General features: G+C 39.8%; 100 protein-coding genes, 3 tRNA genes, 2 pseudogenes, 1 riboswitch and 1 other annotated feature (1 of these 107 running past the window's edge). Of the genes and pseudogenes, 35 read left to right on the forward strand and 70 right to left on the reverse strand.

The window, feature by feature from the left end:
• The 21 genes from aroF to I6758_RS12910 form a co-directional block, all read right to left on the reverse strand.
• Positions 1-989: the 5' portion of a 3-deoxy-7-phosphoheptulonate synthase gene (aroF, locus tag I6758_RS12810; RefSeq protein WP_196605642.1), read on the reverse strand. The gene continues 43 nt to the left of window position 1, outside the view; 989 of the gene's 1032 nt are visible here — the first part of the coding sequence; it begins with the start codon at positions 987-989; the stop codon falls past the left edge of the window.
• A 5-nt stretch (positions 990-994) separates the two neighbouring features.
• Positions 995-1879 carry a prephenate dehydratase gene (gene pheA / locus I6758_RS12815; RefSeq protein ID WP_231038664.1) on the reverse strand — a complete coding sequence of 295 codons (885 nt, stop codon included), beginning with the start codon at positions 1877-1879 and terminating at the stop codon, positions 995-997.
• A 14-nt stretch (positions 1880-1893) separates the two neighbouring features.
• Positions 1894-2139 (reverse strand) — a binding site (T-box leader).
• 164 nt (positions 2140-2303) lie between these two features.
• Positions 2304-2390 (reverse strand) — tRNA-Leu (locus I6758_RS12820).
• A gap of 53 nt (positions 2391-2443) precedes the next feature.
• Positions 2444-3205, reverse strand: a complete 762-nt coding sequence (locus tag I6758_RS12825; protein ID WP_196605643.1) for an exodeoxyribonuclease III — start codon at positions 3203-3205, stop codon at positions 2444-2446.
• 22 nt (positions 3206-3227) lie between these two features.
• Positions 3228-4076: a 16S rRNA (adenine(1518)-N(6)/adenine(1519)-N(6))-dimethyltransferase RsmA gene (rsmA, locus tag I6758_RS12830; RefSeq protein WP_196605644.1), complete on the reverse strand. Its 849-nt coding sequence runs from the start codon at positions 4074-4076 to the stop codon at positions 3228-3230.
• Positions 4076-4636 (reverse strand): ribonuclease M5, encoded by a 561-nt coding sequence (gene rnmV, locus I6758_RS12835; RefSeq protein WP_196605645.1) that lies wholly within the window; start codon positions 4634-4636, stop codon positions 4076-4078. The genes rsmA and rnmV overlap by 1 nt, the downstream gene beginning before the upstream one ends.
• Before the next feature lie 110 nt (positions 4637-4746).
• Positions 4747-5739: a 3D domain-containing protein gene (locus tag I6758_RS12840; protein ID WP_196605646.1), complete on the reverse strand. Its 993-nt coding sequence runs from the start codon at positions 5737-5739 to the stop codon at positions 4747-4749.
• 164 nt (positions 5740-5903) lie between these two features.
• A complete protein-coding gene (locus I6758_RS12845) occupies positions 5904-6671 on the reverse strand; it encodes a TatD family hydrolase (RefSeq protein ID WP_196605960.1) in 768 nt (255 codons plus the stop codon).
• Positions 6671-8599, reverse strand: coding sequence for a methionine--tRNA ligase (gene metG / locus I6758_RS12850; protein WP_196605647.1), 1929 nt, complete (start codon positions 8597-8599; stop codon positions 6671-6673). The genes I6758_RS12845 and metG overlap by 1 nt, the downstream gene beginning before the upstream one ends.
• Positions 8600-8696: 97 nt before the next feature.
• The gene (gene rsmI / locus I6758_RS12855; RefSeq protein WP_196605648.1) at positions 8697-9548 is read right to left on the reverse strand and encodes a 16S rRNA (cytidine(1402)-2'-O)-methyltransferase; all 852 of its coding nucleotides are present in this window, start codon (positions 9546-9548) and stop codon (positions 8697-8699) included.
• Positions 9549-9599: 51 nt separating this feature from the next.
• Positions 9600-10376, reverse strand: a complete 777-nt coding sequence (locus I6758_RS12860; protein WP_196605649.1) for a tRNA1(Val) (adenine(37)-N6)-methyltransferase — start codon at positions 10374-10376, stop codon at positions 9600-9602.
• Positions 10373-11206 (reverse strand): PSP1 domain-containing protein, encoded by an 834-nt coding sequence (locus tag I6758_RS12865; protein ID WP_196605650.1) that lies wholly within the window; start codon positions 11204-11206, stop codon positions 10373-10375. Before I6758_RS12865 ends, I6758_RS12860 begins: the two co-directional genes overlap by 4 nt.
• A gap of 12 nt (positions 11207-11218) precedes the next feature.
• Positions 11219-12232: a DNA polymerase III subunit delta' gene (holB, locus tag I6758_RS12870; RefSeq protein WP_196605651.1), complete on the reverse strand. Its 1014-nt coding sequence runs from the start codon at positions 12230-12232 to the stop codon at positions 11219-11221.
• Entirely contained in the window at positions 12216-12668 is a 453-nt protein-coding gene (locus I6758_RS12875; protein WP_196605961.1) for a YaaR family protein, read from the reverse strand. The genes holB and I6758_RS12875 overlap by 17 nt, the downstream gene beginning before the upstream one ends.
• A gap of 259 nt (positions 12669-12927) precedes the next feature.
• A complete protein-coding gene (locus tag I6758_RS12880; RefSeq protein WP_196605652.1) occupies positions 12928-13752 on the reverse strand; it encodes an SDR family oxidoreductase in 825 nt (274 codons plus the stop codon).
• A gap of 15 nt (positions 13753-13767) precedes the next feature.
• Positions 13768-14628 carry a MurR/RpiR family transcriptional regulator gene (locus I6758_RS12885; protein ID WP_196605653.1) on the reverse strand — a complete coding sequence of 287 codons (861 nt, stop codon included), beginning with the start codon at positions 14626-14628 and terminating at the stop codon, positions 13768-13770.
• Between the two features lie 48 nt (positions 14629-14676).
• Positions 14677-15936, reverse strand: a complete 1260-nt coding sequence (locus I6758_RS12890; RefSeq protein ID WP_231038666.1) for a zinc-binding dehydrogenase — start codon at positions 15934-15936, stop codon at positions 14677-14679.
• Between the two features lie 32 nt (positions 15937-15968).
• Positions 15969-16799 carry a mannose/fructose/sorbose PTS transporter subunit IID gene (locus I6758_RS12895; protein ID WP_196605654.1) on the reverse strand — a complete coding sequence of 277 codons (831 nt, stop codon included), beginning with the start codon at positions 16797-16799 and terminating at the stop codon, positions 15969-15971.
• 15 nt (positions 16800-16814) lie between these two features.
• The gene (locus I6758_RS12900) at positions 16815-17621 is read right to left on the reverse strand and encodes a PTS mannose/fructose/sorbose transporter subunit IIC (RefSeq protein WP_196605655.1); all 807 of its coding nucleotides are present in this window, start codon (positions 17619-17621) and stop codon (positions 16815-16817) included.
• Positions 17622-17672: 51 nt separating this feature from the next.
• Complete coding sequence (locus I6758_RS12905; RefSeq protein WP_196605656.1) at positions 17673-18146, reverse strand: mannose/fructose/sorbose PTS transporter subunit IIB; 474 nt, start codon at positions 18144-18146, stop codon at positions 17673-17675.
• Entirely contained in the window at positions 18146-18559 is a 414-nt protein-coding gene (locus I6758_RS12910; RefSeq protein ID WP_196605657.1) for a PTS sugar transporter subunit IIA, read from the reverse strand. The genes I6758_RS12905 and I6758_RS12910 overlap by 1 nt, the downstream gene beginning before the upstream one ends.
• A 745-nt stretch (positions 18560-19304) precedes the next feature.
• Between I6758_RS12910 and I6758_RS12915 the strand changes: the two genes are divergently transcribed.
• The 7 genes from I6758_RS12915 to I6758_RS12945 all read left to right on the forward strand — a co-directional run bounded on the left by I6758_RS12915 (position 19305) and on the right by I6758_RS12945 (position 28772).
• Complete coding sequence (locus I6758_RS12915) at positions 19305-20342, forward strand: ABC transporter substrate-binding protein (protein WP_196605658.1); 1038 nt, start codon at positions 19305-19307, stop codon at positions 20340-20342.
• Between the two features lie 122 nt (positions 20343-20464).
• On the forward strand, positions 20465-21439 hold the full coding sequence (locus I6758_RS12920; RefSeq protein WP_196605659.1) for a C-terminal binding protein: 975 nt from the start codon (positions 20465-20467) through the stop codon (positions 21437-21439).
• Positions 21440-21561: 122 nt separating this feature from the next.
• Positions 21562-23421, forward strand: a complete 1860-nt coding sequence (locus tag I6758_RS12925) for a thiamine pyrophosphate-dependent enzyme (RefSeq protein ID WP_196605660.1) — start codon at positions 21562-21564, stop codon at positions 23419-23421.
• Between the two features lie 5 nt (positions 23422-23426).
• Positions 23427-24038 carry a 2-oxoacid:acceptor oxidoreductase family protein gene (locus I6758_RS12930; protein WP_196605661.1) on the forward strand — a complete coding sequence of 204 codons (612 nt, stop codon included), beginning with the start codon at positions 23427-23429 and terminating at the stop codon, positions 24036-24038.
• A 17-nt stretch (positions 24039-24055) separates the two neighbouring features.
• Positions 24056-26089, forward strand: coding sequence for an acetate--CoA ligase family protein (locus I6758_RS12935; protein ID WP_196605662.1), 2034 nt, complete (start codon positions 24056-24058; stop codon positions 26087-26089).
• 10 nt (positions 26090-26099) lie between these two features.
• Positions 26100-27584: an aldehyde dehydrogenase family protein gene (locus I6758_RS12940; protein ID WP_196605663.1), complete on the forward strand. Its 1485-nt coding sequence runs from the start codon at positions 26100-26102 to the stop codon at positions 27582-27584.
• Positions 27585-27608: 24 nt separating this feature from the next.
• Positions 27609-28772, forward strand: coding sequence for an iron-containing alcohol dehydrogenase (locus tag I6758_RS12945; protein WP_231038716.1), 1164 nt, complete (start codon positions 27609-27611; stop codon positions 28770-28772).
• A 146-nt stretch (positions 28773-28918) separates the two neighbouring features.
• Here I6758_RS12945 and I6758_RS12950 read toward each other — a convergent pair whose 3' ends face one another.
• The 9 genes from I6758_RS12950 to I6758_RS12990 all read right to left on the reverse strand — a co-directional run bounded on the left by I6758_RS12950 (position 28919) and on the right by I6758_RS12990 (position 38123).
• On the reverse strand, positions 28919-29590 hold the full coding sequence (locus I6758_RS12950; protein WP_196605665.1) for a dTMP kinase: 672 nt from the start codon (positions 29588-29590) through the stop codon (positions 28919-28921).
• Positions 29587-31038, reverse strand: a complete 1452-nt coding sequence (locus tag I6758_RS12955) for an aminotransferase class I/II-fold pyridoxal phosphate-dependent enzyme (protein ID WP_196605666.1) — start codon at positions 31036-31038, stop codon at positions 29587-29589. Before I6758_RS12955 ends, I6758_RS12950 begins: the two co-directional genes overlap by 4 nt.
• Positions 31039-31211: 173 nt before the next feature.
• Positions 31212-31367: a hypothetical protein gene (locus I6758_RS12960; protein ID WP_196605667.1), complete on the reverse strand. Its 156-nt coding sequence runs from the start codon at positions 31365-31367 to the stop codon at positions 31212-31214.
• Positions 31368-31409: 42 nt separating this feature from the next.
• The gene (locus I6758_RS12965; RefSeq protein ID WP_196605668.1) at positions 31410-32585 is read right to left on the reverse strand and encodes a type III PLP-dependent enzyme; all 1176 of its coding nucleotides are present in this window, start codon (positions 32583-32585) and stop codon (positions 31410-31412) included.
• A 509-nt stretch (positions 32586-33094) separates the two neighbouring features.
• On the reverse strand, positions 33095-34273 hold the full coding sequence (locus I6758_RS12970; RefSeq protein WP_196605669.1) for a mandelate racemase/muconate lactonizing enzyme family protein: 1179 nt from the start codon (positions 34271-34273) through the stop codon (positions 33095-33097).
• Between the two features lie 24 nt (positions 34274-34297).
• On the reverse strand, positions 34298-35029 hold the full coding sequence (locus I6758_RS12975) for an ABC transporter ATP-binding protein (protein ID WP_196605670.1): 732 nt from the start codon (positions 35027-35029) through the stop codon (positions 34298-34300).
• 1 nt (position 35030) lies between these two features.
• Positions 35031-35879 (reverse strand): ABC transporter permease subunit, encoded by an 849-nt coding sequence (locus I6758_RS12980; protein ID WP_196605671.1) that lies wholly within the window; start codon positions 35877-35879, stop codon positions 35031-35033.
• Positions 35880-35894: 15 nt separating this feature from the next.
• Positions 35895-36956: an ABC transporter substrate-binding protein gene (locus I6758_RS12985; RefSeq protein ID WP_231038667.1), complete on the reverse strand. Its 1062-nt coding sequence runs from the start codon at positions 36954-36956 to the stop codon at positions 35895-35897.
• Positions 36957-37202: 246 nt separating this feature from the next.
• Entirely contained in the window at positions 37203-38123 is a 921-nt protein-coding gene (locus I6758_RS12990) for a TIM barrel protein (protein WP_196605672.1), read from the reverse strand.
• Between the two features lie 192 nt (positions 38124-38315).
• Between I6758_RS12990 and I6758_RS12995 the strand changes: the two genes are divergently transcribed.
• The 3 genes from I6758_RS12995 (at position 38316) to I6758_RS13005 (ending at position 42050) form a co-directional block, all read left to right on the forward strand.
• Positions 38316-39173: a helix-turn-helix domain-containing protein gene (locus I6758_RS12995; protein ID WP_231038717.1), complete on the forward strand. Its 858-nt coding sequence runs from the start codon at positions 38316-38318 to the stop codon at positions 39171-39173.
• 310 nt (positions 39174-39483) lie between these two features.
• Positions 39484-40917 carry a sugar porter family MFS transporter gene (locus tag I6758_RS13000; RefSeq protein ID WP_196605674.1) on the forward strand — a complete coding sequence of 478 codons (1434 nt, stop codon included), beginning with the start codon at positions 39484-39486 and terminating at the stop codon, positions 40915-40917.
• A gap of 113 nt (positions 40918-41030) precedes the next feature.
• Entirely contained in the window at positions 41031-42050 is a 1020-nt protein-coding gene (locus I6758_RS13005) for a Gfo/Idh/MocA family protein (RefSeq protein ID WP_196605675.1), read from the forward strand.
• Positions 42051-42188: 138 nt separating this feature from the next.
• Here the strand turns inward: I6758_RS13005 and I6758_RS13010 are convergent, their stop codons facing one another.
• The 8 genes from I6758_RS13010 to I6758_RS13045 form a co-directional block, all read right to left on the reverse strand.
• On the reverse strand, positions 42189-42767 hold the full coding sequence (locus I6758_RS13010; protein WP_196605676.1) for a DUF1638 domain-containing protein: 579 nt from the start codon (positions 42765-42767) through the stop codon (positions 42189-42191).
• Between the two features lie 105 nt (positions 42768-42872).
• Positions 42873-43916, reverse strand: coding sequence for an aldo/keto reductase (locus I6758_RS13015; protein ID WP_196605677.1), 1044 nt, complete (start codon positions 43914-43916; stop codon positions 42873-42875).
• A 56-nt stretch (positions 43917-43972) separates the two neighbouring features.
• Positions 43973-44584, reverse strand: coding sequence for a nitroreductase family protein (locus I6758_RS13020; protein ID WP_196605678.1), 612 nt, complete (start codon positions 44582-44584; stop codon positions 43973-43975).
• Positions 44585-44938: 354 nt separating this feature from the next.
• On the reverse strand, positions 44939-45580 hold the full coding sequence (locus I6758_RS13025) for a lactate utilization protein (protein ID WP_196605679.1): 642 nt from the start codon (positions 45578-45580) through the stop codon (positions 44939-44941).
• Between the two features lie 33 nt (positions 45581-45613).
• A complete protein-coding gene (locus I6758_RS13030; RefSeq protein WP_196605680.1) occupies positions 45614-46744 on the reverse strand; it encodes an epoxyqueuosine reductase in 1131 nt (376 codons plus the stop codon).
• 153 nt (positions 46745-46897) lie between these two features.
• A complete protein-coding gene (locus tag I6758_RS13035; RefSeq protein WP_196605681.1) occupies positions 46898-47899 on the reverse strand; it encodes an NADP-dependent oxidoreductase in 1002 nt (333 codons plus the stop codon).
• Positions 47900-48013: 114 nt separating this feature from the next.
• Positions 48014-48589: a TetR/AcrR family transcriptional regulator gene (locus tag I6758_RS13040; RefSeq protein WP_196605682.1), complete on the reverse strand. Its 576-nt coding sequence runs from the start codon at positions 48587-48589 to the stop codon at positions 48014-48016.
• Between the two features lie 85 nt (positions 48590-48674).
• Positions 48675-49265, reverse strand: coding sequence for a LysE family transporter (locus I6758_RS13045; protein WP_196605683.1), 591 nt, complete (start codon positions 49263-49265; stop codon positions 48675-48677).
• A gap of 214 nt (positions 49266-49479) precedes the next feature.
• On the opposite strand from I6758_RS13045, the gene I6758_RS13050 reads away from it, so the two are divergent.
• A complete protein-coding gene (locus I6758_RS13050) occupies positions 49480-50382 on the forward strand; it encodes a LysR family transcriptional regulator (protein WP_196605684.1) in 903 nt (300 codons plus the stop codon).
• Positions 50383-50402: 20 nt separating this feature from the next.
• Here I6758_RS13050 and I6758_RS14965 read toward each other — a convergent pair whose 3' ends face one another.
• From I6758_RS14965 to I6758_RS14975, 3 genes are read right to left on the reverse strand one after another with little or no spacing between them, the layout of a single operon-like run.
• A complete protein-coding gene (locus tag I6758_RS14965; RefSeq protein ID WP_231038668.1) occupies positions 50403-50594 on the reverse strand; it encodes a hypothetical protein in 192 nt (63 codons plus the stop codon).
• Positions 50591-51316 carry an MFS transporter gene (locus I6758_RS14970; RefSeq protein ID WP_330998061.1) on the reverse strand — a complete coding sequence of 242 codons (726 nt, stop codon included), beginning with the start codon at positions 51314-51316 and terminating at the stop codon, positions 50591-50593. Before I6758_RS14970 ends, I6758_RS14965 begins: the two co-directional genes overlap by 4 nt.
• A complete protein-coding gene (locus tag I6758_RS14975; protein WP_231038669.1) occupies positions 51303-51779 on the reverse strand; it encodes an MFS transporter in 477 nt (158 codons plus the stop codon). The genes I6758_RS14970 and I6758_RS14975 overlap by 14 nt, the downstream gene beginning before the upstream one ends.
• 221 nt (positions 51780-52000) lie before the next feature.
• Here I6758_RS14975 and I6758_RS13060 point away from each other — a divergent pair, with 221 nt between their 5' ends.
• Genes I6758_RS13060 through I6758_RS13070 form a run of 3 tightly spaced genes read left to right on the forward strand, consistent with a single transcriptional unit; the run spans position 52001 to position 55042 of the window.
• Positions 52001-52969, forward strand: coding sequence for a substrate-binding domain-containing protein (locus I6758_RS13060; protein WP_196605685.1), 969 nt, complete (start codon positions 52001-52003; stop codon positions 52967-52969).
• Positions 52966-54393, forward strand: a complete 1428-nt coding sequence (locus I6758_RS13065; RefSeq protein WP_196605686.1) for an ATP-binding protein — start codon at positions 52966-52968, stop codon at positions 54391-54393. Before I6758_RS13060 ends, I6758_RS13065 begins: the two co-directional genes overlap by 4 nt.
• Positions 54386-55042, forward strand: coding sequence for a response regulator (locus tag I6758_RS13070; RefSeq protein WP_231038670.1), 657 nt, complete (start codon positions 54386-54388; stop codon positions 55040-55042). The genes I6758_RS13065 and I6758_RS13070 overlap by 8 nt, the downstream gene beginning before the upstream one ends.
• A 95-nt stretch (positions 55043-55137) precedes the next feature.
• Here I6758_RS13070 and I6758_RS13075 read toward each other — a convergent pair whose 3' ends face one another.
• From I6758_RS13075 to I6758_RS13085, 3 genes are all read right to left on the reverse strand, one after another.
• Positions 55138-56673, reverse strand: coding sequence for a DHA2 family efflux MFS transporter permease subunit (locus I6758_RS13075; RefSeq protein WP_196605687.1), 1536 nt, complete (start codon positions 56671-56673; stop codon positions 55138-55140).
• A 2-nt stretch (positions 56674-56675) separates the two neighbouring features.
• A complete protein-coding gene (locus tag I6758_RS13080; protein WP_196605688.1) occupies positions 56676-57722 on the reverse strand; it encodes an HlyD family secretion protein in 1047 nt (348 codons plus the stop codon).
• A 104-nt stretch (positions 57723-57826) separates the two neighbouring features.
• Positions 57827-58411 carry a TetR/AcrR family transcriptional regulator gene (locus tag I6758_RS13085; protein ID WP_196605689.1) on the reverse strand — a complete coding sequence of 195 codons (585 nt, stop codon included), beginning with the start codon at positions 58409-58411 and terminating at the stop codon, positions 57827-57829.
• A 654-nt stretch (positions 58412-59065) separates the two neighbouring features.
• Between I6758_RS13085 and I6758_RS13090 the strand changes: the two genes are divergently transcribed.
• Positions 59066-59141 (forward strand) — tRNA-Lys (locus I6758_RS13090).
• A 148-nt stretch (positions 59142-59289) separates the two neighbouring features.
• Here the strand turns inward: I6758_RS13090 and I6758_RS13095 are convergent.
• Both I6758_RS13095 and I6758_RS13100 read right to left on the reverse strand, forming a co-directional pair.
• Entirely contained in the window at positions 59290-59754 is a 465-nt protein-coding gene (locus I6758_RS13095) for a tyrosine-type recombinase/integrase (protein ID WP_330998062.1), read from the reverse strand.
• A 27-nt stretch (positions 59755-59781) separates the two neighbouring features.
• Positions 59782-60912 (reverse strand): annotated as a pseudogene (locus I6758_RS13100) (IS3 family transposase).
• A gap of 72 nt (positions 60913-60984) precedes the next feature.
• On the opposite strand from I6758_RS13100, the pseudogene I6758_RS13105 reads away from it, so the two are divergent.
• Positions 60985-61230 (forward strand): annotated as a pseudogene (locus I6758_RS13105) (integrase core domain-containing protein); the annotation flags it as partial.
• A 235-nt stretch (positions 61231-61465) separates the two neighbouring features.
• Here I6758_RS13105 and I6758_RS13110 read toward each other — a convergent pair.
• The gene (locus I6758_RS13110; RefSeq protein WP_231038671.1) at positions 61466-62236 is read right to left on the reverse strand and encodes an IS256 family transposase; all 771 of its coding nucleotides are present in this window, start codon (positions 62234-62236) and stop codon (positions 61466-61468) included.
• 124 nt (positions 62237-62360) lie between these two features.
• Between I6758_RS13110 and I6758_RS13115 the strand changes: the two genes are divergently transcribed.
• Positions 62361-63401, forward strand: coding sequence for an IS6 family transposase (locus tag I6758_RS13115; RefSeq protein WP_196605691.1), 1041 nt, complete (start codon positions 62361-62363; stop codon positions 63399-63401).
• Between the two features lie 490 nt (positions 63402-63891).
• On the opposite strand, the gene I6758_RS13120 is transcribed toward I6758_RS13115, so the two are convergent.
• The 4 genes from I6758_RS13120 to I6758_RS14985 form a co-directional block, all read right to left on the reverse strand.
• Complete coding sequence (locus I6758_RS13120; RefSeq protein ID WP_196605692.1) at positions 63892-64203, reverse strand: antibiotic biosynthesis monooxygenase; 312 nt, start codon at positions 64201-64203, stop codon at positions 63892-63894.
• A gap of 293 nt (positions 64204-64496) precedes the next feature.
• Positions 64497-65246: a DeoR/GlpR family DNA-binding transcription regulator gene (locus I6758_RS13125; protein WP_196605693.1), complete on the reverse strand. Its 750-nt coding sequence runs from the start codon at positions 65244-65246 to the stop codon at positions 64497-64499.
• 48 nt (positions 65247-65294) lie between these two features.
• Positions 65295-65828 (reverse strand): radical SAM protein, encoded by a 534-nt coding sequence (locus I6758_RS14980; protein ID WP_231038672.1) that lies wholly within the window; start codon positions 65826-65828, stop codon positions 65295-65297.
• Positions 65740-66207, reverse strand: a complete 468-nt coding sequence (locus I6758_RS14985) for a 4Fe-4S binding protein (protein ID WP_231038673.1) — start codon at positions 66205-66207, stop codon at positions 65740-65742. Before I6758_RS14985 ends, I6758_RS14980 begins: the two co-directional genes overlap by 89 nt.
• Before the next feature lie 362 nt (positions 66208-66569).
• Between I6758_RS14985 and I6758_RS13135 the strand changes: the two genes are divergently transcribed.
• From I6758_RS13135 to I6758_RS13145, 3 genes are all read left to right on the forward strand, one after another.
• The gene (locus I6758_RS13135) at positions 66570-68984 is read left to right on the forward strand and encodes a glycyl radical protein (RefSeq protein WP_196605694.1); all 2415 of its coding nucleotides are present in this window, start codon (positions 66570-66572) and stop codon (positions 68982-68984) included.
• Positions 68985-69389: 405 nt separating this feature from the next.
• On the forward strand, positions 69390-70706 hold the full coding sequence (gene clpX / locus I6758_RS13140) for an ATP-dependent Clp protease ATP-binding subunit ClpX (RefSeq protein WP_196605695.1): 1317 nt from the start codon (positions 69390-69392) through the stop codon (positions 70704-70706).
• 7 nt (positions 70707-70713) lie between these two features.
• On the forward strand, positions 70714-71190 hold the full coding sequence (locus tag I6758_RS13145; RefSeq protein WP_196605696.1) for a peptide deformylase: 477 nt from the start codon (positions 70714-70716) through the stop codon (positions 71188-71190).
• A 213-nt stretch (positions 71191-71403) separates the two neighbouring features.
• Here I6758_RS13145 and I6758_RS13150 read toward each other — a convergent pair whose 3' ends face one another.
• Positions 71404-73101, reverse strand: a complete 1698-nt coding sequence (locus tag I6758_RS13150; protein ID WP_196605697.1) for a phosphoethanolamine transferase — start codon at positions 73099-73101, stop codon at positions 71404-71406.
• Positions 73102-73344: 243 nt separating this feature from the next.
• Here I6758_RS13150 and I6758_RS13155 point away from each other — a divergent pair.
• The 12 genes from I6758_RS13155 to I6758_RS13210 all read left to right on the forward strand — a co-directional run bounded on the left by I6758_RS13155 (position 73345) and on the right by I6758_RS13210 (position 89295).
• Positions 73345-73420 (forward strand) — tRNA-Gln (locus tag I6758_RS13155).
• Between the two features lie 291 nt (positions 73421-73711).
• Positions 73712-74665 carry an NAD-dependent epimerase/dehydratase family protein gene (locus tag I6758_RS13160; RefSeq protein ID WP_196605698.1) on the forward strand — a complete coding sequence of 318 codons (954 nt, stop codon included), beginning with the start codon at positions 73712-73714 and terminating at the stop codon, positions 74663-74665.
• Entirely contained in the window at positions 74662-76794 is a 2133-nt protein-coding gene (locus I6758_RS13165; RefSeq protein WP_196605699.1) for an NAD-dependent epimerase/dehydratase family protein, read from the forward strand. The genes I6758_RS13160 and I6758_RS13165 overlap by 4 nt, the downstream gene beginning before the upstream one ends.
• A gap of 1 nt (position 76795) precedes the next feature.
• Positions 76796-77713, forward strand: coding sequence for a hypothetical protein (locus I6758_RS13170; protein WP_196605700.1), 918 nt, complete (start codon positions 76796-76798; stop codon positions 77711-77713).
• Positions 77706-79532, forward strand: coding sequence for a DUF2194 domain-containing protein (locus I6758_RS13175; protein ID WP_196605701.1), 1827 nt, complete (start codon positions 77706-77708; stop codon positions 79530-79532). The genes I6758_RS13170 and I6758_RS13175 overlap by 8 nt, the downstream gene beginning before the upstream one ends.
• Before the next feature lie 4 nt (positions 79533-79536).
• Positions 79537-80952 carry a GT4 family glycosyltransferase PelF gene (pelF, locus tag I6758_RS13180; RefSeq protein WP_196605702.1) on the forward strand — a complete coding sequence of 472 codons (1416 nt, stop codon included), beginning with the start codon at positions 79537-79539 and terminating at the stop codon, positions 80950-80952.
• Positions 80953-81013: 61 nt separating this feature from the next.
• Positions 81014-82489: an exopolysaccharide Pel transporter PelG gene (pelG, locus tag I6758_RS13185; protein WP_196605703.1), complete on the forward strand. Its 1476-nt coding sequence runs from the start codon at positions 81014-81016 to the stop codon at positions 82487-82489.
• Entirely contained in the window at positions 82467-84515 is a 2049-nt protein-coding gene (locus I6758_RS13190) for a hypothetical protein (protein WP_196605704.1), read from the forward strand. Before pelG ends, I6758_RS13190 begins: the two co-directional genes overlap by 23 nt.
• Before the next feature lie 11 nt (positions 84516-84526).
• A complete protein-coding gene (locus I6758_RS13195) occupies positions 84527-85516 on the forward strand; it encodes an endo alpha-1,4 polygalactosaminidase (protein ID WP_196605705.1) in 990 nt (329 codons plus the stop codon).
• Positions 85517-85762: 246 nt separating this feature from the next.
• Positions 85763-87658 (forward strand): fructose-1,6-bisphosphatase, encoded by a 1896-nt coding sequence (locus I6758_RS13200; protein ID WP_196605706.1) that lies wholly within the window; start codon positions 85763-85765, stop codon positions 87656-87658.
• A 109-nt stretch (positions 87659-87767) separates the two neighbouring features.
• Positions 87768-88757: a Gfo/Idh/MocA family protein gene (locus I6758_RS13205; protein WP_196605707.1), complete on the forward strand. Its 990-nt coding sequence runs from the start codon at positions 87768-87770 to the stop codon at positions 88755-88757.
• Positions 88758-88983: 226 nt separating this feature from the next.
• Positions 88984-89295, forward strand: a complete 312-nt coding sequence (locus I6758_RS13210; RefSeq protein ID WP_196605708.1) for an HU family DNA-binding protein — start codon at positions 88984-88986, stop codon at positions 89293-89295.
• A gap of 98 nt (positions 89296-89393) precedes the next feature.
• Here I6758_RS13210 and I6758_RS13215 read toward each other — a convergent pair whose 3' ends face one another.
• Complete coding sequence (locus I6758_RS13215; RefSeq protein WP_196605709.1) at positions 89394-91172, reverse strand: GGDEF domain-containing protein; 1779 nt, start codon at positions 91170-91172, stop codon at positions 89394-89396.
• Positions 91173-91270: 98 nt separating this feature from the next.
• A complete protein-coding gene (locus tag I6758_RS13220) occupies positions 91271-92188 on the reverse strand; it encodes a LysR family transcriptional regulator (protein ID WP_196605710.1) in 918 nt (305 codons plus the stop codon).
• Between the two features lie 295 nt (positions 92189-92483).
• Positions 92484-92574: riboswitch (cyclic di-GMP riboswitch) on the forward strand.
• Between the two features lie 74 nt (positions 92575-92648).
• On the opposite strand from I6758_RS13220, the gene I6758_RS13225 reads away from it, so the two are divergent.
• Positions 92649-94367: a methyl-accepting chemotaxis protein gene (locus tag I6758_RS13225; RefSeq protein ID WP_196605711.1), complete on the forward strand. Its 1719-nt coding sequence runs from the start codon at positions 92649-92651 to the stop codon at positions 94365-94367.
• 188 nt (positions 94368-94555) lie between these two features.
• Here the strand turns inward: I6758_RS13225 and I6758_RS13230 are convergent, their stop codons facing one another.
• The 10 genes from I6758_RS13230 to nifH form a co-directional block, all read right to left on the reverse strand.
• Positions 94556-95014 carry an Lrp/AsnC family transcriptional regulator gene (locus tag I6758_RS13230; RefSeq protein ID WP_231038674.1) on the reverse strand — a complete coding sequence of 153 codons (459 nt, stop codon included), beginning with the start codon at positions 95012-95014 and terminating at the stop codon, positions 94556-94558.
• The gene (locus tag I6758_RS13235) at positions 94995-95774 is read right to left on the reverse strand and encodes a beta/alpha barrel domain-containing protein (protein WP_196605712.1); all 780 of its coding nucleotides are present in this window, start codon (positions 95772-95774) and stop codon (positions 94995-94997) included. Before I6758_RS13235 ends, I6758_RS13230 begins: the two co-directional genes overlap by 20 nt.
• A gap of 1 nt (position 95775) precedes the next feature.
• Positions 95776-96699 (reverse strand): homocitrate synthase/isopropylmalate synthase family protein, encoded by a 924-nt coding sequence (locus I6758_RS13240; RefSeq protein WP_196605713.1) that lies wholly within the window; start codon positions 96697-96699, stop codon positions 95776-95778.
• Between the two features lie 55 nt (positions 96700-96754).
• Entirely contained in the window at positions 96755-99418 is a 2664-nt protein-coding gene (nifB, locus tag I6758_RS13245) for a nitrogenase cofactor biosynthesis protein NifB (protein WP_231038675.1), read from the reverse strand.
• Between the two features lie 58 nt (positions 99419-99476).
• The gene (nifE, locus tag I6758_RS13250; protein WP_196605714.1) at positions 99477-100823 is read right to left on the reverse strand and encodes a nitrogenase iron-molybdenum cofactor biosynthesis protein NifE; all 1347 of its coding nucleotides are present in this window, start codon (positions 100821-100823) and stop codon (positions 99477-99479) included.
• A gap of 346 nt (positions 100824-101169) precedes the next feature.
• Entirely contained in the window at positions 101170-102534 is a 1365-nt protein-coding gene (locus I6758_RS13255) for a nitrogenase component 1 (protein WP_196605715.1), read from the reverse strand.
• The gene (locus tag I6758_RS13260) at positions 102527-104128 is read right to left on the reverse strand and encodes a nitrogenase component I subunit alpha (protein ID WP_196605716.1); all 1602 of its coding nucleotides are present in this window, start codon (positions 104126-104128) and stop codon (positions 102527-102529) included. Before I6758_RS13260 ends, I6758_RS13255 begins: the two co-directional genes overlap by 8 nt.
• Before the next feature lies 1 nt (position 104129).
• Positions 104130-104534 carry a P-II family nitrogen regulator gene (locus I6758_RS13265; RefSeq protein ID WP_196605717.1) on the reverse strand — a complete coding sequence of 135 codons (405 nt, stop codon included), beginning with the start codon at positions 104532-104534 and terminating at the stop codon, positions 104130-104132.
• Between the two features lie 12 nt (positions 104535-104546).
• Entirely contained in the window at positions 104547-104882 is a 336-nt protein-coding gene (locus I6758_RS13270; RefSeq protein ID WP_196605718.1) for a P-II family nitrogen regulator, read from the reverse strand.
• Positions 104883-105083: 201 nt separating this feature from the next.
• The gene (gene nifH, locus I6758_RS13275; RefSeq protein ID WP_196605719.1) at positions 105084-105905 is read right to left on the reverse strand and encodes a nitrogenase iron protein; all 822 of its coding nucleotides are present in this window, start codon (positions 105903-105905) and stop codon (positions 105084-105086) included.
• 656 nt (positions 105906-106561) lie between these two features.
• Here nifH and I6758_RS13280 point away from each other — a divergent pair.
• Both I6758_RS13280 and I6758_RS13285 read left to right on the forward strand, forming a co-directional pair.
• The gene (locus I6758_RS13280) at positions 106562-107182 is read left to right on the forward strand and encodes a Fe-only nitrogenase accessory AnfO family protein (protein ID WP_196605720.1); all 621 of its coding nucleotides are present in this window, start codon (positions 106562-106564) and stop codon (positions 107180-107182) included.
• 108 nt (positions 107183-107290) lie between these two features.
• A complete protein-coding gene (locus tag I6758_RS13285) occupies positions 107291-108178 on the forward strand; it encodes a hypothetical protein (protein ID WP_196605721.1) in 888 nt (295 codons plus the stop codon).
• A gap of 41 nt (positions 108179-108219) precedes the next feature.
• Here the strand turns inward: I6758_RS13285 and I6758_RS13290 are convergent, their stop codons facing one another.
• The 6 genes from I6758_RS13290 to I6758_RS13315 form a co-directional block, all read right to left on the reverse strand.
• Positions 108220-108909: an energy-coupling factor transporter transmembrane component T family protein gene (locus I6758_RS13290; RefSeq protein WP_196605722.1), complete on the reverse strand. Its 690-nt coding sequence runs from the start codon at positions 108907-108909 to the stop codon at positions 108220-108222.
• Positions 108893-109708, reverse strand: a complete 816-nt coding sequence (locus I6758_RS13295) for an energy-coupling factor ABC transporter ATP-binding protein (RefSeq protein ID WP_196605723.1) — start codon at positions 109706-109708, stop codon at positions 108893-108895. The genes I6758_RS13290 and I6758_RS13295 overlap by 17 nt, the downstream gene beginning before the upstream one ends.
• Complete coding sequence (locus I6758_RS13300; protein WP_196605724.1) at positions 109702-110985, reverse strand: ABC transporter ATP-binding protein; 1284 nt, start codon at positions 110983-110985, stop codon at positions 109702-109704. Before I6758_RS13300 ends, I6758_RS13295 begins: the two co-directional genes overlap by 7 nt.
• 241 nt (positions 110986-111226) lie before the next feature.
• Entirely contained in the window at positions 111227-112681 is a 1455-nt protein-coding gene (locus tag I6758_RS13305) for a serine/threonine protein kinase (RefSeq protein ID WP_196605725.1), read from the reverse strand.
• Positions 112682-113112: 431 nt separating this feature from the next.
• Positions 113113-114525, reverse strand: coding sequence for a glycoside hydrolase family 1 protein (locus I6758_RS13310; protein WP_196605726.1), 1413 nt, complete (start codon positions 114523-114525; stop codon positions 113113-113115).
• 27 nt (positions 114526-114552) lie between these two features.
• Positions 114553-115059 (reverse strand): PRD domain-containing protein, encoded by a 507-nt coding sequence (locus I6758_RS13315; RefSeq protein ID WP_196605727.1) that lies wholly within the window; start codon positions 115057-115059, stop codon positions 114553-114555.
• Positions 115060-115343: the final 284 nt, after the last annotated feature.

A 115343-nucleotide genomic window follows, 5' to 3' on the forward strand; every position in this document is an offset into this window, starting at 1 on the left:
GAAATTTTATGAACCCCGCTGCTTACTTCCATATAATTTTCCGGTGTGAGAGACTGCTGTCCGTCAGACAAGGCTTTGGAGGGATCAGGATGAACTTCCATCATTAATCCGTCAGCTCCGGCGGCTGTCGCTGCGAAAGCCATCGGTCTGACCATTCTCCATTTCCCCGTTCCGTGGCTTGGATCTACAATTATCGGCAGATGACTTAAATGTTTTACCGCAGCTACTGCACTCATATCCAAAGTATTCCGAGTATATGTTTCATATGTGCGTATACCACGTTCACACAAAACAACGTCGTTATTTCCCTCTTTCATAATATACTCGGCCGCATTGAGCCATTCTTCCAGTGTGGCTGCCAGTCCTCTTTTAAGCAATACAGGTTTTTTAGCTTGACCCACTTCTTTAAGCAGCCGGAAATTCTGCATGTTCCTGGCTCCCACCTGCAGCATATCCGCATAACGTGACACTGTTTCTACCGCTTCTACTTCAGTAACCTCAGTAACTACTTTCAATCCTGTTTGACTGCGTGCTTCTGCCAAATACTTCAGGCCCTCATCTTTCAACCCCTGGAAAGAATACGGTGATGTGCGCGGTTTATATGCTCCGCCCCGCAGAAATTGTGCACCGCCTGCCTTAACAATTTTTGCTGATTCCAACAGCTGCTCCAATGATTCTACGGCACAAGGTCCGGCCATTATAACAATATTTCCATCGCCAATTTTTACACCATCCACATTTACAATACTGGATTGAGGATGAAATTCTCTGCTGGCCAGCTTATAGCTTTTTGAAATGGCTACTGTATGATCTACACCTGGCAATGCTTCCAGTGAGGATGAATCTATATTCCTTTTATCCCCTATCAATCCTACTATTTTTTGTGCGGAGCCTTCCATAATCTTAGCTTTAAGGCCCACATGCTCAATTGCCTTTACCACATTTTGTACTTCTGTATCAGTTGCATCAGGATTCATAATTACTATCATATAATTTACCTCCATTTTTTATTTTCTGCTTTTATTACCGGAAACAGGCCCATATCTTTAAGCCAAAAACATTTCTTTTTTACAGCCGCAATAGCTTTTATCAATCTTTCCCTGCCATCAAGCGGCACTTCCACTTCAAAAAAGAACATATATCTGCCCAGCTGCATTCTAGTCGGTCTTGATTCTATATGAGTCATGTTTATGTTATATTTGGCAAATTCTGCCAAAACATCGCACAAACTTCCTGCTTTTGAGCCGTCCATCTGACATATGAGCATCGTTTTTTCCGGATCGGTTTTATTGATGTTGCTTGTTGTTTTGCTCAAAAGAATGAAACGCGTAACGTTATCACAATTATCCTGTATGTCCTTATCCAATACAGTCAAATTATATATGTCGGCAGATCTTTTTGACGCTATCGCCGCGGCATTTTTCATTCCCGCTGCCACAACCTCCGCCGCATGTGCTGTACTGGAAACTTCCACCAGTTCCGCCGCAGAATAATTCATTTTTATGTATTTGCGGCATTGCGCCAAAGCCTGAGGATGAGAAATCAATTTAGTTATTTTTTCCCGACTGTCCTTTACCAGCAATTGATTGTGAACGGCCCAAACAAGTTCCATATTTATCTTCAAATCTACATCATGTGCCAAAGTATCAAGTGTTATCCGCACAGAACCTTCTATTGAATTCTCCACAGGGACAAAGCAGCAATCTGCTTCTCCTTCATCGGCAGCAGCTATTGCCTCATATATACTGCGATAAGGCTTCAATACCCAGTTATTGCCCAATAAAGTATTCATATATATCGCGGCCTCTTCACTATGTGTACCATTCGGTCCTAAAAACCCCAATACAGACATTATTCTGCCAACACCTCCTAAAAACAAAAAAGCCCCCACCCGTAAAGGGCGAGGACTACTCACGTTACCACCTTAATTTAGCTAAAAGCTATCTCATGTCAAGTACGGGCCTGCTGACGACCGATACTCCCCCATCATATAACGGCTGGGCTCCGGCATCGCCTACATAAAATTTCAGCGAGCAACTCCCGGGTGAACTTCAGCAACAATCCCTATGCCATGATCCCAGCAGCCATGACTCTCTGTAATAACAATTACTGCTTACTTTTCCCGTTCTTCATTTTTACACATATACAACTGAAAGTGTTATTATCATAGCATAGATAATTATTTATTGCAAGTATAGGATTGATTTTTCTTACAGGAAAAACATTTGTTTGCATACTGCTGTTTATTCTTCCTTAAGCAAAATAAAAACCCTTTCCTTAAAGGAAAGGGTAAAAAATTTCTATGGTGCCGTTGGTGGGAGTTGAACCCACACACCCGTAAAGGCGGCAGATTTTGAGTCTGCTGCGTCTGCCAATTCCGCCACAACGGCACAGCTATTGTCTTGTGAAACATGTAATATTATATTATTAATATGATGTCCTGTCAAGACATTTTTTTCAATTCTAAACCGACCGGGCAATGATCGCTCCCCAGTATATCGTCATATATATATGCTTCTTTCAGATTATTTTTTAAGAAATCAGATATGAGAAAATAATCTATACGCCATCCGGCATTACGATCACGGGACTTTCGCATATATGACCACCAGCTGTAAATATCTTTTTTATCAGGATACAAATACCTAAAGGTGTCAATAAAACCTGTTTCTAAAAGTTTGCTGAATTTTTCTCGCTCTTCATCTGTAAAACCGGCATTTTTATGATTTGTCCCCGGATTTTTCAAATCGATATCATTATGGGCAACATTCAAATCTCCGCAGACTACGACAGGTTTCTTTTTATTCAAGGCCAGCAGATAGCTGCGGAAATCATCCTCCCATTCCATACGATAAGGCAACCGGGCCAATTCATTTTTAGAATTTGGTGTATATACCGTTACCAGATAAAACTCCTGCATTTCGAGAGTTATTACTCTTCCTTCCTGATCATGCTTTTCCATATTGATACCATAATAAACATTCAACGGCTTCACCCTGCTGAATACAGCGGTTCCTGAATATCCTTTTTTCTGGGCACTGTTCCAGTACTGCTCATAGCCTTCAAGCTGCAAAGATAATTGTTCTGGCTGCATTTTTGTTTCCTGCAGACAAAAAAAATCAGCATCCAATTTTTTGAATGATTCAATAAATCCCTTATTGACACATGCTCTGAGTCCATTGACGTTCCACGAAACAAATCTCATTTTATAGCACCCGCTTCCCTTATTACCTCTTGCTGAAATTATCCGCAATAGCTGCAAATTCCTGCAAAGACAAAGTTTCACCCCGTCTTTTATCATCAATTTCTGATTCCAATAAGATTTCCCGTATCAATTCCTTCGTCACACCGAGATTGCCAAGAGAATTACTCAGTGTTTTTCTTCTTTGCCCAAAAGCAGCCTTTACCACGCGAAAAAACATTTTTTCATCCACCGGTCTGACAGGACGTTCTTGATAAACATCACACAATATAACAGAAGATTCCACTTCCGGCTTTGGCATAAAGGACTGCGGATCTACATCAAAGCAAATATGCGCACAGCTATAATACTGCACTGCTACAGACAGTGCTCCGTAAATTTTGCTTCCCGGGGCTGCCGTCATACGTTCCGCGACTTCCTTCTGCACCATAGTCACAAGTTTTGTTATCGGCAGCTGTTCCTCCAGCAGATACATAATTATGGGTGTAGTTATATAATACGGCAAATTTGCCGCCACTTTAAATGATCTTCCGCCGGTAAGCGTTCTTATATCCGTCTTCAAAATATCCGCATTTATAACATGAAAATTTTCATAGCCTTCCAATGTATGTTCTAAAATAGTAGGAAGCCTTTTATCAAGTTCTACGGCAAAAACTTCCGCACCTGCTTCGAGAAGGCCTTGTGTTAAGGTACCTATTCCAGGCCCTATTTCAAGAACTACATCATCAGAATTTATTTCAGCTGCATCGACGATCCCGCTGACAACTGCCGGATCTATTAAAAAATTTTGTCCCAATCTTTTATTCATATGCAGCCCAAATCTTTTTAAGATATATTGCGTAACTTCCCGCTTCGCGATTATCGGTTGTTCCATCAATCCACCTCATTATTTTCTATTTTTTTACTGATATCTGTAATTGTATCCATAAATTCTTTTCTCGTTACACCATATGTATTAAGCCTCTGCAAAAATATTTTTGCGTTGGCATATCCCAAGCCCAACACCGCTCCGACTTCCGCTCTTTTCATCGAAGAATTTTTGCCGCCGCTTAACCCATTCTGCAACAAATCCGCTGCCGTAAAAAGAGCTTCTGTCTTAACGCTTTCCGTACGCACCTTTTTCAAAGCATTTCTTATGGATTCCGGTGAAGCCTGTTCCACACCGATATCATTATGGGCCGATGCCTCTTCAACCGGTATAAACGCATGCTTTGCTTTTGGAAATCTTCTGGTCAGCCACTTTCTTATCCGCTCTCCCGCCGAATCAGGATCTGTCAAAATAATTATCCCCCGTTTTTTATATGCGTGGCGAATATTATCGACAGTTCCTCTATTAAGGCCAAAACCGCCCGTAATGATACAATCCGCTTCTACAGCTTTATTTACAGCGACAACATCCATCTTACCTTCGACTATCAATACTTCTTTTATCATTATTCTCTCCTGTCTATTAGATTATAATATATTTTCCGATAATATCCTAAAAAAAGCAATTATTAAATGAAAATAAAAAGAAAAGCCGTGCCAGCGGCACAGCCCTTTACTCAATTTGGCAATATATATACATTTATATTTCGTCGTCCCCAGTTTATAGCTTCCGTGTATGATTCCATGCAAATATCAATCATGTTTCCAGAAAATCCACCCGTATCGGCAGCGACTGCTTCTCCGTATCCCGGAATGTATAATCTGGTCCCCAGCGGTATAACATTGGGATCCACCGCTACCACACCACGTCGTGCCGGCATCCCCGTGGCTGTGTAACCGCTGCCGCTGCCGTCGGTCGGCAGATATGCACTGGCCTGAACGTGTATCATTGCCACATATGGCGGTATCTGTCCATTACTTGCTGCATCTGCAGGAGAATATGTCCCCTTGGCTACTACTTCAGGAACAGATTGCTTTATAACCGACTTCTGTAAAATTTGTTCATCTACCTTTTTTCCACCGTTGTAATATTCCTTAACCATAAACCGATCAATCCCTGAATCACCTTTTTGAATGACTTTCACAGTTCCCACAGGAAGTGTACTATCATCCTGATATACGGTATTGAAGGGTTCGTCTTCATCCCTGAAAACTATTTTATTTGTCAATGGTTCAAGTCGGATAAGCATATTGGGTGTTATTGCCGCATTTTCATTTGGCAAAGTATAAAAGTCCAATAAATTATACCCCATATTTTTCAGCAATGCCTGTACATCAATGGCAGTCGTTTTCATTTTACGGGTATTATCATCAACTTTTATAATCACCGGAACAGCGCGTTGAATTGTTATTGTTGTGCCATCATTAATATTCTTCGTTGACAGCGAATATTCATCAGCCGGATCAAGCTTTATGCCCGCCTGAGATATTATACTGGCAGGATTGTCATTCATGGTATTGACCACAGTTGTTTGTCCGTCAGCAACGATGCGAATATTTTTATTTATCTTAGAAAATCCGGCCACAACCGACATTATTACAACCAATGTCAGACATGCTGCTATTCTGGCGAATTTGGTATGATGTGAAAAAATTTCTTTTACAGTCATTAGTTACCTCCTTTTTTGGGATTATAACATAATATTTACAATTATGTCAAACAAGGAGGTTTTTTTGTAAAATACAGCATTGTTTGTGAACATTTATCTCTTTTTTTTAATATAAAACGCTAATGTGCGCATTATAAGCGCAACTAAGACAATAATGTGGTGTTTTATCGTTCTAAAAACAATGTTTTTGCATTTGCCGTTGTTATTTGTGCAATATGAGAAAACTCTTCATTTCTAAGCTCTGCCACCTTTTGAGCTGTATATTTCACATATGAAGGTTCATTCCGCTTTCCTCTTTTAGGAACAGGCGCCAAATAAGGTGAATCAGTTTCCAGAAGCAATCTTTCCAGCGGTACAGTTTTTATTATTTCTGGCAATTTGGCTGCATTCTTAAAGGTCAACGGGCCGTCAACACCCAGATACCAGCCCATTTTCAAAAGTTCTTTTGCCATTTCACCGCTGCCTGAATAACAATGAATAACGCCGCTTATACCACGGCCTTCCTTTTTCAGTATATCCATCAGGTCACCGTGTGCATCCCTGTCGTGTATACTGACCGGCAGTCCCAGCTGCCGCGCCAAATCCAGCTGCCTCACAAAAATATTTTTTTGTCTGTCTTTATTATCCGTGCGGAAGTGATAATCGAGACCGATCTCACCAATTGCCAATACTTTTTTATTCTTATCAGCCAGTTCCGCTAATATATAATCATCATTCTTCAGTACTGTATCAGCTTCTTCGGGATGTATGCCGACTGCCGCATAAACAATTTCATACGCAGCCGCCAGAAATACAGCTTTATGGGATGATGCCATATCAGCGCCCATATTTATTATTATTTCAATTTGTTCATCAACGGCGCGTTTGACAACGTCATCTCTGTCGCCGTTGTATTGCTCATCATCAAGATGTGCATGTGTATCGGCTAGCATCATTTTACCTTGCTTCCTGTCGGCATATCGACTTCAACAATCTTTAATTCATTGCCCTTTGATGCAGCCAGAAGCATACCATGTGAAAGCACCCCGCGCAATTTTACAGGTTTGAGATTTGCCACCAGAACAACATGCCTGCCGACAAGATCCTCTGGTGTATAAAACTTAGCGATACCTGAAACAATGGTTCTTTTCTCTCCCTCAAGTTCAACTGTAAGCTGCAGCAGTTTTTCTGTTTTGGGCACCGGCTTTGCTTCAATCACCTCTGCTACTCGCAATTCCACTTTTGAAAAATCGTCTATGGTGATCATTCCCTCACCATCTTGATCTTCATTTTGCACAGTTACATTTTTTTTATTTTCTTTTTTTGTGTCAGCTTCTTTTTCTTCTTCATTTATCTCTATACGGGGGAAAAGCTGTTCAGGTTTATTTACTTTCATACCTTCCTGCAATTTACCCCAATCTGTATCAGAAATAGCACTATCAGCGACCTTTTTCTGCATGTTAAGCTGTTCCCATATTTTTTCGGCTGTATCAGGCATAAAAGGAAAAATAAGGATAGCAGAAATTCGCAGACTTTCCGCCAAATCATACAGTACTCTATTGAGCTCTGCTTTTTTATTCTGATCTTTTGCCAATGCCCACGGCATTGTTTCATCAACATATTTATTTGAACGGCTGATGAACGACCATACTAATTTTATAGCATCCGACAAATGCATGTTGTCCATAAGTTGTTTATACTCGGTAACAGTAGATTTTGCTTCTTGGATCAAATTTTCATCCACCGGGCGTATTGGTGCCGGTGCAGCTATAACTCCATCGTTGAATTTACCGATCATATTCAGTGTACGATGCAGCAGATTGCCCAAATCATTGGCCAAATCCGAGTTGATGCGCCCTATGAGAGCATCACGCGAAAAATTACCGTCCTGTCCCAAATTTATTTCCCGCAGCAGAAAATATCTTATGGCATCCGCCCCAAACTCTTCAATCAAGCCTACCGGATCAACCACATTTCCTTTAGACTTGCTCATCTTATCTCCGTCGACAATAAGCCAGCCGTGTCCATAAACCTTCTTCGGCAGAGGCAGGTCAAGAGCCATCAAAATGATCGGCCATATTATTGTATGAAACCGCACGATTTCTTTCCCGACAAGATGCAGGTCTGCCGGCCAAAACTTATCGAATTTTTCTTTATCATCCAGGAAACCGATCGGCGTCAGATAGTTGGACAACGCATCAAACCAAACATATATAACATGCTTATTATCGATCGGCACAGGGATACCCCAGCTGAAAGAAGTACGTGAAATACAAAGATCTTCCAATCCTTGTTTTATAAAATTGATCATTTCATTACGTCGTGATATGGGCTGAATAAAATCTGGATTATCTTCTATATACTTCAATAAACGATCTGCGTATTTTGATATTTTAAAGAAATAGGCTTCCTCGCTGACTTCCTTAACAGGGCGTCCGCAATCAGGACATTTTCCGTCCACCAGCTGGCGCTCCAGCCAAAAGGATTCACACGGTGTACAATAAAGGCCCTTATATTCTCCTTTATAAATATCTCCCTTTTCATAAATGCGTTTAAATATTTCCTGAACGACCTTATGATGACGTTCCTCAGTTGTCCGGATAAAATCATCATTTGATATATTCAAATGCCGCCAGAGATCTTGAAAATCTGCAACGATTTTATTTACATATTCTATCGGCTCCACTCCGGCTTCTTCAGCTTTCTGCTGTATTTTCTGTCCATGCTCATCTGACCCTGTGAGAAAAAAAACATCAAAACCGCTAAGCCTTTTATAACGGGCAATAGAATCTGCAATAGTCGTACAGTATGCATGGCCAATATGCAGTTTTGCACTGGGATAATAAATAGGTGTCGTTATGTAAAATGATTTTTTTTCCAAAGAAATTACCTCCATATTGTTTTAGTATATTATTAAAAATTCAGCTGAATTTAAATTATACTTTATATTAAAAGAAAATACCACCTCTGCCAAAGCTTCATGCTTCTCCGGCTTTTACCACAGCACTATAAACATCTCTGCGGTTCAAATGGAGATCATCGGCCGTTTTTTTTATCGCCGCTTTTTTTGTCAAGCCTTTATTTATCAGCACCGCAACATATTCGGCAGGAGGAATATCATTTATAAGCAGGCTTTCCGATTCACCTGCTCCCTCCACGATCAAAACAAATTCTCCGCGCGGTTCAACAGACAAAAAATATTCGTTTATTTCTTCCAAAGTGCCTCGGATAAACTGCTCAAACTTTTTTGTAAGTTCACGTCCGATCGCAATTTTTCTTTTGCTGCCTAAAACTTCTGCCATTTCCCGCAGAATAGACATCAAACGATGCGGAGTTTCATAAAAAATCAGCGTATCTTTTCGTTCCCTCACCTCTTCCAAAAGCACTCGGCGCCTGGAAGTTTTTTTTGGCAGAAAACCGATAAAAGAAAATTGGACAGTACTGATCCCTGAAGAAATAAGTGCCGACAATCCCGCATTTGCTCCCGGAATCGGCGAGACAATTATTTCTTTTTTTAGTGCAAGTACAACCAAATCACTCCCCGGATCTGCAATGCCGGGCAGCCCCGCATCACTGACCACAGCCATATCGCTGCCTGCGAGAAGTTTTTCTATAAGTTCCGGTCCTTTTATTGCCTTATTATGTTCATGATAGCTAGTCAAAGGCACATGTATATCAAAATGAGCTAACAGTTTGCGGGTATGCCTCGTATCTTCGGCAGCTATCAAATCAACATTTTTTAATATTTTTACCGCCCTGAAAGTCATATCGTCCAGATTGCCGATAGGCGTCCCCACTAAGTATAATGTTCCCTTTTTATTGTCCTCCATATACTCTCCTTATAATAAAAACCACTCGGTAATCGAGTGGTTTTCAGCTTTTTAATTTGATGCATTATCCGATTTCTGCCAGTGTGTGCCGCCTGCAGCATCAGGATAATAATAGCGCAGCAATTCATCTTTATAGCTGCCGTCGTCATTATGCACGACCAAAGGAGTATCTACTTTCAATCCCCCTTTAGCCCCGCCGGCTATACCTTCAATAAGCACCATATTAGGCTTCTTCTCTCTCTTAGGCTGAACAAAACGCAGTTTTTTGGGAATAATACTATTCTTATCCATTTCGACCATTATCTCTGCAAGGCGTTCCGGCAGATGCACCATAGCAAATCTGCCATGAAATTTCAAAGCATATCGTGCAGCCATAACAACATCTTCAAGTGATGCGGTTATTTCGTGTCGGGCCATCGCCACTCCGTCTATTTTATTCACGTCACCATGTGCAATAGGCCTATAGGGTGGATTTGCCACCACAAAATCCGCAGACTGCGCCGGATAAAATTCATGCAGATGCCGATAATCCGCCTGCCTCACCACGATCTTTTTCGCCAAACCATTCATTTCTGCATTGCGTCTGGCAAGATCAGCTGTAACAGCATTGATTTCTATAGCATGCATTTCCCGTACATGTTTTGCCAGCAGCAGAGGAATGACTCCCGTACCTGTACCCAGATCCAGACCGCTGTCATTTCTCCTCACATGGACAAAATGAGCCAGCAGCACAGCATCCAACGAAAAACAAAATTCTTTTTTATTTTGGATTATTTTCAATCCGTCTGTTAATAAATCATCAATTCGCTCAAAAGGATTCAGTTTCATGTATCTTCTTCATCTTTTTCAATAACATCATCCCACGAAGCAACAATGGTGCGTTTGTTATCAAGCAAAATAGTAGCCACGCGTTTTTGTTCGTTGACGGAAATTACTTTTCCTTCTCCGTCAACAGACACTACGCGGCTTCCTCTTTTAGGCGGAGCGATTATATTATTTCTGCAGCATTTTGATTTGCAGCAATACATATCATTTTCGTATTTCAGACAGCACATGAGCCTTCCGCAAATTCCTGATATTTTAGTGGGGTTCAATGACAAATTTTGATCTTTGGCCATACGTATAGAAACCGGTTCAAAATCGCCGAGAAAAGTCGCGCAGCATAGAGGTCTGCCACAATACCCGATACCTCCCGTGATTTTTGCTTCATCCCGTACGCCGATCTGACGAAGCTCAATGCGCGTATGAAAAATAGCGGCCAGATCTTTAACCAGTTCCCTGAAATCGACACGCCCGTCAGCCGTAAAGTAAAAAATAATTTTATTGACATCAAATGTATATTCCACACCTATAAGCTTCATAGGCAGTTCATGTATTTTTATCTTTTCTTCACATAAAACGAATGCTTCTTTTTCTTTTTCTCTGTTTTCCTTTACTTTTTCCAGATCTTCCTTTGTGGCTTTACGCAAAATAGTTTTCAACGGCTGAACTATCTCACTTTCCGGAACATCCCGCGCCGGAATTACTAATGTTCCATATTCAACCCCGCGGGCCGTTTCAACGATCACACCATCATCCGCAATCAACTGATTGCCTCCCGGAGCGAAATAATATATTTTACCCGCTTTTTTGAAGCGAATGCCAACTACTGTTTGCACTAAATAAACTCCTCATTTCAAATAACGTAAATCTATAATAAATTTTTCCGCAATAAGTCTCACATCTGCATTGGTCAATAATCTACGCTGCATTTCCTGGACATATTTGCATGCAGCAAACACAGCTGTTATACCCCAATCTGCCTTTACCTGCATAAGCTCTGCCTTCATATCATTATTATACAGCTTCATACATTCTGCATCGCCGTCAAGAGCTGCCATATCACGCCAGAACAATTGAAGATATAACAGCCATTCTCCAAACTTTTCTCTGCCTGATGCTGCCAGCTTGTCTGCGAGTGTCCAGATGTCTTCATCAGTAAAGGAAAAAATTGTTTTAAGAAAATCAAATGCTGCCAAACGATTTTCCATGCCGCCATTTTCATAGAGGGCCAATGCCTGTTCCGCACTTCCCCCGGCCAGCTTTGCCAATGCCTCGCTCTTGTCCCGTTTTATATTCTGATCAGCCATTATATCACTGATCAATGTATCAGATAACGGGGAAAAATATATTTTCATACAGCGTGACAAAACAGTAGGTAATATCTTTTTCTCATTATCAGCAATTAATATAAAGAAAATATTGCCCACAGGTTCTTCTAATGTTTTTAGAAGACAGTTAGCAGCATTCTCGTTCATTCTATCCGCATTTCTGATCAAAACTACGCGTTTATCCGCCAAATAGGCGGACAGAGAAATTTCTTTCTGCAATTGGCGGATTTGCTCAATTTTTATCATCTGTACTGTTTTGCCTTCAGGCTCCAAAACAAAAAAATCAGGATGCACATTATTTTGTAAAGCCATGCAGGAGGGACAATGTCTGCATGGACCATCTTTTTTTTCGCACAGCAATGCCGAAGCAAAAGCCATCCCCATGAGAAACTTTCCCACTCCAGCCATGCCGGAAAATAACATGGCATGGGGCAGTCTGTCCTCAGCAACCATTATTTTGAGACTGTCCGCTATCTGACTATGCCCTTTTATATCCTGCCAATGAACTATCATAAATCTACATATAAAGGTCAACAAGCATCCCGCGTATAGCATCATGTTTTGAAGCTATACTGAGCGCACTGGCCTGCCCCAATCGTATTTCCTCTGCCATTGCTTCCAGATTACTGTCAATTTTGCGCACAGTAGTATAGACCTTCTGCCTGCCCATCCTGTCCCATCCGGCCTGGGACTGCCTCGAGTACATATGTGTCACAGCTTCACCTATAAACTGCTTGACCAGATCACGATAAGAGCTGAGTTCTTCAAACGTTGGGGTCTGCGTCAGCTTGGCTCCCTGTTCCGAAACCTGTTCCAAAAGTTTTTTGAGCTGTTCCATTGATAAATCCTGCTGATTCTGGTCAAGTTCCGCAGAAAAATCATTTACCTGCCCTTTTACTTGGACGTCACGGCTATTCCCGGTGCTATGAAAAAGCTGCTGTTGCTTGGTGTTGAGTGATTCTATTTTCATCATGTTATACACCCTGCTTCTCATTACATTAACATTAACTCAATCGGTATCGTCCAACAGACAACACCGCTAATCTATTTTATGCTTATTATTATAAATTATAATTGTTTTTATAACATTTGGCAATTCATACCGGACATAAAAAAATAATGTTGAAATAAGTTATATTTTACTTATTTCAACATCTGCCAGTCAATACAATAAGTTTTAACAAATCCTTTATTTCCGAATAAAATATTAGTCAAATTCCTTGATTGATTCAGCCGCGTGTCTTTCCTCCAGCAATATTATAAGTAACCCCGTGAATATAACTTGCCCGTTCACTGCTCAAATAACATACCAAATCAGCCACTTCATCTAATCGACCGCATCTGCCCATGGGAGTTGTTGATGCTCGGTTATATCCATCACGTAACTGTGCAACTGTGATGCCACGGGTATATGCCAGGGCAGTTTCGTATTCCAATGTTCTAAGACCAGTAGCCTCTAAAATACCCGGAGCAACAGCAGCTACCCGAATTCCTATATGCCCCAACTCCTTTGCCCATGAACGTGTAAGAGAATTTACAGCATTTTTAGTTGCAGCATAGACACTTTGACCTTCTGAGCCTTCCAGTCCGCTTTCAGATGAAAGATTAATAATTGTTCCTTTTCTGTTTTTGACAAACTCTCGTCCGACTATTTGCGAACAGAAAAAAAGTCCTTTTAAATTTATATTAACAATCTTATCAAATATATTTTCGGTAATTTCGTATATGGAAGAATTTTTTCCTGAATGATAATCAATTAATAATCCAGGAATATTAATACCTGCATTATTGACTAAAATATCAATGGAGCCAAATATTTTTTTTGTTGAAAAAACCATCTCCTCTACGCTTTTTTTATTTGTAATATCCATAGTAAAATAGATAAATTGACCGCTATTTTTCTTTATATCAAATTCAGGTTTATTTTTGTTTATATCACACACAACAGTATTAACACCATTGTCTAAATAAGCTTGAGCTATAGCTTTACCAATTCCAGAAGCTCCGCCAGTTATAATGGCAGTCTTGCCTTCTAATTCTAACCATGAAGTCAACGAATCACCCTTTTTCTAAATTTTATCATCAGCCATGGATTGTTCATGTACGTCAATATAATTATGTGAGTCGGCCTTGCTTCCTGCCAGCAGAAAAAATAAGATCTCAATCACTGCCATAGCTGCAAGGCGTGTAAGCGCAAAACTAAACTCAGGGAAAAACAACCGTTCTCGTGAAATAGTATTAATATGATAATCTGCCTTTGATGCCAGAGAAGATGTCGCCGAATTAGTTATGGCAACAACAGTCGCTTTTTGCTTAGCAGCAACATCAATAATACTAAGAAGATTTTTAGATTCACCTGATGCGGATATGGCGATTACTACATCTGTTTTTTTCAACCTGTGTGCGATTACTAATTGATGTTCCCAAATTGTCGAGGAAAAAGAAGTTATACCCAGTTCGGTAAATTTATAGGCACCATCTAAGGCAATAGGAATAGTATTTCCCTGTGCTGCAAACAAAATCATATTGGCATTTTTAATACAATTGATAATATTATCCAGATCCTTGACTTTAATATTTAATATTGTCTGCTTTAGTTCTTCATATTTATTAGCCAAAATATTTTGCAGTGATTGTTCTAAATTATTAATATCAATATTGTTTGATACTTTAACATCATCATGATTGACCATTTCCTTGGCCATTTTTATTTTTAGATGGTAAAAACCCTCACAGCCGCATTTTTTGCATACTCTTACAACTGTTGCTTTGCTTGATGCACTTACTTCTGCCAATTCTGCGACAGTCATATTTATAACAGTGTCTGAATGGGCCATTATATAATCAGCTACTCTCTTTTCTGCATCAAAAAAATCACTGTAACAAGAGGTTATTTTGTCTATTACATTAAAGTCTTTTTTCTCCGACATACTATGAACACTTCCCTTTGTAATATTTAACTTTTAACTGTTCTTATATTATATCTCAGGTGCGTGTTCGATAAAATATCGTTCGGCTTCAAAACTCCAAAAACCATTATTCTTTTTGATGATCTGCGATAAAGTTTTTTCAAAATTGTTATGTGCAATATGAAAATCTGATAATTGTGTTAAAGGAAACTTTTTATTGGTATATACTATTTTTTTACCACCGCCTAGATCTGAAAGATTTATTGTTGCTTTTGCTGCATCATTTAATCCTAAAATATGGGATACTATTTTAGCTGCATTGATATTTTGCGATTCGATCAGAGATACGGCTTCTTTCATATCATTTGTATTGCCGCCGCTGGTTCCAACAATATGCGTAGCCTTATAATGCACATTATAAAAGTTGATGTTGGGACTGAATTCATGATCAGTAGGCCCGGCAAAAAAATTCAAACAACCGTCATAAGAAAGCAGTGTTTCTGCCTGTTGAACTAATTTTTCATCAGGTGCAAATACAAATACATCATTGAATTCAATAAATTCTCCCATTATTTTTTTCATGGTATCTTTAAAATTTATTGAATCTCTTGTATTAATGTAATATAGTTCCACGCCCTGCTTTTTGGCCTCATCTTTCGGATATAATTTTTCAACCAGATTTAGTTTTTCCTGTGTTCTTCCGGTGACAACCAACAGTTTTGGTTTTTTGGGGCCATGCAGTGCCAGATCAATTGCCAGATATCCCATGGGACCGGTCGCTCCCAAGATGGCCATACTGCCATTTTCCTTTATACCCATAACATGTTTATGACTGTACATCCTCTCTAAATGATAGTTAGCATTAAATGCCCCTATAACACAAGATAAAGGTTCTACTAAAGATCCTTCAAAATATGTTTTGCCATTATAATGAAGAAGACTGCCATTTTCCATTACTTGATTCTGAATAATAATTTTTGTAGCATCACCACCTATTAACGGATATGAATAACCAGGTGCATAACAATTTTCTGCACCAATGTTAGGCTGTATTACAAATTTATCTCCCGGATGAAAAGCAGCAATCCATTTCTTGCCTACAGCTAAAATATTTCCACAAAATTCATGGCCGACAATAATAGGATTTTTACTTATATCATCCGGTACTTTATTATGCTGGATGCCTTGCTTAACCGCTTTTAAAGTTGACATGCATAAACTGTCAGTAATGACTTCCGCCAATATTTCATTATCTTTTATTTCTGGTAAATCAAATTCTTCTAATCGCAAATCATTTTTGTTATATAACCTGACTGCTTTTGTTTTCATTATTATAACCCTTCATAAATATAGTAATTATTTTATGCCAATATTCCCAGTGCAGAACCTATTATCCCAACTGCAAACAACATAAATATAAGCATAATGGGACTGATCCGCATCTTTAATAGCTTACATACCAAAAGAGTCAAGCCTAATCCTAATAACCCCGGCATGAGCTGGTCAAAAATATTTTGCAACGTTGTTGTAATTATGGAACCATCGGGTGATGCTATTTGTGAGATAACAACAGGAACATTGATTACCGTCCACTTTGAAACCAACGCTCCCATAACAAAAAATCCCAAAATAGAAGCACCTTCTGTGATTTTCTGCAGTTTATTTCCCTTCAGTTCATTTAAGACCAGATCTAACCCTTTCTTGTAACCATAAAATAAACCCAGCCACAATGCAGCCAATCTGGCTAAATTAAATAATGTAAAAAAAAGAATTGGTCCCAGAACACTTCCCGTTAATGCAATAGAAGCACCCAATGCAGCAGTTATTGGTCTGAGCGTTCCCCAGAAAATTGGATCACCAACACCGCAAAACGGCCCCATCATACCAATCTTAATGCTATTGATAGCACTTTCCTCAATCTGAGCACCATTAGCTTTTGCTTCTTCCATAGCTGCCGTAACACCAAGTACGGGTCCAACACACGCAGGCGTAACATTGAAAAATGATAAATGCCTTTTTAAAGCAGAAGTTTGATCCTCAGGCAAACTGTATAATCTTTTTATTGCGGGAATCATATTAAAGCAAAACCCCAGCGCATGAATTCTCTCAAAATTAAAAGAAGCTTGTTGGAAATTTGTTCTTATAAACATGTTGATTAAATCGCCTTTTGTTAAACTTTTTTTAATATCCATATGAATTCTCCTTACCTAATTATCTAATTCATCATCAATACTGTTGGACGCGGAAGAAATATCAGCTACTGCCGTTTGGTTCATCTGAAACTTAGGGTTAAGCTGTACGTAAACAATAGAGCAGAAAAGGCCTAAAACGCCGAAAGCAACCAAATTAAACGTAGTAAAACCGGCAATCACAAAACCAAGGAAAAAAAATGGCAGCAGATATTTTGCTCCCATCATATTTATGACCATGGCATATCCTACAACCACAATAAATCCACTGGCTACTTTAAGACCTGTAGTTATAAAAGCAGGAATTAATGCTAATAAATTTTGTACACCTGCCGGACTAACAAATAATGCAATCAACAAAACAGGAATGGAAACACGCAATGCCTGTATGACCAATGCACCGATATGGCAGAAATCAATTGCTCTGAAATTACCACTTTCGGCATACTTATCGGCAGCATGTTGAAACATGACCGTAATTGTCCTGGCAATAACTGTCAAAACCTGTCCGGCAGCAGCAACAGGGAGGGCAATCGCTATTCCCGTTGCAATTGGCTGGTTACCGATGATAACAAGCATCGCGGAAATAATGCTGGCCAATGCTGAATCCGGTGACTGTGCAGCACCGATATTCATCCATCCCAGAGCAATCAACTCTAAAGTTCCTCCCAAAATAATTCCCGTAGTAATATCTCCCAAAACCAGCCCCACCAAAGTACATGCAACCAGAGGCCGGTGTGTTTGAAAAGAATCCAAAACACTTCCCATTCCTGCGACAGCAGCAACTAAAAAAAGTAAAATAATTTGAAATGTACTCAGCACCATAACTTAAACCTTCTTTCAAAAATGATATTTACCGTCGGATTAATAATTTTTTTAAATTTTGGTCATAATATCTATTTTTATATCATTTACAACCGGACGTATTTCAAGTTCTATTCCTAATTTATGCAATTTTTTAAATGTTTCCTTATCACAATCATCTACTGATACAGCTTTGGTAATCTGCTTTTTCCCATTTTTAAAAGACATACCTCCAATATTAACACTTTTTATGGGTACTCCCTCCTCAACCATCCGCAAGACATCCTGTGGGCAGATAAATAAAAAAAATACTGTATCTTCTTTATATTTTGGATTTTTATAAACGCGAACTGCTTTCTCAACATCTACTACACTGACCTTAATACCAGGAGGTGCAACCTGTAATATAAGAGTTTTACGAATAGTATCATTCATTACTTCATCACTGCAAACTATTATTCTTTCAGCATTTGCAGTTTTTGCCCACACCGTAGCTACCTGTCCATGAATTAAACGATCGTCAATTCGACACAATTTTATTATCATTATAGTTCCTCCAATTCTGATAAATGCGATAATTTCTCACAAAAACGAACATAATTGATCTTATTCGATAAAATAATTTCTGTTAATTTTTTTGCAGAAATATTTTCTCCACTGCAAAGTGTTAGAACGTCAAGAAGCATTGGCAGGCTCCCACCGGCAATAACCATACAGAGTTTGTTTTGCAATGCAAATCCAGCTGCAATATTATATGGTGTACCGCCAAATATATCAGTTATAATTAATATTTCTACGGAATCATCCATACATTCTGAAAATTTTCTTTTTAATTTATCTAAATCATCTCCTGGTATAAATTCTATAACACCGATATTTTGTTGTTTTCCACATATCATTTCTGCAGAATTAAGAAGTTCTCTGGCTAAATGACCATGTGATGCTAATATTATTTTCATATACTCTCCTTAATAATAAAATATTGTTTTTTATATTTGAAATTTTATTTCTCTTATTTCAATGACATGAAAAATAGTTTTGATTTACTTATATTATATTTAGAGAATAAAGTTTTGTCAATAAATAATTAAAAGAATTTTTTTTTGTAGTTAGCATCAATAGTAGTTTACCAAATTCAAGGCAACTTTGAATTTGAAAGAATTGTCATACTCTCTGGCACTGTCATAATCAGGCTGCGACCAAATCTTTACACGTTTTCTAGCCATTGTCATTTGAGTTTTTCAAATACAGCCAGTGCCCCTGAATTTTTCTTGCATGGATTCACCGGATAATACATCACGATTTTGCTTTTCATCCAGCCTGATAAGGACAAATCCAAAACACAGCAAATATTTTATCATTTTTTATATAAATTTATACAGACATTAAATATTACTAAAAAGTTATAATAATGTATATATAATATTATCCCGCCGTATAATATAAAAGCAAAATCAGTTTTATATTTACAATACATAGATGTTTTAAAATAGAACAAAATATTTTATAAATTATTTTAATATTGTATAGTTGACAATTCAAACATAGTGAATATATAATGGGCACATATAAGCAATGGTGCTTACCCATATCGGGTAAGTGCCATTTTTTATGTCGCTGTATAAATGAAATTATTATTAATGCAGCGATATGATTTATATAAATCTTAATAATAATTAAAAAGAGATGAAGGGATGGGATAACATGAAATATTCAAAAGTTAAAGCGGTAATTATGTTTATGGCTGTTGGCATGTCAATATTTTTTTCTGGATGTGGTGATACAAAAACAGCAAAAAACAACTCATCAGAAGAAAATGCAGCAGCTGCAGGAATTTATAATGGTAAAGTAACACTGGGGGCTACAACCTGGATTGGTTATGCACCTTTGCATTTAGCTCTGGAAAAGGGATTCTTTAAAGACGAAGGCATTGATATGGATATTCGTGTGATTGAATCGGCAGGTGACTTAAAGATGGCTGCTAAAGCCGGGCAGATACAGGGAATGGCACAGACCATAGATACAGAGGTCATGGCAAAATCTTCCGGTTTAGACATCAATTCTGTGCTGCCCTTATGCAACTCCAACGGTGGCGACGGAATAGTGGCAAAAAAAGGCTATAATACCTTAGCCGATCTAAAGGGAAAATCTATAGCACTTGATACCACCGGCGGAGCATCTTTATTTTGGTTCAATACAATGCTTGATGAACAGGGACTCAGCATGAAAGATTTTGATATTAAAAACATGACTGCCGGCGATGCTGGTTCTGCTTTTGTTGGCGGTAATGTTGAGGCCGCCGTTACATGGGAACCTTGGCTTTCAAAAGCTAATGCCACCACCTTCGGTAAAACTCTGGTCAGCAGCAAACAATATCCGGGTGTAATTGTCGACGCATTAGCGATCAATAGTGACTTTGCAAAACAATACCCTAAAACTATTCAAGGGATAATAAGAGCTTGGCTCCGCGCTGTTCAATATGCCAAGGATAATCCTGACGATGCCATACCGATTATGGCTAAAAGTCAGAATCTGACACCCGAAGAATTCAAAGCTCAATTGCCTAATATTGAATACTTCGATAAAGATATGACCAACAATTATCTGTTAAACGGTAAAATGGCTGAAGTAGCCCAGAAGGCATCCGATTTATGGATAAAAATGAAGCTTACTACTAATCCAATAAAAGGTACAGATTTGGTATCTGACAGCTACTATAAAGCCGCAGTTTCCAATGAATAGCAATTTATAAAATACTTTAAATTGCAAAAAATGTTTATCATTATAATTTTTAATAATTTAAATTATATTCAGGGGCAAATATTTTGGGGATGAATATTGGAAACACAGGGAGATGGGTTGAGATGCATCCATTATTATGGATAATTGATGATGAATGGACCAACTATAATATTGAAAACAGTATATTCAAAAAATATTTAAAAACCTATGACATACGTTATTCAACATATAAGACATTCCGTGAGGATGCAGAAGTTTTTGCTCCGCTGGCCGATGCGGTACTCAGTCAGATCAACATACCGATGGATCGCGACCTGATAGGAAAATTGAAAAGATGCAGGATCATTTCCAATTATGGAACCGGTTATAATAATGTAGATTTAAAGGCAGCCGGAGAGAATAATATAGCCGTGGGATATATCCCCGGCTATTGTGATGAGGATATTGCCGATTATATAATATCTGCCGTATGCAGCATAAAGAAGCCGGTCATGGGATTCAAGTCAAAGGTCATTGACGGACAGTGGGGCATGCCGACTCTGAATATGCGTGTGCATCGCCTCAGTGCAGTCAGATTTTTTATCATAGGGCTGGGACGCATAGGGCAGAAGGTAGCCCTAAAAGCTGCTGCATTGGGAATGAAAGTGCTGGCATACAGTCCTTCCCTGACTCCCGCAAAGGCCGCCGAATGCGGTGCAGAATATATTTCCATGGCGGAAGGACTGCAAACAGCTGATTTTGTCAGTATTCATATGCCGTATACAAAAAAGACGGAAAATTTTTTCGGAACGGAGCACTTCGCTCAAATGAACAGCAACAGTTATTTGATCAATACAGCCCGAGGCAGAATAGTCGATCAGGCGGCACTGCTGCAGGCCGTCCGTACCAAGCAGATCAAGGGCGCCTTTTTGGATGTTCTGGCGAACGAGCCTCCGGCGGCAGATGAGGATATTCTTAAGTACGATGATATTCATATAACACCGCATATATCCTATTATTCAGAAGAGGCTCTGGAAGAACTGCAGCGCCGTGCCGCAGTTAATGCGGTGAAAGTTTTGCTGCATCAGGATGGTGCCGATTTGGTAATAGATAAATAGAGAATCAGTCATTGAAAAGCCGCTGCATCGCATGGCCCTTTGCTGATGCAAAATACTGGAAAGATTAATTATCAAACGATATTCATTAACAAGCTTTATTGGGTGAAAGGAATAATACAAAAATGACTAAAAAACTTATCAGTGGCAACGAAGCCGTGGCGTACGGTGCTTTGGCCGCCGGAGTCAAAACAGTGGCCGGTTATCCCGGAACGCCATCTACGGAAATGATCGACAGTCTTTTAAAAATGGATATAGAGGGAACCCATGTAGAATGGAGCACAAACGAGAAAGTTGCTTTTGAAGTGGCTGCCGGCGGTGCTCTGCTAGGGTATCGTACAATGTGCGCTATGAAAATGACCGGTGTCAACGTGGCCTATGACAGCCTTATCAGCATTGCATATTCCGGCTGTACCGGCGGTTTGGTGGTTTATGTGGTCGACGATCCGGGTGTGAGTGCGGGAATGTCTGAGCAGGACAGCAGAGGATTTGCCCTGCTGTCCGATATGCCGGTGCTGGAACCGTCTAATCTGCAGGAATCGTATGATATGGCAAAATACGCCTTTGAGCTGGCCGAAGCGATACAAGGTCCGGTATTTCTGCGTTCGGTCACAAGCATATCGCAATCGCACGGTCTGGTGGAAATCGAAGAACGTATTTTACCGGAAACGGATCATCCGCTATTCGAACACAATATGGAAAAGTATACCAAGGCCGGTGCGGTGATCTGTATGAATCAGCACAAGGCGCTGATAGAAAGGCTGGATGCGGCAGGGAAATATATTGCCGAGAGCAGCCTGAACAGTCTTTGTCTGAAAACTTCTAAAGGAGTCGGCGTTATTTCCGTGGGTGTGGGCAACAGCTATATCGATGAAGCTTTTGATATATTAGAGGAAAATCAGATAAAAACGGACGATATTTCCGTTTTGAAACTGCATAATACACTGCCATATCCGGATGATGAAATCAATGCTGTTTTGAAGCACTGCACCAGAGTATTGGTGGCTGAAGAGCTGGAGCCTTATCTGGAAAACCGAGTATATCTTAACGCATACAAGCTTGGCGTCAAAGTGGATATATTGGGTAAAAATGACGGCACATATTCACGCATCGGCTATTATGATGCCGATAATCTGGTAAACGGCATATGCAAACTATTAAATACAGCACTGCCCGCTCTACCGGAGAATACGGATACGGCACCGGAAAAGAAATGTGCGGCACGGCCTATAACCGTCTGCGCCGGCTGTCCGCACCGCGGCACATATATATCGATACAGAATGCCATAAGCAAATTGAAAATGAAAAAGAGCGAGGTCGTTGTCACCGGCGACATAGGCTGTACGATTTTGGGTACGACGCCGCCTTTCAACGCGCTGTGGACAGAGGTTTCCATGGGAGCAAGCATTCCGCTGGCTCAGGGACTGGTATACGGCGGTACCAAAAATCCGGTGCTGGCGACGATCGGCGACTCAACCTTCTTCCATGCCGGTATGGCAGGGCTGGTGAATGCTCTGCAGCATAATGCAAATTTGACCGTTATTATAATGGACAACGGCTGGACCTCCATGACCGGCATGCAGATAAATCCCGGAACGGCTCAGGATTTCCAGCTTGGCAGCTGGAAACAGCTTGATTTGAAAAAAGTAGTAGAAGGATTAGGTGTAGAAGATTTTCATGTTATCGATCCGTATGACTTGGATACAACGGCACGGGCTATAGCGGAATCGATGCAATACCAGGGTGTGAGCGTTATTCTGGCAAGGCGCGAGTGTGCGATTCAATCAAACAGGAGAAAAATTAAATATTCGGCAATTAAGCTTGATCTGGAAAAATGCGTTAACTGCAAGCAATGCATAAATATTACGGGCTGTCCGGCCATTGCTTTTGCTGACAACACTATTTCGATCGATTATGCTCAGTGCAACGGCTGCGGTATCTGCACTCAGGTTTGCAAGTTTGATGCATTAGTAAAGGAGCAGTAATAATTATGTCAATAAAAAAATATGATATCTACATTGTAGGGGTAGGCGGACAGGGCGTATTGACTATAGCTGATATTTTAACCAGTGTCGCCTTTACCAGGGAGATGCCCGTCAATTATTACCCGACTAAAGGTATGGCACAGCGGGGCGGTTTTGTAAAGGTACAGCTGCGGTTCGGACGGAGCAACGTTGGGCCGGATATCCCTCAGAACAGTGCTGATCTGGTTATTTCAATGGAACGTTCCGAATCACTTAAGGCCGTGAAATACTTGAAAAAAGGCGGAGAATTTTTCCTCTATGACAATTGCTGGGAGCCGACGGCCGTTATGCTGGGCAAGGCACCGTATCCGACTTTGAAAGAAGTATGGCAGGAAGTAACGCAGGCCGGCGGAGCGGTCAAATGCCTTTCCAATACCGATCTGCCGCTTTATCAAGGCAAGCGGATAAGGGATAATATATATATACTGGGTGGTATTTTGCAAAGCACGCGGTTAAAAGAAATAATTTCTAAGGACGATGTCGTGAAGGCAGTAACGGAAAAATGGCCGAAGGTAGCTGAGAGCAACGTTTTTGCCATTGAAAAGGGAATGCATTCGGAAATAAAAACAGCATTATAATATTGGAGGCATTGCATATGATTTATCAGGATTTATTTTATCCTGCGGGAGTTGCCGTGTTTGGCTCCGTAAAACCGGGAAAGCTGGCGGCAGTCATCATAAACAGACTCAAAGAAGGCAATATGCCCAATGTCTATGCCGTTAATCCCAAAGCTCAGGGGATGGAGAATGTGCCCGGCTGTGACTCCGTACTTAAATTAAAAGGACAGGTACAGCTGGCGGTGATTGCCGCACCTGCTGCGATAGTCAAGGATATTCTTGAAGAATGCGGTCAAGCCGGCATCAAGGCCGCGGCAATTATAACATCAGGTTTTTCCGAAGCCGGAAATGTTCAGGGGGAGCAGGAACTCTTAGAAATTGCCAGCAGGTACGGCATGCGTTTTGTGGGACCGAATTGTGCAGGTGTCGTCAATACTCACAGCAATCTTTTGGCGACTTTGGAAACACGTCCTCCAAAGGGGAATATAGCAATAATTTCTCAAAGCGGCGCCGTCGGCGGTATATTGATGTCCATGGCCAAAGCTCAGAAAATCGGCATCTCCAAATTTGTCAGCTTCGGCAACGGACTTGATCTCAACATGATGGAATTTCTGGAATGGATGAAAACCGATGACGAAACTAAGGTTGTTGCCATCTATATGGAAGCGGTAAAAAACGGACGTGCTTTTATGAAGGTATTGTCGGAATTGACCGAAATCAAGCCTGTGGTTATAGTAAAAGCCGGGCACAGCAGCGCCGGTCAGCGTGCAGCACTATCCCATACCGGCTCCATGGCAGGTGTGGATGCGGTATTTGATGCCGCACTGGGACAGTGCGGTGCTGTCCGTGCGGAAAGTCTGGAAGATTTATTTGATATATGCAGAGGCTTTTCGGCACTGCCGGAAATAAAAGGAGAACGTGTACTCATAGTCACTAATTCCGGCGGACCGGGAGTGATGACTACCGATAAATCAGAGGAGGTCAGGCTGAGTCTGCCCGAACCGAGTCAAAATATGAAGGAGACATTGGGAAAATTCCTGCCGTCCTTTGCCAGTATCAAAAATCCGGTGGATCTGACGGTAGAGGGCACCGGTGAACAGTACCGGGATGCTCTTGCGAACGCACTGGAGGAATACGATGCAGCTGTCGCACTCTATATCGGAACACCGTATTTGAAATCAGCTCCGATAGCGGAAGGCATTATACAGGCGGGTAAGAGTACGGGTAAGCCCATTGCGGTTTCTTTAAGCGTAGGTACAGATATGAATGAATCGCTTGACCGATTGGAACAGGAGGGAATTCCAGCCTTTATATCGGGAGAGCGCGCTGTCAAGGTGTTTGCCAAGATGGCCCAATATTATAAGTGTAAAAAGCTTGGGAAAACTTTTGAAGCTTCCAGTATACCGACGGTCGGTACAGTGCTTCCGAATAATTTATTGGAGCCGGATGTCAAGGAACTGCTGCAAAAAAATAATATTTCTGTCCCGCCGTATTCATTTGTACATACGGCTGAGGAAGCGGCTCAGTCCGGTGAAGAATTGGGCTGGCCGGTGGTTATGAAGGTGGTTTCTCCGCAGATCATACATAAATCTGATGTGGGAGGAGTGCTGCTGGGCATAGACAGTCCTAACAAAGCCAGGGAAGCGTTTAAGACTCTGGAAAAAATCGCTGAGGGACGTGATTTTCGCGGCGCAATCATGTACCATATGCTTGATTTAGGACGAGAAGTGATAATCGGACTGACCAATGATGCTTCTTTCGGCCCCGTAGTCGTGTTCGGTTTGGGCGGAATTTACACGGAGGTGCTGAAGGATGTTGTGTTCAAGGTCGCTCCCGTCGATGAAAAAACAGCCCTGACAATGATCAAAAGTATAAAATCATATAAATTGCTTGAGGGAATACGCGGCGGTAAAAGCATTGATATGCAGTTTCTGGCAAAAACCATTTCCGAATTATCTTATTTTCCGTTTAAATATACTAATATACGGGAAATGGATCTGAATCCTGTTTTTGCCTATGAAGATGGAGTAATAGCAGTCGATGCGCGTATTGTAACCGATAATGAAGCTTGAGGTGGAGAAAATGCCGGAAATAAAAAAGATGTATATAGACGGAGAATGGGTACCGTCATCTTCGGGTGATACTACCGCGATCATCAATCCCGCGACGGGAGAACAGATAGCGGTTGTTGCCAAGGGAACTCGTGCTGATGCCCGATCAGCCGTGAAAGCGGCGAAAAGAGCTTTCTATGAGGACGGCTGGTGGGACAGCACAGCCGGTGAACGTGCTGAACTGCTTAATAAATTTGCTGATGAAATGGAAGCAAACGTCGATGAATTAGCCCGTGTAGAAACAATGAACAATGGAAAAACTCTGACCGAGTCAAGTTATGACGTTTACGACAGTGCAGCCTGTCTGCGTTATTATGCAGGACTTTGCACAAAACCTTCAGGACAGACCTATGCCGTTCCCAATCCCAATGTTCAGTCAATGACCGTACGCGAACCTATCGGCGTGGTGGGAATGATCGTGGCATGGAATTTTCCGATATCGCTGGCAATGTGGAAACTGGCGCCTGCGCTGGCAGCGGGTAATACCGTCGTTTTAAAACCGGCGAGCTATACGCCGCTGTCGGCAGTAATGCTTTTTGAAATGATGGAGAGAGCAGGCTTTCCCAAAGGCGTGGTCAATCTGGTATTGGGCAGCGGCGCAGATGTGGGTGACGAATTGGCGGCAAATACAGATGTGGAAAAAATAGCATTCACAGGCAGCATTGAAGCGGGCAGCAGTGTTATGCGCGCTGCGGCAAACAACGTAAAGGGCATCTGCCTTGAACTCGGCGGCAAATCGCCGGTAGTGGTATTTGACGACGCCGATATTGCCACGGCAGTTGATTATGCGGCTTTCGGAATTTTTTACAACCAGGGTGAAGTATGTTCGGCCGGTTCCCGCATTTTGGTACAGGATACTATATATGACAGCTTTACCGCGACCTTGGTTGAATATACCGGGCAGATAAAATTAGGCAACGGACTGGCAGAGAATACCACGATGGGTCCTCTTATCAGTAAAAGCCATATGGAAAAAGTGATCGGCTATATTGAAACAGGTAAAAAAGAGGGCGCGACACTGCTGTGCGGCGGGCGCAGAGCCATGGAGGGAGAACTGAGCAGAGGCTGGTTTGTCGAACCGACTATTTTTGGTGACTGCACACCGGATATGACTATCGTGAAAGAAGAAATATTCGGACCTGTCTTGTGTCTGCAAAAATTCCATACGATAAATGATGCTATAGAGCTGGCAAATGATACCGCTTATGGTCTGGCCGCCGGTGTATTTACCAAAGACGGCGCCAAAGCACTGAAGGTAATAAAAAAAATACGTGCGGGCATTACTTGGATCAATGAATTCAGTCCTGTCTACAATGAAGCTCCATGGGGCGGCTATAAGCAAAGCGGTATCGGCCGTGAACTTGGCACCTATGGATTGGACGAATTTACCGAGGTCAAGCAGATCAATATCAATTTGGAACCGGCGCCTACTGGCTGGTTTACACCTAAATTATAAGCGCGGGAGGTTTTCGTTGTGTTTATGCCATTTACTTACAAGCATGATGTGCAGATAGAATTCGGTCCGGGAAAAACAAAGGATATTGCCGAAAGTGTCAAGGCAGAAAATGCCGGAAAAGCGATGCTGGTGATAGACAAAGATCTCAGAAAGCTGCATATTGCCGATGAGATATGCGCGGCTTTGACAGAAAATAATATAGCTTACTGCATTTTCGATGATTTTACACCCAATCCCAGTGTTCTGAGTGTAGACAGCTGTGCAAAACAGATACGCGCAGAGCATTGCGAAATAATTATTGCCATCGGCGGAGGAAGCTCCATGGATGTAGGCAAGGGTGCCGCGGTAATTGCCACCAACGAAGGCGGCATCATGGATTATATGTATCTGCGAAAGGACAATGCCAAAGTGCCGGAGCATCCGCTGCTACCGGTTATAGCTGTACCGACGACATCGGGCACCGGCTCAGAGGTCTCCGAGTGCATCGTATTGATAGATACCGATAATATAAAGGATGTCATGTATTCTTCAATACTGCTTCCCAAATATGCCTATGTAGATCCGGAGCTGACATATAAAATGCCTGCTTCTATATGCGCCAATACAGGTCTGGATGTTCTGGGACATGCTTTGGAGGCATATATCGCGACCCTGGAAAACATCATGGCGGATCTTTTTGCCAAGGAAGCCATTAAACTGACCTTCCAATATCTTCCCAAGGCAGTGAGCGGTGACAAAGAAGCACGTATATATATGGCGCTGGCTTCAATGTATGCCGGGATCGCACAGTCAAAAAACGGCTGTGTACTACCGCATGCGGTCTCGTGTCCGCTGTCGGCTTCATATGGTGTTCCTCACGGGCTTGGCGTAGGAGTGGCACAAATCCCCAACATCGAATACACGCGTGATGTCTGCGCCGAACAGTATAAGCAGATTTTGGATTATATTGACCCGCTCGCACATGAAGTACCGGCGGACGAAGCTGCCGACGGATTGATCGAAAAGATCAAAACATTATTTACCGCTGTGGGTGTGGATATGAAGCTGGATATCGGCGCTGTCGACAAAGCCGTAATTACTAAAATGAGCAGGGAGGCGCTTTTGGAAATAGATATAGAGGGATCGCCCCGCCAGCCAGTGACGCAGGAAGATGTCGAAGCGTTTTACTATAAAATGCTGAAGTTATAATTTCGGCTATCCTCTCCCAGAGGAACAGATACTAATAAAAAACAGAAACCTTCAAACTAAACAGCGGGACTGTTGCACACGATAAGTATGGTGCACAGTCCCGCTGTTTAGTCTGCATTATATTTTCTCAGATCGAATCTATCAAATTAAAAATTCACACAACTTTTTATCATGGCATATATATCTTCATGTATTGATTCTACAGATCTGATTTTCCCGTTCTTAACACAATCGACTTTTTTCCAATCATACTTTGCTGAGATATCTTTATACACACGATAACAGTGATGCAGATAGTCTCTGTCCGCTTCATGTATATCATTTCCGCCCGATGAAGCTCCCCGTACTTTCAAAAGTTCATCACTAAACTGCGGCGGCATATCCAAAAAAATGACCATATCAGGCTGCGGCAATCCCATCTTACCGAATTCTAAATCAAAAAGCCAGTCCAGAAAGTTACTGCGTTCCTTCATTTCTTTTATTTTCACTGCCTGATGCACCATGTTGGAGGTTGTATACCTGTCCGCGATTACCACGGCTCCATTTTCATATTGCTCTTTCCATTTTGTTTTATAGGACGCATATCTGTCCACGGCAAAAAATGTTGATGCGGCATAAGCATTCACCGCTTCTGCCGTTTTGCCGAAATCTCCCCGCAGATACATTTTTACTAAAGCGGAAGACTCACTTTTATAATCGGGGTATTCTACTTTGCAAACCTTTTTTTTCTCACTTACAAGACGCTTATAAAGTAAGGATGTCTGCGTTGCTTTGCCCGAACCATCGCCCGCTTCTATTATGATTAATTTACCTTTCATCTGATCACCCTTATCGTATGCAGTTTGGTATCAGCAGGACCAACTATTTTTGCGCCTGCCTGCTGCCTTTTTTTTATATATTCTATAAGCTTGTCGGAAATTATCTCTCCCGGATAAATAAGCGGAATCCCCGGCGGATAAAAGGTTATAGTCTCGCCGCAAATACGATTTTCACTCATTATGAAATCAATATTTTCATGAGCGGCAAACATAGCCCGGCGCGGTGTCATTCTTACTATCGGCAATGGTATATCCACCTCATCCGCAACAGCTTCCTTTATTTTCCCGCTATGATCATCTGCTAACTCAGCCAACGCGGAATATAAAATTTCTGTTTCTCTTTCACTGTCAGCCAGGGATATAATAAATAAAACATTATACATGTCGGCAAGCTCACATTGAATTTTGTATTTGTGACGCAGTATTTTTTCCGCCTCATAACCTGTAATTCCCAGTTTTTTTACAGTTACCGTTATTTTAGTCCGATCGATGGAAAAACACCCTTCACTGCCAGCCACTTCTGTTCCAAAGCAATATAAACCTGCTATTGTATTTATCCGTTCACGCAGTTTTTCGGCCAGACGCACTGCGTTGTCTATAAGCATTTTTCCTTTTTGTGACATTTGTCTGCGGGCCGCATCAAGCGATGCCAGCAAAAGATAATTAGGACTTGTGGACTGCAGTAATGAATTTGCCATATGTACACGCTCTATATCTACCCGTTTATATTTTATATGCAGCATTGAAGTTTGCGTCAAAGACGCCAATATTTTATGCGTACTTTGTGCTGCCATATCTGCTCCCGCATCCATTGCCTGCACAGGAAGTTTTTCAGAAAATTTCAAATGGGGGCCGTGCGCCTCATCCACCAATAGGAGCATCCCGTTCTTGTGGACGATTTCCGCTATTTCTCTTATATCACAGGCAACACCATAATAAGTTGGATATACCAAAAAAACAGCCTTTGCATCTTTATTGGCTGCTATTGCCTTTTCCACACACTCAGTCTGTACAGCCATCGCTATACCTAAATCTGTATTGATTGCAGGTTCGATAAAAATTGGTTCAGCTCCACAAAGGATAATTGCTCCCAAAACACTTTTATGTACATTTCTTGGTATGATTATCTTATCGCCAGGAGCAAGTGCGGAAAAAAGCATGATATGAATAGCTCCGGTCGTACCGTTCACCATAAAAAGACTCTCATCGGCCTCATAAAGTTTAGCAGCTAAGTCCTGAGCCTGTTTTATGCATGTTTCCGGTGCAAATAAATCGTCCAATTCTTCCATGAGAGAAACATCCATTTTCAATCCCATAGGTGTCACTATTTTTTTTAATATCTCATTTGCACCTTTTCCCTGTTTATGCCCTGGTGTGTGAAAAGCAACAGCCTTATCATTCACATATTTCTGCATAGCCGCAAAAAGCGGCGCGTCTTCCTGCATCATAAGCTTTACCTCACTTTCTTTCTACAACAATAAAATTCAGGCTGCCCGGATTCTTATTCCAATTATCGCAATATAAAAAGACCGCCATAAAATCATTTATTAATTTTAAGCGGCCTTCTGTCAAATTTACCGACAATACTCTTCTTTCAGGAAGACACTGCGGGAATGCACCATTATTTTTTTCTGCGTTTTGCCAAAAATATTTTTACTGCAGCAATCAAAACAGCCACACCTACAGCTCCCAATACAAAAACATTGTTCAAACCTGACGCCCCAGTGCCATGCATCATATCATAATAGACAAATACCAGCACCGCAGCTATTATCAATGCGTTTATTATGCTTGATATATGACCCCACCCCCATAACTTTCAAACAACAGCCTCACAATCACTTTTCTGTTCTGCTGCAGTACCTAATCGCTCTTTTTCCTTCTCCCAATGAATTACACGCGCTTTGGCGAAACCATTGAAATTAGTCGCAGATGCAACCGTATAGGCACCGCAATCGCTGGCCACCACAATATCGTCTATTTGCAGATCTGGACACGGATAATCTTTGGTCAATACATCAAGAGAATCACAGCTCGGTCCAAAAAAAGTCGACGGCAGCATCTTTCCCTGTTTAAAGCTGTTCAGTTCATACTCCCAATGATCAAAAAATACCCCGGAGAATATTCCATACACTCCGTCATCCAAATAATAACAGATCTTCCCATCACGTATCTGTTTACCGATCACGCGTGTGATCGCATTCATTACTGTTCCGCAGATGTATCGTCCTGGTTCCGCCCATATTTCAATATCGGGAAAAAATTTATCCAATCCCGCGTTTATCTCCCTGACCATATTCTCCAGATTAACACAGGTGTCCGGCGCCGGTACCGGCAGCCCGCCGCCTATGTCCAATATATTTAAAGAAAATCCTAACTGCCTAGCTTCATCAATAATCCCGCGGCAGAGAGAAAAAGCCTCATAATAAGGTTCGGTAGACAAAGTCTGACTGCCCACATGAACGGCCAGCCCTACCGGATCTAATCCTTGTTCTCTGGCCAGATTCAGCAACGAAATAGCATTCTCAGGCTCAGCGCCAAATTTTTCATTCAAATTAACAAGTGCTTTAGCATTCTTTATGCGAACTCTCAGAAGCACTTCCGCATCAGGAACATATTCAGCCATCTTGTAGACTTCCCTCTCACTGTCAAAGGTAAATCTATTGACACCGGCCTCAGCTGCAGCCATCAGGCCCTGCACTGTCTTTATAGGATTTGCATATATCATATTTTCTCCGCGCACTCCCATAGACTGCAGCATTCGGATCTCTCCGTCAGAGGCAACATCAAAGCTGGATCCCATATCAATCATTTTTTCAATGATTATAGGGGAAGGATTTGCCTTCATGGCATAAAACACACGTACACGCGGCATATTATCCAATAAAAATCGATAATTTTTCTCTACCTGATCGGTAGAAATGACCGCCAAAGGCGTAGGGTACTTATTTACTAAAATTTCCGCCTGTTCTTTTGTTAATTTGAAACTTTTCATAACACTCCCCTTATTCTCTGCATACAATTATTGTATTTATTCTTTGCGGACAGGCACTGGCTCCATCTTTCCACAGAGCTACCTTTTGCACATCGGGTTTCACCCTTCAATACAAAAGACGCCTCACTCGCTATTTATAAACCATGGCAATACCGCCATAAATTTATTCCTTTGTTATTTTGTCATTTACAAAGAAAATCCTTCATAAAATACAAAAATTTTACGAAATTTTCCTATTTACTGCCGACACGTTTTTAATCAATGCCAAACAAAAAATCTGTATGAAATATGCAGACTGTTCTTCGCAATAACTGTTAATAAATATATAACGACAGCAGCAAAAAATCAATCAAAATTTACTGCAAATCGTATCTTTTCCAAAAAAAATAATGCAGTTCACATTATTTCAATTTTGCCAGAGCGAATAAACAGAAAATTTCCAAAAAAAAATAATGCCGGAATAAGTTTTTATTGCCCTTATTCCAGCATATAATGACATAATTTTTATATTATGCCTTGATTACTGTATAATCGGATTTTTTGTATACTGTCTCCGTTATATCCTGACCTATCCCCGGTAATTCTGGTACAATAAAATATCCATTGACAGGCTGATAATTATATTTGCAAAGTTCCTGGTATTCTGGCAGTAAAGTTTTTTGATGATGCTCATGAATGCAAAAATTTGGTATGCTTGTTTCAGCATGAAGCGCTGCCGCTTCTGCCACTCCAGTCCCCGCCACATGAGCTTGTACGGATATTTCATAAGTATGAGCCGTATCTGCGATTTTTTTAAATTCTGAAAAACCGCCGCAGGAACCTAAATCCGGCTGGATAACATCAATAGATCTATCTTTGAAATAGGGAGTATAACCCCAGCGTGAATATATTCTCTCACCAGAGGCAATGGGAATATTGATTTTTTGCTTTGCATGTCTTAGAAGTTCGGTATTCAAAGGTGTATTGATCTCTTCATAGAAAAAAATATTATACTCTTCAATAGATTTAGCAAATTGGATTGCGCTCACCAAATCTGTATTAGCATGGTTTTCAATAATTATATCTACATATGGTCCGACAGTTTTTCGTATTATCTCTACTCTTTCTTTTCCCAGTTCGATCAGTGCATACGGCAGCGGCCCTTCCAATTTATCAATATTTTTGCCATTTCTGTCATGAGCAAGAACATCTATTTTAATTGCATCATATCCATCTTTCAACGCATTTTCGGCTTCAGCGGCATATTCTTCTTTTGGTCCTCTGGCACCTCTGACTGGTCCCCAGCCGAATTGCAGCTGTGATGCATATGTACGCAATTTCTTATTTGTTTTACCTCCCAGCAATTTATAAACAGGAACGTTTAAAAATTTCCCCTTGATATCCCATAAGGCTATATCCAACGCAGAAATTGCTGAAAATATGGCGGTTCCTCCGCCTTGACCCCAAAAAGTCTTCTTAAACAGATGCTCCCATATAGCTTCCGTATCAAACGGATCTCTGCCAAGAATCAATTCACCAAAATCTTTGATCGCCCCTACAGCAGCGCTTCCACCCGCCCCATAGGCCATACCTGCTTCTCCTATGCCGTAAAGACCTTCCTCGTCAGTAGAAATTTTTACTAAAATTGGTCTTTGCCCTGATTTTGGACGTCTGTGAACATGAAATATTTCTATCTGTGTTATTTTCATAAATTAATGATCCCCATTTCTTTTTTATACTGCACTTGCTTCTGCTGGTTTTAAAATATAATTAAGTATAAGATTTTCATAATATGCCGAATCCTTATCTTTTATTCTGGGACGTGAAAGTTCTATTTTTTTATCAAGCCCGATCCGACCGTCTTCAAGCAGAACAACACGATCAGCCAGATATACTGCTTCACTTACGTCATGTGTAACTAAAACCACTGTAAAATTTTCTTTCTGCCAAAGGGCTTCTATAAGTTTCTGCATATTGATGCGTGTAAGTGCATCCAATGCACTTAGCGGTTCATCCAGAAGCAGTATCTTAGGAGTTCCTACAAGCGCTCTTGCCAAAGCAGCTCTTTGCCTTTGTCCCCCTGAAAGATCTGACGGCCAAAAATTGGCTTTCATTTCCAAGTCAACCGACTGTAAAGCTGCAACAGCAGCTTCGCGGCTCCGTGTCGGTGAACCGAGCACTACATTCTGCAAAACAGTTTTCCACGGCAAAAGTCTGGCATCCTGAAAAAGGAATCTTACTTCCGGATTGATAGCCGTGACACTCTTTCCATTTATTTTTATTATTCCTCCTGTGATGGTTGTCAATGCTGAAACAGCACGCAGCAATGTACTTTTGCCACAACCGCTTTTACCTATCAGTGCCACAAATTCCCCCTGCTTTATTGTCAGATCAATGTCTTTTAATACCTCTGTATCACCGTATTTTTTTGTAAGATGCCGTATCTCAAGCGAATATCCTGACATTTCAAGTCCTCCTGTAAGCTGGATTCCATCGCATCATTTTTTTTGTGGCAGTGACCGCAATCAGGTCAGACAACGATCCTAATAACGCATAAATTACCATGCTCAATACAATTACGTCCATCATCATATATTCTCTGGCGTTCGTTGCCATATAGCCGATCCCTGATTTTGCCGCAATCGTCTCAGCTACGATCAAGATCAGCCATGTATCACCAAGTGACTGCCGAAAACCTATCATTATAGAAGATATCGCTCCTGGGAAAATAATATTTTTAAACATTTCCCAGGATGAAAGGCCATATATTTTCCCCATTTCCAATAAGTCTCTGTCAATAGATCTGATGCCATGAAAGGTATTAAGGTATATGGGAAAAAATGTACTCAGCGCTATCAAAATCAACTTTGAAGTTTCTCCAATACCGAACCAAATCAACACCAATGGCAGTATAGCAAGCCGTGGTACACTTTTAATCATCTGAATAGGTGTATTTAATATTTTATTAACCAAGCTGAACTGCCCTGTCAATATTCCCAGAATAAAACCTGTACTCCCGCCGATCGCAAGTCCTGTGAATGCTCTTATCAAACTGACTTCCAAGTTCAAGGCCAATGTACCGTCTTCTATCAGACGCACCGTTGTTCTTAACAGTTCATCAGGTGTGGGAAAAAGTCGATTAAGATACCCCGTTAACGATAGCCATGTCCAAAACAAAAAAAGAATAATAGGTATGCTCCATATTAACAACAGATTACCAGTGCCTTTTAATAAAATTTCCCTTGACTTTCCCTTGCTGCCTAATATTTTTTTTCTTGAAACAAGAGCAGTTGCTGAATCAACACTATTTCCCATTTACAATCCTCCCAATCAATACACCTTGAAGTTAGAAATTTCTTTATCGAAGGATCTGTCAAATAAACTTGCTGCATCAATGTTCTGCTTTAATGCTCCCAGCTTATAAAAACTATCAATAATATCCTGTTCTGATGCTATTGTTGCACTGTCTACAGGGGCTATTCTTCCTTTTCGCTGCTTTTCCCCCGCTTCAAAAATTCTTTTATAATCTTCCACTTTTTGATTTGTTTCCTTCGCATAAGCCTGAGCCCACTCATCGGGATGCTGGCGGGCCCATTCATCCGCCTCATTTATCCGCTCCAGATAATCTACCAGCGCCGCATGCTTCGCCGGATCATTGATAGTATTAAATGCCGCATACCAATAAAAATCTCCTGAAAGTACATCTTCCGCTGATCTGAGAGTTACTGCGCCATTTTCCTTCGCTTGTATGATGGACTGATCGTAGCTTGCCAATGCATCAACATCACCTGTCACTACAGCCGATAAACCATCAGATGTAGTCATTGGCAGAGAATCTATATCCTCCCATTTCAGCCCTGCATCTGTCAGCATTTTATATAGAAAATATTGTGCCGTAGTATTTTTGACATAAGCAACCTTTTTACCTTTTAAATCAGCCACCGTTTTTATGCTGTCCTTTGCTTGAGGGCTTACTATCAACTCCTGATTCAATGTATTGCCCTTTCTGATGGCAATTATTTTAAAGTTTCCTCCATTTTTACTCAGGGATGCAAAAATAGGCGGTATCTGGCTTCCTGAACCTGCATCTATCTGTCCTGCAGCAATCGCTTCCAGGACCAAATTGCCCCCTCTAAGCTGATGATAATCTACTTTATATGGCGTATTATCCAATCCGGCGGCTACAAGTATCGACTGCGCAAGATCCGATGATGCCGTACCGATGCTTAGCGTGACACCTGTCAATTCATTATTGTATTTATTTGAAGGAGTAAATACAGTCTCCTTAGTCGGTGAGGATGATTGCTTTTCGCCCATGTCCTGATCGCTGCATGCAGTTAAAATAATTGATAATATAGTAATCAGTACAAATATTAATGCATTTTTTTTCATTTGCTAAATTTCCCCTTGTCTTTTATTGTAAAGTAATTTATTTTGATAATGCTCCTTATTATATAAACTAAAGGCCGGAATAAACACACCTGCGTTTATTCCGGCCTTTAGTTTTCTAATTAGCCCAGATTATAATAAAAAGATTGAAGTCAATATATAATTAACTGTAATATTTGAAAATCGTATCACAAAATCCTCAGTAAGTAAGTCGTGCAGGCGACATTAAAAAATAATTATAGGAATATTTTATTCTTCCGTTCTATTATTAGTAAATCGAAAACCGAGCAGTGCCTGCATATAATGATATATTTTCAATAAATATTCAAAAGAATCAGCTGCATTTGATTGCCGTCCTGCATCTACCGTCACCCAGCCTGAATAACCAATCTTGTCAAGGGCCAGGAAAAGTTCGACAAAATCTATTTCTCCGTCGCCCGGAATTGTAAAACATCCCGCTGATACAGCTTCGGAAAAGCTGGCATTTCTTTTACTGCATCCTTTCAGCTCCTTCAATCTCATATCCTGCAACCTCACGTACGCTATGCGGCTGCCAAATTTTTTGATTGTTTGCACAACTGCGTTCTGCAAAAACAAATTGCCTGTATCCAGACAAAGCTTTACATATCGCTCATCTGTTGTATCCATTAACTGATCGATTTCTTCAAGTGTTCGTATAACCGTACAGATGTGCGGCTGAAAACACATTTTTATTCCATAAGAGGAAGCAATTTTTCCAAGCTCATTAAGATTATTGCTAAGATGCAGCCAATCATCTCTCTTTAAAAAAGCTCTGTAACCAAGCAGAGCTTCTCCGGTGAAAAATATGTTATGACTCATTTCTCTCACAACCAAATACTTCATTCCCAAAGAAACCATTTTTTTCAGCATTACATGAAAGTCAGACACAATACCTTTACAATTATCCGCCGCGGCAGCTATTCCCGTCACCCGTCCTGCAGCTGATAGATTTCTTAATGACAGATGATAATTCAGCATATCAGTATCCAAAAATCGACCGTTATCATCTATTTCCACCCCTTCAAATCCCGTCAAAGCTGCTTCACTGAGTATTTGCTGTGAAATATTTACGCCAGCCGATCCTGCAAAACCATCATATTTCCACAGATCCGGAGAAATACCCAGAAACAGAGGATTTTGATAAGACATCCGCTTCCCTTCCTTTCGCAAAATATATTTATATTCAAAATGCACTTTTTCCAATATTATTTTGTTTTTATGTTTTACTAATAAATTGAATATATTGTTTATTATATCAATTTATATTATAATAGCAATAATAACGCTAATATGTATTTTTTGCCTTTTAATATACATTTTTTGCTTAGGATGGTGTAATTGATGATTCATACTGAACCAGGCATAATAAAACGTGACGGAGTGTATTTTTGTTCTTCAGATTCTTTTACACAGGATAATCTTTTTTATATTTTATGGGGTGCCGTGTATTCTCTGGACAGCCCTTATCGTGTCAGCCGAAGCTATATGGATGCTTTTATGCTCCAGTATATTGTAAGCGGTGAACTGAATTTTGTTCTGCGCGGCAAAACTTTTACCGCTAAAGCCAATGAAGCAGTATTGCTGAATTGCCGTGAAAAAAATCTTTATTGGGCAGACAGGCAAGCTGTAGTAAAATGGTTTCATTTCAATGGTAAAAATACGCTGCCCCTGCTTAACTATATATATGAAAGAAATGGAGGCACCGGCCTTTTCAAGAAAAATTACACGAAGAAAATAAAACCCTATATTGACAGCATACTAAATGAAATACACAAAAAAGATTCCAATGTTTTTTCTATTTCCCACAACATTTACAGTATCCTGTGCGAACTTTCGGCTCCTCCCGCTGTGCTTGAATCGCCGGCGGAAAAAACGATCCGGGAAGCCCTCAGTTTCATTCAGAATAATTACAGCAAATCCATATCCGTCAATGACATCGCTGCTCATGTAAGCCTCAGCACCTACTATTTCACCCGCCTTTTCAGCAAATACATGCATTTATCCCCTCATACCTATCTTTTAAGCACTCGTCTTGAAGCCGCTAAAAAAATCCTCATATATACATTTGAGGACATAGAAACTATATCCCTGCGTACCGGATTTCAAAGTTCCTCACATTTTATCCGAGCCTTTAAAAAAGCTAATAATATTACACCAAACAATTTTCGGAAAGTATTTTATCAAAAAAGTATCGATTGACTCTGCCGCATACTTTAACTTATCAGCCTATTCCCTCAAATACACACAAAGAAATCAAATTTCTTTGTGTGTATTTTTTATTTTAAACAAATAAACTAAAATTGCTTAATTCAAATTTAAATAAAACACAGCAAGAAATGTATATTTTTTAGCAAAATGCATCAATGACATTTTTTTATCATAATGTTATCATGAACTTATCAAAAAAATATCAGTAGTGTACGTACCTTACTCATATTATTTTCAAAATTTTAGATTGAATAATCTTTATTTTAAGATATTTTTGTTTAATGCAAAAGGGAGAGGAACTATGCATCCACTAAATTATAAGAAAAATTTATCAACAATGATATTTGTTTCCACCTTCGGAGGCTTGTTATTTGGATATGACACAGGTGTAGTAAATGGCGCGCTTCCGTTTATGTCAGCAGCGGATCAGCTGAATCTGGACGCTTTTCATCAAGGTTTAGTTGTGGCCGTTCTGCAATTGGGAGCCGCTGTTGGTGCTATCGGCATCGGTAAAGTGACAGATCTGTACGGCAGAAAAAAAACCTTGTTATTTTTATCAGTACTTTTTTTTGCCGCAACACTATTTTGCTCAATGTCCCCCAATGTCGCCTCTATGGTAACAGCCCGTTTTGTTCTGGGGCTTGCCGTTGGTGGTGCCTCTGTCAATGTTCCCACCTATTTGGCTGAAATAGCCCCGGCTGACAGGCGCGGCAAAATCGTCACCCGTAATGAAGTAATGATCGTTTCCGGTCAATTGCTGGCATTCTTCTTCAATGCAGTTATAGGTATCAATTTTGGAGAGAGCGGCGGCATATGGAGGTATATGCTGGCATTAGCCGCCATACCTGCTGTCATACTGGGTGTTGGCATGCTGCGTATGCCGGAAAGCCCTCGCTGGCTCATCAGTAAAAATAAAATGACTAAAGGCATTGAAGTACTCAATCTGATAAGATCTGCCGAACAGGCAGAAAAAGAAATAGCAGACATAAAAAATACACTTGACCAGGAAGCGGCTATTAAGCAAATGACTGTCAAGGACCTTGGTATTACCTGGGTGAGACATCTGATCTTCATTGGTATTGGAATGGCCCTGGTCAATCAATTCACCGGTATCAACTCCATTATGTATTACGGTACAGAGATACTAAAAACCTCAGGTTTCAGCACAGAAGCCGCTCTTATCGGCAATATAGGCAATGGCGCCATTTCGCTCATAGCGATGTGCTGCGGCATAGCGATGATGGATCGCTTCGGACGTCGCCCCATGATATTGACCGGCTTGGTCGGAGTAGCCGTCATGCTGGCTGTCATTGGCATGACTTCACTTTTTATGCAGGGCAGCAGCCTGCTTCCCTTCGTCACACTCGGTTCAATAATCATCTATCTTGCCTTCTTCCAAGGTCTCATCGGTCCTGTAAACTGGTTGATTATTTCTGAGATTTTTCCATTGCGTTTGCGCGGTCTGGGCATGGGTATAGCCGTAATGGTCTTGTGGATAGCAAATTTTTGCGTAGGACTCATATTTCCTATGCTGCTCGTAGGCGTTGGCCTGGCCAACACCTTTTTCACCTTTGCTGCCATGAGCGTTGTTTCTATTATTTTTGTAATAAAATATGTTCCCGAAACACGAGGGCATTCGTTGGAAGAACTTGAACGTTTCTTTGTAAAGGAATATGGCGGTAAAAACACTTCCGGCGACAGTATTGCCGGTGCTGCCAAAAGCAATATCAGCTGACGTCCTTACCGACAGTTTATTATCAATAGTAATCAGACATTATAATGACATTTCTCACTGATGTTTTTATTTGTCAAAATTCACATATTATTTATTCTAAGGAGACCGTCATCATGAAAAAAATTAAATTTGGAATTGCCGGACTGGGCCGTCTCGGCAAAGTGCATGCACAAAACATTGCCAGCAAGATTGAAAATGCAGAATTAACCGCAGCGTGTTCCATTGTGCCTAACGAGCTGGACTTTGCCCGTGACAAGCTTGGTGTAAAAAACGTATACAGTGACTACAAGGAAATGTTGTCCAAAGCTGATATTGATGCCGTTGCCATAATTACGACCAGCAGCGAACACTGCTGGCAGATAGCGGCCGCATTGGATGCGGGCAAACATGTATTCAGTGATAAACCGCTTGGTACAACAATAGATGAATGCAGGCTGGCAGAGGAGGCCGTGCTGCGACATCCTGATTTAATATTTTTTCTTGGCTTTATGCGCCGTTTTGACCCTTCCTACACTTACGCCATGGATCAGATAAAAGCTGGAAAAATTGGCAAGCCCTATATGGTAAAAGCCACAGGTATTGATCCTGAAGCATTGGTTCAAAGTGCAATAAAATTTTCCCCGACCTCCGGAGGCATTTTCATTGATATGGCTATACACGACATTGATCTTATGCGTTGGTTTTTGGGCAGTGATCCTGTCGAGGTATATGCCGGCGGCTCGACATTCAAGCATCCGGAATTCAAAAAAAGCAATGATGATGAAACAGGCATTGCCATGTATAAATGTGCCAACGGATCTATGGGATTCATCCACGTGGGACGCACAGCTTCTTATGGTTATCATGTTGAAACAGAAGTTATTGGTACAGAAGGGACTCTCCGCATAAGCCCTGTACCGGAAAAAAATCTCTGTTTTATTTACGATCAATATGGTGTACGTCAGGAATGTGTTGGCAGTTTTCCTGAAAGATTCGCTGAAGCATATCTTTTGGAAATGGAAAACTTCGTCAACTGCATCCAAAAAAATAAAAAACCCGATGTAAATGTATATGATGGTACCAAATCTACACAGATCGCTTTTGCCACCGCAGAATCATATAAAAAAAATTCTCTTATTTCTATCACATATTAATTTTACTGTACATTTTTTTACAAAATATCTATTCAGGACAACCAAAAAACAGTTTTCCATGCTGCAGCGGAAAACTGTTTTCTGGTTTTACATACTACAGTTGTCAGCAAGCAGTAAATTGGGGACTTCCCCGTCATCTCATACCGGCAGTGCCTGCTTAACAGCTTTTATGATATTACTCTTGAAAACGCTTAGCCCAACCTTTTTTACACTTTTCGGCAGACCTGTATATAAGGAAATTTCCTCTATCTTTTTATTTGGCACCTCACATACGCCGGTATCAATAAACAGTAATTGTCCAAAATCGGCAAAACTTTGCTTTATAGCAGCCTGATCTGTATTTTTTGCCGCATTAAAGAACTGATCCCAATTTGTCACCCATCCTGCCGTCAAATAGATTGTTTTAGCGGCATCATCTATTTTTTTCTTGCAGTCTCCAAGGATCAATTCAATACAATTAGACTGTTTGAATCTGACCAGCTGCCAGTCTCGCAGGAAATCGTTAAATTCAGGATGGCATTTGGCTCCATACAGTAAAATTATCTTATCTGCCGCAATATGCCGAAGCGCCTGTAAGACGCCTTTTTTTAAAAGATCAAAATCAATATGAAGCTTAGCCTGCAGATAGGTCACTGTCAATTCACAGTCAAATATTTTATCCTCCTTTATTTCAGACAGTACTGCATCCAGCTCAGGCTGATAAATACCGCAGGACAAAAAACATATCCTCATATCACAAATATTCCCTTCAACACACATCTATTGCGGCCACTCCAATATCACCGATTTGCCGATTAAGCCAGCGGCTTTAAATTGTATAATCTATTTTGCTGCCGCATAGCGACGCTGATGTGACAACCATTCAGGTGCCCAACCGCGTTCTAAGTCATCTAATGTTTTTCCAGGAGCTACAATACTGTCAATTTTATCCAAGATATCAAAATTTAAACGGATATTACTCCCCTTTAATATCTCATGAAGCTGCGCCGGTGTGCGCGGACCGATGATCGATGCCGTGACAGAAGGATGTTCCTGCGTAAAAGCCATCGCCATATGGGCAAGTGTCATACCGACCTGATCAGCTATCTCTTTCAATTGATTAATTACTTCAAATTTAACACGGTTTTCTTGACGCTCTGGATTAACTCTATCTGCCAATGGGCTTCCCTTAATGCGAACAGCACGGGAATCTGCCGAAGCCTGTTGCCCCATAATATATTTGCCCGTCAATAACCCTCCCGACAAAGGACTCCAGACAAGAACACCCAATCCGTATTTATCGGCAGCAGCTAAGACATCAAGTTCTACACTCCGATTAATTATTGAATACGGAGGCTGCTCACTCACAAAGCGTACCAGATTTCGTCGCTCACTGACCCACTGTGCCTCAACAATTTGCCATGCCTGAAAACTTGAGGTTCCGATGTAACGTATTTTCCCCTCCTTGACAAGATCTGTTAAAACTTCGAGTGTTTCTTCTATATCAGTATACGGATCAGGCACATGCAATTGATATAAATCTACATAATCAGTCTGCAGTCTTCGCAAACTGCCCTCAACAGCACGTCTGATCCATATTTTAGAACTGCCCTTTTGATTCTGCCCATTTCCCATAGGCAATCCACCCTTGGTCCCCAATATGACCTCTGTGCGCTGTCCTTTTAAAGCTTTCCCCAGTATTTTTTCAGTTTCTCCGCCAGAATACACATCCGCTGTATCAATAAAATTGATGCCATTAGCAATAGCCTCATTCACAATCCGAATGCATTCCTCTTCATTTTTATTTCCCCAATTTCCAAGTGCCCCAGTTCCCAGACAGAAACTGCTCACTTTTATTCCTGTACGTCCAAAAAACCGATATTCCACCGATGGCACCTCCTTCATTTTATAAACATTATATACAAAAAACATTCTTGCTTATTTTAAAATTCCTCTATAATAAGCTCTTCTTTATTTAAACGCGGTCTGGCACTTGGTGCCTGATCCGGATGTCCAACGAGCAGCACGTTTACAACATGGTAACGATCATCGATGTCCAGTAATTCTTTTAAAACAGCACCGTCATATAACCCGATCCAGCATGTACCCAATCCTAAATCCACAGCACGCAAGTCCATATGCGTTATAGATATGGCTGCATTGAACATCAAGCTCGCCCTTAATACCAATTCTTCATCAAGCTTCTTCTTTTTCAAGAGTTCTTCCACCTCTTTAGCAGGCATACTGACACCCAAAAAAGCGCCTGCTTCTTGAAGTTCCCTATATCGTGCTCCCTGCGAATGCATTACCTCCTGATCAATGCAGCATATAATAATCACCGGTGCTGTGCTAAAAAAAGAAACTGGTGATGCCTTAGCCAATTTGGCACGAACCTCTGCATCCTTAACAACAATGTAACGCCAAGCCTGTAAATTGCTGGCAGATGGTGCCAGCCTGCCGGCTTCTAAAATACTTTCAACGGCATCTTGAGAAACAGGCTCCGATTTAAATTTGCGTATACTGTGTCTTTTCTTTATAACATCCATAAATTCCATAATAAAATCCCCTTTTTCTTTTCCGTCTGCCTATTATGCAAAAATGCAGATCAATCTACCTGTGCCATAGTGAACAGCATCAGATTCTCAAATTTCCTTGATAAATAAACTCTCACTCCATGCTGAATTTTTTGATATCCTGCATCACCACCTCTCCGGCCTTTTACTAAACTTGTTGCTTAAATAGGTCACTTAGGCTTTCGACCATGCAATCAAATCATTGCTATTTTCAATAAATGCCGTATAAAAGAACAGTTGATCACCTCCTTTGATACTCCTGTACATATCAGTTTATACTTTTAATTTTTAAATATTTTTGCAATGTATTCTCTTTTCTACACTGCTTTCCCATTTTTAAAAGCCTAAAGATTCTCCCAAAATAATCACATAAATCTCCGTCAACGGCGGTCTTCTGCTTAAAATTGTCGTAATATTGCAAGCTCGTGCAGGACTATTACAATCTATGCATTCACCAGTCGTCAAACATGGATTGTTCATTTCATACCTCTTGACATTTAAAGGAGCAGCATGCATCTTGATCCGTTCATCAGCTTCTTTAAAATCCCTGACTACTTTATTGATTCCTGCGACAATAATCACTTTTTTAGGGCCGAATATCATTGCTGCTACTCGATTTCCAAAAGCATCACGATTTACTATTTTTCCAGTCAGTGTAATAGCATTTGATCCGGTCAAGAACACATCGCAAGTAAGCTGTTTATAGCGTTGTTTATTTCTTTCTTCTGCGGTCAATCCTTCTTTATTATGATTAAATAATTCATGACCGCGTTCTTCCAAAAGTTTCCATAACTCCAATTCCATTACTGTGCTAGATCCACCCATACCAACGGTTGCCTTCCGTGGGATAAGTCGTAAAATGTACTCGACTGCAGTTTGCCGATCAGTAAAATATTTAGCGCTAAAATTATTTCTATTTAAAGCCTCTGCTGCTCTCTGTCCAATAGTATTATTGTGCCAGTGTATCAAATCATTCATTTTCTCACTCCTCCTCTCAGCGGTTTTATATCATTACGCTTCAAACAGAGTTGTTTTAATTTCTTTTTTTACAGAATCAGCTGTTTCCTGAGCATATTTATTTTCTAAAACTTGTTTGGCCAAACGTCCGCCGATCTTACCTATAGCCCAAGCTGCATATTCTCGTACTAATGCTTCAGGATCATTCATTGCAATTTCCAAATCAGAAAGGTAATCCCGATTCCCCAGATTACCGATAGCTATAGCCGCATTTCTCTGAAAATACTTTTTTTCTTTTATGTAACTATACATCAGCGGTCTCATTTTTATCATATATTCATCTGTCATGTTAAGCATTTTAGCCAAACTAAAATCTTGAGATTTTTTAATCAAAAATTCATCTTCCAACAGTTTAGCTTTTAGCCTCGCCTGATTGCGCGGACATACTTCCTGACATACATCACATCCATAAACATTTGTTCCCATTTTATCCCTAATGTCAGCAGGAATATGACTTGTAATAAACTCTGAGTTGCCATCCTGTGCAAACAGCGTATTAAATGCTATACAGCGGCGGGGATTCAGTTTATTTGGTTCATAAATTGCCTGAGTTGGACAAGCTTTCATGCAAGCGGTACATCCCTTTGGGCACCCTATTTCCATGGTCGGTTCATCATATTCCAGTTCCTCATCAATAACAATAGAACTAAGAACTATAAAGGAACCTATTCCTTCAACGTAGGCAAAGTTATTTCTGCCAAAGGTTGTAATGCCGGCCCTAGCTGCTGCCCATCGTTCAGGAATAAATATGCCATGTCCAATTTGACAGCCGCGCTGTTTTAAAAAATTAACCATAAGCTGATACCGCATCCCATTTATCCGATCTGGAGGAACGTTATAGCATCTTGCCTGATAAATCCTCCCGATTTTACCAATAAGCGATCTTGGGAATGATTTTTGTGAATAATCCCAAGCCATAGAAATAATAGATTTTGCAGAAGGTCTCAGCTGCTTTACTTCGGAACCATTTAATGGATTCCCCGGATTTTTAACAAAAAAATCATACATCACGCCTCTGCTTTTCACTTCTTCTATATGTCTGGAAAAACTTTCAGCAGTTGTTATGCCGACCCTGCTATACCCCAAATCAAGAGCAAATTCCTTGATCTCCTCAGTCAATGACACTTTTCATCTTCTCCTTTATTTATTACAATAAAATTCCTTATTCTAAACAGTATTTTTCCCTCATAATTAAAAAATATTAGTTATTAGTGTATATACACTTTTTTTGTAAGCAAAACCGCAAGACAAGATAAGCCGACTAACAGTATCCGATTTCTATATCATTTTTATGATGACTTTACCCTTTGCACGCCCATTTTCGACATAGGCTAAAGCTTCTTTTGTTGATTCAAAAGGAAATACCTTATCCACAACCGGATGGATAATTCCTAAATTGATAAGAGAGCTGATCTCGCGTAATTGATCTCCGCTTGGTCGCATGAAAAAAAATGAATAGTCGACTTGATGTTTTTTTGCTTTTCGCCTGACTTGATAACTCAAAAAACGCAGTCCCAATTTCAGGCCCCAAGACAATTTCATATTCTCCGCAAAATGCTGATCAGGCGGGCCGGCTACTGAAATGAGTTTTCCCCCAGGTTTAAGCACCTGCAGAGATTTTTCCAGTATTTCCCCGCCCAGAGTATCAAATACCACATCATAATCATGCAGAACCGTTCTAAAATCCTCATTTTTATAATCAATAACCATATCTGCACCAAGGCGCTTCACCCAAGCTATATTCGCGGTACTTGTTGTAGTTGCTACAATAGCTCCCATATGCTTCGCCAGCTGAATTGCGAATGACCCTACCCCGCCGGACCCTGCGTGAATAAGAATTTTTTGCTTCTTCTGTATATTGGCGTTCTCATTCAGTACCTGCCATGCAGTCAGCCCCACAAGCGGTAAAGACGCTGCTTCCTCCATGGTAACTTTCTCAGGTTTTTTCGCGACAGCACTTTCTCTTATGGAAATAAACTCCGCAAAAGCGCCTATCCGTTCTTTATCAGTACGTGCATAGACCTCATCCCCCGGTTTAAATTGCCTCACCTTAGCACCAATCTTCACAACGACTCCCGCTAAATCATTTCCCAATATGAGTGGCAGCTGATAAGGCAAAATGAGTTTCAGCTTCCCGCTCCTGATTCTTAGGTCCAAAGGATTTACACTGGCAGCATGAATTTTTACCAACAGATCGTCATCTTGCAGTTCCGGTTCCGGCATTTCACCGAGCCGAACCATTGCCTTAGTCCCATAACGATCAATAATAAATGCTTTCATCTTGCATTACACCCCTTCCACAAAATTGAGACATTAAACCGTATCATGCCAATCCGAATTTTCATGCCTGACTCATTTATTTTTTAGAACGATCGTTCTAATTTATGTAAAAATTTACTTACTCAATATTGCGAGAGAAAAATCTACTATGCGGTGTAATTTTTCTTGACTGACAGAGGTTTTCGCAAGTACCCTGATGCCGATCAAGGTATTATGCAAACTTTCTGCCAGGATTTCTGAATCATATTTGCAAGAAAACTCACCTGTTGCTTGTCCCTTGCGGATAAGTGCCCTAAGAAGATACTCTGTCTGCATGAATGCTTTTTTCGTTTTTTCTTCCACTTCTTTATCCCGGGAAGCCAGCTCGGTTGCCGAATTTACAAACAGGCACCCCAGTCTATCATTATTTCCTGCAATCGCAAAATCAAAGATACATTCTATAGCTTTTTTTGCCGTCCCTGTTCCTGCAATTTTTGCCGTCAATCTATTTTTTATAACTTCACCGTAAAAATCTACTGCCCTTAAAAATAAAGTATGTTTATCACCAAAGGTATCATACAGGCTTCTGCGATGAATCCCCATATGCCTTACCAAATCATTTAACGAAGTTTTTTCGTAGCCCTGTTCCCAAAATAGTTCCATGGCCTTTTTGAGAACTGCACTTTCTTCAAATTCTTTACTGCGTCCCATAAATCCCTCCAAGATGATATTAATCATAACATTTTAAGAACGATCAGTAAAGAATTTTTAAATAAAATTTTTTATCAAAGTATTTTTATAATACCAAATTTACAGCACTGTATAAAAGCGAAAGCCCCATGATAATATTTGCGGAGCGCCAATATTTTTTTAAGAGGCTTCCCAATCCCACTCCCGCAACAGCCCATATATGTGTTGAGCCATTACCTATGAATGAAAGCAGGAATATAAAACCGACTATAATAATCGGCGAATCATAATATGGCAAAACAAAACCTGTAAAAGCTGTAAGTCCCCAAATAATAATTTTTACATTCACGAATTGAAGGAGAAAGCCTCTGTTAAACGAACTTTTTTCTGTTTCTGTATTATTTTCTTTCAATGGCCTGCCTGTCGCAACGTGATATGCCAGCCACGTGATATAAACAGCACCGGCATATTTCATATAGTCGGTTATCTCCGGCAAAATAACTGCCAATACTGTACTAAAAACACCACAAATGATCATTATGCAAAAAAAGCCAAGATATATTCCAGACAACAGCCTTCTTTGCATCTTAATTCCGGACTTTCCGGCAGCATTAAGTGCCAGAATATTATTAGGACCCGGTGAAATTGCCGAAATAATCGTATACGAAAAAAAAGACAGCCAAACACTATAAGTCATTTACAGTTCCTCCCTTGGTATTTAAAGTACCAACTCATAATGATACTTAATTTACTGCCAAAACAATTTTTATGTCTAATACCAATAAGGTGCAATCTTATGGGATTGCACCTTATTGGTATTAGAGCTATACTATCACACAAAAACATATTGGTAAAATTGAAATATTTGAATAGTCAATTCGATATATTTGAATTATCAGGAGGACATGCTATTGGATTTAAGAAATTTGATTACAGTAAAAACTATTTTAGAAATGGGCACTTTTCAAAATGCTGCAAAGAGGCTGAACTATACACAATCCACTGTAACATTTCAAGTACAACAGCTGGAACAGGAATTAAGCATCAAGCTGTTTGAAAAGATTGGCCGGAAAATGATTCTGACACAGGCTGGTAAAGATATTCTGCCATATATTGATACCATTATCCAATCAACCGAGCAAATCAGCAATTATGGAAAAGGAACACTTGACTTAACAGGCAGTTTGCGAATAGCACTTCCTGAAACTCTCCTGGTGTACAAAATGCAGCCTGTACTGAAAGCATTTCGGAAACAAGCGCCTAATGTGCGCATTCATCTGCAAACACTTAATTGTTATACTATCAGAGATAAAATAATGAACAATGGTGCAGATATAGGCATCCACTATGATGTTGGGGGATATACGCCCGCCATCAGGACAGAATTTCTCGCAAATTTTTCTTTGTCACTTATCGCATCTCCTGCTATTGCAGCTGATCAAACAGATTTTTTGACTGAAAATCAGCGAAAAACAACTGTACTTATCAGTAACGACAGCAATAGTATCTTTCAAAAATTATTTGATCACTATTTAGAAGAAAAAAATATTAGTATAGAGCAGCCCATAGAATTATGGAGCATCGAGGCAATTAAAAAATGCGTAATAAGTGATATGGGGATCGCCTTTCTTCCCACATTTACCGTAGAAAATGAGCTGAACAAACGGGCTTTGCAGGCATTGGCTACCGATCTCAATGATCAGAGAATAACCGCAGTCTGCGCTTATCACAAAAACAAGTGGCTGAGCCCTGCTATGGAATTATTTATTTGCCTGCTGAAAAAATATTTGCTTCTCAAAGAACCATCAGTATGAATTATAATAATGTAAATCTTTTATTCTTTTACTTTTACATTCCATACTAAGAGAGCCAATAAACATGAAAGCACCGCAGCACTCACCCAGAATAGGGAAGCTTCCTGACAGTTATAGACAGCCTGTCCATCTATAACTGTCTTACCGGCATTTATAAAGCCGCTAACCTTTTCCTGCAGTGATGCTCCTATATAGCTGAATAAGCCTATCATTCCCATGGCAGCCCCTGTCGCACGTTTAGGACAGATTCCACAGCCATAAGCCCGCCCAGATAACATACGAGCGATCCCATGGTAAAGCCGTATACGCACATGCTCACCCAATTTATCCAATCGTATTCTTTAGGTCCCCATACAAAAGCCGCAACGGATAATGCACAGAATATACCAAATATAAGGCACGGAACATTTCTTTTATGGTTGAAAAATTTATCAGAAATAAAACCACAAAGGCACGTGCCGAAAATACCGGCGAATTGCATGGTGGTGAGAAGTGAACTTGCACCTATCATACTGTAGCCCTTCTCAGCAGTCAGAAAAACTACTCCCCAGCTTTCAATCGCATATCGTGTGACATAACATGCTGCGCTGGACAATCCAAGTATCCATACTGCCGGACGTTTTATTACTTCCCATTGGAGAGAGCCCACGCTTTTTTCTTTAGTTTCTACTGTCGTATCTTTTTCCCCATTTATCTCATAAGGAGTGGGAAGACCGCATGCTCTCGGCCTGTCTGCCATAAATTTGAACATAAGGAGGGAAGCTACGATACATAATGCGCCCGGCAGCCAAAACCCTGCGCACCAGCCATACTGCATAACGACAACGGAAGTTACAAGATACGTAAGTCCCGCGCCAATATTATGGCTTGCAAACCAAATGCCATAATAAGTACCGCGTTTTTCGCCGGAGCCCCATTGATTAAGTGAGATTATGCTTGGACCTGCTCCATATGACTGAAACCCAACCTATGATGCCCCAAAACAGCACCATCAAAATATACGGCAGCCCTATTCCCATGATCATTGAAAGTGCTGCTACCATAAACAGTCCAAACGGCATAAAATGTTTTATATTGCATCTATCGCCGATAAAGCTATTGATGAATTTACCTATCGCATAGGTGAAAAAGAAAACCATCCCCATAGTTCCTATCTGGTTAGCGTCAAGTACATTGCCGTCCAGCAGGGGTTTCTTTACTACAGAAAAATTCAATCGACATACGTAGAAAAAAGCATATCCCAAAGTTATGGATATAAAAACAGAACGCTGCTGTGAATTGAACAAAGCCTTTGCTTTTTCCATATTATTGGTAATTGGTGCTCTGTCGGGCCCTGCCTTAAAAAAATTTAATATTGCTGAAAACCAAATATCCACCTCATATTCTATTGCTGTCATAACGGAGACGTCATCCTCTTTCTATGATTATTTCATATACCTCATTTTTTTATATCAGATATTTTCTGAAATAATGTAAGAATTTTTAGAAGTACCAATAAAATCCTCTTTATTGAAAAAGTCCTTAATGGACTCATCCTCTGAGGCTGTGCTATAATGTTTGCAGATTGCGGCTTTGTATAAGCCGTACACAGGCATCATCATTTGCAAAGGTTGATATTATGTTTATACTTCATCATTTAAAAGACAAATACTATATTGCGGTCCTGCTTATACTGGTTCTTTTTTTTATTGCTTTTAATTACTCTAATCCCAATACTTACGATTCATACATAGATTTTTCCAAAGGTTCACCGCTCATACATCAAAAATACAGCACGTCAGACGACGATAATGAAGAACGTCCTCTGCGTATTGTCATATCCACTGTTATATCACCAAACGTTACCATTGAAGATTGGCGTGCTTTTGCTGATTATATAAGCCAAAAATTGGGCAGACCTACTATCCTCCTGCAACGGCGCGGCTATAAAGAAATAAATCAACTTCTTTCCAACGGAGACGCCGATATTTCATTTATGTCTACCGGAGCCTATTGCTCCTATCACGGTATTCAGAACCTGGATATTTTAGCTATGGTCTTTTATCAGGGAAGCTTAAATTACCAAAGCTATTTGATAACACTCGCATCACACAATGATATAACTTCCATTGACGATTTGCGCGGCAGGACAATAGCATTCTCTGATCCGTTAAGCTATTCCGGTCATATGAGCATTGTCAATGAACTCTATACCGCCTATACAGCCAGTCCCGGTCATTATTTCAGCAATTATATTTACACAGGAAGCCATGACCGATCCATCTGGGCCGTGAAAAATAAACTGATCGATGCAGCGTGTGTTGACAGCCTTGTCTATGACTTGATCTTGAAAAGTCATCCTGAAGATATAAACGGTATCAAAATTTTTCAAACCATAGACAACATTCCTATCGGTCCGATCGTTGTGCGCAGTGATCTTCCCGCCGAGCAAAAAGAACATCTGCAGCAGATTCTGTTCAACATGCACAGTGACCCCAAAATGGCTGACTCTCTCCAAAATATAATGATCGATAAATTTGTGGCACCTCAACCGGAATTGTATGCTCCATATAAAAAGATATATGACAAGGTGATGACAGACTTATGAAACAGCAAACAGGCCTGTATACAAAAATACTGACCATTGTAATAATAAGTCTTTTAATGGTAATATCACTTTTGCTTTTTTTTGTATATACCGGGCTGAAAAACACACTGCATGATCAATTATCCGGCCGCGGAAATGAAATAGCATCATATATTGCTACACTTGGCAGTGAAGATATCCTTCTGGAAAACAGTTACTTGCTTTTACAGCTTATAAACAAGGTAAAATCAAGCAATGACGATGTACGTTACATTATCATTGCTGATTATAAAGGCCGCATATTGGCGCATACCTTCGGCACTCAATATCCGGCCGGCATGCCCAAACAAATAACCCCGTTCGATTATGCCTCGCAAACAAAGCTTTTTAAAAGCAATGAGGGTGATATTCATCAGGTAACATCATCTATCGACGAAGGAAAAATCGGCTTCATTTGCATAGGATTATCAGGAAAATCAATGCAGCAGCTTCTTACTTCAATAATAACCCATTTCACACTTACCGGTTTAATAATAACCATTCTGGCAGTGCTTGCCATAGGTCTTCTGTTGGCAAAAATACTCGCACCGATCAGATTTCTTTCATTGGCAGCCGAAAAAATTAAACACAATGATTATAAAGTCCGTGTTTATTATCGGGGCAGAGATGAACTGGGCACTTTGACGCAGACCTTCAATGAGATGGTATGTGAATTAGCTGCCAAAGATAAATATAATCAAAAACTATTGGCTGAACTGCAGGAAAAAGATCATAGCCGTGACATACTTATCCATAAACTTTTTTCTGCACAGGAAGATGAACGCAAACGTATTTCCCGTGAACTTCATGACGGCGTGGGGCAATCAGTAACTTCTATTCTTGCTTATCTGCGCATTCTGCTGAATAATGAAGCTGATGTCGATCAGCAAAAACTGATAAAATCAACACGCACGATTATTGCATCTGTTTTGGAAGAACTTCGTGAAATGGCTGTTAATCTGCGCCCGCCCAGCTTGGATGACATGGATATAACCGCCATTTTTCGGCAGCATGTTTTCGATACAGCCAAACATAATGGTTTGATAGCAGATTTTTCGGCCGATGAAAACATAAAAAATATAAAGGTATCCGATAATGTTCGCTTGGCTTTATACCGTATATTGCAGGAAGCAACAACCAACATTGTCCATCATGCGCATGCAATCAATCTGACGGTATCCTTAACTATGCATAACGGTAATATTATGCTGGCAATAATCGATGACGGCTGCGGCTTTTCTGCTGATGTACTGCATACTGCAAAGGAAAAAAGACATTTAGGTTTATATGGCATGCGAGAACGTGTTGAGCTTTTAAATGGTCAACTGGAAATAAAATCGTATCCCGATAAAGGAACCTCCATCATTGCATCTATACCTGTCGGAAAGAGGTCCACTGATGAATAAAATAAAAATCATACTTGCTGATGATCATGCTATTTTAAGAGCCGGATTAAAACTTTTGCTTGAGGCAGAGGAAGATATAGAAATCGTCGGCGAGGCATGTGACGGAAAAGATCTGATGCAAAAGCTGCTCCTTATCAAGGCAGATTTAATCATCCTTGATTTATCCATGCCTAAAATAAATGGCATAGATATTTTAAAATGGTTAAAAACCGAAAAAAATTATGAGCACATACACATACTTGTACTCACCATGCATACAGAGGAAGAGTATATCAGAGAAGCACTCGCCGCAGGTGCTGATGGTTATGTAGAAAAAAGCGCCTTTGATACAGAGCTTTTGACGGCGTTGCACACTGTTATGAACGGCAATGTCTATCTCAGCAACAAAAATGCTATTTCCATTCTTAATACAATGATAAAAAAAGACAATGACGATCCTTATTCACTGCTGAGCAAACGAGAACTCGAAGTTCTGCGTTATCTTGCGCGCGGTTATTCGCTTGCTGAAATCGGCGAACAGCTGTATCTCAGTCTTAAAACTATCGATACTTACAAAACACGTATTTTTACTAAACTCGATATAAATAAAAAAAGCGAACTGGTAGATTATGCATTACGTTACAATCTTTTTGATTTACCGGATCAATAAACAGCTTCAGACAAAACGGCTCCCATTTTTCCATAAAAAATGGGAGCCGTTTTGTCTGAAGTTATATACAACCTATGTTTTACTGCTGTTTCGTGTTATTTAGTCCCATGAATCTTATTGCCCGGCATAAAAAGAGCACTTACAGCCAATATCAGCAAAACTGCCGCAACAAAATCATATACATCTCTAAACGCCAATATACTGGCCTGATGTATAAGTTCCTGATATATATGACCTAACGCACTTGTTGCCGCCTGCGGCAGCGGAACCCCCATATCCGCAATAGTTCGAATGGACTGGGCCAGTGCTTCACGATAACCGGGATTATCTGTTGTCAGATGCCTCACCAGATTGGCTTGTTCTATCTGTTCGCTGTGAATGAGTTTATTTGTTACAATTGCTATGCCTATACTGCCGCCAAGATTGCGCATCAGTGAAACAATAGCCGACGCATTGCTGCTGTCTTCCGGTGAAATCTTAGAAAAAGCCAGTGTACTTGCAGGAATAAATAAAAAGGGCAATCCTAATGTCTGAAAAATTCTCATTATTACAAAGGTACTGTAATCTGTCTGAGGTGTTGCCAAACCGGTAAACCACATGCCAAATGCATTAAGCAGCATACCAATCGCTATCAAATACTTAGCCTGCACTCTGTTTACCAGCCTGCCCACCACAGGCATCATCACCATCACGGATATACCTGCGGGAGAAAGTACCAATCCTGATAATGTTGCATTATAGCCAAAATTTTCCTGCACCATCATTGGCAGTAATGCTGAACTTGAATAAAGAGCAAATCCTACAAAGAACAACATAATACAAGGCATTGTAAAGCTGGGATTTTTAAACAGGCTTAGCTTTACAATGGGATTTTTTTGCTTTGTGAGCCAATATATCGCAGCAATAAGCCCCGCAGCAGCTATACTGGCAAAAATTATTATGAAGGAGCTGTCAAACCAATCTTCCTGCTGCCCTTTATCAAGAACTATTTGAAGCGCGCCCAACCCCACCGCTATCAAGCCTAATCCTATGCAATCTATACCGACAGTCTTTTTTTTCTGTGCACTTGGCGGATCACTTACCAAAAGGTTTACTAAAAATACTGCTAAAAATCCTACTGGAACATTCATAAAAAAAATCCAGCGCCAATTAAAATTATCAGTGATATATCCTCCCAGGGAAGGTCCCAGTATTGGCGCCAAAACAGTGGTAAGCCCCGTAATGGCAAAAGCCATTCCCAGTTTTGCTGGTGGAAAGCTGTCCTTTATTATAGCCTGCTGGCTTGGCTGCAGACCGCCGCCGGCTAATCCCTGCAAGAGTCTGCAAATTATCAGCATTGGCAGCGATGTTGATATGCCGCATAGAAACGATGTCATAGTAAACCCCAGTATGCATGAAATGAAAAATTTCTTTCTGCCGACAAGTGATGACAACCATCCGGAAAGAGGCAGCACTATACCATTTGATACAAGATATGAGGTTAATACCCATGTACTTTCATCAGTTCCCGCCCCCAATGATCCAGCGATGCTTGACAATGCTACATTTACTATTGTAGTGTCCAAAATTTCCATAAAGGTTGCCAGGCTTACAGCCATTGACACCAGCATGGGATTTACCTGCTTTGCCATAATTATTCCCCACCAATATGTACTACTGGTATCACTGACATTCCCGGGCCGAGCAAAGCAGCCTGATCCTGACTAAGATTATTTAAAACGATCTTTACAGGAATTCGCTGCACAGTTTTGACAAAATTTCCTGTTGCATTTTCTGCGGGAAACAAAGAAAAATATGCTCCTGTCCCCGCTTGAAAACTATCTACGACACCCGTAAGCCGCAGATTCGGAAAAGCATCCACAGATATATCCACTTTATCTCCTGTCCGCATCCCCTTAAGCTGATTTTCCTTAAAGTTTGCGGTAACCCACATCTCAAAGCTTACTAAAGAGCAAAGTTGTGTGCCGGATTGAACATAAGCTCCTGGATTGACACTTTTTTTAGTTATCCGGCCATCAGCCGGCGCTGTTATCTTTGTATATTGCAAATTGGTTTCTGCCTGTTCAAGTTCCGCTTTTGCTTTTTCCGCCTGTGCCGCCAGCTGCTCCACTGTACTTTGCGCCCCTGCTATAACTTCAGGTGCAGAATTAGCCGAATTTAAATCGGCTTTCATTTCATCTAAGGCTGCCCGTGTAGACTTTTCTGAAGCAACAGCCTGGTCATATTGTTCCTGTGAACAAGCCCCGCTGACTATAAGCATATTCATTCTTTTTTCATCAGCTGCCGCTTTTTCCCACGCAGCTTGTGCCGAATTAACCTTTTCCTGTGCAGCGGCCACACCTGCCGGAGCTGTTATATTAGCTGCCAAAGCATTATTTTGCGCAGCTGCCAGAGCTGCCTGCGCAGCAGCCAAAGCCGCCTGTGCATTCTTTGCCTGCAATTCATAATCCTTTGTGTCGATCTGCATTATTATGTCACCGGCCTTGACGACCTGATTATCCTTGACATAGATTTCCTTTATATACCCGGCTACCTTAGGACTTATATCAACGGTTCTACCGTCGATAGAGGCATCATCTGTCTCAACTTCATTGCGATGAGTAAAGAAATAGCCGCTTATACCAGCCGCTAATATCAGGCATACTGCTCCGGCTTTCATTAATTTGGGAGTCAATTTCATATTTATCACCTTTTAATTCAAATATTCTTTATAGCTATAATTCACTTATCACAATACCTGCCGCGCTCCGCATAAAATCACTTTCTTCTGTATTTTTCTGATCATTATGAAGTCAGCCCTTTTACAAATAAACCAACTGATGTATCTATGTATTCTTTCGTCGAAACAGTTATAAACTGATTCTTCAATGTTGCCTTTGCATAGAAAAAACCAAAATTCATAGCAATAAAAGAAAGAACAACTGCATCAATATTTATCCCATGAATTTTTCCCATAGACTCCATTTTCTTCAAATACGCTGTCATAAACTGCTTAAAATGATACGGCGGTAATTTTTCCCAGTCTCCCGCTGATAAAAATGTTTTCTCTCTTGTCAGCACCAGGATCGCTGTCTTATTTTTCGCCATCACCTGTTGATAAGTATTGCCTATCAACAGTAAATCTGTTTCCAAATCCCATGTTAATCTATTATTAAAAATATCCTGCATTGACGGTATAAACGAACACTTTTGTATTACTGCTTCAAATACACCTTTCTTATTGGAAAAATGACGAAAGACCGTCATTTCACTGACATTTGCAGCAATGGCTATGTCTTTCATCGTTGTTTCATTGAACCCCTTTTTATGTATCAAATCAATAGCAGCCTGCACAATTTTATCGGCTGTATCAATATCATTTTCGGACATGCGAATCTCTCCATTCATGCTATTATTCATACTGTTTATGTTAGTTAGACTAACTAACATAAACAGTATGCCACTATCATTTATCTTTGTCAATTTATATAAATTATTTTCCAAAGCTGAGCCCTGGCGCACACACGGCATCCACCAAAAGCCCGTCTTTTAAGGCCTGTCCCGCCAAATACTCTATAAATTCACAGGTTTCATGTAACTCATAAAGCTTACAGAAATTTTCTTAATGCCGCTTACAGCATTACTGCCCCGTGTCAATAAAATATGACTGATAAGCTTTTAAATTTATATCTATTTGCGTGTTACTATACCGCATTTTAATTTCCCATACAGTGTAGAACGAGCTCTACCAACTATTCAGCAGTTTTTACTTTCGGGCTCTTTTGCTCCAGTAATGCCATTTTCTTCAAAAGCATTAAGGTGTTTGAATCTTTTTCTTTTTATGATAAAATATTTTTAAGTTATATCACACTCTTTCGGTTATTTTTTTCTCTTAAAAAGTATTTTACCCCATGTTCGCTATGACTTTTTTACTGTTCTATTTCATTATACAATCAACCTATAATTAATTTTTTTTACAAATTCAAAAAAATGCTTGCATATTATAAAATTACACTTTATAATAGATAAAGTGCTTAAGGAATTGACTCACTAGCTCAATTGGTAGAGCATCTGACTCTTAATCAGCAGGTTCGGGGTTCGATTCCCCGGTGGGTCACCAGTAAATTCAAGGCTTCTCGAATCCGAGAAGCCTTTTTTTGTTGCCTTGCACCTTGTTTTTGCACCTTATACATTCTTAAAGATTAATTAGATACGTTCAGTTTTGATAAAAAAATAAATGCCAGCAAGTTAAGACTGGCATTTCAGCTCTATTTTTTTTTATCAGTTCCTAGCATTTGATCAAATACGTCAGAACAGCTTTTATCGCTGTTTTTTATTAAATGACTGTATATTACCTGTGTTATAACCGTATTGGTATGTCCTAAACGACTGGAAACTGTTTGCAGAGGTATATTATTTTTTATCCATATACTTGTAGCTATATGTCTCAACTCATGAGGATGTAATGCCTCGATGTTATTTTTTTTGCAATACTTAGTCAACCAGTGATTAAAACTTCCCGGTTCCATTGGTTGTCCGTTATAGTTGCTGAAAATAAATATATCATTACTATCGGGGGAACCTTGCCACATACTGCCCAACTCTTTGGAAAGCAAAATAAGGTCCTGTCGATATTCTACTAACAGATTGCATAAGTATCTGGGCAGGCTTATCTTTCTCATGCTGGCGGCATTCTTAGTCGCCCTTACTATTTTAGTACCTTCGCCACGAATATATTGATTTGGATTGTCAACAGTAAACTAAACAACTTTTTTAAAGGTATTCATTCGGTATGCAACTGGTGTTAAATAATCAAGAGAGGAATGAATTCTGTGGTTGTTGAACCAATTCACATAATCAGCAAATTCCAGTTTTAAAGTCTTGAGATCAGCAAATGTTTGATTCTTCACAAATTCTGTCTTGATAATTTTAAAAGTTGCCTCTGCCACAGCATTGTCGTATGGACAGCCCTTATGACTTAGAGATCTGGTTATATCGAATGCAGTTAGTTTTTCGTCTATCAACTTGTTCTTGAATTCGTTTCCACGATCTGTATGGAAGATATGAATATTTTTCAAGTTCCCATTTACGGTCATAAATGCTTCTTTTACAAGTCCTGCCGTTTTATGAACCAGCACTGTAAGCGATGATTTCACGATTAAAAAGATCCACAAGTACACAGATGTAATTCCATTTCATTCCAACGCGGACATATGTCAGATCACTTACTACTACGTTTCGATATGGCTGTTCATTAAATTCGCGATTAACGATATTTGCGATTTTAGATTCATTGCATGTATCCTTTTGTGGATGGAACTGTGCAGTTGTATATGTTGATACAAGTCCTTCCTGCTTCATTATGCGACCGATACGACGACGTGAAGCAATCAGATTAATCTTTAAAAGGTCCTTCTTTATTTTTCGGGTTCCATAGTTATTACGGCTTGCTTTAAATATATCAATTATGGCAGTGGTAAGTTCGGATTTATCCGGTTTTTACCTGGCTTCATAATAGTAAGTGCTTCTTGATATTTTTAGGACTTTACACATTGCTGATACAGAGTATTTGTGAACATTCGCCTTTATCACATTTACTTTCGTCCTAAAATCAGCGCTGCTTGTTTTAAAATATCGTTCTCCATTTTAAGCTGCTGATTTTGCTTACGAAGCTTAATGAGTTCTTCTTGTTCTGGAGTTCGATTATCGTTTTCTTTGAATGGTCCTGAATTATCTGCTTGTGCAATCCATTTGTCAAGCAGGGAGTTGGCAATATCATATTCGCGAATAATATCACATTTGCGTTTGCCATTATGATATAAATCAACAAGTTGCTGTTTGAATTCTGGCGTATAAGTACGCCGCTGTCTAGGCTGCTTTTTTTCAGGCATAATAAAAATTCCTTTCTTCATATGAATTTATTGTATATGCCCTTAAAAAATCTGTCCAGTTTATTGTAGCCTATTCAGAGCTTTAAGGACGATATTAGCAACAATCTTATCGAAGCTTTTAACAACCGTTTCAAGGCTTGGTATAAAACCAAACGTGGCTTTCATTCTTTTCACTCTGCTAATGCTACTATTTCTGTTTTTGTCTTCTTTTTCAACTTCATGCGCCCTCATACTGGTCTTAATCATTTAACTCCTGCTCAAGTTGCCGGAGCTAACTATAATCCCAATATGAAAAACTTGTTTTCTTTAGCAAGTTGATAAAATTTAGTGCTTTTCTACAGAAACATTAGCTATCTTTTCATTTTTACTTAACAGAGCCGATTATTATATACTATTCATTGTTTTTTTTACAGATAAAGTACAATTTTATTTGGCTGTTATGTCCTGTCTGTCCAAGAATTTTATGGTGTATATCGTACTTAAAAGTGTTATATACACACCTTTTTTTGACCGGACATGCCGGACATAAAGCAGGAAGTATTGAGATTTCTCCTTAACCGGTACTTTCTTTTCGCTGCTTCATACTGAGTGAACCATATCTGCCGATGATTATATGATCCAGCAGAGGAATACCAATTATTTTGCCAACAACGGTCAGTCTTTTTGTGACGGCCTTATCTTCTTCACTGGGTGCGCTGTCACCTGACGGATGATTATGGGCAAGAGCAATATAAACATCTCGTTTTACAATATGCCCATCACAACGAACATGGTAATGAATGGCATCCATAAAAACAACGGCATATACCTCTGCTAATGGTCTTTCCTGCCATTCTTTAACTAAGGGCATTATCTTGTCTGTTATACGACTGATAGTGCTGTCAGATATTTCCAGGCCATATAAATTTTGCATATGCGATTCTATATCACTGGTAGTCATTCCTTTGGCATACATAGAAATAATTTTTTCTTCCATATCCTGAGTGACAGTGTTCTGATATTTCTTTACAATCTGTGGTTCATATTCGCCATTACGATCTCGTGGAACAGCAAGATTCATATCTCCATAACTCGTATGCATTGTTTTATTGGAATGTCCATTTCTGGAATTGCCAGTTTCTTTATTTTTATAGTCATATTTACTGTAGCCAAGAGATTCATCCAATTCACCATCAAGAGCACCTTCCAATAAAACAGACATCATATCCCTCATGACATTTTTAACATCTGCACCATCACGAACATTGGTATTAGTATCCTTTAAATAATTTTTCATCATTTCCCGCATTGCTGCTTTTTGGGTACTTTCATTTTTCCTGCTCATAAATAAAACCTCCAAACTGATTTTATCGTATTGTAAAGTTAAATGAAAGTTGAGGACTCGTCAGCCCTTCTGGTACAATAGTTTTATCACAAACACTGTACCTCCCGAAAGGAGACGAGTCCTCATGACAAAATCATATCAGATTTGCTGTCCAAAATGCAACAACCATCAAAACTTTTATCGTTATGGCAAAGATAAAGATGCAAACCAAAAATATCTTTGCCGTGTATGCGGGCATCAATTTGTACCATATGCCAATACAACCGGCAAATCAGGAAGGCCACGCATACGTTCTTACCCAATTTGCCCTATCTGCGGGAAGGCCATGTTTCTTCATCATGAACACAAATATTATTCAAACTACCAATGTGGTGACAAGAAATGCGGTCATTCCCTTTTTGTCCCAAAACAAGCTGCTATTACAGCACCTTCTATGTCGAAATTGTCAGGAAAAACCAATTTCAAGCGAATGCGTTATCCTATGCATGTTATTCTGACAGCATTGTCAATGTTTTATTTAGGCAAGAATTCTTTCCGCAATATTGCTCTTATTATGCGTACGGTCATGAATATTCAGCTTTCTCACACCACCATCAGCAACTGGTGTACGAAATTTGCCCCTTTGTTTCACAACATTGCACTTGAATTGATACCAACGCTCAATTTCGACTCCGATGAATGGCACGCGGACGAAACCGTGGTGAAAATCCGTGGCATGAAATATTATCTTTGGTTAATTGTGGACAGCGAAACACGTTTTGTCCTCGGCTTTCATCTTTCCAAACACCGGGATAGTCCTCAGGCTTTTTCCTTGCTTAATTCCGTTAAGCACCTTGGCAAACCCAGAGCCATTGTAACCGACCGTTACAGTGCCTACAAAGTTCCTGTAAAAGCAGTGCTGAACATCAAACATATCCGTGTCCACAGCTTCAGTGACGATATCACCAACAACCTGATCGAATGCTTTAACAAGCAGTTCAAAGCATGGTATAAAACCAAACAGGGATTTTCTTCTTTCAATTCCGCCAACAACCCTATCGCCGTTTTTCTCTTTTTTTACAATTTTGTCCGGCCTCATTCCGCTCTTAACAGTTTGACTCCGGCACAAGTTGCAGGGCTCAATCTTTCTGCCAGAAGTAAACACAAGCTTTTGTTCGTTGCTTGAAGTATTTGGCTGTTTCTGTTTGTTAATCTTTCATGTTTACTTTACAAAGCCGATTTTATATTACATCAGCTTGAAGGTTTACACAATCTATGAAGAAGTCCCAGAGATTTTTCACACACCCCCAAAACACCAAACTCTATATGAATTAAGGCTTCTTAAAATAATTAATATTATAAAAACTATAGGGTACACACTCTTAATCAACCATTCTGGATTCTTATTTTCGGTGGATCACCAATAAAAAAGGCATCTCAAATCCGAGAAGCCTTTTTTATTGCCCTGTATTTTATTTTTGTACCTTATCAAGTTCTCAACGATCGATTAAAGCCGTTCCGTTTTGATAAAAATAAGGCATTTATAATTCTTTTTGCGTTCTTAAAAATACGAAGCGAAAATTCATCCAAATTATCCTAAATATGGCAATTATCACATATTTCTCAGCAGTTAAGCAATTATGCCAGTGTTTTTTGTTATATTTAAATATAAAAATCTATCTATTTATAAGGGAAATATTCGGTGCAATAGCTGAATATCCCACTCCTTCACGCGGCCGTTCCATCCAAACCACAACTGTATCTCTCCATTTCAGATAATGTGCTGTTTTTTTATGTTCAGCTGCAGCTTCTTTCGTTTTATATGCTTCATATAATAAAAATTTAGTTTCATCATCATTACTTTGAAGTACATCAAAGCGAAAATTTCCGGCTTCCTCTATTGAATGAGTATGATTTTCCAATGTAGCTTCAACAAATTCATTAATATATTCCTTTTTTACGTAAATAGTAACACATGTAACAATCATATATAAATCTCCTTTTCTTAACCTGTTAATTGTAAGGATAGGTTTATCCTCCTATATAATTATATCATCATATACTAAATCAGCCCATAATTTCATTTTGCGCATAAGGTCATTAAAATGAAATTATGAGCCGATTATCCTTTTTGAAAGATTTGTTACCCTATCCCTTACTTTTAAAAAATTTATCTCAGCATTTGCAAGCTGCCTTTGTTCGAATGAGAATATAACTTACTATTATGATTTTTTTATGTATGAAATTCTCCATAAATATCCAGTACATATCACCATCGATACTAGACAGTTATCACCTGAACGTCTCTTTGCCGCAGTTCGTCAAATATATCTTTAGGAATTTTACTATCAGTAATAAGTATCTGAGGTATATTTTTTATATTTAAAGGAATTGTACCGCGCAGCCCAAATTTTTCGCTTTCAGTAAGAATAATTAATTTATCACAGGAGTTTGCCATATCTCGAACAGCCTGTGATCTCATTTGATCTTTATTTGCAAAACCACTGTTTCTATTATATCCGTCCGTCCCGATAAAGAAAAATTCGACATTATAATTTTCTGCATTAGCACGAATCATCGGACCGACAAGACATTCCGATTTTTCTTGATAAAGTCCACCCAAGATAATGATTTGAAATGAAGCTTGCCGTTGACGCAGGCTTTTAGCAATATAAGTGCTATTGGTCACAATTGTCAGGTTATTTTTGACAGCGGCAAGTTCTAATGCCAGCAAGGCACAACAGCTGCCATTTTCAATCATGATTGTATCACCGTCCTTGACTAGCTCGACAGCCCGTTTAGCAATTTTTATCTTTGAATTGTAATGATACGCCAGCCTCCCGGCAATATCATCTTCGTTATGTAAAACAGCATATCCATGCTCACGTTTCACCATCCCGGTAGATTCAAGTTTTGTCAAATATTTACGTATTGTCACTTGAGAAATCTGCAATTTTTTAGATAACTCGACAACATCTATTTTTTTATAAGCAATCAGAATTTCTAAAATATCATTTAAAATATTTTTCATTTAATTATCCTTTTCATAGTATGCCGTTTATTTAAATTTCAAATGAAATTAAAAAAAGGCAGCTATATCATTTTTTATGAATTGTTTTTGAAAGTCTTTTAAATCTTCTTTATGCAAGGCAGACACATTCCTATAAGCATATTTTCTATTCAGCATTTTATATTTTTTTTGACCATACTGATGAAAAGGCAGAAGCTGAACTCTTTCGGCCCCAACTTCTCTCAATCTTCCAATAAACCCGACAGCATCCTCTGTCTTGTCATTATAGCCTGGGATGACAGGAATTCGAGGCAAAACTATTTTCCCCATATTAATAGCTGTTTTTATATTAGCCAACGGCAACTCATTTGAGACGCCAGTCCCTTCTGTGTGTTTACCCAAATCCCAATGTTTAAGATCAAAAAGGATCAAATCCGCATTCTTAACAACATGCACAAATACATCAGAAGGTGCATAACCGGATGTTTCGACCGCGATGTGAATATTTTCATCCCTAAGTTTTTGAATCAGCGCTGCAGCAAACTCCGGCTGGCTTAAAACCTCTCCGCCCGAAAGAGTAACCCCCCCCATTGCTTTCTTCATAAAACTCATGATCCTGCAGACAAATTCGCACTACTTCATCAACGGACATTATTTCGCCCTCACATTTCAAGGCTTTTTCCGGACATTCCATGATGCATGTTCCGCATTCTGCACACCTTTCAGCATTTATATAAACTTTATTTTTTTCCCATGAAATGGCCTTTTGAGGACAAATATCACTGCAATGATAACAGCGAACGCACTTATCTGAATCCCAAAGAATTTGTATGGCAGAGTATTGACTTTCCGGATTGGCACACCATTGACAGCGAAGCGGACATCCTTTGAAGAAAACTGTCGTCCGTATTCCCGGACCATCATCAGTGCTAAATTTTTGAATATTAAAAATAACACCTGATGGTGTGTTTTTAGTGTTCATAACCTGACCTTTCAATTTAATATTCTACTTTTAACGACTATCTCATTTTGCCTTATATCTATTAAAATTTTTACCAAATATAATATCATTATAACACATTCCTTATTTTAATTACTAATGAAATTAATTATATTATATATTGACATAAAAATTAATAAATGCTAATATTTAATTACAAATGAAATAAGAATATTATAATGTCTAAAAAGGAGAGCACAGCTTTTTAATAGTAGTAAAATTTTCTCAATATTAAGTAAACAAATAATATAAGCTGCTCAGCAAAATTTTTCATCGGCCATTAAAAAGCTAAGTCTGCACAGGCATAATGCGCAATTTTCTGTCAAATAAACGGAGGTAAGCAAATGAAAAACAACGACCATTTTGGTATCCTGACCGAACGTATGCAAAATTTTCGTGAAGAGGTTTTAGATGAAAAACCGTATATTGATGCCGAACGAGCTATTCTTGCAACAGAATCCTATAAAGCCAATCTCAACCAGCAAAATGTGATAAAGCGGGCCATCATGCTGCAAAATATTTTAGAAAAAATGACTATCTATATTGAAAATAAAACACTGCTGGCCGGCAACCAGAGTACCAAGAACCGCAATGCTCCAATTTTTCCGGAGTATACGATGGATTTTGTCATTGACGAGCTGGATAAATTTGAAAAACGTGATGGAGATGTGTTCTATATAACAGAAAAAACCAAGGAACAGCTTCGAACTGTTGCACCCTTTTGGAAAAATAACAACTTGCGTGCAAGAGGAGAAGCACTTCTTCCTAATGAGGTAAGTATCTTTATGGAAACGGGTATCTTCGGAATGGAAGGTAAATTAAATGCGGGCGACGCTCATCTGTCCGTAAACTATAGCAAATTGCTTTCCGATGGTTTAGCCGGCTATGAAGAACGCACAAAAAAATTAAAAGCTGAACTTGATCTCACAGACCCTAACAGTATCGATAAATATATATTCTATAAAGCTGTTCTGATTGTCATAGCTTCAATTCGAAATTTTTCTCTCAGATATTCAAAATTGGCTTCAGAACAGGCTGCTAAGGAAACCGATTTACAGCGAAAAGCCGAACTCACGGAAATATCAAGAATTTGCTCTAAAGTACCATATGAACCGGCAGCCTCTTTTCGTGAAGCGATCCAATCCGTATGGTTCATTCAACTTATTCTTCAGATAGAATCGAATGGCCATTCCTTGTCGTATGGTCGCTTTGATCAATATATGTATCCTTTTTTTATAAAAGATATAGACAAAAAACGTATTACAAAAACAGATGTGCTGGAGCTTCTGACCTGTCTCTGGATAAAAACTCTGACCATCAATAAAGTTCGTTCTCAAGCACACACATTCAGTTCAGCCGGAAGTCCTATGTACCAGAATGTGACCATCGGCGGCCAGACGACCGACAAAACTGATGCGGTAAACGAACTTTCCTTTATCGTATTGCAATCAATTGCCCAGACCCGTCTGACACAGCCAAATCTAACAGTACGTTATCATAAAAACCTCAACAAAAATTTTTTTGACGAATGCATTGAAGTTATGAAACTTGGTTTCGGCATGCCCGCATTCAATAATGACGAAATAATTATTCCGTCATTTATTAATTGGGGCGTAAACGAGGATGATGCCTATAATTATAGTGCAATTGGCTGTGTAGAAACTGCCGTCCCCGGAAAATGGGGTTACCGCTGCACAGGTATGTCATATATAAACTTTCCGCGAGTACTTCTTTGCAGTATGAATAATGGCGTTGATATGACCTCCGGTAAAAAATTCACCAAGGGTTATGGTTATTTTACAGAAATGACTTCCTATGAACAATTGCTGTCCTCCTGGGATAAAACAGTCCGTGAAATAACACGTTACAGTGTCATTATTGAAAATGCTATTGATAAAGCCTCCGAACGTGATGTTCCCGATGTTCTTTGCTCACTGCTCACAGATGATTGTATCGGCAGAGGCAAAACAATTAAAGAAGGCGGCGCAATTTACGACTTTATCTCTGGTCTGCAGGTCGGTATTGCCAATATGGCTGATTCATTGGCGGCTATTAAAAAATTAGTTTTCGATGAAAAGAAAATTACAGCCAAGCAGCTTTGGGATGCCATCACAGATAACTTTCAGTCTCCTGACAGCAAAAAAATTCAAGCCATGTTAATTTATGATGCACCTAAATATGGCAACGATATTGATTATGTAGATAATTTGATCGTAGAAGCGTATGATTCATATCTGGATGAAATAAGAAAATATCCTAATACGAGACATGACAGAGGCCCGATTGGCGGCATTCGTTACGGCGGCACATCTTCGATTTCTGCCAATGTCGGGCAGGGTATGGGAACAATGGCAACCCCGGACGGCAGAACAGCCCACGAACCATTGGCTGAAGGCTGCTCCCCCTCCCACAATTCAGATAAAAACGGTCCGACGGCAGTGTTTAAATCCGTAACAAAATTGCCGACGGATAAAATCACCGGCGGTGTTTTATTAAATCAAAAGATGACGCCAATGATGCTGTCTTCCGAAAAAAATAAACAAAAGTTAGAAATGCTTATAAAAACATTTTTCAATCGTTTGCACGGTTATCATGTCCAATACAATATTGTTTCGAAAGAAACATTATTAAATGCGCAGGACCATCCGGAAGATCATAAAGATCTGATAGTCAGAGTTGCCGGCTACAGCGCTTTCTTCAATGATCTGTCCAGAGCAACACAAGATGATATTATTGATAGAACGGAACAATCCTTGTAGCCGGGTTGTTATGTCAGTTATTTTTCTCATCTGCTGAATGTTTTCAATTAATATTCCTTGTTCGTTCAAATCTATGTATTTTTACCTTTATCAAAATTCCAGACATTATCTATTTTATGGGAGCAAAATATCAATTTGCCGTGTTTGCCCCAGACCGGACAATGAAATCCTGCATTGTCCGGTCTGGGGCATTTTATTGTAAAAAATTATTATCTCAAACATATATGAATAAAAAAATGGCACAGCTGCGGTCATGAATACAATTTAATTAATTATTATTTACACTATCGGCTTTATTCTGCTATACTATATTTTACGGAACTTTTACAGCACAAAGCTCTGTTATATTCACCATTTTTAACGAAAAATAAGTTTAATACTGCTTCATAGAAAGAAGGAATGGATATGGCCCAAAATGATTTGCACCATACATGCAGTTTTTGTAAACGCAATATAAAGATCACAAATCAATATGATCTGCCTATTTTTGATCCCCAAACTGGATTTGCCATTTGTAAAAATTGCATAAAGGAAATTTATCAATTAATTAGTGATAATGAAGAAGAAAGTGCAAAAGTTGTCCGTCAGAAATTTATAAACGATTTAGATGCCGTTCTTGATAAAAATAAACCGCATATTATAAAAAATTATCTTGATGAATATATCGTCAATCAGGACCATGCAAAAAAAATTCTATCTGTGGCTGTTTATAATCATTATAAACGAATGAAATGCATGGACAATGGCGATAATGTCGAAATCGAAAAATCGAACGTCATCATGCTCGGTCCTTCCGGCTGCGGTAAAACGGCTTTGCTTTCTCACCTGGCCAAGCTTCTTGATATACCTTTTGCCGTTACAGATGCATCAAGTTTGACCGAAGCCGGTTTTGTGGGCGCTGACGTTGAAGTTGCCGTGAGAAATCTTTATTATGCCGCCGATAAAAACATTGAGAAGACAGAGCATGGCATAATCTATTTAGACGAATTTGACAAGATCGCCCGAAAATCCGGTGAAAACAACTCCATAACAGCCGATCCCGGGCATGAAGGCGTTCAGCAGGCTTTACTCAAAATGCTTGAGGGCAGTGTAGTGGAATTTACGGCAAGAGGGCAGCGCAAACATCCAGAAGCCCCAACTACAAAAGTAGACACTACTAATATACTCTTCATAGTCGGCGGCGCTTTTGTGGGCATCGACAAACTTATAGAAAAACGTTTGAAAAAGGACGATTCAGCTATCGGCTTCGGTGCTCAGGTTCAAAATAAAAATAAAGAACCAAAGTATGATGAGCTTATCAGAAAAGTAACCCCGGAAGATCTTATGAAATTCGGTATCATTCCGGAAATAATCGGACGGTTGCCTATTATCTGCACATTGGAAACACTCGACGAAAATGCGCTCCTGCGTATATTGACCGAACCGAAAAACGCACCTGTCAAACAATACGAAAAATTAATGTCTGTCGATAATGTAGAGCTCGATTTCACAGAAGAAGCCCTGCGCGCAGTAGCCAGAAAAGCTATTGCCAGAAAAACAGGCGCACGCAGTCTTAAGGGAATTCTTGAGGATGCCATGCTTGATCTCATGTATGAGCTGCCAAAATCAAAACTTCACCGCAAGGTCGTTATCAATGCTGATTGTATCGAAAAAAATGAGCAGCCAAAAATAGAAATACTGCCGGACAGCTCCGTTGAAGAGAAGGATAATTTTGCGGGGTGATTGCTAAATGGTTAAGCCGATTCTACTGCTCGGCAGCAGTGATCTGTATGACATCAGTCGGCCAGTCACTGAGACTGAAAATATAAAAAGCTTAATAGAAGACCTGCACGACACATTACAGGACTGGCGGCAAAAAAATAATGCCGGCCGCGCAATAGCGGCCCCGCAGATCGGTATAAAAAAAAGGGTCATTTACATGAATATCGATGAACCGATCATATTCATAAACCCTCGTCTGGAATTCCCGACACCGAAAATGATGGAAATCTGGGATGATTGTATGTCTCTGCCGGGTCTTTATGTTAAAGTGCGCCGATATGAACAATGCAATATCCATTTTACAGATATAGAAGGAAATAAAAAAAATTTTTATCTGCAAGGCAGCTTGTCCGAATTGATCCAACATGAATATGACCATCTAGAAGGCGTGCTGGCAACGATGAGAGCCATCGACAGTAAATCCTTCCGCATGCCGCGCGACTAAAATGCCCCATTTATATTTCTTCACAAAAAAACTGCCCGCCAATAAGTTAGATTCAAAACCTAGCTTAAATCAGCGGGCAGTTTTTCTATGAATTTCTCCTTTTAGAATTGGTCCGCCATATCTGGCATCCCACATTTTATGGCAATGCATAATATTTATATAAACAAACACCATATTATTTCAAAACTTTATCAGCTCTCACCGGTCAGCCCCTCAACGCGCAGCCTCCGAGCGTATCTGCGTATCATAATTGCGCCCCTGCACCATGCGCTGCCGCGATGCATCAAATTCAACATTTATGATGCTTCTTTCAGGCTCATATTCCGTTGTTTTTATATCAGCTATATCAAGTATCGTATGGATCATGTCGTCAGTCATATAGGGTCTGTCAATGGCAGCAGTAACGGATGCCCACTTCTGCGGGTAAGTCCTTTTAAATTCATCTGAAGCCCACATAATCATCGGTACTTCGAGCATATAGTGATTTGGATTTTCTTCTACATGTCCAGAAAAGCCGCTATTGTCATCATATACGGTCTCACCATGATCAGGTAGATAAATAACGATGGCATTCAATGAACGAAACTTATCAATAATGCCGCTGACGATATAATCATTATAGTATAGCGCATTAGCATACTGCGCTAAAACAGTCTTCTTATCATCATCTGCATCCCGGACAATATCTTCCCTGCCGAATTTAGAAAAAGCATATGGGAAGCGCTTATAGTAAAGACTGTGTCCGCCCATCAAATGCAGTACATAAAAATTTTTCCCGGCAGAATTTTTCATCGCCGTGTCAAGCAGCGGAAAAAGATCTTCGTCCAGTGTGCCGTAATCCTCATGTGATTCACGCATGCTGGTAAATTCATGAAAGGCGCTGCGCTTGGCATATAGCAATGCCACATTCCCCCATATACCCGAACTTTCCTGATTGGACAGCCAATTCGTTTTATAACCGGCAGCATTCATCACATCAATAAGATTATTATATTCATACCATGGTTTGTCCGCCTCATAATTGCAAAAGGTGAACAATTCGCGCAATACTCCGACAGTGGTGGCATGCGGGCTGATGCAGTCAGTGAATACAGCCAGCTCATTTTTGGCTCTGAGTTCGTCGAGATTTGGTGTGTCAGGAAGCGAATAGCCATATAGATGCATATGATTCCTATTAGTTGCTTCGCCTAAAATAAAAACAATATTGGGGATGGTACTGTTATTTCCTATTATATCATCGGTCGCGGACATCTCTTGATCAAGATTCTGATATGTTCTTATATTGCTGATCGCTGTCTGAGCTGCAGCATATACACGAACAGCAGGAATATCGAGCAGATTGCTTAATATTAGCGGTTTATAGCAAAGAAGAAGTGAAAAACCGGCAGTAATACCGCTTATAAGTAAAAACACCGGAACAAAGCTTCCCCGTCTGTGTTTTGCGAAAAATCCAGACTGAAAGAATGCCTTTTTTTTCAACAAGTAAGCAGCCGTGAAAAAGAACAGCCAATAAAGCAGCCAACTCCAGTTAATATACATCTTAAAAAATTCAGAAGCTTCATTACTGTTTGTTTCAAGAAGAGCTGTTATAATCCCCGGTCCTACAACAGCATTATATGTATAAATAGAAAAAAGTTCCGCCAGACATAAAGCCCCGCTTATATAAAAGATCAATGAGCCCAGAATTTTCCTGATGCAGCGGCAGGGAACAGCTGCCAGTAATAAAGTAAATGCCAATATTGCCGCAAATAAAAACAAAGCCTCAAGAAGCATGACAAGAAAATTATTTGTCTGCCATAATGACCATCCAACAGACAGATAATTGAATATAAAAATACCAATAATAAAGCCTTCATAGCCACTGAGTTTTTTCAAGATTATCGTAAAAATTTTTTCATTGACTGAGTTCATTTTTTCTCCTTAGTACAGCAGTCTATACCAACATACTTATTTTTCAGAAAAGAAATACACTGCTTGAAATTTATCAATATTATAGCACATACAGCATTACGAACAAGCTCTATATTATATATCCGGACAAATTGCCATTTAATTACATATGACTTTTGCCGGATTCATTTTACATATTTGATATAAATTTTTTCTTGACTTTTTTTTTGTAACTGTATATAATATTTAAGTCGGCAAAAGTATTGGGGTATCGCCAAGTTGGTAAGGCACGGGATTCTGAATCCCGCATTCGTTGGTTCGAGTCCAGCTACCCCAGCCAATTGTAATTTCAGCACCGCATATGCGGTGCTTTTTTTGTATATAAACATATTATTCCAGCGATTTCAATATGCAAATTATTCTTAATTGTTGTCAGAATTTACAACAAAATAATTGATAGTGAATTTAATTTAGTGTATAATTCATATCAGTTAATTATGATTATCAAACAAATATTAATTATTATAATTTTATATGTAATATATTCATGCCAAAAAAACTGCTGATACACCTATGCTCCAGCAGCAATCCTTATTTTTCTATTTATCCTATAAACAGGAGGTTCTTATCGATGCAAAATGTTTTAGTAACTGGTGGTGCAGGTTTTATAGGTTCCCATCTGGTTCCCCACCTTTTAGCTCTGGGACACCAAGTCACCGTCCTTGATGATTTAAGCAACGGAAGAGAAGAAAACATTCCTTCCGAGGCAGAGTTTATCAAAATGGACATCTGCAACGAAAAAATCACCGGGGTTATGCAGAAAAAGAAATTTGATTCAATAATTCATCTGGCAGGTCAGACAGCTGTTTCTGAGTCCTTAAAAGATCCTATTATGGATGAAAAGCTTAATATAGAAGGCATGATAAATATCCTGCGAAGTGCATGCCAAACAGGAGTCGCACGTATAATTTTTTCATCAACTGCTGCAGCTTACGGCAACAATGAAAACCTTCCCTTACGAGAAAGTGCGCTTGCCACGCCATTATCATTTTATGGTCTCAGCAAAGTCACCGCCGAAAAATACATCCGACTTTATCATGACTATTTCGGGATAGATTATATAATATTTCGTTTTGCCAACGTTTATGGTGAACGGCAGGGAGACGGAGGAGAAGGCGGTGTAATAAGTATTTTTGCCAAACAAATTGCCAATGATCAAGATATTGCTGTTTTTGGCGATGGCGGACAAACAAGAGACTTTATTTATGCTGGAGATATATCATCCGGTCTGGGACAGGCTCTTGTGACAGACAATACAAATGATACATATAATTTGAGTACATATACGCAGACAAGCCTGAAACAGCTTATAACACTGTTCGGCAATATCGCGCACAAAAATTTTTCTATAAAATATACCAAAGCGCGCTCCGGTGACATATACCATTCTATGCTGGATAATACCAAGGCTATAGAAAAACTGGACTGGCACATGCATACCTCCTTATCAGAAGGATTAAATAAAACTTTTGCATATTTCAAAAAAGTAAAAGCTGAAGCGCACCAATGCGGTGATATTAAATGAATATTTTAATTGTAGGCGGCTGTGGATTTTTAGGCTCTCATTTTGCTGAAAAACTGCACAAAGAAGGCCATAAAATTTTTATAATAGATACGTGCAAAGATGCATCAGGCTGTGCCTTTACCTTTAAGCCGCAAATTTTACAGTGCAGCGCTGAAGAAAACAGCTGTAAAACTTTTTTCGAATTATATAATTTTGATACAGTTATTTATTCCGTAAATACTGCTAAGATTTCTTATCAGAAAAAATTTTCCGGATTATTAAATATTTTAGAATTATCCCACCGCCATAATATAAAAAAATTCATATTCATATCGGATGCCAAAAGCAGCATGATGATGAAATGCGACAACGATTATGTTTTTCATTGCATCCAGCAGGAGACATATTGCAAAAATTGGACCAAAACCTTCAAAATTCCCGTCATTATAATTAAATTGCCTAATGTATATGGTCCCGGTATGCTTCATAGCGATTACCCTTCAATAATACCTGCGGTTTTTGACGCTCTGTCTTCCGGTGAAAAATTGACAGATGAAAACATATCAGCATATCATCCCCAAAATTATATTTACATAAATGACGCGGCCGAAGTAATAAAAAAGGTTGTTGCCGCAGAGGGACTGCCCCCTGTACTTTGCGCTGAAGATGATTTCAATATATCGGCGGAAGGTTTAAAACATATAATTTCTGCTGTTCTGACAGGGAATGAACCCCAAAAAGGAAAAGATGATTTTACTCCTGTCAGCCCTACAGCAGATACTGAAGCTGCAAAAAAAATTTTAGACATAAAAACCAAATACAGCTTATTTGAAGGAATAAAGCTCACAGGGACTTGGTATAAAGACACCATAATCAAGGATAAAAAAACAATAAAGTCATCCAATTTGCATTCACGATTTAGAACACTGCGTCCATATATGGAAAATTTGATACTTTTTGCCATAGTGTTTTTCATCACCGTTCAGTTGAATATCGTCAATAATTTTGAAGCAATGTCCGGTCTTGACTACAGCCAAATATATATACTTATAATGGGCCTGATTTATGGCAAAAAACAGTCTCTTATTGCTGCATTTTTATCTATGGCACTGTTCCTGTTCAAAATAAATTCAAAGGGTCTGGACGTAATTTCTGTATTTTATAATATAGAATATACCATGCATCTGATAGCATATTTATTCATGGCCGTTTTTACAGGTTATATTACCGACAAACACAATTTTCATTTGCAGGATATGCTCCGCGAGCTGAATAAAATGGACACCAGACAAAAATTTTTAACAAAGGCATATGACGCAGCAATAGCACTGAAAAATAAATTTTACAGTCAAATAGTCAACTCAAGCGACAGCATAGGCTGGCTATACAACTCAGTAAATAAGTTATACAACATTGAAAGCGAAAAAATATATACGTCTGCCGTAGAGGTAGTATCTGAATTGATGGGCACGGAGAATACAGTTGTCGCGACAATTAATAAATCTGCTAATGGCAATATCTTTTTGCGTAGAAAAATAAAAAGAGGCAGCGCAACAGCAGCTTTACCGCTTTCTGCCAAAGTAGCCGATCATGAGTATCTTGATAAAGTAGTGAATAAAAAAGAAACTTTTGTAAATAAAACACTTGAAAAAAATATACCGGATATGGCGGTGCCGGTGATTGTCCGCAATGAGGTGATCGCTGTGATAGGTATATATGCCATTCCTTTTGAATTTTTCTCTCTGCATTATGAAAAAATGATGCGTATCATAAGTATGATGATAGCAGAAGCATTGGATAAGGCATCACAATATGAAAGAGAAACACATGACCAGAAATATATCAAAGACACTGTTATAATGAGAGAAAAGCCTTTTCTTGAAACAGAGAAAATCTTGCGGCAGCGTGGTATTGACAGCTACTATAAGTTTAGAATAGATGAAGTAAACGGCATTGTTCTGAAAAACGGTCTGAAAAATATACAAAAATCGGCCGATTATCTGCAAAAAGCTACCCGAGATGAAGATTATATCGGTATTGCAGGAGAATCTTTGTATATTTTAATGGAGGAACTGCCGACAGATATGCTAGCCACAGTGCAAAAAAGATTTTTAGAAAAAAACATAAAACTATCTCCGGCAGGTAATTGAAATGATAGAAATTATAGCGGGCTTTTTTCTAACAGCACATTTAGCGGCTGCGGCTGCCGTATATTTTATACTATCCAGAAAGAGCAGGCAGAAGGCTTTCTGTATGGGAGCGATAGTTTTATTTATCCCGATAGGCGGACTAATATATTACTGTGCCGAGGTACTGCTGTCCAGACGTTTTACGCAGAAAAATTTCATCAATGTCTATGACTACAGCCTTCAGCGATCGGAAGATACTGACAGAAATATGAACTTCATCGATTATGATGAAGACGCGATCCCCATTCAGGATGTAATTGCCATAAATGGTATCTCAAATAAAAGAGAGATATTGATAAACACAATCCGGCAAAATTTATTGACGGATTACAATACGCTCCTTACTGCGATGCACGATGATGACAGAGAAGTATCTCATTATGCAGTCTCAGTCATAACAAACACTGTCGACCGCATGGAAAATGAGATTTTTAAATTGAATAAGACAATCTACGATGATGACGGTGCTATATCCGCGTCACCCGATGTTTTGAAAAAATATGAAAAAATACTTGCCAATTATATCAAAGTATGCTCTATGGATGAAATAACAGAAAAGAATTTGCTGGAAAAATATGATACTGTATTAAGCAATATATTGGAACGGGCACAGGAACCGCTTTATTTTGAAAAAGCCGTCGCGCTGAAAATGAAACAGAATGATTTATCCAAAGCTGAATATTTCTGTCAGTGGTATGAAAGAGCTTATCCTCTTTCGGAACGGCCTTATATCCTGCTGATAAAATTATATGCCAGCAAAAGAGACCGCGAACAGCTGGAAAGCTCCATAAAAAAGATGAAGGCCCTGCCGTCTGTCATCTCAAGTGATGCGCTCGGCTTGATACGGTATTGGGATACAGGAGACAGCGCCAATGTATAAGAAGAATCTATTTTTGGCTGTTTTAATCATTTTTGCAATGGGGCTTTTTTTTCAATTCAATCGAATGGATGTCCTGCTTCATTTATTTAAAAGCAAAAATGTGACAAATGCCGTAACTGCCTATATCAAAGAACCCGACTCGGCAAAGCGCTTGACGAAGGATCGTTTTTTGATAATCTATGACAATGAAAATGTTTACTCGACGTTTTTAAAGTACAGGCTGCAAACCCAAATAGAACACTATATGAAAAAAGATGCTGATGTCATCACCATAAATGACAGCAGTTCTTTTCCGGCTAAAGATTACAGTGCCGTATTATGGGCTGCGGAGCGTTTTGACAATGAGGTGTTGTGGAACAGTGCAAGACAATATGCTGATAACGGCGGCACGCTGGAAATTATGACAACAGGCGGTATCGAAAATGCCCCTGCTCTTTATGAGCCTTTAGGCATCAGCAATGTAAACGGTTCAGTAACAGCAGCAGGCATCAATATGACCAGCACTTTATTACTGGGTACCAATGGATTCAAAATGGCAGAAGGCGACACCAGCTACAATACATATGCCCTCAATTGTGAACTCCAGCCGGCAGCCAGTGTATATTTCACAAGCACCGACAGCCTGCCGCTTGCCTGGGAAAAAAAGCAGGGCAATGGTAAAATTATCGTATATAACGGCACGGAACTATATGCGAAAAAGAATTTGGGGATTTTAACAGCACTGCTGTCTCAAAGTCAGGATGATTTTTTGTTTCCGGTCAGCGCCACAAAAACTGTATTTATCGATGATTTTCCGGCACCTGTGCCTGATGGAGATTTCAGCAAAATCTATGCTGAATACGGACTGGCAACAGCCGATTTTTACGAACGGATCTGGTGGCCTTACATGCTGGAAACAGCCAAAAAATATGATCTAAAATATACAGGTGCAATAATTGAAACATATAATGATGAAGTAACTGGGGATTTTCGCATATATGATCAGAATGCACGGAGAAACCTTATCAAATACGGCAGAGAACTGTTGAACAGCGGTGGTGAGCTTGGCATCCACGGTTATAACCATCAATCACTCGTAGGTGCAGGATATGGTGTAAGAAAATATCTTGGCTATAATATATGGGAAAATCAAAAAGAAATGGAAAACTCTCTAAGTGAACTTAAGCGATATATAGCTGATGCCTTTCCCGGTTACGAAGTTCATGCGTACATACCACCGTCAAATGTATTCAGTCCTGAGGGAAAGGCTGCTGTTAAGAAGATTTTCCCTTCAATAAAGGCCTATGCATCAATGTATGAGGGAAATTACAGCGCTGAAAAAGTCTATTATCAGGATTTTAAACAAAACGAAGATGGAACCTTCGAATTTCCGCGCTTATCGGCAGGTTATAATCCTGACAGGAGTATGTATTACAGTGCTATAAACGGATTGAATGCCTATGGCATATTCAGCCATTTTGTTCATCCTGATGAGATTTTTTACGAAGAAAATGGTAATAACCGCTTTAGTGATATGGAAAATGGATTTGACCGTTTTATGGAATATTTTACCGATAACTATATATGGCTGCGCAGCACGACACTCAGTGATACCTTAAAATATTTCGGTGATTATCTGTCAATGGATTATAAATATCAAGAAAAAAATAATGTTTTGCACATTGACACATGGAATTACCAGTACGAACCGTCTTATATACTGCGTTCCACCAAAAAAATAAGGCGCTATGAAGGCTGTGATATAACTAAAATTCAGAACGACGCTTACTATATAAAAATAAAGAGCAGTGAAGCTGCCATAACTTTTGACGAGGAATAGTCCGATGAAAATTTGCATTTTGACGGAAGGTAATTATCCATATGTGGTTGGCGGCGTATCAGCATGGATCCATATGCTGATACAGGGCATGCCGGAACATCAGTTTATAATTTATTCAATAGGCGCGGAAGAGAAAGACAGAGGCAAATTCAAATATCAGTTGCCTGACAATGTCATAAAGGTACAGGAAACATTTCTCGACAGCATATTACACTTAAAAGCACCTACTAAAGTAAGGGCAAAGTTAAGCGACGAACAGAAAAAATCCTTGCAGGAGCTGCTGAAGGGTGTAAATAAATTCGATTTCAAAATGCTCTTGAGCATTTTTCGTCAAACAAAAAAAAAGTATACTTTTATGGAAATTTTTATGTGCCAGGATTTCTACGATATTGTTATGACCGTTTATAAAAACAAATTTCCGTACCTGCCCTTTACGGATTATTTCTGGACAATACGTTCCATGCTTCTGCCGTTATTTTATCTGCTGCAGGAAGACTATCCTAAGGCAGATCTTTATCACAGTGTTGCCGCGGGTTATTGCGGTGTCATAGGAGCAATGGCTTCTTTACTGGAAAACAAACCATTTTTATTGACCGAACACGGTATCTATTCAAGAGAAAGAGAGGAAGAAATATTAAAATGCAGCTGGGCTGAGGGCGATTTCAAAAAAGTCTGGATCAAATATTTTTATGCTTTGTCTAATCTATCGTATGAACACGCAGACACAGTGACGACACTTTCAGAGGGAAATCTAAATGTAGAGCTGGCTCTTGGCTGCGACGAAAAAAAAATTCTTATAATACCCAACGGAGCAAAAGTTGACCGTTTCAGCACTGTCACCTCCGATTACAGTGGAAAACGTCCTTTTACAGTCGGCGCTATCGTCCGCATAGTGCCTATAAAAGATATCATCACCATGCTTCGCAGCTTTTATATGCTGAGTCGTGATATTCCCAATGCACGCTTTATCATTATGGGCAACTGTGAAGAAGACCCCGAATATTTTGACTCCTGTAAGAATATGGTAAAAACGCTTAATCTGAGCAGCGTAGAATTTACAGGTGCAGTTGATATCTTGACACGCCTGGATGATATAGATGTACTGGCATTATCCAGTATAAGTGAGGGGCTGCCCTTGGCTATACTGGAAGGAATGGCTTCCAGGAAGCCTTTTGTTTCAACAGATGTAGGCTGCTGCCGTGAACTGCTTTACGGAAGTTACGATGATGACTTGGGCAAGGCGGGAATAATCGTTCCCGTGATGGATTTCAAAGCTATGGCAAAAGGCTTTCTTCTGCTGGCCCAAACCCCTTCACTGCGTCAAAGCATGGGAGAAATTGGCTGTGAGCGAGTGAAAAAATACTATACGTATGAGGAGTTCATAACAAATTTTAAAAATCTTTACAGCAGCTATAATTAAAAAAAATAACTGATATAATCGACTCAGCTTAAAGGCTGCCGGATGAAAAGGAGATAAACAATTGGCTGGAATAGGTTTCGAGTTAAAACGATTATTTGCAGACAAAAGCGTATATGGTTACAGCAAAGCTTTTTCATATACAATCATGGTAACACTTGGTCCTTTTATTCTTATGACAGTGATGATTTTATCCATTCAGCTGATGCTGAAAATATTCGATAAGCCTTTTTATTTATCGGAGCTATACGTTGTTTCCGTTATTTATCCCTTTATCTTTTCTCATATATTTTCCAGCGGCTTCAATATGATCATAACTCGCTATATTTCTGACAAGCTCTACATAAAAAAATATGATGATATAATCCCTTCAATGTATGGTATATTGAGCATAGCTCTTTTTTGCGCTGCCATACCCGGTGCTCTGTTTTTTTATTTTGCCAAAATTGATCTTATCCTGAAATTGTTCACATTTATTTTCTTTATGCAAATGATCATGTTATGGTTGTTAGGTGTCTATCTGAGCGCACTGAAGGATTTTGCCAAAATCGTACGCTGTTACGGTATCGGTATTACCGTGGCAATAGTTCTCAATTTTTTAGCTCTATATATAAATTTCCAGGATACCGTTTCAATGGCAATGATCTGTATGAATACAGGCATACTGTTGATAAATATTTTGCTCTTGTTTGAAATAAAGAAATATTTCACAACATCCAGCAATGACTATTTGGGATTTCTCCCCTATTTTGACAATTATGGCAGTTTATTCACTGCCAATTTATCTGTTACTTTAGGAATGTACATTCCCAATATAATTTTTTGGTTCAGTGAAATGCAGACAGTGGTTTCCGGTACATATATCTATGCTCCGTCATATGATACTGCCACATTTTTTGCATTTATGTCTTCACTGGCAGTAATGGTAATGTTTGTTGTAGTAACCGAAACAAATTTTTATACGAAATATGCACGTTACTTTAATTATATTACAAATAAAGGAAACGCCGCCGATATTGAAACCGCAAAAATCGAAATGATTGGCACGATGTGGCGGGAACTGCGCAATATATTTGAATTTCAACTGGTGATCACGCTTTTGTTCATAGTTGCCGGCAATTATCTTCTCCCGCTGCTTGGCTTGAATTATGAAGCCATATCAATTTATCAAGTTGTCTCTACCGGAGCATACGCTTGTGCCTTAATGCAGATAATCATCATTCTGCTGTTTTATTTTGAAGACAGACGCGGTGCCATGGTACTATGCATATCATTTTTGGCACTTAACATAATTTCCAACTTGGTCAGTCTGCATATGGGACGCACGACCTTTGGCACAGGATTTTTCTTAACCTCCTTTATTATGCTGCCCGCAGCTGTATACAGACTGGATAACTACATGCAAAATATAGACTATTACATATTTTGTAAAAGGCCGGTATATCACAACCGGGACAATGGTATATTTACTATCATTTATGAAAAGCTTATCTGCGGTAAAAGGGAAGGTGTTATCGTTGAACAACCACAAAAAGGCTGATGTAAAAACTGCCTCTTCGATTTTATATAGGAAGATGCGAAGCTCAATCTTCTACGCGATCATACCGTTAGGATTATTTTTACCGGCCGGCAGCGCATCTGCCGCAGGAAATCCAGGCGCTGTATCTGCTGTGGATGAAAGTGAAGACACTATAGACAGCATTCAAAATGAGGCACAGTCAGTAACTGACAGAAAAAATAATGAAGCTGCTCTGCAAAGCACACAAAAAGATTTACAGCAAACTGAACTGGATATTACTTCCACTCAATCATCCTTAGCAGATAATTCTGTGAATATCACACAAGGACAGGCAGATTTAACTGCCATCCAAAAAAATCTTCAGACAGCTGTGCAGCAAGAAGATACTGCCTATGACAATTTTTTAAAAGCCTATGCAAAAGCGCTTTCCGCCGTTGATGAAGCAACCGCATTACAAACAGAACTTATCCGTTATCAGGCAGAATATGAAGCAACCGTGTCATATGAAAATCATATCAACAGCATTTCATCCGTGTCCTCAAACAACACTACGGCTATAGCGGGTCGTGCAGAAGAGGGAAACGGCAGCGTACCATCAGAAATAGAGGCTAAACTGAAGGAATATAATTATGATGAAAATTATCTTGATACAATAAATAAACAGCTTTATGGCGGTCAATCTCAAGCCGACAGCGGCAGCACTGTCCAAGATGAAAGTGAAGAGAATGATGCTGTTCAGGAACAGGCAGCAGCCGATGCCGCATCCCGTACTGCACAGGCAGAAAGCGAACTTGAAAATGCGCAGGGCCGCATGGACGAATTGCAGGATATCATCGCTGCAAGCGACGACGCCAAAACCGACTGGGATGATGCCCAAAAAGACGTTGCTGAACTTACAAAAGACGAATCAGAACAAAATGAATATTTGGCTGCTCTTTTGCAGGATCAACATGAACTGACAGGATATCTTACCGAATACACAGAAAACAGGAAGAATCTTGCCGATGATATCCTCTCCATAAAAGAACTGCTTAATCCCTATCAAAATTACAGCAGTTTGCAAACTTCGGCCAAATTTTACACATGGCACGACGGCACCGGCCACAAGGGAAAACAATATATTAATCGGACAGATTACAGCGCAGCCATAGGAAAGTTTGAATTTGGTCTCAGCGGAGGAACTTTCAGATCAAATAATGAAAGCAGCAATAACGGCAGTGCCGGCGGTCTCCTCGATACAGACCTGCACATGGGCATCCGCAATTTTAGTGAAATAAATCAAGTTACCTACAATATGGATATAAACATCCCTACAGGAAAAAACAATCTGCGAAGCACTACTGCAATGTCAACTGATCTTGTCCCTTATGACAGATTCGGTGACGGTTGGCAGATCACTCCCTCCATACGTGTCAAACACAAAGTCAATGATATAAATTATATACTCTATGGCGGCGGTATAAATTTCAAGGGAAGTTATAATTACAACAACACCAGCATCAATCCCGGCACAGAATTTACAGGAAATATCGGCTGGCTGCATGCAGCCGAAGGAGAGCAATTTTTATCTCAGATGTTTTTCAACAAATCCGCCAGAAGTCAGGACGGTGACCTCTCCTATAGGGACGGCAGCAGTATTGAATGGCGCAATACATATAACAAACAATTGACGAAAAATTATAACTGGCCATCATATGTTTGGCTGGCTTACAGCGCCAAACCGGACTATTATGATGACACAACTGCATCCGGCAGCCAGACACGTATCTTTTACGGCACAGGCATAGAGAAAAAACTTTCCGCTAAAGAAAAGTTACGCTTGATGTTTCACGGTATGCACAGCATAGGCAGCGATTATGATCCTGTCACACAACTGGCCTTCTCAGGCAGAGACAGATATTCTCTGAAACTGTCATATAATAAGATCCTCAATGACAAAAACAGTTATTCTGTCTCATTAGAAGATTTTTATATGAAAGACAGCGGCAACAGCACACAATCATACAAAGGTATAAATTTAATGTTCAGCTATAACAGGAACTTTTAGGAGGAACGGATATGAAAAGAAAATTTTTTATCTGTATAATGTTACTTTCGCTGACGATCCCTTTCACAGAATGCAAAGCAAATGATGCAGCAGAAAATTCTCCGTATTTTTACAGAACAAAAATGATTGATTTCATTAGCGATATATCTTCTTACGCTAAAAACCAAAAACATGACTTTGGTTTTATCACCAATAACGGCCTGGAACTTTATCAGAGCAGCGAAGTGCCTGCCGGCTACGCCGGGCAGCTTCTGGGTGCGGCAAACGGCGCACTGATAGAAGGTTCTCAATACACATGGGATGACAATCACAACGGCGGTGTACAGACGTCTGTCGAAACAAAAAAATACATAACTGATTCTATTGCTGTTCTTCACAGCAATAGTAAGCTCATCCTTTCTGTCGATTACTGCGGAGATGATAAACAAAACGCATTGACAGCAATAGAAAAAAATAATGCGGAACATATCGTCACATTCCCCGCACGATATAAAGAGCTGACCTCTCTGGAATACGGCAGCCTGGAAAAAAACGACAAAAATCGTGATATAAATACACTGAATACCGTCAAGTCCTTCATCATTCTGCTCAACCCTGAAAAATTTACTGATAAAGCAGATTACCTGTCAAAATTAAAAACATCTTCTGCAGATCTTCTAATAATCGATTTATACTATAATGGCAGTCCGTTATCCTCAGAAGACTTAAATTATCTCAAAACAAAAACCGACGGCCATAGACGTCTTGTGTATTCATATATGAGTATAGGTGAGGCAGAAGACTACAGATACTACTGGCAGACACAATGGAATGAGGAACTTCCTGACTGGATAGTCACTAAGAACGACCAATGGCAGGGTAATTATCCTGTAAAATATTGGCGTAAGGAATGGCAGAAAATTATTTACGGTACCAAAAACGCTTATCTTGATAAAATCATATCTGCCGGTTTCGACGGAGCTTTTCTGGACATAGTGGACGGCTATCAAAACTTTGAATGAAATAATCGCAAAGATTCCCTAAAGCATATTTTTTGTTAGCCTGCAAATCATTCTATATTTCCGGAACTGCCGGCAGAATTCGCCAGCGTGCTTTGCAATGACGGAAAAGGATATTTTTCTTCATTCATTCTTTTTATACTTTCATTTAATCAATGTTTTCTTTACATTACTGATATAAAATGGTATGTTTAATAACACATTGGTAACTTGATTTGAGAACGCGCATAAAAAGGAGTCGATGAATAAATGATTGCACAAGAACAATGGTATAAATACCTGCAGTTGTTGTCTGAAAAATATCCGACCCGTCAATCTGTCTACGCTGAGCTTATTCATTTAAACGGTGTTTTGAGTCTGCCAAAACCGACTGAACATTTCATGAGTGATCTGCACGGTGAATATGAATCGTTTTTTCATATATTGAATAATTGTTCCGGCGTAATAAAAGAAAAAGTAGACAAAGTTTTTACAGAAAAAATGTCTGATGAAGAGAAGGCAGATTTTTGTACTCTTATATATTATCCGCTGGAAAAATTAACGACATTGAAAAAGAAAAATTTACTTTCTCCCGAATATTATAAAAAGACTATTTTAAATCTTCTTGATTTATCAAAATTTATGTCATATAAATATCAACCCCGCGAAATCAATAATGCTATTCCTGAAGGCTATGGTTCAATAATCGACGAGCTGCTGCGCGGCCGGCCGGATGCCGATTATGTGCCCCGTGTTTATCGGCAGAAAATGCTTGATACACTTATCAGTATAGGCAGCGGCGATGATTTTATCTTTGCCTTTACTGTATTAATCAAAAGACTGGCCGTGGCCCGACTTCACATTGTGGGTGATTTTTTTGATCGCGGCAAACGTCCTGATGCTATTTTGAATATGCTGATGGAACACCACAGTATCGATATCCAATGGGGAAATCATGATGTTCTTTGGATGGGAGCCGCTTGCGGCAGTGAAACCTGCATCGCAGAGGTCGTACGCATAACATTGAAATACAATAACATTGAGGTTCTTGAAAGAGGTTATGCTATAAGTGTCCGCCCTCTTTTTTTGTTTGCGGCAAGAATGTATCCCCATGACAACCCCATCGAAGCGGCTCAAAAGGCAATAGCTGTTATTCTTTTCAAGCAGGAGGCCGCTATCATCAAAAGGAATCCGGATTTTGCTATGCAAGAACGCCTTCTTTTGCATAAAATAAATTATAAGGAACATTTTTTTCTTTCTCATAAGAAAGAATATGAAATGCAGACTGACTATTTCCCAACAATAGATCCGTCTGCTCCCTTCAGCTTAACCGAAGAAGAATACGAGATCATAAGAGGTCTCCAGTCATCTTTCATAGAAAGCAGACAACTGCAGCGGCATATTCAGTTTCTTTACAAAAAGGGCAGTCTGTACAAATGTTATAATGGGAATTTACTGTTCCATGGATGTGTTCCTGTTGATGATGAAGGCCGCTTCAGAAGTATTCATTTAGAAGGAAAAAATTACAGCGGCAGAGCCTATTTGGATTATGTGGAACAAAAAATACGGCAAGCCTATTTTGGTGAAAAAGATCAATTCACTATAGACTTTATGTGGTATTTATGGTGCGGAATAAATTCACCCGTCTCCGGACGGGAAATGAAAACATTCGAACGTATTTTTGTAAAGGATAAAAGTCTTTGGGAAGAACCATCCGACGCTTATTTTCGCTATTATGACAAAGATTGGTTTTGTGAACAATTATTGCAGGAATTTGGCTTGGATCCGAATCACGGACATATTATCAACGGACATGTACCGATAAAGGTAAAGGACGGTGAGACTCCTATAAAAGCAAAGGGAAAAGCTATTGTTATCGACGGCGGCTTCTGCCGGGCTTATCACAAAAAAACAGGCATCGCAGGATTTACACTTGTTTCAAATTCCCGCGGATTGAGATTGATAGAGCATCGTGATTTTACAAACGTAAAAGCCGCTATTATGAATAATAAAGATATCGAATCAGTATCTGAATCAGTTGAGGTGCAAAGCTATCAGACAACCATCGCCGATACTGAAGAAGGTGAAAAAATCCAGGAACAGATAAACGATTTGTATCATTTGATGCTGCTCTATAAAAACGGGATATTAAAACCATTGGAATAAGAATATTCTATATAGCTATTTTTCCATTTCTGTATTAAAATTAAGATAGTTTTAATATCTGCCGGCACAGCTTCGCAGATATCTTAGTGTAAACGCGGGAGGTAACACAATGAAAAACATAAATTGGGCAATTCTGGGAACAGGCGTTGTCGCCAATGAAATGGCATCCGCATTGAAAAATGCCGGGAAAAAAGTCTACGCTGTCGGCAACCGCACTTACAGTAAAGCGGTATTGTTTGCAGAAAAATATGGTATAGAGCATATCTATGAAAATTATCATGATATGTTCCATGATGATAAGGTGGATATCATCTACATAACCACTCCGCATAATACCCATATCAATTTTCTCAGGGAAGCTCTTGCCGCGGGCAAGCATGTTTTATGTGAAAAATCAATTACGCTTAATTCCGCTGAACTGCGTGAGGCAGTGGAGCTGGCTGAAAAAAACAAGGTCATTCTCGGTGAAGCTATGACGATCTATCATATGCCCCTTTATAAAAAATTAGCAAATATGTACAAAACCGGAGAGTTTGGCCGGGTAAATCTCATCCAGCTTAATTTTGGCAGCTTCAAAGAATATAATATGGAAAACAGATTTTTCAATAAAAATCTGGCCGGCGGCGCCATGTTGGACATAGGTGTTTATGCCCTTTCGCTTGCACGAATATTTTTGGCATCAAAACCTGACAAAATTATATCCCAAGTTCGTTATGCCCCCACAGGTGTCGATGAAAAGGCCGGGATAGTCATGACAAACGCAGAGGGGGAAATGGCAGTGATTTCCTTATCTCTGCATTCTAAGCAGCCTAAAAGGGCAGTGATTTCCTGTGAGAAATGCTATATAGAAATCATGGAATATCCGCGTGCCTGCGAAGCGGTCATCGTCGATGCACAATCCGGTGAAAAAACAATGATCAGAGAAGGGGACAGACAACGTGCTCTGCAATATGAAATGGAAGATATGGAAGAAGCTGTAAAGGGTGATTTTCAAATACTGCGTCTTAGTGACACTATTGATGTTATGAATATGATGTCAGGAATGCGTGATGAGTGGCAATTATACTATCCGGAAGAAAAAGATAAAAAAATCTTATAGACAGCACAGACATATCTGTATCCTGTAAAATTCTATTTAAATCTCTGAAAAAGCCTTACAATATACTCTGGAAAGCAGTATAATGGTTGCATGAATCCGATGATGCTCAAAAGCCCTGAAAATAATAAAATTCTATATAAATTTATCATTATATATAAAGAAAAAACTATCTTTATATGGTAAAATAGTGTATAAAATATAATTTTTTGAAAAGGATAGGGATAATATGAACAAAGCAGACTTAGTTACTGAAGTATCACAAAAAATGGAGACTACTAAAAAAGATGCAGAAATAGCGTTAAATGCGGTTCTGGCAACCATTGAAGAATCCCTTGTGAAAGGCGACAATGTCCAGCTTATCGGCTTCGGCACTTTTGAAGTGAAAGCACGTGCCGAAAGGAAAGGCCGCAATCCGCAGACCGGTGCCGAAATAAAAATCCCTGCATCAAAAACAGCAACTTTTAAAATAGGGAAAAAACTTAAAGAAAAAATAAATATTGCACCTAAGGCTAAAAAAACCAAAAAAGCTAAAAAATAAATTCGCATGCTCAGAAGAAAACTCCCTGCATCTGATTGTAAAATCAATTGCAGGGAGTTTTCTTCTTTTTATATTCAAGCGGATATTAAGCCTCTGTTTTATTGCGGTAATTTCAAATTCATATTACCATAATCATTTATTATAAAAGTACTTGCATGAATCGCCTTGCATTTTTTCTTTACGGCAGCCGCCTTCGATGCCAATATCGTAGAGGTAAGGCCATCCTTACCGGTTATTCTTAAAACGGCCAGAGAGACCGTCATCAGCGGGAACTTTTCTATCTGCCCATTCCTGTTGGCAGCAGCGATATATTTTTCCATTCGGTGTTTGGCCGAATAGAAATTTTTACTTTCCATATCAAAATTTTTTATGAGCATATTACATACTTCTGATATTTCATCCGCGGGAATAAACGCTATAAAATCATCACCGCCTATATGTCCGAGAAAAAATTTCTTCGTATATTTGTTCAGTGTTTCATGCAGCAGCCTGGCCGTTGCTATAAGCACCGTATCCCCTGATTCAAAACCGTAAACATCATTATATACCTTAAAATTATCTATATCGATGTAAATGACCGCGAAGGGTATAAATTTTTCCAAATAAGCAGCCAGGGTCCATTCTATCACATTATTCCCGGGCAGTCCCGTAAGCGGATTGGCATGGCGGGCACGGTTTATCTCCAATTTGGTGGTGACCTCAAGCAGTTTTTTTATAGTTACCGTTCCGTAGTATTTACTGTCTTTTACGACAATGATGGCATCATATGTGCATCCGTTCTGCCTGTTGAGCACCTGTTGGGATGTTTCTTCTATGGAGGTCTCATAATCAACAATCAAGGGTTTGTTATTCATCAGCAAACGGATGGGACGATTACTGTACAGCGATATGCCATATTTAGTTGCAAGATGCTGATAAAACATATTATAATTCAATATTCCTGCCGGAATACCCTCATCCACAATTATTACATCCAAAGGTTCCTGCATGGAACGAAGATAATCCAAAATAACATGTCCCATCGTTTCGGAAGAAAAGGTCGTCTGCTTAGATGCTATTTCACCGATAGTCATATTCAGCAGCGTGTTTAAGCGAAAATTTTCTTTTTCCCTGTTTACTTCACGAATATAACACACAATACTTTCTTCCAGTTCCAAAAGCTCCGGTTTTGGCCGTCCCAGAAAAAAACCCTGTCCATAGTCGACACCCAGCTCAATAAGAATATTCAGTTCTTCCTTGCGTTCTATTCCCTCTGCAATTATCTTTATATTGGCAGAATGGGCAAAACCGACTAAAGCTTTGACAATAGATTTTCTGATATGGTTTTTATCTATATCTTTTACAAGGCCGATATCAAGCTTTATAAATTGAGGCGCTATCTGCGCCAAAAGATTCAGCCCGCTATAACCTGCGCCCACATCATCAATGGCTATTTTATAATTCTGGCATTGATAGTTTTCCAATACAGCGCAAAAGGATTTATAGTCATCAACTGTTGTTTTTTCACTTATTTCAAATACTATATCCCTTTCATTCAAATTGCATTGCTGCAGAAATTTCGCCGTAGACCCTTGATGAAAATTGCGATCATATAAAATTCGCGCATCTACATTTAAAAACAATTTTCTACTGCCCAGAATATTTTCCACATTTTTTATGGCCAGGCTGCGGCAGAGATAATCCAAATGCCACAAGCATTTCTCTTTTTCGGCAAGTGCGAAAAGTGCATCAGGCGGATGAAGCGGACTGCCCTCCGGTCCCCGGCTGAGCGCTTCGTAGGCAAAAATCTCCCCATTTTTTAAGGCAACGATAGGTTGATACACTGGTGTTATAAGTTTATTTTCCAGAATCATCTTCAACTCGCCACTTTCATTCAAAGATAAACCTTCTCCTCCCGATTAGCTGGTACTCCGTTCAGTTTAAAGGATTTTTATTATGCGATTGTTATAAATTTGTTATTTATTTGATAAATAATTTATTTTTCGGCAGATTTCGCATTGAGGGAAGATAATACCGCCCCTTCAAAGTCGTGACAAATTTTTATCCAGCTTTTTAATAATGGAGAAATATATTTATTTTTATGATAGACAATATTGAAACTTCTTTTTAAAATAACATCACTGACTGAAAATACCTTCAGTTTCCCCTGCTCCAACTCAGGTCCGATTATCCTGCGTGAAATAACACTCACTCCCAGATCGGCAATGACTGCTTTTTTGATGGCTTCAGCATTATTGTAAACACCGGCGATTTTAATTTTTTTATTATGCGACTGCATCATCTGCTCGAACAGTTCTCTCGTCCCACTGCCGGATTCCCTGACAAAAAAATTCAGTTCCGCAGCATCTTCCAATGATATCTCTTTCTTTTCGAGAATACTATTATGTGCTGCTGTGATAAAAACAAGTTCATCTGCCATGAATGGCTGAACAATTAAATATTCCGAGCGGATTCTCCCTTCTACCATAGCTATATCCAATTCATCTTTCAAAAGCATATTTTCTAATTCTTTTGTGTTATGTATTTCTGATAATATTTCAGCATTTTTATTTTTTTTGCGCATTTCTTCCAGCAAATTTATCAGAACTGCCTCACCTATGGTCATGCTTGCTCCGACACGCAGACTGCATTGAACACCATAGCATTGCATAGTGGTTTCAATCTGCTTATTTAAATTCACTATATGACGTACATATATCAAAAGCTGTTTTCCTGCTTCTGTAATGAACAATCTGCGTCCCAAACGCTCAAACAGAACAGTTTTATAGTAAATTTCCATTTCATGGATAGCCAGACTCACTGAGGGTTGTGTCATATGCAGCCTGGCTGCTGCTTTTGTCATATTATTCTCGTCACAGACGCAGATAAAAATTTTCATATGTCTCAGAGTCATATTTTATCCTCATATCATTTTTTCTATTGTTTTTATCGAATTATATCATTTAAGCTATGGTAATACAAATTATTTATGTGCAATGCAATATAATATATTTTTTTAATATTATATTTTATGTAAAATTTTCTAGAAAAATAATAAATATTATAGTAATATATAAGATGTGGTTTTTCAGGTAATATGACTATTCCCGCCATGTAGAAATAGTCCATAGTTCATGCAAAAAAATCAACATTTTTTTTGCGGGCCTATTCGGGGATTTTCTTTACATCTTTCATTGTATGCTGTAATAAGATATTATGGGCAAACTTATTGAAAAATAAGGACGCAAAGCTATGGGTCTGTGCTGATAAAATATTTGCACTGATCGCCAGGCTGCATAAATTTATTTGTGCAGCTTTTTTCATGTGCACAAATTTTAGACAAACAAAAAATACTTATCGGAGGAGACAAATTTATGAAACGATTAGCTGACCTAAAAATTAAGTCCAAATTGAGCCTCTTAATCTTTTCAGTAGTGATATTTCTTATTATTGTAGGATATACCAGTCACTATTCGACTCAGATACTCTCAGAAAAACTCAATATCATGTATACAGACAGATTGCAGCCTATTCAGCTGCTAAATTCGGCCCGGGCGGAAAGCAGACGAAATGAAGCCATAACATATTCCATATTTGCGTCCAGAGATTCTGCCGAACAGCAGACATTGCTGGGGTCACTTGAGGAACATAAGAAAATATATATTGACTTTTTAGATAAATTTCAACAACGCACTCTCGATGAGACCGAAAAAAATGATATAGAAAAAATTAAGGCAGATACAAAAATATACCGTGAAGCATGGCAAACTGCTATTTCAATGGCGGTGGCTGGTAATCAAGAAGAAGCCATACTTTATTTCAAGAAAAACGCTCTTCAGCATCTGACTGATATCAATAAAACCCTTGATGATTTATCCAATTACGAAAATCAGCTGGCCGAACAGGAGAATCAACTTGGCAATAAAATTGCTTCTTTAAATGACAATATAACCCTGATAATAACTTTAGCAGCAATAATTTTATCGGGAGGTCTGGGATTGCTTATTTCCCGTTACATCTCCATACCGTTGCATAGTTTGATGGAAGAAGTTGACGAACTTTCTGCCGGAGATTTTAAAAATACTGCCGATAATTCACATTATTATAATGATGAAATAGGCAGCTTGGGAAGAGCAATGGGAACAATGCGCAGCAAGCTGCGTGAACTTATCAAGCAGATACATAATTCAGCTGAACAGCTGGCAGCATCTTCGGAGGAGCTTTCAGCAAGTGCCGATCAATCCGCACAAACCTCCGATCAGGTCGCAAATTCCGTTACAGAAGTCGCCAGCGGTGCGGAGAAGCAGCTTGAACTGACCGATAAGGCCAGCAGTACTGTAAAACACATTTCTGCTGCAGTCACTGAAGTCTCATCCAATACCAGAACACTCGCTAATTCGGCTGAGAAAGCCGCAGCTGCGGCCAATGACGGTGAAGCGTCCATCCAGCAGGCTATGGATCAAATGAAAATCATTGAAAATAAAACAAATGATACAGCCGCGGTTATCGAAGAGCTCAATGCACGATCTGCACAAATAAGTCAGATTGTTGATGTTATTTCCAGTATAGCCGGCCAAACTAATTTATTGGCTCTGAATGCAGCGATCGAAGCAGCCAGTGCCGGCGAAGCAGGAAAAGGTTTTGCTGTAGTGGCCGAAGAAGTAAGAAGGCTTGCAGAACAATCCCAATCTGCGGCAAAACAAATCACCGAGATCATAGGACAGATTCAGAAGCAGACGAACAGTGCCGTAAATTATATGAATGACAGCAAAAACGAAGTGGACAACGGAACCGTTGTCGTCGCCAATACCGGAAAGAACTTTGAGCAGATACTGTATATGGTAAAGACCATGACTGAACAGATATTGGCAATATCTGCATCAGTCGATAAAGTAACGCAGCATTCAAGAAATGTTGTTGATGCCGTCGATTCCATAGACACAGAAAGCAAAAAGGCTTCTGATGAGACACAGAATATATCAGCAGCCACTGAAGAACAATCAGCCACTGTGGGAGAAATAGCCTCAGCCAGCGGTAAACTGGCAAAATTAGCAGAAAATCTGCAAGCTATGGTTCAGGAATTTAAGGTTTGATAATATGCAAAACGCCCTGCGGATTATTTTTATCCAGCAGGGTATTTTTATATATTTTCTCAATGATCTTTTTCCTACGGCACATTTCTTCTTTGATCGATCAAAGGCTTTTTCTTTTCCGTAACACTGATACTCAGTGATTCTTTCCTTCAAACACCGCTGACTTTACAGTATAATAAATAATCTTATTAATCCGACAGGGCCGAAACATTATCAATTATGTTCGATAAAACAACAAGATTGGAAGTTTTTACCAATCCCGGATGATTTTTTATCCTGGACAGCAATGATTTCAGCGTACGTGCATCTTCCGTTATTATTTTCAAATAGTAATCAAAATCCCCTGTGATATAATAACATTCATTTATCTCCGGTTCTGTTTTTGCATATTCGGCAAATTCTTCACCGGCCGTAGTGCTGGCAAAGCGCAGAAACATGAGTGCCATCAAATGCTTGTTTATTTTTTCCGGATCCAATATTACTGTATATTGTTTTATGACTCCTGAGGTTTCCAATTTGCGCAGCCTCTCGCTGGCTGCCGGCATTGACAAGGAAATAGCAACACTCAAATCGGAAATTGTCATCCGCGCATTTTTTTGCAAATTCTTTAATATTGCTTTATCTGTTTTATCCATTTTCTTCACCATTAACCCTCTCATTTTTATCGCTGTTAAATATTGATGAAGCGGCAAAAATGAATTTGTCCATATCACAGTTGCCGCAGCGTTCCCCTATGCCATTTACTGTAGTATCAATGAAAAAAGCACCGGACTGTACGGCTGCTATTGAATTGGCCACAGCCATGCCCAGATCATTGTGCGCATGAAATTCTATATCTATAGACGTTTCCTGTATAAGCCTGCTGATCTGCTCATGCACGGCAAGGGGCGTCATAATGCCTACCGTGTCGGCAAATCGCACCCTGCCAACGCCAAATTGCTTTACTTTACGCACTACTGCCAGCATAAAATCCATTTGCGCTCTTGATGCGTCTTCCATGCCGACAGTAACTTCTGCTTTATTGCCTGTTGCCGGATAGACAACTTTATCTATTTCCTGCAGCAGCCAAGTCTCATCTTTCTTCAGCTTTTCGTGTATCTGCCTGTATGAGACCGGGATGCTTATATGGATTATATCAGCATTGCATGCAAGAGAAGTGTTTATATCATCGGCATTCAGCCTATTCCACACTGCTATGCGGGCATTATGGCAGACTTGCTTTATTTTCTTTATGATTTCCTGCTCACTTTTTCCGATGGCCGGGATACCTGCCTCTATCTGATAAACGCCTTTTTCATCTAACATTTTGGCCACAGCAATTTTTTCTTTATCACTGAACATAATAAGAGGGCTTTGAGTACCATCACGCAGCGTCGTATCAACAATATGAATATATGGAGCCATCATCTCAAACACGTCCCATCATTTCTACCAGATCATAAAATTCTTTATCTGTTAGCGAGCGGCACAAGATACGTGATTTTTCCTTTACTTTTTCAAGAATAGCAGCTGTGTCCAATCTGCGACAGCTGAGCTTGAGTTCTTTCAGCTTGACCTCCACAGCCTTCCTGCCCGATGTACTGCCTAAAATAATACGGCGCTTCGCATTGATGAATTCCGGTGGATAAGGTTCATAAAGCTGCGGATTTTTCATTATTCCGTCAACATGAATACCCGATTCCACGGCAAATATGGCATCACCTATAACAGGTTTATTTACAGGTATGGATATTCCTAAAACTGCAGATACAATCTTCTTCAATAATCTAAAGTTCATTTTTTCTCTCATTGGTACAATTCCTGCCAGATGAGCCGCCAGTAGTATTTCTTCCAAAGGAGCATGATCGGCTATTCCACAAAACGACGTCACCGCCTGCTGTCCGCGCTTATGCCATGCAAAAGCAAGCGCCGTTGCCTGATTGAGGGAATCGAATGGTTCAAAGGAAACTGGTTTTTGCTCGCCACTCCAATGTGTGAATATCGCTTCGATATCAAGAACAGACAGTCGTGTCAAACCAATAATCCGTGTTTCAATCTTTTTTCCTGATGCATTGTAAACATTCTGCCTGATCAGCTGTTTTTTTGCGGCAGCATATTCCTTTGCCGTTAATACATAACGATAAGCCCCTTTATAATGCCATATATCTTCATAGTCATTTATGCGCAGAATATATTTTTGAGCAGGAAGAACTGCCATATCGGCTATATTTTGCCATACAGGAACAGTCATTTCCACCGCATCTACAGGCAGTCTCTCCAGACATTTTAAAATCAGCTTCTGCTGCCACTTAGATGCAGTGTCCACATAACACAGAGTAGCATCTGTTATCATATTACCGCCTCCTTTTGAAGACAGGCACGAAGAAATAAATGATATTCGTGCAAATTTACAATGCCTTATCCAGAAATTCTCCGGCATTTTTTTTAGATATGGCAGCTTTTTTAACAGCATCTTCTATACGGTCATAAGTGATTATCACATCTATGCCGGCTTGTTCCAATCTCTGCTGTGGAGCTTCACCGATCCTCAAAGAAATAACAGCAGCACAATCCTTTATTGTTATTATTATTTTATCGATCTTATCAGCCTTATCATTACAGGTCTGTTTCCCCATGCAGTATCTCTCTACATTGCGTTTTTCAATAAAACGTACGTTGCTGCCGTCACTTTCATATATATAGAATTCTTCTGCCTGCCCAAAATGACAATCGATAAGCATTCCGCTTTTGGTGGCTGCCGCAAAACGATATGATTTGATGGGAACAGCCGTATTCTTCACTTTTTCTGTACATTTTCTATATTCTATGGACAGATCGTTGCCCAAAGTCCCCACAGCATCGGCCCGGCACTGCCTGCAATGATACATCTGTTTCATATGGATACCGCATTTTTTTCTCATTTCCATTATTTCCTTGTTGGAAACCAGCGGCATATCCTGAAACGCACTGTCTTTTACAGGTATAAGCTGCATTATATTAGTTATTTCACAGCCAAGTTCCTTTACCTTTTTCACCACATCTTCAATATGTTCATCATTGATGCCCTTGAGCATAACTATATTTACTTTGCACATTATACCGTGCCTTGTAAGATACCTCAGCCCGTTCAGCTGGTTGCCCAGAAGAATGCCCGCTGCGCTTTCCCCTGTATAGCGTACTCCCATATAATCAATATGTTTGTATATTTTCGCACCGATCCGCGGATCTATGGTATTTAATGTGACCGTTACATGTGATACACCGAGGTCTATCAATTCCTGCGCATATTGAGGCAGCATCAGACCATTGGTGGAAAGACAGAATGTCACAGCGGGATCAGCCTCTTTTATAAGCTGCAACGTTTTTTTTGTCTGTTCGAAATTTGCTAATGCATCGCCCGGACCGGCTATACCCACCACTGTCAGATCAGGTACCCGTTCTTTTACAAGCATATATTTTTCGAATGCTTCCTGCGGCGATAATATTTCCGTAGTGACACCGGGTCTGCTTTCATTGGGACAGTCATATTTTCTTACGCAGTAATTGCACTGAATATTGCATTTCGGTGCTACCGGCAGATGAATACGTGCATATTTTTTACTTCCGCAGGTATAGCAGGGATGCGTAAGAGTCTTTTCCTTCATTATCTGCTTTTGTTTTATGTCTATTACATTATCCGGCTGTGTATCTGTGGATTTTTTTTCATCGCTGCTGAAATACTTATTATATAGTTCGCTGCGGTAACTTCCTTCAAGCCTGGCTAAAAGAGTATTGGCTATATCGTCCAGCATTCTGACAGAACCTTCATAGCCGAGCATTCTGACACGCTGCCCGCCGACTCTGTCATGTATGGGAAAACTGCAGCGCAGCAAAGGAATTTTTGTACGCTCCTCAATACGATGTCCATCACCGCTGCCGATCATTATATTCGCTCCGCATTCGATCACAGCATTTTCGATAGCAGTGAAATCAGCATCATTTATGATCGCCGTTTTTTCCACAAATTGCAGCTTTGCCGCCTTTTCCATCTGTCCCTTTATATTTTCCGCAAAACCGCGGCATGCTGATCCAGTAGCACACACTACGGGAATAATACCATTTTCACAGCAAAGACTTACGATCCCTTTTACAAGATCCGGTTCGCCAAATATAGCTGCACGCCCCATAGCATTGTACTTATGCGAATCCACCATAGCATCAAGATAGCGTCCGCGTTCTTTGCGCAGGCTTTCCGGTACTTTTCCGCCCAGTTCCTTCAATTTTTGGACAAGAGCATCAACTGCTTTTATCCCGATAGGCAGATCAAGCCGGCAATAAGGAACATTATACTTTCTGTGCAGATAAACAGCGGGCGAAAATTCGTCGACATTGAATGTGGACAATTCAATAGTATATTTGGCACCGGCCATCTTGCTTATCACACTGAGCGGTGTGCCTCCCTTTGGCAGCCGATCGTATTTTTCAACATGAATACCGTCGAGATTGTCGGCTATATCCGGCAGTAAAATATAATCTATATCCATAGAATCTAAAAGATTTTTTAAATAACGTGTATCAGCCGGCGAAATCATGCCCGTCACTATATTTATCTTACCGTTCTGCATTGTGTCCATTTCAACATTCTCTACTACCGCTCTTATAGCACGGAAAAAACCGTCAAAATGGGTGCCCGCATAACTTGGTGATGAAATAGGAATTATTTTTGCCTTGCATTCCGGATGGGTTTCATAAAATCTTTTAATTATGGCCGCTGTATCTTCACCTATAGTTTCAGCCAGGCAGGTCGTAGACACACCTATCACTTCAGGATCGTACAAGCGGATAAGATTTTCCAGTCCTATGATAAGATTTTTTTCTCCACCGAAGACTGTCCCTTCTTCGGTTAGAGAAGAAGACGCTATATCTACCGGTTCGTTATAATGCGTTGCCATATGTCGTCTTATATATGTGCTGCAGCCTTGCGAACCATGCAATATAGACATGCAGCGGGCGATTCCGTACAAAGCAGTCACAGAACCAAGGGGCACACACATTTTACAGGGGTTTATGTTTAAGTTAACGGCATTTTCCATGACAGCCTCTTCCTTTCTCTCCAAAACAAATGTAAAGTATATCTCCTGCGGCAGCAATTCAAATGGCTGTCATATATTCCCAAACCGGGCTGTTAATACTGAGGTTTATTTCTCTTGTAAAATTTTCTACACCTTCATAACCGCCCAAAGCATGCTTTCTTTCATGATTATGATCGCAAAAAGCCACACCCAGTTTATAAGCAAGCGGCCTTTCTTTTACTCCGCCAACCAATATATCCGCTTTTTTCTGTTTTATAAAAAACTCGAGCTCCGCAGGATTGGCATCATCCAGTATTACTGTATCATCATTCACTATGCTCTGAATAACTTCATATTCATCTTTTTTCCCTGTTTGTGTGCCGACGACTACTGTTTCAATCCCCATTTCATTAAATTGCCTGATCAAAGAAATAGCCTTAAAACCGCCGCCGACATAAATTGCTGCTTTTTTACCTTCAAGATTAGGTCTGTATTTTTCCATAAATTTTCTGAGACGGAAGCCTTCATTTTTCGTAAAAGCCTCTGCCTTTTCCACCATTGAAGCATCGCCCAGCATATGTGCTACCTGCATTATGGAAGCACTCGTATCTTCAATGCCAAAAAAACTTACCTTCATGAATGGGATGCCGAATTTTTCCTCCATCATATTCGCCAGATACATCGATGATCCGGCACACTGAACTATATTCAGAGCAGCCGATGGTGCTTTTATAAGTGTCGCATAGGAAGCATCACCAGTAATCGTCGACACCACATCTATGCCTATTTTTTTAAAATAATTTTTTATCAGCCACATCTCTCCGGCCAGATTGAAATCGCCGAGAATATTCACACCGCTGTGCAGTGCCTTTTCAGACAGCTGATGAGGACTGATCAAACGCATCATTGCATCGCATGCCAGTTTATATCCCTGCCTTTTTGTACCCGAAAAGCCAGCCGCTTTTACCGGGATCACACGAATATGATATTTTTCGCCGGCCTTCCTGCATACTGCCTCCACATCATCTCCTATTACCCCGACAATGCAGGTAGCATATACAAAAATCAATTCAGGCGAATATTTCGCTGCTATTTCATCTATTGCCGCCATTAATTTTTTTTCTCCGCCGAAGATGATATCCTCTTCTCTGAGATCTGTAGAAAAACTGTTGCGATAAAGTTCACTGCCGCTTGACAAACTTCCCCTGATATCCCATGTATAGCTGGCACAGCCGATAGGACCGTGGACTATATGAAATGCATCTGTTATCGGGTTTAAGACAACACGCGCGCCGCAATACACGCAGGCTCGCTGACTCACAGAACCGGAAATACTAGCCTTATCGCAGTCTATGCTTTTGCTGCTGCAGCCAATATTTTTTACCATTATTGACTTTTGCCGCGTTTCTAAAATTCCCTCGCTCATAATCCACACATCCTTTTTCCAAAACACATCTGTATATTAAAATCACCGATAAATAAAAATACAAAGACCCCCTAATACAAATTAATACTTCATTGTATTAGAGGGCCTTCGATTCTGTCTATATTTTTTTATTATACACAAATTATTATAAAAACACAATAGTAATTCCTTGATAAACAAAAGTTCTCATCTAAGTGTTAAATTATTCAGCTAATATAAGCAATAAAAATGTCCGCGCCAATGACTAATCGCCCTGCTGCAGCTGTATTTTGTAACAGCAGTCAGCAGAGCGTTCAGTGCTTATCGATATAAAAAACGCCACAATGCTACGGAAGCGATAAGAAACCTACATGACCAATTCAAAATCTTTATCTTCTGAATCACGATCCTGCCTGTCAAGCAGTGTGTTTGAAATCATCTCAGTCAGGCGCATCGCCCCCCTGTAGCCGACGAGAGGCATATATGGATGTACATAACGATCAAGGATCGGGAATCCGGCTCTTACGAAAGGTACATCTTCAGCACGTGCAATATATTTGCAATGAGTGCCGCCAATAAGAAGATCAACAGGTTCATTTTTTATCAGCTGATGCAATTCAAATAAATCCGCGTTTGCTTTGGCAATACAATCTGTCACACCATATTTCAAAAGCATTTCCTTAGCCTTCTTAGTGAATTTTTCATCCGGCGTGCCCGTTATCATATATTTTGGCTTCATGCCTAATTCAAGACAGAAGGCAGCTATTCCTAAGACGGTGTCCGGATCGCCGGCAAGAGCGGCGCGCTTATCCCCGTAATATGCATGTGAATCTATCATTATGTCGAGCAATTGTCCGCGTTCTTCTTCAAGTTCGGCAGATACTTCTCTTTTACTCAAATGAGAAAGTGCCATTATATATTTATCTGTGGCTTCTATACCTATAGGCAGTGGCAGAGAAGAAAAATCTACCCCGCATTTCCTTTTCAACTCCATTGCCGGTGCCGCGCTTGTTATTTCTCCCAATGCAAGGACATGCTGTGCCCCGCCAAGTTCACGAATTTCATTAATGGTCGTACCCCCTTTGGGATACATTTCATAATGACCTGTGAGCGCTGAATTCATAGTCCCGTCGGTATCAGGAAACATTGTATATTTCACACCGATCATTTTGGCAATACGTTTTAATTCATGCATGTCGCCAGGATTTACAAATCCCGGAAATATGCCGACTTTTCCCGTTGCCGTGGTTTTTTCGTCACTGAGATATTTGATGAAGCCTGTCATCATATTGGCAAAGCCAGTTATGTGTGACCCCACATAACTGGGAGTATTTGTATGAACGACAAGTTTTCCTTCCGGTATTTCCAGCTGCTGAATCAGCGTCTTCAAATCGTCGCCGATTGTTTCACTCAGGCATGTCGTGTGTACAGCAACAATATCCGGATCATATATATCAAAGATATTTTTCACTGCTTTTTTCAGATTGCTGCCGCCGCCAAAAACACAAGCTCCTTCTGAAAATGAACTTGTAGTGGCTATGGCCGGTTCCTTAAAATGACGGGCAAGAAAGGTCCGGTGATATGAACAGCAGCCCTGTGAACCATGACTGTGGGGCATACAGCGATGCACACCGAGCGCCGCATACATAGCCCCCACCGGCTGACATGTTTTAGCCGGATTTACACGCAGGGATTTTCTGTTTACCAATTCTTTCGGTGTCATATCAAGCATAATTTTCATCTCCCATCGTGCCTTCCAAGGTTGGATGCGTCCTCCACGGAGGTGTCAGCATCTTCCATGCCGGGGCATAAATACTCAAATAAGTGTTTCTGGCAAAGGTTATTGCCCCCTTAAAGCCTGCATAGGGTCCGCTGTAATCATAAGAATGCAGCTGGTTGGACGGAACACCTTTTTTCTCAATCATATATTTATCCTTAATACCTGAATAAAAAATATCCGGTTTGAAAATATCGAGTACCTTTTCCGTTTCATAGTGATTAAAATCATCCACGGTTATAGTACCGTCCCCCATATCCTTGAACATTCCTTTATAATATTCCAGTTCTACATTTTGCCTGCGCAATTCATTGAAACGTTCCTTATCGAGTGCCACATGAAAAAATTCCTTGTCAGGCTCCACAGTTATCGTTTCTATATTTTTACTGTCGGCATCAAGTTTGATATTTGGCAGCACTTCACGACCTTCATAATCATCGCGATGGGCAAATTCATATCCGGCTATAACTGTTTTGATCCCAAAATCTTTCAAGACGTTCTGGTAATGATGTGAACGAGATCCGCCCACAAACACACCCGCTGTTTTTCCTTCAAGTTTCTGCCGATAAAATTTTCTTTCCTCTGCAATTTCTTCCAGTTCTTCCGCTATTACCTCTTCAGTGCGTTTTTTGATCTCATCGTTATCAAAATAATCGGCTATCTCGCGCAAGGTGCGGATAGTTTCATCGATTCCGACAAAATTCACTTTTATCCAGTCGATATTATATTTGGTTTTCATCATTTCTGCTATATAATTGATCGAACGATGACATTGAACCAAATTCAAGCTGGCTGTATGCGCATGAGTCAAAGCTTCATATGAACCGTCTCCGGTGAGCACCGCAATCACCTCATAGCCGATTTTTTTGAGGATGCGCTCCTGCTCCCAGCCATCACCGCCTATATTATATTCACCGAGTATATTGACCCGCAGACCTTTTTCCGGTATTTCATCTTTGGCAGACCCGATTACGCGCTTCATCAATCCGTTATTTGCTATATGATGCCCAGCTGATTGGCTCACGCCCTTATATCCTTCACAGCTGTATGCTATACAGGTCACGCCAAATTCTTTTTCCGCTTCGGAGGCAACTGAGTTTATATCATCACCGATAAGCCCGATCGGACACGTAGAACAGATCATAACTGCCCGCGGATGAAAAATTTCCACAGCTTCTTTTATAGCCTGCCGCAATTTTTTCATACCGCCGAAAACAATATCTGTTTCCTGCATATCTGTTGAAAAACTGTATTGAATAAAGTTTCGTCCGTCAGGAGAATCAGCTTTATTTCTTCTTGTCCCCCAGGTATAGTAACCGCAGCCGATAGGACCATGTGTTATTACTACAGTATCCCGCAGTGGGCCGAGAACAACCCCCTTGCAGCCTGCATAACAGCAGCCTCTGTTTATCATCATGCCCGGTACAGATCGGCTGTTGGCGGCTATTTCTTTAGGCACGCCGGTTTCATCCAGCTCTACGATATGATCTTTTCTATTTTTAAAAACACGGCCGGAATATTTATCCAGAATCACTTCGCGTGCATCCATTTTAATCCTCTCCTAACTGCTGCATTTCCACTTCCTGATATTGTCCCGTGCGGATATTATACCCACCGGTAACAGGCATCACAAATACTTTTCCGTCTCCGGGCTGATCTGTCTGATTTATGTCAATTATTGTTTTAACGGCAAGCTCTACCTGTTCGTCGTCAACAATGATAGAAAATGATCTGCGCGGTACAAGCCTGGTACCCTCTGAAAGATGTATGCCCATATCATTGGCCGGTACTTCTCCTTCATTTTCTACAATTACGTTTATAGCTTCCGCAGCCAGCGGTTTTTTCCCCCTGCCTACCGCTTTTGATACCGTAAAAGAAGGATATCCTGCCTTAGCCAGAGCGGCTTTTGTAGCATTTATTTTATTCATTCGCAAAAAGGCCATTATTTCTTTCATCTAAAAACCTCCTTAAAGACCGGCTTTGCCGGAACTTATTGTATAGGCTTCTTCGACTTTTGTTACAAAAATACGACCGTCACCAAAATTACCGTTTTCTCCTGTGCGTGCATTTTTCATAATTATTCTCACAATGTCTTCCTTATTAGAAGCCTCCGCAATAATTATCAGCAATTCTTTCGGCAATTCATCATAATGAACTTCTCCTACAACGATCCCTTTTTGCCGTCCACGGCCATATACTTCTTCCTTGGTAACACCGACATAACCGGCATCCAGCAATTCTGCCAGTACAGCAGCTGATTTTTCCGGACGTACAACAGCACGAATCATCAATAAATCGCTCATCTGCAGTCCCCCTGTAATATATTATTAACAGCTATTATTTTAAAATTATGCTCGTTACAATATTCCATTTCCGTTCAATGGTGATCAATTCGCAACGGTCGAAACTATCAATCCAGCTTCAGAGGGAATATCAGCACCCTCTGAAACAAGATCTTATGTTATTTATTCGCAGTATATATTAAAATATCAACATTTCAATTTCTAAGCATCCATCAAACCATGTTCCATCAGAAGTTGTTCCAAACGATCCTGTGAAAGTGGTTTCGGAATGACAAACATATCATTACCGTCTATTTTATTTGCCAGCGTACGATATTCATCAGCCTGACCACATTTTGGATCAAATTCGATAACAGTCTGGCGGTTTATTTCAGCACGCTGTACCATATTGTCCCGCGGTACAAAATGTATCATCTGCGTACCCAGTTCTTTAGCCACAGCTTCAACGAGTTCAGCTTCACCGTCAACTTTACGGCTGTTGCATATCAAACCGCCGAGACGCACACCGCCTGTTTCAGCATATTTTTTTATACCTTTGGAAATGTTGTTTGCTGCATAAAGAGCCATCATTTCACCGGAAGCTACAATATATATTTCTTTAGCTTTGCCTTCACGGATAGGCATCGCAAACCCGCCGCAGACAACATCACCCAATACATCATAAAAAACGTAATCCAGATCCTCTTCATATGCACCAAGCTGTTCAAGAAGATTGATAGAAGTTATTATACCGCGCCCCGCACAGCCTACACCTGGTTCCGGACCGCCTGATTCCACACATTTTATTCCTTCAAAGCCTTCCTTTAAAACCATGTCCAGATCTACATCATCGCCTTCTTCGCGCAGTGTATCAAGTACAGTTTGCTGAGCCAGGCCGTTCAAAATCAATCTTGTTGAATCCGCCTTCGGATCGCAGCCCACTATCATAATTTTCTTGCCCATTTCTCCCAGACCGGCATTGAGATTCTGCGTGGTAGTCGATTTTCCTATTCCGCCTTTACCATAAATAGCAACCTGTCTCATAACAAAACCCTCCAATATAATAAAGTATCCCCCACAACATCAACATAAAGCTTAGCCTTGACAAGTTTGCCGAAAAACAAAATCCCGCTGCAGGTTTATACCCCAGCGGGACATCTTTGTCCATTCACAAACAATATAAATATTGTTTGTTCCATATTTTATATCTTTTTTGTAACCTTGTTAAGTTTTCTGTTGATGCTGTAACTATAAATCATTGCTTTTATATTGTCAATAGGAATAAATTGTATAAATCCATAGTCATTTATCAGATAATTCTCTCTTTTTATTTTGCAGCAGTTCAATTTTAATAACCAATAGTTTTGAATTAAAAATTTAACAGCAGGTCCCTGTTTTATTCATATTATTTAGCTGTCTGTCAGAAAAAATTTTTTCAATAAAAATTATATATTTCTTTATAGCAGATAAGAAAAATTTTCAAAGAATAATATATCATTTTTTTTAATTATATTTTTTCTTAACAAAGAATCTGATATTCTTACAAAAACTTCTTTGCAAAAATGTCTTTCAAATACTTTTTTTAAGTAATTGCTGCAAATACAGTTTTTATCCTAAAAGTTGAAAAAATCCGCTCTATTGACATTTATGGACAGCAAAAGTACATTATTATTATAACGAAGCTACAAGGAGTGTTCTATATGAACAAAAAAATAGCTGTCACCTGCGACAAGGATAATCAGCTTACCGATTTTGCCAGTCTCTCTCATATAATTATTTTTGAGAATAATGGCACTGCATGGAAAATCCGCAAAAGATTCCCCTTTAATTTTTCTTCGATAAAAACAGCGCAGGAAATTCGTGATTACACCCGCAATCTCATTTTAAAACTTGATGACTGTAAGATAATTGCCTCCGGATCCATCAATGGACTTATCTATAATGTTTTCGACAGAATGAGATTTGCAATATTTGAAATAGACAGCCTTGATGACAATATGCTGGACAAGATAATTACTGATATTTACAACAGCCTTCATGATGTGAACAACAATGTTCCTGTTGCTACAGCCCCTGTAGAAACCACCGGCGGCATCTATTATCTTGATTTGATAAAGCTGCAGAACGCACATCCTGATATTTCTTCTAAAAAAGCATTGCGTGCTTTTATTGACAACAGCCCTTTTATCAGGCTTGATCTTGTTTGTTCGCACATTCCGGCATGGCTCAAGTCACCAGAATATGAAAAAAAATTGGATATTACCACACGAAACAGCGGTTCGTCTTTATTGGTTTCAATAAGTAAAAAATGCCTGGACTGATCTAAATAAGAGAAATGTATATAATAATTATTTTTCTCCGCAGCATTCAGGAGAACGGTGTATCTGATGCCGTTAATTTTCAATAATTCCAATCCAGAGGAGCAAACTATGGACATAACAACAAAATATGGTATTCTTTATAATTGCTATAATATTGCCCGGCATAAGAATGGGCAGGTGTCCGAATGCATTTGCCAGCAGGAAAGTCCTCTCACTATAAGTGGTACGATATATTTTCCTTATTACAGAGAAAATGAGCGTCGTAAGCTTTCACCTTCCATAAAATTTTACAGTAATGGCAGCGTGAAATCTCTTTATCTGGAGGAACAGACCATAATAAAATCTTCTTTAGGCAATTTTCCTGCAGAGCTAATCACCTTTTACCCTGACGGCAGTCTTTGCCGTGTCTTTCCGTTAAACGGCAAAATAACCGGTTATTGGAGTGAAGAGAGTGAAATTAAGCTTATCGAAAAAATGCCGTTTTCTTTTTTCGGCGGTGCTTTTTCAGCAAGACCTATGTGTTTTCATTTTTATGAAGACGGAAAGTTAAAAAGTCTCACATTGCAGCCAAGTGAACGTATATTACTGAATACCCCCGCCGGTAAATTGAAAATCAAATGCGGCTTTTCTCTTTACGAAGATGGCAGTCTTCGCTCGACAGAACCGGCTGCTGCCCAGAAAATATCCACAGCTATAGGAGAAATAACTGTTTTTGATCCTGACAGCGTGAATGTGAGCGCTGACAACGGCTCACTTATTTTCACCAAAACAGGTGATATTGCTTCACTGAAAACGACATCTTCAATCACTGTCACTGATACACACGGCCACAGTTTTGAAATAACCCCCATAAAAACAGTTCATCCGCTCAATGAAAATGCACTGCTCATACTGCCGCTGCTATTGAAATTTACGGATGGCTGCATAACAATAATACGCAGCGGACTGGAGCAGTACAGCTATCCCGTTGACCAAACTCATTTTACAATAATTTAATGCTCTTATCTGTTAAAATTATTTCAGGCCGCTTCCTATCTTCAGGCAAATTTCACAGCAGCAATACAGATTAATAAATTGGCCAGCATTGCCGCATAATCTCCCGCATTAAGCTTTGTCGAAGCCATGAAGGTCCTTTTTTTCTTATCGGAAAACCTTCGCAGGGATAAACTTATCGCCATATTTTCACTGCGGGATATGGCTTTGAAAACCATCGGCTTGAGAATCATCATATAATCCACAATGCGCCGCACGGGATTGCCTGCGGAATGAAATCCTCTGCATGCCTGAGCTTGCCGTACCTCTTTGCTTTCTTTCAGCAGATCGGGCACAAAACGCAATACAGCAGTTATCATAAAAGCATAATCATACGGCAGACGGCATTGCTTTACAAGCGATGCCGTTATTGATTGTGTCGGCGTTGTTGCCACAAGTATCAACAAAGACACCGCCATTATAAACATTTTATAGGCAGACCCCACTGCCAAAAACAAGGATGTACCGAAAAGCAGCTGTATGAGAGCGAGCACTACAGCAAATACAGTCAGAGCACCGATACCCTTCCACAAAACTTTACCGCCGCCCATTAAGGCGGCACAGAACAATTCCAGAAAAATAAGAATACCCAATGCATAGAGGCTCGCAGTACAAAGACTTGCTACTGACACTGTCAGCGCCATAAGCAGCTTTGTTAATGCTGCAAAATCAATTACACTAATTGTTTTTGCCATTTTCTTCCCTCCGGACAGCAATTTTGTTGTATAATTCCGCCGGTGTCAGGCACAGCTCCAGCTTCATTTCATGACTGATGCGCACAGCTTCAGGCAGTTCCAGCCCCAGTGCAGCAGTCCTTTCTTCATCCGTGAACAGCTCACGCGGCGTTCCCTCAAAAGCTATACATTTATTGGAAAGAACCAGAACCCTATCCGCATGCTCTGCCAGAATATCCATGTCATGCGTTATCAGTATAATTCCTATTCCCTTCTTATTCAGCTTTCTCATCAGACGCAGCAGAACAGTCCGTTCCCTGCAGTCCTGTCCCGAAGTCGGTTCATCAAGGATCAGCAGCTTAGGTACAGCAGCAAGCGCAGAGGCTATTGACAGCCTTTGCTTGTCTCCCAGCGACAAAAGCTGCGGCATGCACTCCTGCTTATCTGCCAGCTCCGTATCAATGAGTGCCTGCTGCACATTTTCCTCTGCCAGCTTTATATCCATTCCCAGTGCCAGAGGTGCATAAGCAGCCTCGCTGTGCACCGAAGATGCAAACAGCTGGTGATCGGGATTCTGAAACACATAGCCTATATCCTTTGCCAATATATAAGATGGCATATCGCTGATAATTTTTCCGTTGAGTTCAATAGTTCCCGCATCCGGTTTCATAAGTCCCATAATAAGCCGGGTAAGCGTAGTCTTACCCGTGCCGTTGCGTCCTGCCACAGCCGTTATCAGCGTTGTGTCTATCTGCACGTTTATATCGTTAAAAATCTTTTCCCTGGCATAGGAAAAAGAAATATTTTTCAGATTCAGCATATGCCCTGCCCCATTTCCCAGCGAATCTTCCAGCGAAGCGGAATAACTTCAGGATACACTTTATTTTCATACATATATTTAAAGCATTTATCCTTTTCTCCGCTTATTTTCAAATAAGATTTATCAATAACCGCCATTTGGGCCTGCATATCAAGAACATATTTCAGATCATGTTCTGCCACTATAATAGTTTTACCGTCATCTTTATTTAACCTGTACAACAGCTCATAAATTTCTTTTGCTCCTTCAGGATCAACTGCGGCTACCGGTTCATCAAGGACAAGCACCGGTGTATCCATAGCCAGCACAGCAGCGATCACAAGGCGCTGCTTCTGACCTCCTGACAATGAAGAAATTTTACGGCTGCCCATTTTTTCCAGACCTGTTTTTTTAAGAACGTCATCACGTTTTTTTATTATATCCAGCGGGTCCATGCCTATATTTTCCAAAGAAAAAGCTATTTCATCGTTAACAGTTTCCGTAACCAGCTGAGCTTCATAGTCAGCCATAACCACACCGAACTTTCTGTTCAAAAGGGCCGGATCATCGTTGATGATATCAAAACCGTCTATATTTATAGACGAATTTTCAAAGCCTCCGAAATAAGATGGTCTTACACCGGCCATAGAAAGGAGCAGCGTGGTCTTGCCACTGCCGTTTACACCGGTAATAACAAAGAAACTGTTTTTCGGTATAGTAAGATCAATATCATGCAGTATAAAAGGAGCTCTGTCTGCAATATTATCATCATTGAAAATTTTTGCCGCAGGTAAATACAAAAGTTGTCCGGCAATACTGCCCAGTGCCGCTACCAAAAGCACAGCAGGCAGCATTGCATAAAGATAAAGAGACATTGGCAGAGATAATACAATTTTTGTAAGCGTAACAAAAATACCGCCACTTATAAACGTAGTTATAAATATAATTATCACAGGTTCCAGTCTCAATCTGCCAAGCTTGAAATCAAGAATATGTGACCCAGCCAATAATGCGCATACCAGCGCTGCGACCGGATCACTTATCAGATTGGCATACGGCAGAGCTGCCTTTGATGTCATCGTTGCTATTATTCCCGAAACCATGCCTATGCCGAATCCCTGACGCAGTGACGGTCTGCACAGCAATATAGCTGTTGCGTACATTACTATGTTCCAATTGAGGGATATTCCGCCTACATTAGGCGATATTATACGCAGTATAACACCTATAGCTAAAAGTAAAGTAGTTATAGTTATCCAGCGCAGATCACTTTTATTATAACGTTTATTCTTCGTCATTGGACCATTCCCTTATTTAAAATTCAGCTATGTTCTTTTACTTACCGACAAGATATATTTTAACATGATAACTTCTTAAATCAAATCTTTTTATTTTTTGCATAAAAATAAACCGCCGCAAATCAAAGTACAAGATTTACGGCAGTTTGGCCCGAAAGCTCCATTTATTTCCCAATAATCAATGCTATCGTGCTGTATCCGTCCATGCATATCAAGTACAGCACATACTCAAAAACCTATCCTATTTAAAAGCAAAAGTCATTTTTGCCGCTGTATCTGCATAGTTATCAGAGCGGAGGACCACCTTCAGCGCAGAATCCTGCCCAGAAGGTGAAAGCAATACTGCCTTGCCGAGCGGAATCTCAAATTTCAATTCTCCGCCTGCGGGAATATTTATATCGCGGCGATATTCAACAGCCTTTGCCTGATGACTGGTAATTGTATTTGGCGGGTCGTCAATTTTAGCCAAATCAACATTATATGGTATCACTTTTACTATTGGATTTTTTATATCACTGTCTGTATTATTTTTTATGGAAAGTACAAGTTTGGCATTATTGGGAAAGGACACTGCCTGCCCCCCTTTGGAACCCCCGGCATCAGACAAGTCAGAGGCCTTTCCCATATGCACCACTGTGACACCCGCATTTTCTTCCTGCGGTCTGTCAGGAAAAGCAAGGGAAACCCCCAGCTTTCCCTTGGCAAAACTGCCGGAACCGTCGCTTGCTGAAACTGCTGCCGAACCATCCCCCGCCGCTTCAGCGCCCATGCCTCTTTCAAGCTGCAGATCGGCCGCCTCGACTGCCGCGGCTTTTTGTTCACGGGCAAAAGCCTGCTTTGTCTGCATGTCCTTCACCGGATCATAAAAATGATTTGTGAACCATATTCCGCCTAAAATCAAAACGTAAATGGCTGCACATGCAGCAGCGATCTTATAAGGAGAAATAGTACCTGCATTTTTTACTGCCTTCAGCAGCTGATTTCCATTGCTGTAACGTTCATCCGGAGAACTGTCAAGACAACGTTTCAACACTTTTTCATACTTGCCCTTATAATCTGCCCCCAAAAAATTTTGCATTGTCATTCCCAAAGAATAAACATCACTGCGGAAATCTGTCCTGCCCATAACAGACTGCTCCGGCGGCGCAAAACCGATCATCCCTTTATAAACAGACACATCTTCATAATTTTTTCCTTCCGCGGCATGATCAAGCCCGATAAACTTCACCCGTCCTCCCATAAACATTATATTCTTCGGGCTGATGGCACGATGCATTATCGCCTTATCATGCAGCGCTTTCATACCGCCTGCCAGCTGTGTGAAGATCATTTTTGCCAGTTCGTCACCGATCGGTTCAAGCTCCCGCTGCTTCATCCATTCGTCAAGCGTCGTTCCTGTCAGATATTCTTCAATGACGGTAGTGATGCCAGCTGCTGAATTTTCATTTGCATATATGATCTGCGGCAAAGCAGGATCTGAAAATGATGCCAGTTTTTTATAGGCAAGATCTATACCATATATATGCTTCAATACAAAAAATTTTCCTGTATCCTTCGACTTTACCAGCAGTGTTTCACCCTGACTGTTATTTTTCAATTCTCTGACAATCCTATAATTGTCTTCGATGCCATCTGCTGCAGATGCATTACTGCTTTCAGCCTGAGCCGCATCATTTACAAGCTGTTCCTGATCCATAAATTCCAACCTGCTTCTTCCATTTTTGTAAAATTCTGCCTCAATATCGCTGCAAAATAATCTTCGTTTTAATTTTATTATACTTTGTACTAATAAATTATAATTTGACATCGAACATAAAAATCCCTGTTTAATGAAAAATTTTATTACAGCCAGACGAAGTCCCTATCATATTTTTATTTACTTTATCATGGACTTGCAGCTATGCCTTCAAAGTGACTGACCATTTCTTTATATTATGATCTACACGCAATATCAATACCCATGCTCTGATAAAGCCTTATTTATCCGTACCCGCACCAATAAAACCTATTATCAGTACGTATGCCTTTATCTTATGATCTTTCATCACCCCACTTACTATTGCCAAAAATAAACCGCCCGCTGCTGTTTTAAAGCACGGGCGGTATTATTTCTGCAAACTTTACCTATTATTTTTCATACAAAGCCTCGCCGTCAGTGGCAATGACATTTTTATACCAAAAAAATGAATCTTTTGTATATCTTTTCAAGGTTCCGCTGCCATCATCATTGCGATCGACATAAATAAAACCATATCTTTTTTTGAGTTCTGCCGTCGAAGCACTGACCACATCAATGCACCCCCAGGTCGTATACCCCATAACTGGAACACCATCTGAAATTGCTTCACCGACCTGTAAAAGATGCTGCTTCAAATAATCGATACGATAATCATCATGAACAGTTTTGCCTCCCTTTCCATCATCGACAAGCTCATCCACTGCCCCCAGACCATTTTCTACGATAAATAAAGGTTTCTGCCAACGATCCCAAAAAACATTGAGCACATAACGCATTCCCTGCGGATCTATCTGCCAGCCCCATTCGGATGCAGGAAGATATGGATTTGAAACCCCGCCCATTATATTTCCCTGCCCTTTTATCTTCTTTTCTTCATCCGCAGTTTCGCAGACACTCATATAATAGCTGAAAGACACAAAGTCCACGGTATTTTTGAGAATTTCCGCATCATCTTTATCCTGTTTTAATTCGATATGATTTTCTCTGAAATAACGTTTCATATATCCCGGGTATTTCCCTCTGACGTGTACATCGCCAAAAAAATAATTCATATGATCTGCCTTCATTGCGGCGATCACATCGTCTGGATTTGGCGACAGCGGGTAGGTCGGCATACTTAATACCATACAGCCGATCTTTGCCTTCGGCATCATTTCATGGCCTATTTTCGTTGCCAGGGCAGAAGCGACTAATTCGTGGTGAATTGCCTGATAGAGGTCCTGTTTAGACAATTGATCTTTCGGTGTGTAAATCCCTCCGCTCATGAAAGGTTCATGCAATACCGAGTTGATTTCGTTAAAAGTAAGCCAGTATTTTACCTTATCCTTGTATCTGGCAAAAACTGTTCTTACATAGCGTTCATAAAAACCGATGAGATCACGATTTACCCAGCCATCATATGCTTTAGCTAAATTCAGCGGTGTTTCATAATGTGATAACGTAACTAATGGCTCTATCCCATATTTATGGCATTCATCAAATAAACGATCATAAAATTCCAAACCTTTTTCGTTTGCTTCCGCATCGTCCCCCTGTGGAAAAATACGGCTCCACGCAATCGAAGTACGAAATGTCTTAAAACCCATTTCTGCGAAAAGTTTAATATCTTCGGGATAACGATGATAAAAATCAATCCCTGTTAATTTCATATTATCTTCTGTCGGTAAATCCGTATGCGGCGTTTTTATCCCGCGCGGCATAACATCCTGAATACTTATTCCCTTGCCGTCTTCATTATAAGCGCCTTCACATTGGTTGGCCGCTACAGCACCACCCCATAAAAAATCTTTTGGAAATTTCATTGTATCCAAACTCCTTTATAAAAATTATTATCTTTTTTGCGCCGCAAGCCAGTCCATATGCAGTGCAATAAAACCAGCTTCATCTTCGGCCATATTTATAGCAAACTTCTTATTAAGTTTCAGGACAGCTTCTCTGCCTATTCGAAACTCTTCCGGATAAAATCGCTGTATTTCCCAGATCATCATATTTCGTACAATATTACCATTTTTGAAGCGTTGAACAGCCATATGTATGTGGTCAGTCAAGGAAATATAAATACCTTCATTCAAATTTTTTCTGAGTTTACTTTCTGCCAATTCAATAATCTCATTGGATATTTCCACATATTCTATGGACAAATCCGCTAAAAGTTTTTTCAGCTTCTCCATCATTTCATGATCAGAAAGCGTATAAACCTTATCAATCATTGAATCGTCAATGAAATCCCCTATCCTTTTTTTAAACGCTATACCGCATCCCATGGCCACGATTTCCTGTCCATCTGTATTTTTACTGAGAATGACATTATTATTTAATATCTTTTTTATCAGCATCTTAAATTACTCTCCCTGCAAAGAAGTATTCATCCTTTATGCGAACGCAAAAAAGACGAATAAAACAGGGATTGCCCCTCGCTTTGTTCGTCTGTGAAATCCATACGCTCATTCATTTTAATCCCTCCAAAAATTTCTTTTGAAGGTTTGGCCAACTAAATGTCACCATACAAATATTAGTTTCATATTAGCATACAAAACAATCAATGTAAAGATTATAAAAATTTTATTTATTCTATCAATAATTAATGTAAATTTATTCCCAGATATTTATTACAAAATCT

This window comes from Pectinatus haikarae, assembly GCF_015732185.1.
Lineage (GTDB): Bacteria > Bacillota > Negativicutes > Selenomonadales > Selenomonadaceae > Pectinatus > Pectinatus haikarae.

What these genes read in the sequence shown, in the direction of transcription:
- I6758_RS12825 (WP_196605643.1), bottom strand. Translation starts at nt 3,205, where the DNA reads ATGAGATTTGTTTCGTGGAACGTCAATGGACTCAGAGCATGTGTCAAT.
- rsmA (WP_196605644.1), bottom strand. Translation starts at nt 4,076, where the DNA reads ATGGAACAACCGATAATCGCGAAGCGGGAAGTTACGCAATATATCTTA.
- rnmV (WP_196605645.1), bottom strand. Translation starts at nt 4,636, where the DNA reads ATGATAAAAGAAGTATTGATAGTCGAAGGTAAGATGGATGTTGTCGCT.
- I6758_RS12840 (WP_196605646.1), bottom strand. Translation starts at nt 5,739, where the DNA reads ATGACTGTAAAAGAAATTTTTTCACATCATACCAAATTCGCCAGAATA.
- I6758_RS12845 (WP_196605960.1), bottom strand. Translation starts at nt 6,671, where the DNA reads ATGCTAGCCGATACACATGCACATCTTGATGATGAGCAATACAACGGC.
- rsmI (WP_196605648.1), bottom strand. Translation starts at nt 9,548, where the DNA reads ATGGAGGACAATAAAAAGGGAACATTATACTTAGTGGGGACGCCTATC.
- I6758_RS12860 (WP_196605649.1), bottom strand. Translation starts at nt 10,376, where the DNA reads ATGAAACTGAATCCTTTTGAGCGAATTGATGATTTATTAACAGACGGA.
- I6758_RS12875 (WP_196605961.1), bottom strand. Translation starts at nt 12,668, where the DNA reads ATGAAAATAGAATCACTCAACACCAAGCAACAGCAGCTTTTTCATAGC.
- I6758_RS12885 (WP_196605653.1), bottom strand. Translation starts at nt 14,628, where the DNA reads ATGTCGGAGAAAAAAGACTTTAATGTAATAGACAAAATAACCTCTTGT.
- I6758_RS12890 (WP_231038666.1), bottom strand. Translation starts at nt 15,936, where the DNA reads ATGAAAACAAAAGCAGTCAGGTTATATAACAAAAATGATTTGCGATTA.
- I6758_RS12895 (WP_196605654.1), bottom strand. Translation starts at nt 16,799, where the DNA reads ATGGATATTAAAAAAAGTTTAACAAAAGGCGATTTAATCAACATGTTT.
- I6758_RS12900 (WP_196605655.1), bottom strand. Translation starts at nt 17,621, where the DNA reads ATGGTGCTGAGTACATTTCAAATTATTTTACTTTTTTTAGTTGCTGCT.
- I6758_RS12905 (WP_196605656.1), bottom strand. Translation starts at nt 18,146, where the DNA reads ATGATAATAAAATTGTGTCGAATTGACGATCGTTTAATTCATGGACAG.
- I6758_RS12910 (WP_196605657.1), bottom strand. Translation starts at nt 18,559, where the DNA reads ATGAAAATAATATTAGCATCACATGGTCATTTAGCCAGAGAACTTCTT.
- I6758_RS12915 (WP_196605658.1), top strand. Translation starts at nt 19,305, where the DNA reads ATGAAATATTCAAAAGTTAAAGCGGTAATTATGTTTATGGCTGTTGGC.
- I6758_RS12920 (WP_196605659.1), top strand. Translation starts at nt 20,465, where the DNA reads ATGCATCCATTATTATGGATAATTGATGATGAATGGACCAACTATAAT.
- I6758_RS12925 (WP_196605660.1), top strand. Translation starts at nt 21,562, where the DNA reads ATGACTAAAAAACTTATCAGTGGCAACGAAGCCGTGGCGTACGGTGCT.
- I6758_RS12930 (WP_196605661.1), top strand. Translation starts at nt 23,427, where the DNA reads ATGTCAATAAAAAAATATGATATCTACATTGTAGGGGTAGGCGGACAG.
- I6758_RS12935 (WP_196605662.1), top strand. Translation starts at nt 24,056, where the DNA reads ATGATTTATCAGGATTTATTTTATCCTGCGGGAGTTGCCGTGTTTGGC.
- I6758_RS12940 (WP_196605663.1), top strand. Translation starts at nt 26,100, where the DNA reads ATGCCGGAAATAAAAAAGATGTATATAGACGGAGAATGGGTACCGTCA.
- I6758_RS12945 (WP_231038716.1), top strand. Translation starts at nt 27,609, where the DNA reads ATGCCATTTACTTACAAGCATGATGTGCAGATAGAATTCGGTCCGGGA.
- I6758_RS12950 (WP_196605665.1), bottom strand. Translation starts at nt 29,590, where the DNA reads ATGAAAGGTAAATTAATCATAATAGAAGCGGGCGATGGTTCGGGCAAA.
- I6758_RS12955 (WP_196605666.1), bottom strand. Translation starts at nt 31,038, where the DNA reads ATGATGCAGGAAGACGCGCCGCTTTTTGCGGCTATGCAGAAATATGTG.
- I6758_RS12965 (WP_196605668.1), bottom strand. Translation starts at nt 32,585, where the DNA reads ATGAAAAGTTTCAAATTAACAAAAGAACAGGCGGAAATTTTAGTAAAT.
- I6758_RS12970 (WP_196605669.1), bottom strand. Translation starts at nt 34,273, where the DNA reads ATGAAAATAACACAGATAGAAATATTTCATGTTCACAGACGTCCAAAA.
- I6758_RS12975 (WP_196605670.1), bottom strand. Translation starts at nt 35,029, where the DNA reads ATGTCAGGATATTCGCTTGAGATACGGCATCTTACAAAAAAATACGGT.
- I6758_RS12980 (WP_196605671.1), bottom strand. Translation starts at nt 35,879, where the DNA reads ATGGGAAATAGTGTTGATTCAGCAACTGCTCTTGTTTCAAGAAAAAAA.
- I6758_RS12985 (WP_231038667.1), bottom strand. Translation starts at nt 36,956, where the DNA reads ATGAAAAAAAATGCATTAATATTTGTACTGATTACTATATTATCAATT.
- I6758_RS12990 (WP_196605672.1), bottom strand. Translation starts at nt 38,123, where the DNA reads ATGTCTTATCAAAATCCTCTGTTTCTGGGTATTTCTCCGGATCTGTGG.
- I6758_RS12995 (WP_231038717.1), top strand. Translation starts at nt 38,316, where the DNA reads ATGATTCATACTGAACCAGGCATAATAAAACGTGACGGAGTGTATTTT.
- I6758_RS13000 (WP_196605674.1), top strand. Translation starts at nt 39,484, where the DNA reads ATGCATCCACTAAATTATAAGAAAAATTTATCAACAATGATATTTGTT.
- I6758_RS13005 (WP_196605675.1), top strand. Translation starts at nt 41,031, where the DNA reads ATGAAAAAAATTAAATTTGGAATTGCCGGACTGGGCCGTCTCGGCAAA.
- I6758_RS13020 (WP_196605678.1), bottom strand. Translation starts at nt 44,584, where the DNA reads ATGGAATTTATGGATGTTATAAAGAAAAGACACAGTATACGCAAATTT.
- I6758_RS13025 (WP_196605679.1), bottom strand. Translation starts at nt 45,580, where the DNA reads ATGAATGATTTGATACACTGGCACAATAATACTATTGGACAGAGAGCA.
- I6758_RS13035 (WP_196605681.1), bottom strand. Translation starts at nt 47,899, where the DNA reads ATGAAAGCATTTATTATTGATCGTTATGGGACTAAGGCAATGGTTCGG.
- I6758_RS13040 (WP_196605682.1), bottom strand. Translation starts at nt 48,589, where the DNA reads ATGGGACGCAGTAAAGAATTTGAAGAAAGTGCAGTTCTCAAAAAGGCC.
- I6758_RS13045 (WP_196605683.1), bottom strand. Translation starts at nt 49,265, where the DNA reads ATGACTTATAGTGTTTGGCTGTCTTTTTTTTCGTATACGATTATTTCG.
- I6758_RS14965 (WP_231038668.1), bottom strand. Translation starts at nt 50,594, where the DNA reads ATGATAGGCTTATTCAGCTATATAGGAGCATCACTGCAGGAAAAGGTT.
- I6758_RS14975 (WP_231038669.1), bottom strand. Translation starts at nt 51,779, where the DNA reads ATGACAGCAATAGAATATGAGGTGGATATTTGGTTTTCAGCAATATTA.
- I6758_RS13060 (WP_196605685.1), top strand. Translation starts at nt 52,001, where the DNA reads ATGTTTATACTTCATCATTTAAAAGACAAATACTATATTGCGGTCCTG.
- I6758_RS13065 (WP_196605686.1), top strand. Translation starts at nt 52,966, where the DNA reads ATGAAACAGCAAACAGGCCTGTATACAAAAATACTGACCATTGTAATA.
- I6758_RS13070 (WP_231038670.1), top strand. Translation starts at nt 54,386, where the DNA reads ATGAATAAAATAAAAATCATACTTGCTGATGATCATGCTATTTTAAGA.
- I6758_RS13075 (WP_196605687.1), bottom strand. Translation starts at nt 56,673, where the DNA reads ATGGCAAAGCAGGTAAATCCCATGCTGGTGTCAATGGCTGTAAGCCTG.
- I6758_RS13080 (WP_196605688.1), bottom strand. Translation starts at nt 57,722, where the DNA reads ATGAAATTGACTCCCAAATTAATGAAAGCCGGAGCAGTATGCCTGATA.
- I6758_RS13085 (WP_196605689.1), bottom strand. Translation starts at nt 58,411, where the DNA reads ATGTCCGAAAATGATATTGATACAGCCGATAAAATTGTGCAGGCTGCT.
- I6758_RS13110 (WP_231038671.1), bottom strand. Translation starts at nt 62,236, where the DNA reads ATGAGCAGGAAAAATGAAAGTACCCAAAAAGCAGCAATGCGGGAAATG.
- I6758_RS13115 (WP_196605691.1), top strand. Translation starts at nt 62,361, where the DNA reads ATGACAAAATCATATCAGATTTGCTGTCCAAAATGCAACAACCATCAA.
- I6758_RS13120 (WP_196605692.1), bottom strand. Translation starts at nt 64,203, where the DNA reads ATGATTGTTACATGTGTTACTATTTACGTAAAAAAGGAATATATTAAT.
- I6758_RS13125 (WP_196605693.1), bottom strand. Translation starts at nt 65,246, where the DNA reads ATGAAAAATATTTTAAATGATATTTTAGAAATTCTGATTGCTTATAAA.
- I6758_RS14980 (WP_231038672.1), bottom strand. Translation starts at nt 65,828, where the DNA reads ATGAAGAAAGCAATGGGGGGGGTTACTCTTTCGGGCGGAGAGGTTTTA.
- I6758_RS14985 (WP_231038673.1), bottom strand. Translation starts at nt 66,207, where the DNA reads ATGAACACTAAAAACACACCATCAGGTGTTATTTTTAATATTCAAAAA.
- I6758_RS13135 (WP_196605694.1), top strand. Translation starts at nt 66,570, where the DNA reads ATGAAAAACAACGACCATTTTGGTATCCTGACCGAACGTATGCAAAAT.
- clpX (WP_196605695.1), top strand. Translation starts at nt 69,390, where the DNA reads ATGGCCCAAAATGATTTGCACCATACATGCAGTTTTTGTAAACGCAAT.
- I6758_RS13145 (WP_196605696.1), top strand. Translation starts at nt 70,714, where the DNA reads ATGGTTAAGCCGATTCTACTGCTCGGCAGCAGTGATCTGTATGACATC.
- I6758_RS13150 (WP_196605697.1), bottom strand. Translation starts at nt 73,101, where the DNA reads ATGAACTCAGTCAATGAAAAAATTTTTACGATAATCTTGAAAAAACTC.
- I6758_RS13160 (WP_196605698.1), top strand. Translation starts at nt 73,712, where the DNA reads ATGCAAAATGTTTTAGTAACTGGTGGTGCAGGTTTTATAGGTTCCCAT.
- I6758_RS13165 (WP_196605699.1), top strand. Translation starts at nt 74,662, where the DNA reads ATGAATATTTTAATTGTAGGCGGCTGTGGATTTTTAGGCTCTCATTTT.
- I6758_RS13170 (WP_196605700.1), top strand. Translation starts at nt 76,796, where the DNA reads ATGATAGAAATTATAGCGGGCTTTTTTCTAACAGCACATTTAGCGGCT.
- I6758_RS13175 (WP_196605701.1), top strand. Translation starts at nt 77,706, where the DNA reads ATGTATAAGAAGAATCTATTTTTGGCTGTTTTAATCATTTTTGCAATG.
- pelF (WP_196605702.1), top strand. Translation starts at nt 79,537, where the DNA reads ATGAAAATTTGCATTTTGACGGAAGGTAATTATCCATATGTGGTTGGC.
- I6758_RS13195 (WP_196605705.1), top strand. Translation starts at nt 84,527, where the DNA reads ATGAAAAGAAAATTTTTTATCTGTATAATGTTACTTTCGCTGACGATC.
- I6758_RS13200 (WP_196605706.1), top strand. Translation starts at nt 85,763, where the DNA reads ATGATTGCACAAGAACAATGGTATAAATACCTGCAGTTGTTGTCTGAA.
- I6758_RS13205 (WP_196605707.1), top strand. Translation starts at nt 87,768, where the DNA reads ATGAAAAACATAAATTGGGCAATTCTGGGAACAGGCGTTGTCGCCAAT.
- I6758_RS13210 (WP_196605708.1), top strand. Translation starts at nt 88,984, where the DNA reads ATGAACAAAGCAGACTTAGTTACTGAAGTATCACAAAAAATGGAGACT.
- I6758_RS13220 (WP_196605710.1), bottom strand. Translation starts at nt 92,188, where the DNA reads ATGACTCTGAGACATATGAAAATTTTTATCTGCGTCTGTGACGAGAAT.
- I6758_RS13225 (WP_196605711.1), top strand. Translation starts at nt 92,649, where the DNA reads ATGAAACGATTAGCTGACCTAAAAATTAAGTCCAAATTGAGCCTCTTA.
- I6758_RS13230 (WP_231038674.1), bottom strand. Translation starts at nt 95,014, where the DNA reads ATGGTGAAGAAAATGGATAAAACAGATAAAGCAATATTAAAGAATTTG.
- I6758_RS13235 (WP_196605712.1), bottom strand. Translation starts at nt 95,774, where the DNA reads ATGATGGCTCCATATATTCATATTGTTGATACGACGCTGCGTGATGGT.
- I6758_RS13240 (WP_196605713.1), bottom strand. Translation starts at nt 96,699, where the DNA reads ATGATAACAGATGCTACTCTGTGTTATGTGGACACTGCATCTAAGTGG.
- nifB (WP_231038675.1), bottom strand. Translation starts at nt 99,418, where the DNA reads ATGGAAAATGCCGTTAACTTAAACATAAACCCCTGTAAAATGTGTGTG.
- nifE (WP_196605714.1), bottom strand. Translation starts at nt 100,823, where the DNA reads ATGAGCGAGGGAATTTTAGAAACGCGGCAAAAGTCAATAATGGTAAAA.
- I6758_RS13255 (WP_196605715.1), bottom strand. Translation starts at nt 102,534, where the DNA reads ATGCTTGATATGACACCGAAAGAATTGGTAAACAGAAAATCCCTGCGT.
- I6758_RS13260 (WP_196605716.1), bottom strand. Translation starts at nt 104,128, where the DNA reads ATGGATGCACGCGAAGTGATTCTGGATAAATATTCCGGCCGTGTTTTT.
- I6758_RS13265 (WP_196605717.1), bottom strand. Translation starts at nt 104,534, where the DNA reads ATGAAAGAAATAATGGCCTTTTTGCGAATGAATAAAATAAATGCTACA.
- I6758_RS13270 (WP_196605718.1), bottom strand. Translation starts at nt 104,882, where the DNA reads ATGAGCGATTTATTGATGATTCGTGCTGTTGTACGTCCGGAAAAATCA.
- nifH (WP_196605719.1), bottom strand. Translation starts at nt 105,905, where the DNA reads ATGAGACAGGTTGCTATTTATGGTAAAGGCGGAATAGGAAAATCGACT.
- I6758_RS13280 (WP_196605720.1), top strand. Translation starts at nt 106,562, where the DNA reads ATGAACAAAAAAATAGCTGTCACCTGCGACAAGGATAATCAGCTTACC.
- I6758_RS13285 (WP_196605721.1), top strand. Translation starts at nt 107,291, where the DNA reads ATGGACATAACAACAAAATATGGTATTCTTTATAATTGCTATAATATT.
- I6758_RS13290 (WP_196605722.1), bottom strand. Translation starts at nt 108,909, where the DNA reads ATGGCAAAAACAATTAGTGTAATTGATTTTGCAGCATTAACAAAGCTG.
- I6758_RS13295 (WP_196605723.1), bottom strand. Translation starts at nt 109,708, where the DNA reads ATGCTGAATCTGAAAAATATTTCTTTTTCCTATGCCAGGGAAAAGATT.
- I6758_RS13300 (WP_196605724.1), bottom strand. Translation starts at nt 110,985, where the DNA reads ATGACGAAGAATAAACGTTATAATAAAAGTGATCTGCGCTGGATAACT.
- I6758_RS13305 (WP_196605725.1), bottom strand. Translation starts at nt 112,681, where the DNA reads ATGGATCAGGAACAGCTTGTAAATGATGCGGCTCAGGCTGAAAGCAGT.
- I6758_RS13310 (WP_196605726.1), bottom strand. Translation starts at nt 114,525, where the DNA reads ATGAAATTTCCAAAAGATTTTTTATGGGGTGGTGCTGTAGCGGCCAAC.
- I6758_RS13315 (WP_196605727.1), bottom strand. Translation starts at nt 115,059, where the DNA reads ATGCTGATAAAAAAGATATTAAATAATAATGTCATTCTCAGTAAAAAT.